We start from the raw sequence: 115,343 nt of genomic DNA on the forward strand, positions 1-115,343 counted from the left end.
GAATGTTCCGGTCAAGTTCACTGCGATTACTGCATCCCATTGCTCTTGCTTCATTCTCATGAGCAGAGTGTCTTTCGTGATTCCAGCGTTGTTCACTAGAACATCTACAGAGCCGAACGCTTCTACACAGGCTTGCACTGTTGCAGCAGCGGACTCAGAGCTGGAAACATTACAAGAAACTCCGATTGCTTTTACGCCGGTAGCTTTTGCGATTTCCGCCGCAGTGGCCTTGCTTGCTTCTTCATTTAAGTCTGCGATTACAACGTTTGCGCCTGCTTGGGCCAGCTTGAGTGCGGTTGCTTTCCCAATTCCGCGGGCCGACCCGGTAATAATGGCATTTTTGCCTTTCAAATCGATCATTAGTTCTTTCCTTACCAGATTCTGCGGTTAAAGTATTTTTGCGTAGGTACCGGTCAAGGGGATTTCCTTCGGTTCTCAAAACAGAAAGAACGTTCTGCTTTTACAGACAATAGCAAAGCATGGGACTGGGATGCTTGAAAGCTTCAATGAAATATGCCTTAAGAAATCGAAATCCTACAAAGTGCTTTGTATGGTCAGATTCGGAAGCACATAAACCGGAGAAAAGCCCCCACCCAAAGTCCTGAAATTTGTGGTTTGTCCTTGGTATAACCGGGAGGCCAAAAGTAGGATCTCCTCATCGTATACGTAAGCCCTGAAATCCATTTTCAGAGACACTTTTTCTCCGTTTCGGAGCACCACTCTCTCGGAAGGAGGCACGATTTCCTGATAAACCGAGTCCTTTTTTAATAATTCCGAAAATACTCCCTTCGTAATTTTTTCACCTTTATAAACTGACTTGCTTCCATAACCAACGGTTGGTTTAAAAAATAATTCCTTTCTGTTCGCCCACAGCTTCTCCGGATCGGCTTCGCAAACTAGATTTGTTTTTGGAACGGAGCGCTCTAAGATTTCGAGTTCGAACTGACCCACTCCTAATTCCCTGAGTTTCTCTACGTCGGAAAGCAGCACCAGATTCGATTTTTTTGCATAGAGTTCGTAGTCGAGAGGATTGGGAGTGAGCACAATTTTCTCCTCTTCCCACGCGGCAAGAATCGAAGAATTGATTGAGTCTCGAAGATAAAAATCAGTGAGACGGTTATATAACAAATCCACTTTCTCGCCATCTAATCTCAGTTCGCCGAATTCAAACTTAAGTTGATCCGGAGAACAAATCTTGCTCTTTATGCCCGATCTGCGGAAAAGATCCTGGAACAATAAAAACTCGGGATACAAAAATTGACTTTCTGGGTTTTCGTCTACGATCACGATGAACTCAGGTCTTCCGGTTTTTCCCTGTAGTTCCCATTCCTCCAAAAACATGGATAGAAACTTTTTCTCCAATTCCTCTAACTGAGATTTTTCGGGTAAGGCTTCTCTTACTTCGGGACAGCATTCGATTTGAGAAGAGATCAGCTTTAGTTGCAAAAATGCACCGCCTGCATTCGTGTTGATCTCGATCAGCTTGGGACCGAACTTAGTCAGATGAAAGTCCAAGCTCAAAAACACTCCGCCCTTGGAGTTTCTTTCTCTCCAACGCGAAGGTACATCTTTTAATAAAGTTTTTCTAATATTTGGATGATCAATGGCGGTACGTATCGCTCTCAGAACAGACTCCATCTCCTCTTTTTCTTTTTGGTCGATAAACGAAGCGCTTTCCGAAAAGTATCTGGATACCAATTCATTCCCTTCCGAAAAAGTGCCGACTTGAGCTCCGGAAATCTGAGAAAGAAATTCTTTTTCTAATTTGTTCTTCTCTAAAGTAACGCAATGACAACTGCGATTTAATAGTTGAGCGACTGTTTCCTGCATTCTATATTTCCCAAACCTGCTTAATAGACTGAGGTCCCGAGTTTCAGGGAAAGAAAAAAATCAGATATTGTACTTCTTGATATCTTCAGCGATGAGCCTGTTCACTTCTTTTTCTGCACATTCCGTAGCGACTCGGATCGCACTTCTGACGGCTTGCGCATTGGATGAGCCGTGCCCGATTAGACAGATTCCATCCACGCCCAATAGAAGCGCGCCTCCGTACTCTGCATAATCCAATCTTTTCTTGATCGCGGTCAAGGTAGGCTTGAGCAACAATGCTCCCGTTTGCGCGAGACTGGACTTTGCGATACTTTCTCTCAGTACATTGAAAATGGATTTTGAAAGACCTTCCGTAGCCTTGAGCACGATGTTTCCTACAAATCCATCGCAGACTACAACGTCTACTTCGCGCCCTGCTCCGTATAAATCTCTGCCTTCCACATTTCCGACGAACTCGATAGGCAAATTTCGAATTTGTTCAAAAGCTTTTAGGGTAACCGAGTTCCCTTTTTTGTCCTCTTCTCCATTGGAAAGGATTCCAACTTTCGGTTTAGAAATATTGAATATTTGCCTGGAGTAAATTTCTCCCATCACTGCGAACTGAGCCAGATACTCTGGCTTGCAATCTACATTCGCTCCCGCATCCACCAAAAGAACTGGAGGTCCGTGCTCTTGAGGAATCGGGGCTGCAATCGGAGGACGAAGCACTCCAGGAACCCTTCCTAAATAGAGTAAGGCCGAAGCCATCGTAGCTCCCGTATTTCCGGGAGAAAATAGCCCTACGCAGGACTTATCTGCTACAAGTTGGGTGGCCTGAACGATCGAGGAGTCCTGCATCGCTCGAACCGCGATGGAAGGAGAATCGTTCATTTCTATGATTTCTTCTGCATGTACGATACGAATATGATTCGTATCGTACTCATACTTCAGTAGGATTTCGCTGATTTCTTCTTCTTTTCCGACAAGCGCTACTTTTCTGCCATCATGATTGACGGCAGAGACAGCACCTTCTACGATCCGATCCGGACCGTAATCGCCGCTCATTGCATCGACGGCGACCCACATACGAGAATTACTTCTCTTCGGCTGTCTTCCTGACTTTTGGCTCCAGGACTACACGATCTTTGTAGAACCCGCATACCGGGCAAATGCGATGAGGAGGCCGGAATGAATTGCAGTTCGGACATGGCACAAGATTCGGTTTGCCGATCGCGTGATGTGCCCGTTTCATCCTTACTTTAGATTTGGATTTTCGTCTCTTAGGAACTGCCATTGGTTTTCCCTATGGATAAGGTCGTTTTTACGACTATGTTTTTTTTTCGCACGGAATTCACAACTGTTTTTCAATAGAAGTGAAGGAATCTAAAAATTCCTTCGCTTCTTTTCTCTTGGAATACAAAGAAGATCGGTTGAATACCAGTCTCGCGGTCGATTCCAGGATCACTTCTGTTTCTACCAAATTGTTGGCCTTTAAAGTTGCACCCGTAGAAACCAGGTCCACGATGCAGTCAGAAAGACCGACAATCGGCGCTAATTCTATGCTTCCATAAAGTTTAATAACCTCGCAGTCGATTCCCTTTTCGAGAAAATACTCCCTTGCGAGATTCGGATACTTGGTCGCAACTCTCACTTTTCTGTGGCGTTCTTCCGGATTCCAACCAGAAGGAGCCGCCAAAGACAGTCTGCATTTGCCGATACCTAGATCCAGAGGGAGTAGCAAATCATAGCCACCCTCTTTTAAAACATCCCATCCTACGATCCCGGCATCCGCCGCATTTTGCTCTACGTAGGTTGCCACATCTTGGGAGCGAACGAGTAAGATCTTTACTCTTCCCTTGGAGTCCTTATATACGAGTTCTTTGGATTCAGGATCCGGACGACCTTCCAACCAACCGGTGGAGGTCATTAAATCTATGCTCTCTTCCGCGAGCCGTCCTTTAGGGAGGGCCAAGGTAAGCATTAGGATTCCTGGTTTAACTTAATCAAAAGGTAAGTGGACAGTTCCCGAACGGATTTATATTCTTCGGAAGGTGAACTGATCTCTTGGTCTAAAACTTTCTTTAGAAGTTCTTTTGCTTCGGATTTTTTTCCATTCTTGGATTTCAAGCGAGCAGCCTGATACAAACTCCAAGCGTAAAAACCGGCCACATTTCTGCGTCCGGAAAGCAAAGAAGAAGCGGTTTCGTAGTCTAGTTCCGCTTGCGAGTTTTCTCCGCCATTTTCTCGATAATTTCCTGCGATATAAAAGTAATACGCTTTGATCTCAGGAAGATCGTCGATCTCCCTTCCTGCCCATTCCAGCTTATCCGCTGCTTTTGCGAATTCACCATTACGGGCGTACAAGTCTCCCAAAGTCTTGGCTAATCTTAGATCCAAGTGGGGAGAAGAATACTGGGAAGCGATTCCCTCAAACGCTTTGATTTTTTCGGAAAGATCCGTATTCGGGGCCAAAGAATACTTTTTCTCAAGTGCTTCGATTGCGATCGTTCCTTTTCTGAACTGATCTGCTTTGTATTCTTTCCAGCCTACGACTGTTAAAACGAGCAAAAGGAGTACACCGATTCCGATAAATACTTCCTTTCTGCGTTCTCCAATCTTGCTAAATAGAACTGCAGCGATCCTTTCCGCGCCTTTTAGGTCCGCGTGAGGATCTACACTTACATTCAGGCCCTTATTGGTTTTTGTCTCGAAACGCTTCATCCGAATTAGAATGCCTATTTCAGATTAATGAAGCTGCCTAAGCTTTCTCTAGACGGAGCATCCGAAGATTTGATGTATTTTGCCATTTCTTCTCGCTCTAAAGCCTTATCAAAGTCCTTGATAGAAAGGGAAATCTTTTTGTTCTTAGAGTCGATCTTGACGACCGCACACTTAACGATCTCTCCCGGCTTGTAGGTTTCTTGGAGGTTCGTGTCCTTTCCTCCAGGAATTTCGGAAATATGCACTAATCCTTCGAATCCAGGTTCGATTTCTACGAACATACCGAAATCAACGATGCTCTTGATCTTTCCTTCTACTACGCTTCCGACAGGATATTTGTTACGAAGAGCTTCGTACGGATGCTCTTGTAGCTGTTTTAGTCCGCAGGAAATTCTTTGCGCGTCAAAGTTGATGTCCAAAATTACGTAACGAACCTCTTCTCCTTTTTTCAATAGAGAAGTAGGGTTCTTTTGTTTCTCGTCCCAAGTGATATCACTTACGTGAATCAATCCTTCGATGCCGTTTTCCACTTCTACGAACGCGCCGTATTTAGTGATTCCGGTCACCTTTCCTTCCAGAACGCTTCCGACTCTTACTTCAGGTCCGAGCGTATCCCAAGGGTTCGGTTGCAACTGCTTGAGTCCAAGAGATAATCTTCGTGCATCAAAATCGATGTCTAAGATGAGTGCTTCAACTTCTTGGCCTTTTTTCAAGAGATCTTTTGGATGAGGAGGTTTTTTGGACCAGGTCAACTCGGAAGTATGAATTAAACCTTCCAAACCTTCTTTCAGTTCTACAAATGCGCCAAAGTTGGTAAGAGAAGTGACAGTCCCGCGGACCACCATATCTTTTTCCAAAGATCTTTGAGCCCAAACCCAAGGATCTTCGTAGAGTTGCTTCAATCCGAGAGCCAATTTGTTGTTCTCTTTGTCCATTTCCAGGATCTGGAGTTCTACAGTTTGGCCGACTTGAAAGTACTGCTTGAAGGGAGCAAATTTTTTATAAGAGATATCTTTTTGGCGAAGCAAACCTACGACGCCTTCTACATCGCAGAACACTCCGAAGCTAGCGATCTTGGAAACTACAGCGTTTACCTTATCACCAACTTTTACTTTTTGAACGAGTGTATCCCACTTTTCGTTGTTCACTTCATCCAAAAGTTTTTTGCGAGAAACTACTCCGGAACGAGTTCTTTCGTTTAACTCGATCACTTTGAAATCGAGTTCTACACCCTTGTAGTTTTCTCCGTCTGAAAATTTATAACTGAGTTGCGATGCGGGAAGGAAAAGTTCGGATCCTTCCACATTCACGATGTATCCTTTTCCTTTGATTTCGTTTATCAAACGACCGGATACTTGGTAATTATTTTTGTAAGCGTCTTTGACTACTTCCCAACCCTTGCGCTGGTCCGCTTCTTTTTTAGAAAGCATGCAGCCCGAATCCAAAGACTCTTTTCTTTTTACGAGTGCGGTGACGATGCTACCCATCTCAGGTTTTTCGTCGAATTCCACTCTCGGAATTCTACCTTCTTGCTTCAGCCCTTCGATTGCGACGTACACGAAGTCGTTATCTACTGATACAACTTTACCATCTACGACCTGGTCTTTACGGACCTCGTTTTCATCGTGTACTTTTTGTTCCCACTGTTTGAATACTTCTGCAAAAGTGGACTTGTCTTCTTGGCTACTCATTGGGCTGGGATACTCGGTTTATTAATTTGGGATCAGCGCTGATCGTCGAATCGGTCATCCTCGAGGGATTCAAGGATCTTACTAATAACACTATTTTTGGGCAACCGATCCGTGTCAATTAGGATTGCGTCTTTTGCCTGACGAAGAGGCGCAATTTCCCTTTCCATATCGGATCGATCTCTCAGAATGATTTCCTTTTCGATTTCTTCCAAGTCAGAACTATGACCTTGTTCCAAAAGTTGTGCATATCTTCTTTCCGCTCGCACTCTCGAAGATGCTGTCAGGTAAAACTTGTGTTTTGCAAACGGAAAGACTTCCGTACCTATGTCTCTACCGTCCATAATCAGTTTATAGCTCTCTGCGAGTTTTCGAAGCTGAAAATTCACAAAATTTCGAAACTCTAATTTGTTAGCGATATGTTTGATTTCCTTTGTGATTTCCGGAGCCCGTATCTGTAATGTAACATCTTCTCCGTTTAGAGAAATTCTATTTTCCTCGGATCTTACAAAAGAGCACTGTATTGCAACTCCGCTCGTAAGTTTGAAAAAATCCTGTTTTTGTAACCATTCCGAAAACGGTTCTTTTTCTGCGGAGGAAAAATAGATTCTATAGATATGCAGCGTAAGCGCTCGGTAAAAAGCCCCGGAGTCCAGATAATTGTAGCCTAGTTTTTCAGCGAGTTCCCTCGCGACCGTACTTTTTCCGGACCCGGCCGGACCATCTAAAGCAATTACATCGTCGGTCATTGCAGCACCGATTCGAGCAAAGATTGAAACCCAGGAAAAGACGTATCGATCCAAGAAGTATTATCGATTCTTAAAGCAAGTCCTGTCACAGCTTGCAAAACCAGAAAACTCATCGCAATGCGGTGATCCATTTTTGTAAGAATCCTGGGACTTCGACCTGAAAGCCAGGAATTCAGGGAAGACGATTTTGCTGTCATTTGTATTTCTCCAAACTCATAACCGTCGTGGTATTCCCAGACTTCCACTCCGAGGCTCCTGAGGTTTTCCACCATGGATGCGATTCTATCCGATTCTTTTGCCCTTAGTTCTTCGGCGTTCCGAATCCGAAACCCACCCTTTGCAAATAATCCTGCAATCGTCAAAATCGGAATCTCGTCGATCAAGGCCGGAATCCAATCTGGGGGAATTTCCGCATAACTGAGTTCAGACGATACAGCTTCTAGATCTCCTACGATTTCTCCGCATTCTATTCTTTGATTATGGATCCGAATCTCTCCTCCCATTGCAGCGAGAGCTTTTAAGATTCCCGTGCGAGATGGATTGAGCCCAACATTCTTGACCAAAATCGATCCTTGTTTTAGCAGTAACCCGAGAACTAAGAAGAATGCCGCAGAAGAAATATCGCCTGGAATTTTGAAGTCTGCTCCCTCGAATTTGTACGGTGGCTCCATTAAGAATCGAGTCGGTGTCTTGTATTGCAATTGGTTTCCCATAAATCGAAATACATTTTCTGTATGATCTCTGGACAGAATTTCTTCTTCGTAATCTAGCGAGACTTCGGAAGACATCGCCGCGAGCATCAGACAAGATTTAACTTGTGCGGAAGCGATTGGGCTTTTATAGGCAAAGGAGTGCAGTTGCTTTCCATGTATGAGCAAAGGAGCGGTCTTTTTTTCTCCGATTCCTTGGATCGAAGCTCCCATGCTGTTTAGAGGATCTAGGATCCGGGCCATGGGTCTTTTTTTCAGAGAATCGTCTCCGGTTAGAGTCGCATTTATTTGAGGAAGTCCACAGAGCAAACCCGCTGATAAACGAATTCCGGTCCCTGCATTTCCAAAATCCAAATCTTTGGTTGGAGATATAAGACCAGATTTTCCAGGACTTGTAAAAACGTACTCAGCTTGTCCTATTTTTTCGACCTTCAATCCGAGCTCGGAGAATGCGTGCATTGTATTCATTGGATCTTCGGCTTCCAAAAAACCGACCACTCTAGATTTTCCTTTTGCGAGAGCGGAAAACAATACAGCTCTATGTGAAAGTGATTTGTCCCCGGGAACTTCGATGCTATGACCGGAGGATTTAATTTTTCTTGGTATCATCCTTGCGCTTCAGTATCCGATCCCGATTCTTACGGGATTCTTCCATAAAGGTCTCCCATCTCTCCGGGTCGAGCGGCTTTTTGGGATCGAGTTCAGAAAGTAATTGGTCCAATCGATTTCTGTAATCCAAAAGAGATTTGTAGATCTCGTCTCGATTCGAAGAATAAATCGCAGCCCACATTTTAGGATTGGATCCTGCAATCCGGGTCATGTCTCTGAACCCGCCTCCTGTCAATGCCACTGGAGAACCTTGCGTAAACTTTTGCACACACTCGTTTTCCCAAGCCCAGTCCGCCATTAAGCTGGAGAGAATATGCGGAACATGAGATAAATAGGACAGTATCTTATCGTGCTCTACGGAAGGGATCTCCAAAGTTTCCATCCCGAGCCATTTCCAAAATTCTTCTAATCTATCAAAAGATTCTTCAGTGCTTCCGGCAGGTTTCGTCAAAATGCAAAGTCTTCCTTCGTACAAATCCGGATTTGCGTATTCTAATCCGGTCTCTTCCGAACCGCACATCGGATGCGAAGATATGTATTTGTGGGAGTTTGTTAAACTGTCCTCTACGGCTTGCACGATTTCCTTTTTGGTGGATCCCAGATCCGTAAGTATCGCAGGAAGATTCTTAGGAAGTGCTCTGACCATTTCCGCGGTTTTATCCACCGGAACTCCGAATACGATCAGATCATAGTCAGACCAATTCTCCACTTTGGAGAATTCTTCTGCGGTCATTATTTCGTCGGCCGAACCGAGTCTTTTGCCGTTTTCCTTACTTTTAGGACTTCCGACTACTCCGGTGACTTTTGCTTTGGATCCTTTTTTTTTGAGAGCGAGCGAAAGAGAGGCGCCCATCAATCCTAATCCGTAAATTAGAATATTCTGAAACGATTGATTAGAATTTCCGCTCACAGATTTGGGGGAGATACTGGGTAGGAACCAAGTATCCTCAGATAGATTGTATTTTCTCTTAGAACCTGCAGCACTTCCTCAATGATCGGATCTTTTTTGTGTCCGTGAAAATCGATAAAGAAATTGTATTCCCAGGAAGTCCTTCGAGTCGGACGAGACTCGATTTTAGTAAGGTTGATCTGCCTATCAAAAAAAGGTTTCAGTACGTTGTACAAGGACCCAGGTTTATCCGGGATGGAAAATACCACGGAAGTTTTATCGCTCCCGGTTGGCGGACATTGATTCTTTCCTATGATCAAAAAACGAGTGGTGTTATCCGGCATGTCTTCGATAGATTCTCTGACCAAATCCAGGCCGTAAATCTCAGCTGCGATAGAAGACGCGATTGCTGCACATTCTTCCTTTTTTTCCGCGACAATGCTCGCGGCTCTGGAAGTGGAAGGGGTTTCCGATATTTGCGCGTGAGGTAAATTGGCCGCGATCCAATTTCTGCACTGTGAATTCGCAATCTTGATCCCGTACAAGGTTTTAATTTTAGAAAGATCGTGCTCAAAACCTAACAGGTTCAAGGTGATCTTTTGATAAATCTCGGAATAGATATGCAGATCCGAGACCAAAAACTGATCTAAAGTAGAATTCACCAATCCTTCCGAAGAATTCTCAACCGGAACCACTCCGAAATCAACCTTGTCGGTTTCTACAGCACGGAATACTTCCGGAATCGAAGTGAATTCGCTCGAGTCTACGGAAGCTCCGAATCTAGCACGAACCGCTTGGTGAGAAAAAGATCCCGCGGGTCCCAAATATCCTACAGACAATCCTTTTTCCACAAAAAAGGATCCGGACATGATCTCTCTGTAGATCGCTAAAAGTGCTTTGTCAGGAAGAGGTCCCCGATTTAGATCTAGAATCTTTTCGTAGACATCCTTCTCTCGATCCGGTCGATAAATTGGTTCTTTTTGTTTGCGTTTGATCTCTCCAATCGCAGAAACGATCTCAGTACGAGATTGGATTGCTTTTACAATTTCTCGATCCAAAGAATCGATTTTGTCCCTGAATTCCTTGAGCTGTTCGTTACTCTTGTCCATTTTCTATCAGATCATCCAGGTTTTCAAATTTCAGTTCTTTCACTTCGACCGGTGTAGGAAGATCCGACAACTTATTTAACCCGAAGTGCAATAAAAAATCCTTTGTAGTTCCATAGAGAGCAGGCCGCCCAGGAACTTCCTTGTTCCCCACCGGTTTTACAAGCTTTTTGGAAATCAGCGAAGTGACCATAGCGCGAGACGATACTCCGCGGATCTCGTCTATCTCCGATAAGGTGATCGGCTGTTTGTAGGCGATGATTGCTAACGTGTCCAAACTAGACCTGGACAACTGTTCTCTCTTTTTTTCCTTAAATAACTTTGCGAGAATTTCGGAATATTTTTCGTTCGTTACGAATAGATAGGCGCCGGCGACTTCCTTTAGGACGAAGCCTCCGTTCTTTTCCTGGTAATCAAGTATGAGCTCATCTAAGAGTTCTCTAGCTTCGTGCTTTTCGCACTCTACTGATTTTGCTATGCTGGCGAGTTTGAGCGGTTCTCCGGAAAGGAATAATAACGCTTCAACCAGTCCCTTTAGATCGGATTTGTCGGATTCCACGGTTCACCCACCAAGAAAATTCGGATTTCACCGAATGTCTTATGCTGGCGAATCACAAGAATCTTTTGCTTGCAAAGCTCCAACATGGCAAGAAAGACAGCGACCACTTCCGGTTTTTCAGGATTCATATTGGAAAAGAGCTCTTCGAAGAGCATGTCTCTTTTCTCCGCCAAAATCCCGGAAATTTCGGTCATCTTTTCCTCGACAGAGTATCGATGAGGCTTTGTAAGTAAAGCGGGAATCTCGCCTTGGTCCTCTTGTTTTTCCAGGATCTCATTGAAGGCAGAAATCAGATCAATTAGGCTCAAATCCAACCAACCATCCTCTTCTTCGATGACTTGGTTGCTTTCTCTACGGAATACCCCGGCTTGTATTTTGTCCAACTCCGACATTTTTTGCGCAGAGAGTTGGTATTTTTTATGTTCTAGGAGCTTTTCTACCAATTCTATCGGTAGCGGAGGATCGTAGTCTTCCTCTTCGAATCCAGGGTCAGGTAAGAGTGCTTTTGATTTTAGGTAAACTAGATTGGCTGCCATCAGAGCGTATTCTGCACTGATTTCTATGTGAAGATTTTCGGTGTATTTGATGAAATGTAAAAAATCCTGAGTGATTCTAGAAAGAGATACTTCAAAAATATCTACTTTATAACTTTCTATTAAAGACCATAAAAGACTTAGCGGTCCTTCTGTGATTCCCCCCTCCGTGTTGTTCCATTGAACAACGAACGGTTTCCCGTCTTCCTCCCTTTCACTCATTGTTACGATTGAAGTGCCTTATCCGCAGCCTGTTGTAATCTTTCTGGCGAAAAGGGTTTTACCACGAAATCTTTGACTCCCATCTTGATCGCCTTTGCCAATAATTCCTCTTGGCCTAATGCAGTCACCATGATGATTCTGGCTTTCGGATCAATTTTGAAAATTTCCTGAGCCGCCTCGATTCCATCCTTTTCCCTCATGGTGATGTCCATGGTTACAAGGTCTGGTTTGACCGATTTAAATTGTTCGATCGCGATATTTCCGTTTTCCGCTTCGCCCACGATTTCGTGACCGCCCGCTACCAAAGCATCTTTAACCATTGTCCTCATGAATTTTGCGTCGTCCACTACGAGAATTCTGGCCATATTAATTTCCCCTATCTTCGAGAATCGAAAGTATCCTCGATGTAATTGTTCCAACCGGTTCTATATATTGAACCGCTCCCAGCTCTATTGCCTGACGGTTCATACCGAAGATTACGGAGCTCGCCTCGTCTTGAGCAATGGTATTTGCACCGACCTTCCTCATCCTGAGTGTTGCCGTTGCCCCATCCTTTCCCATACCTGTCATGATCACACCGATCAGCGCGTTTCCGTATTCCTTAATCGCACTGTCGAACAGAACTTCGACTGAGGGCCTGTGTCCATTTACAAGCTCTTCCTTACGTAAAGCAATCCATTTACGTCCTGCTCTACTTTCGATTGTTAAATGAAGATCTCCCGGAGCGATGTACCCGGTTCCAGCCTCCACCGGCTCTCCGTCCTCAGCCTCTTTCACATGAATTTTGGAATGCTCGTCCAATCTCGCGGCAAAAGCTTTCGTAAATCCCGCTGGCATGTGCTGTACGACGAATATCGGAAGAGGAAATCCTTCTGGGAAAGCAGAAAAAACCGTTTGAAGTGCTTTTGGTCCACCGGTGGAAGTACCGATGCAAACTGCCTCGGCCCTTTTCTGTGCCGGCATCTTGCCGTCCTCTTTTTCTGGAGGAGACAAGTTTGTTTTCGGCTCCCTTTCCAGAGTAGGAAGCTTGGATTTGATCCGAGTACTTTCGAAATACGCCAAAATTTTTCCGGTTAGTATCGATCCGATTTCCTCTGCATTGAATTTATTATTACTCGCTGGTTTGGGGACAAAGTCGATAGCTCCGTATTCCAAGGCTCTAAAGGTTGCATCCGCGCCGTGTTGAGTTTGTACGGAAAGCATCATTACAGGAATCTTTAAATTTCTTTTTCTCATTTCGCTTAACGCTGACAGTCCATCCATCACTGGCATTTCGATATCCAAAATCATAATATCCGGCTTTAGTTTTTCCGCTAACTCCAAACATTCCACGCCGGTTTTTCCTGTAGCGATCACGTCGATCTCGCGGTTTTTCTTTAATTGATCCGAAATAATATTCCTGACCAATATAGAATCATCTATGATCACCGCGCGAATAGGTGAACCGATTTTTGTATCCGTAGTCACCTGAAATTCACTCCTTTAAAATCTAGGCAAAAGAGCTATCAGCTCGTCAAAGTCCGGAAGGAATAGCAAAACTCCTAAAAGATTATTCCCCTCGTGATTAAATTCAGTTAGCATGCTCAAGAATTTGGTCCTTTCCGGGCGAACCACATCCAAAACTTCTAAAAAAGTACCCTCTACTAATTCCGGAACGCTAGGCATAATACTCGCTCTCGCCTTGTTCGAGATTGAATTGAGAACTGAGGCGCACACTATATTAGAAATTTCCGATAAAACACTTTTGGAATCGTCGTCCAGTCCCGGTGAATCCGGTCTGCTGTCCAATAGTTCTTTGGCTAGATTCTTAGCATTCTCCCTGGAAAACATCATGAGCATATTTCCGTTTAGATCCCCGTTCATCCTGACCTTCATTCCGTAAAACTTATCGTCGGAAAAACGAATCTCCGCGGCCAAGCCTTCCTTATCATTCATGATGATTTCCGGAATGAACAGGTCCACGTTTCGATTCAAAATTTGAGAGAGCACCATTCCGGCATTCATCATACCGGTATTGACTACATTTTCTATTTTCTTAATCTGTTCTTTACTTAAAGTTCCGGTAAAGTCTTTGGAATGTTGAACCGAGGAGGCCTTCTGTTTTTTTTGCTCCAAGAATCCTTCGATGATGGACTCCGCTCTTTTTTTCTCTTCTTCGGATCTAACCGTATCAGAAATCAATTCCGCAATTCTATCGTGGTATTCTTTATCAGTACTAACTTTTTGGGTGGGGAGAATCTCCCTTTCCATCAGGGCGATTCCAGGAGTCGCTACGGACTCGGAAGGAGAATCCGAGTCTTGGGTCGTTTTTTCGACTGAAGTTTCAGGTAGAAAAGTTTGTTTCGCAGGTTCAGGTTGCTGAGCCACTTGAATTTTGCTCAGAAAGTCGTTCGTTTCAACAGTCTCTGCTTTCTTGCGTTCTACTTTTTTTCTGCGGGACTTCTCTCTTGCGGCGATCTCAAAGAGTTTATGATTGTAAACGTTCGTAGGATTGGCTGTCTTTTGCAGATACATTTCCTCTTCAGTCTCTACTGTCCGAATCGAACTGATCCTCTTCATCGTTTCTAAATGATAGTTGATATAATTTCCTTTTTCGTCGAACTCCGCGGCGACTTCTACCAATCCCGGAATATCCAAGACCATGATGATCGTACCGTCTCCCATGATAGAAGCACCGGTTAAGCCCTGAATATTTTTGAAATTCTTTTCGAGAGATTTGATGACTGTTTCGTGTTTTCCTACTAACTCATCTACTAAGAACCCGATCTTTCTGCCTTTGAAGTGAACGATGACCACAGGAAACTCGTTTCGACCTATCTTGTCCTGCAATCCGATGATCCTATTGAGTCTATAAATCGGTAGGACCTCCCCTCTCAAATTCACGATCTCATTTCCTTCCAAAGTCGTGATTTGATCCGTGTTTACTTTGATCGTTTCGTTTACGTCAGAGAGCGGGAACGCATACACTTCCTCTTCCATTATCACAAGGATAGAAGGAATAATCGCCAAAGCTTGAGGGAATGATAATACAAAGGAAGTTCCTTTTCCTTTTTGAGATTGAATGAGTATCTTTCCTTTAAATTCCTGAATGAGATTATTGACCACATTCATTCCTACGCCGCGTCCAGAAATATCCGTGATCTTTTCAGTAGTAGAAAATCCTGGAGCAAAAATGAATTGGTAGACTTCGGATTCGGAAAGCAATTCTGCTTCGCTCGCGGTGACTAGTCCAAGTTCGATCGCCTTTTTTCGAATTCTCTCGACGTCTAAACCTTTTCCATCGTCCCGAATTTCTACCATGATATTGCTTCCACCTTGGTAGGCATTCAGCTCAACGGTACCTTGCTCTGACTTTCCGATTTTCTTCCTCTCCTCCGGAGGTTCGATTCCGTGGTCCACAGAATTTCGAATCAAGTGGAGCAATGGCTCTCCCAATGCATCTATTACTTTTTTATCAAGTTCCGTATTTTCGCCGTTCAGCACTAATTCCACACTCTTGCCGGTTTCCAAGGAAAGGTCTCTAACCAATCTAGAAAACCTCCGGAAAACCGTAGAAATCGGAACCATCCGAATATTCATAATACCGGATTGGAGCTCCTTCGATATCCGATTGATCAGGTCGATTCTACCTTTCAGTTCACCGAACAGATGATCTTCCCCGAAAGTTCGGACCAAATCGTCATAGATTTTCTGAAAACCGGAATTCGTAATAACCAACTCACCTACGTTGTTCATTAACTGGTCCAGCTTGTCGGAAGAAACTTTAATACTTTTTAATGTAACTCTTGCCTCGCTAGCACTTATTTCTTCTTCTGCGCTCAATGTCTCTTTGGCACTCAGCCTAGACCCATAGGATGTGATAGATGAATATTCGTGGATCGTAATTTGATCCACCATGTCTACGTTAGCTGCTCCCTTAATCTCCTCGAGTGATTTCTCGCTCAAGAACAGAATCGTAAGGTACAAAGCGTCTGTTCCTTTTTCTAAATCTTCGGAGGAAGGCATATTCAAGAAAACTGTTCCGATTGATCTCAGATTTTGCAGGATCAGAGTATATCTCAGTCCTTTCATCGGCGCACCTTCTACCAGCGCGACCTTTATCATCCAAGCTTTTATATTCGGATTGCTGAGAGCATCCTCGAGTTCCTTTTGGTCGTCCTGGTCCAACTCGAAAATTCCAGTAGGAGCTTCGGTCTGCGGTTTCTCTTCTTGTCTTTCTAAGCTCGGCTCCTGGGGAGACACAGTCTGAGCGGCTACGGATTTTCCTTTTGCCGCTTCGATATGCGACTTAGGGTCTTTTTCGTACGCCTCCAGTTTTTGGATCATCTCCGTATACGGAGTGTCTATTTTTTTCCCCTCGGCTACATTCTTGATTACATTCTTGATCAGATCGAAGCACTGAAACAGAAGATTAACTAAAGAAAGGTGTACGGAAAGTTTTTTGTCCCGGATGCTCTGGAGCAGATTCTCCATTTTATGAGCCAAGTCGGATAAGTTGTAAAGACCTACGAAAGCCGCGGAGCTTTTCAAAGAATGCGCGGCGCGAAATATATCATTGATAATGGCAGGATTAGATTGATCCCTTTCCAACTTCAATAAGTTGGAATTTAATTCCTCGATCTGATCTTCCGACTCTTCAAGGAATAGTTCAGTGTATTCTCCTAAGACGCCGGGCACTTATAGGGCCTCCCTAGCATAGTTTACAATCATCCCTAAGTTCAGGTTCAACACGAGACTGTCTTCGTGCTGGCTTACCGACTCTATCAAGTCGCTATATTGTATGCTGATACTCGCATCGGCCTTACTTACCTTATCCTCATGGACCTTGATTACTTGCTTTACGGAGTCCACGAGCAGTCCTCCTCTCTTTTCCGCCTGAACCACAACGATGATCCTGGTAGAAGGAAGCACCTCCGCGAAACCCAAACCGAATAGTTTTTTGAGGTCCATGATCGGAATAATCTCACCTCTAAGATTAATGACTCCCAGAATATAATCATCCACATTCGGTATTCTAGTAATCTGAACAGGCTTTAAGATTTCGTGAATATGAAGTATATCGATCCCGAAGAGTTCCTTATCCACTTCGAAGGAGAGGAACTCCAACAAGGATTCGACGTTCTTTTGCTCCTCGGCATCGGAGCCTGTTTCCCTATCTAACCTATTCAATTCTGCCCCCGCGGACCTTCTTTGTCAAAAATCAATCTGGCCGAATCCAAGAAGAAACTCCCAGAAATTAATCGACCAATAGGAACGTGAAATTCTACGATTTTGAATAAATCGGAAAGAATTTTCCCTTTATTTTTATGGAAAGCAATGGTTTTTTTTCTCGGTCATGACAGTGCCCACTCTTATGTCATGATCTTCGGCGGAGAAGGTCCACGGGAACATGGTTTCAAAGGTGAAACCGATCAATTTTCCCTGAGGAACTCCTACTAGAGAGCGATCGTAATATCCTTTTCCTCGGCCCAGTCTATGGCCGAACTCATCGAAGGCTAAAGCAGGCACCAGGATAAAATCAGCCTCCTTTGGCTCCAGGGATCTATTTCCGATCGGCTCCGAGATTCCGAATTCCCCTGTTTTACTATCTTCAGGAAATAGGAATGTTAAACCAGTCCCTTCTATCCTAGGGTAATAGAATTCTATTCTAACACCTTGTATTTCTAAAATAGATTCCGCTTCGGCAAAGGGAGAAACCTCCCAAATATCCGCGTAATAGGAAATAATTTTCAGAGCAGTTTTTTCATTTCCAGAGATTTGAACCTGGTCCAGTAGAAATCTCTTCAGTGAATTTCGAATCTTTTCCTCGGACTCGGTTCGTCCCGGAAGCACGCGCAGGAATTCTTTCGCCGATTTTCTTGCTTCTTGCTTAGAAGCCAATCTTACAAATCCCCGATCAGACCTTCTTCAAGGAGGGTGATTAATTTTTTGGTCTTCGCTTCTGCATCTGGAGAAGCGGCTTCGGAAGAATTTTTGGTGCTTCTAATTTGCTCTAATTCATCTGCAAAATTCAGAGCGACTAAAACTGCTAGCTTTAATTTTGGAGCGGAGGGCATCCCAAGACTTAGCTCGCGGGCCTTACGATCCACCACCTCCGCGAGTTGTTTGATATAATCTGGATCCGCATCTCCGACGATGGTGTAATCGTCTCCTAAGATGCGGCTCTTGATCTTTTCGCTCATGTATTAAGGTTTAGGATCGTCCTCGATGACTAAAAAATCATCGTCTTCATCCGCATCAAATACACTAATCGCATCGTCATCATCTTCGATAATGATATCATCATCGTCATCCGAAGATACTGGTGTGAAAGTTTCCTCACCAGGCTCGTCAGTGATCACGATTTCTTCGTCTCCACCCGAGTTCTCGGTAGGATCTCCGATCACTGCGATATCATCGTCCTCGTCATCTAAAAGAATGATTTCGTCGTCCTCATTGTAGTCATCGTCCGCAGACTCGTTTGCCACTGAAGGAGCTGGGGTTGGTGGAGGTGGAGTCGGCGTAGATGGTGCAGAAGCTGCAAATGAGGCGGCTGCTGCCGGAGCGGAGCTCGGAGCGTGACTTGCACTGGAGCTTGGAGTAGCAGTTCCGGAAGTAGGCAGAGAATCCAGCCTTCCCAGAAGTTGATTGATCTTAACTTCTAGAGCCCGTTCTCTTTCTTTCATTTCCTCCAGTTCTTTGGTAGTTGTCTGAAGTTTGTCTCGGAGAGAAGAAAGTTCTTTCTCCTTTTCCTCCATCGCCAGTTTCATCTGGTCGTTTTCGGCGCGGAGTGATTCGTTTTCGGCCTCTAGGCGGCTGTTTTCCGTCCTGAGATCGCCAATAAGTTCGAGGGCCTTGATGACCTTACTCTCGAGCTCCTCAATGGTCTCCATAGTCAGCATAGTGGGAACCTCTATCCTTACGAAAACTAGTTTTAGTTCGTTTACCCGGCTCTAACTTGCGGTTAGTTCCTGGCTCTTTTTGACTAAATAATCGTCCAAAACCATCCTACTTTTATCTTTTCCTGAAAAGAGAAAAAGCTTTTTTTGGAAAATAAAACGACTCTCGGTTAAGAACTACCAATTAATATCGGTCTCTCTCTCCAATTCCCAGGAAATTAATCAAATCCAGATCTGGTTTACCTAATTTCTTGGAGTTACTCTTCTAACCTAATTTTTAGAATTTATATTCCAAATTGGAATTTCTCTTTGACTTCCTATCTGTAAAACCGCGCGGGCGCAAAAAGTTCTGACGGAGAATAAATTATAAGAGGGAGGGAATCTTCCCCCGGACCTTAAGGTGGCACTTGGAATGTGCCTTATGGTCCGGGAGATCTTGATTTGTCCAAACGCTTCTATGCGTTCGGATATTAAGCGGCTACTTTGATTTTTTCAACTAATGCGTTGAAAGTTTCTTTATCGTTGAACGCAAGTTCTGCGAGTGCTTTGCGATCCAGTTCCACTCCAAGTTTCTTCAAGGAATGCATAAACTGAGAATAGGAAAGTCCAGCTTCGCGAGCTGCTGCGTTAATTCTAACAATCCAAAGTTTGCGGAATTCTCTTTTTTTCGCCCTGCGATCACGGTAAGCCCATTGGCCTGCTTTCATCACAGCAGATTTTGCTGTTCTATAAAGCTTAGAACGAGCTCCTCTGAATCCTTTGGCTTGCTTCAGGATTTTTTTACGACGGTTTTTATGGATGGTTCCATTTGTAGCTTTAGGCATTATCTAACTCCGTAGGGCATCAGTCGAACGATTGATTTCCAATCTGCGTCCACAACCAAACTCATTCCGCGAAGACGACGACGTCTTTTCGGACCTTTCTTCGTAAGGATGTGACGAGTATTCATGCTCTTACGTTTGATCTTATTGTTTTTGGAAAACTTGAACCGTTTTGCAGCGGCCCTGTTTGTTTTCAGCTTAGGCATAGCTAAATAACTCCTGATTCTGCTCTATTTACCAGAGGGTGTGATTACGACTACGATCTGGCGCCCATCCATAACAGGTTCCCTCTCAGGGGTTCCCACGGACTTTAGGTCCTCTACCAGTCGATTTACGACGTTCATACCCAATTCCGAGTGCATCATTTCCCGGCCTCGAAAACGGAGGCTCACTTTTACCTTGTCACCTTTTTGTAGGAACTCGGTAGCATGGCGCTTTTTAATCTCGTAATCATGTTGGTCGATTCTTGGACGAATCTTCACTTCCTTTACATTGATTACGTGTTGCTTCTTCTTCGCTTCCTTGTTTTTCTTGAGCAGTTCGAACTTGTATTTTCCGTAGTCGATCAGCTTGCAAACATGGATTTCCTGGTCTCCAGATACTTCTACCAAGTCCAGGTTTTCTTCTTTTGCGCGCCGAAGAGCTTCATCAAAACTGACGATCTGCACACCATCATCCATCACCAACCTTACTTGGGCAACCCCAGTAATTTTTTCATTAATCCTGTGGCTAAATATTTTATCCGTTGGTTTTGGTTGGGGCTTCCTCTGCATTCAGTCTCCGGCTATTTTTCCAAGTTTTTGGCTCTTAGGTCCAGTTTCAAGCGATTTTCTATCATAGTAGCTTGGCCAGGGTCCACGATTCAAGGACTTTTTAGAAAGAAAGCGCGTCTGACCCTTAGTTGCTCACCGAAATCTATTGTCTCTCGTTCCAATACGAAAGTCGGTCCAAAACGGACTCTGCCCGGTAGTGCTACCTAGCGAATTCCTAGGATAAATTTTCGTGCAAAAGGCAAGATGATCGGTGCTCCGATCGATAAGAAAGGCAAAATTCTCCGGATCCACTTGGAAAATGCGGAATCCCCGGCTGCGATTTGAGTGATCAAATTCACCCTTGCTACCACGCTCCGAATCAAAGGCCTCCTTAATGCTTCGTATTCTTTCATTCGGTTTTTATCATAGAGTTCCGCGAAAACATAAGCATCCTCAATTCCAAGATTCATTCCTCTCGCACCTAATGGAGAATGCACATGCGCGGTGTCTCCTCCTAGAAAAACGTTCCCTTTTTGGAGATGGTTAGCGATCCGGTGACTGATCAAAAATTTGGACTGCCATTTTATTTTTCCGGGGCTCGTTCCTTTTGGCAAATGTTCGATCAGATTCGGAATATTTCCGGCCAATCTCCAGACACTGTCCCTTATTCGAATGAGTAAAAGACCGCCTTCATCCTTTGCAATTATGTGCCCCTCGTCCTTAGCCAGTTGAGTATCTAACTCTATATCGTAAAGCTCCCACTCTTTTTCATATCGATGGCCTCGGAATTCAATTCCCAACTGCTTCCTTGCTTGGCTATGTGCACCTTCCGCGGCGAATAGAATCTCGGGAGCAGATTGCTCCCTGTGCCCTTCCTTATTGATTATCGTGACAAGTATCGATTGATCTTTTAAGGTTAAACTTTCCAATTCAGTTTGTCTTTCGACCAAGATGTTCCTTTTTTTCAATTCTTCTTCTAGAATTGTCTCCGTCTCACTCTGGGATTGAATTAACATAAACGGATACTTGTGTTTTACTTTTGTAAAATCGTTTCGAACTAGTATTTTCCCATTCTTCCAAAAGTTCACACAATACATTTTTCTTCCATTGGATAGGAACCTCTCGGTGATTCCAGAACTCTCAAACAATGTGAGAGTGTTCGAATTGACTCCGAACGCTTTAGAGTATGGAACTCTCTCTTTTAGTTTCTCGATAATTCGAGGCTTTACTTTTTTTTCATGCAAGAATATGGCCGCAGATAATCCGGTCGGACCGGCCCCAGAAATTAGTATTTCCCCTCGATTCCCGTTCATATTCTTTTCCTATACACAATAAAGCAATTCATAGAAAATCGCAACTGGAATTAGCAAAGAGAGGAATTAGGGACAGGCTGCTGCGAACACCTGACCGGATTGGTCCAAGGCAAAAAGTTCATTTCCTTGTACCCATATATTCAGTAAATCTTTTGGAGCAGATATTGCGGTGGAATTGAGTCCTCCGGATCCTCTCACTGTCTCTATTTTTCCCATCTTGGTGCCCGCGAGAAAAACCCAGCCTTTGTTACACGACACAATTTTCTTGTAAAGCGCAGGTTCGATCTGAAAAGGTCGGTCGATTCTATCCCATCCAGTTTCCGCTTTTCGAAAGCGATACGCACCCCAACCGCTTATTAGAAAAATTGAATCTTCCTTGTAAAATAACGGAGCGATCGGAGAAGCCAAGCAGCCAAAACGAAAAACATCGCATTTTACTATCAGCCCATCATTTAATCTGTAGGCTTCCTGCGAATGGCTCGAGTCGATCGTGTCTACGCCACCTTCGTGAACTACAAAAAGGTGACTTCCAAAGCATTGCAATTGGAATATTACACTTTCCATATGGTGGACTTGTTTCCAAACATTCTCCGCAGAAAGTTGAAAGACATTTGATACGATGAAAATTCCGGTGGATGTCGTGGAGATTCCTAGGAAGACTTGACCTCCACATTCCGAAACAACCGGATCCCAGGCTGCTCCGTCCGGATCTGGGAGCCCTGAACTCTCGAACCAAGTATTTCCGCCGTCTTTGCTCAGATAGATTTTTTCGGCGTTTCCTGAAACCAGCAGCCGCGCGGAACAATAGACAAACGTAATTGGCTTTTGCGTTAAACTTTCGACGCGCTTCCAGGTATTTCCTTTATCGTTGCTTTGCAGTAATGAATCGTTCGCGGCTAGAAAAACAGTCCTATTCGAAATACAATTGTTTCCGCTCCCTCTAGACAGATCCGCGTGTACCTTGCCTTTCGGTTTCCAGTCCACAGCGTAATTCGATAACCAGGGGACAAAAAAGAGTAAATAGTATAGAAGTATTTTATGATACCCGAAAGTTCTCATCCTGATTCTATCCAGCCCGAAAGAATTCAAGACAATGGTAGAGAACTTAGAGTGCAGAAAAGGGAAAAGATCCGAATCGAGCAGCTAAAATCTTTTGGTTCAAGCTCCGGTTTTCAGTTCTTCATTCAGGATCGCAAAGAATTCGTCCAAAGTCATTGACTTAGTTTCTTCGGAGCCGCGCTTACGGACTGCAACGGTTCCGCCGTCTCTTTCTTTTTCGCCCAGCACGAGCAAGTAATTCGCCTTTTTCAGTATCGAATCTCGGATCTTTGCTCCGATTTTATCGTTCTTGAAATCTGCTTCTGCTCTAAAACCTGCGTCGACCAATTTCCGCATTACTTCCTGTCCGTACTCGGTGACTGCATCGGTTACAGTAAGTACTCGAACTTGGTTCGGAGAAATCCAAAGAGGAAATTTTCCTTCGTAGTGCTCGATCAAGATTCCTATGAATCTCTCTAGTGAACCGTATACCGCTCTGTGAATCATGGCGGGCCTTTTTTTCCCACCGCTCGAATCAGTATAATCCAGTTGAAATCTTTCCGGCATCGAAAAGTCGATTTGTATCGTTCCACACTGCCACATTCTTCCGATAGAATCCTTAATATTGAATTCTATTTTAGGTCCGTAGAATGCACCTTCTCCTTCTTTGATTCCGTATTGGATTCCTTTCTTCTCGAGTGACTTCTTCAATACTTCGGTACCGAATTCCCAGTCTTCGTCTTTCCCCACTGATTTTTCAGGACGGGTCGCGATGAATGTTTTGAATTCCGAGTAACCGAATTTGCGATACACTTCTAAAGTGAAGTCGATCGTATCCATCACTTCGGACTCTACATATTCTATAGGAGTATAGATATGAGCGTCGTCTTGAGTAAATGCCCTTACACGGAAAAGTCCGTGTAAAACTCCGTGCAATTCGTGACGATGTACACTTCCTAGTTCAGAAAACCGAAGAGGCAATTCTCTGTACGAATGCAGATGATGTTTGTAGATCAAGCTGCAGCCTGGGCAATTCATTGGCTTGATCGCGTATTCAGCTTCGTCTATCGAAGTGAAATACATGTTTTCTTTATAGTTATCCCAATGTCCGCTCACCTTCCACAAATCGGAAGATAAAACTGTTGGAGTTTTAATCTCTTGATAACCTCTCTTTGCGGATTCCTTTCTCAAATAATCCGCGAGAGTGTTCCAGAGCACTGCACCTTTAGGATGCCAAAATGGAAATCCCGGAGCCTCCGGTTGAAAAGAGAACAGATCCATTTCTTTTCCGATCTTTCTATGGTCCCTCTTCTTTGCTTCTTCGAGTTGAAATAGATACTCGTCTAGTTCTTTTTTGGAAGGGAAGGCCACTCCGTAAATACGAGTGAGCATTCGATTGTCCTTGTTCGCTTTCCAATACGCTCCGGAGAGAGCAGTGAGTTTGAAAGCCTTTAGCAATCCGGATCTAGGAATATGCGGCCCCCTACAAAGGTCGAACCATTCTCCCATTCCATAAATAGAAACCTGTGGATCTGGAATATTACCGATGATCTCGATTTTATAATTCTCGCCCATCTTATCAAAAGTGGAGATCGCTTCTTTCTTATCCCAAACTTTTCGATATACTTCCAAATCAGAATCTACGATTCGTTTCATCTCACTTTCTATTTTTGGAAAGTCTTCCGGAGTAATGATTGTTTCTCCGAAATCGATATCGTAGTAAAAAAAACCAGGTCCGTTTTCGATCACCGGTCCTACAGTGAGTTTGGCTTCTTTGTATAAATTCTGCACCGCCATTCCGAGCAGGTGGGCAGCAGAGTGTTGGAAGGTTTCCCATCCGTCCTTTTCTTGGAAGGTTAATACTTCCAGTTTGCCCGCAGTTTCAAGCGTCCTGCTTAAGTCCAAAACAGCAGGAGTATTACCAGCAGCTGTAAAACGAACAGCAAGGGCCTTGTTCTTTAAAAAAGGCAAATTTGATTCAATGAATTCGCGATAGGTAGACCCGAGCGCAGCCTGCTTTGTGCTACCGTCGGGCAATGTTATATGTACGTTTTTACTACTCACTTCCAATCCGCGCAACCTGTGATTCCATATCGCCGAAACTGTGGTTTTTTCGCAATCAGAAGATGGTACTTGGAAAGTCCCCACCCTTCCTGGGCGGGGGCCGGTGCGGTGGTACACGCGGCGGACCAATTTGCCCCGTATCATAGATTGGGTCGGCTTGCAAGGAGGATTTTGGAAGTCATGTCTTGTAGGAGCTCCTACGAGCAGCGCCCCGATAATGCGGTTCTTTTTGTTCTTGCATTACCTGAGTTTTCTGAATTGACCCTAGCCTTTCCTGTTCAACCCTGTCCTTATATGAAAGCGTATTTGGTTTTGGAAAACGGTGATGTTTACGAAGGTGAATCGTTCGGGTATGAAACCCAATCGGTAGGTGAAATCGTTTTTAACACTTCTCTTGCAGGATACCAAGAAATTCTGACAGATCCGTCTTATGCGAACCAAATCGTTACACTGACCTACCCCATGATAGGAAACTACGGGATTCATCCAGATAATATGGAATCCGCCAAGATCCAAGCCAGTGGATTGATCGTGAAGGAATACGTAGACAGGCCCTCCAACTTCAAGGCGGAAAAAACACTCTCTCAATTTCTAAAGGAATACAAAATACCGGCCATCCAGGGATTAGACACTCGAAAATTAACCCGGTTTATCAGAACAAACGGAGCCCCGAACGGAGGGATCTTTGTAGCAAACGAATACTCTCCAAAGTTCTTGGAAGAAGTAAAAAAGTTCCCTGGAATCGCGAATGCAGACCTGGCAAAAGTGGTTACTACCGGGAAAAAATATCAGTTCGGATCTCACTCAGGAAAAAAATACAAACTCGCTGTTTATGATTACGGCGTTAAGACGAACATTCTCCGACTCTTAGATTCTGCAGGATTTGCCGTGACTGTTTATCCAGCCCAAACTCCTGCACCAGAAATCATGAAAGAAGGAGTAGATGCTTTCTTTTTATCGAATGGTCCAGGAGATCCTGCTGCCTGCACCTACGCGATTGATTCTACGAAATCTATATTAGAAAAAGGTTATCCTCTTTTCGGGATCTGCCTCGGTCACCAAATCATCGGTCTAACATTAGGTAAGAAAACCGAAAAAATGAAATTCGGGCACAGAGGCGGAAACCAACCGGTCATGAATATGGAAACCAGACACGTCGAGATCACTTCACAAAACCACGGTTTTGCGGTGATCGCAGATGATACCGATTCAGAGCCGATTTCCTTTCTGAATTTGAACGATCACACAGTGGAAGGTATTTTGAAATCAGGTTATCCTATGCTTTCGGTTCAGTACCATCCCGAAAGTTCTCCTGGTCCGAACGATAGTAGATATCTCTTTGAGAAATTTTATCGCATGGTGGATTCTCACAAGAACGGGAGAGCATTCGGCTCCGAGCTATAGTTTTAGCTTCGCATTGTTCAGCCAGGTCCGAACTTTCTGTTCGGCAGATTTTGTCGGTTCTTTATGGAACTTTATAGAAGAACTACTTTTTATAATCCTCGGAATAACGTTTTAAGAACCAATCAGTAAGTTTACGAATTCCGCAAGCGTTCAAATGCGTATGATCCCCGTAATCCTGATCCAGAAACTTGACTTCCGGTTTTGAGAAAGGAATTCCGAGTTGCCTGATACTAGTTTCAAAAAATTGCATGGAGTTGGGTTCCCTGATTGCGTTTTCGAAGGAAGGGCGGGAAGGAACCAATACTAGCTCAAACTGGATTTTTTCTTTTTGTAAAATTTCAAAAATCTTTTTCCAAGTTCTTAAATCCGGATCCCTCGCGACCTTGTATCCGAGTTCCCATCCTCCCGGTGGTAAAGCTACATGTCGAAAATTTGGAATGCATTCTCCGGTATATGGACCCTGTTTTCCCCACTCTATCATCCCGTGATTTTTGGTCAGTTCCGACTCCAAATTTTGATTGAACCTAAAATTACTTTTCCAACGCAGAATCGGATCAAAAGAAAAGACCAGATCTAAGTTGCGCTCGAATAGCGAAAACTGATCTCCGCTCGGACTAAATCGAATTTCGGAAGAGATTGCTGCATTCAATTTTAATAATGGAAAGATTCTAGCCAAAGCGTAAAAGATTGGTTCTCCTCCGCCTTTTAGATAAAACGAACGCAGCTCCGAAATGAAATACATTGCAAAATGAAATGATCCGAAATGTACTTCCATGCTTTTGTGAGCTGGGGCCATTCCTCCTTGCGCCGTGTTAAATAGCGATGCATTGAAAAAGATTTTATCCGGAACAATTCCGTTTTGTCTTAAATCTTCTAAGCGTAACAAAATTCCTTCGGGCTGTTCCGAAGGCCTTGGTAAAAAGTAGATTCTATTCCCGGTGTGGTCCGCAATTTTCTGAGGGTACAACCCGCTCAGAATCTGACTATCTCCTAAAAAAACCCAGGTTTTTCGATGAGAACCTTCTATTCGCTTCGGAAGAGAAACCGAAAATTGGGGAATTCCGCTCAGCTTATCATACAAAAAATAATTCTTATCTTGGTAATTCAGAAAAGCAGGAAACAACAGATGAGAAATTCCGATTACCAACAAGGTAAATAAAAGAAGAGCTATACTGTAATTGAGAGCCTTATTTTGCATATATTTGAAGGAACAGTCTAAATAATCTTATAGTAGCATTTCGATATAGATTAGAATTGAAAGTACACAAATACTTTTTTCTCGAATATCCCGGCCAAGAAAAACAAAAAGACCAAACCTAGTACAAGAGGCGAATAGCTGGCAAACTTTGGCAGGCTCCTCCATTTTATAAAAAAGGAATCCTGTCCTCCGGCGGCTAATTGCAGAATATCCATTAAAAATAGAGGAGAAACGAAAAAGAAAAATTTTAAGAGAAAAGGAATAGAAAAATAGAAACCTTTGGACGCATTCTCGATAAGGTGCCCGAGTTCAAAGGGAGAATTAAAACGAAACAGAATCAAACCAAAAGAAAATAATTCCCAGGTAAGAAAAGCGCCTAAGTACTGTAATATGATATATATGAACCTTGGAATCGAAACATCAAGTTTTGAAAATGCTTTTTGTAATAGAACAAAACAAACGACCTGAATTCCACAATACAGACCCCAGGTAAGATATCCGTAGGTCGCTCCGTGCCAGAGGCCACCCAAAATCCATACGATCATCAAATTCGAAATCTGTCGAAGTAATCCGATTCGATTTCCTCCCAACGGAATATAAATGTAATCCCGAAGCCAGGTGGAAAGAGAAATATGCCAGCGTTTCCAAAACTCCGAAGGATTCGGAGCGATATAAGGAAAATCGAAATTTAACGTTAAGCGAAATCCCATCATCCTCGCAAGACCACGAGCGGCATCGCTATAACCGGAAAAATCCGCGTAGAGTTGGATTCCGAGGGAGATCCCGATCCACCATGCGATGCCATCCGGTAAAATCATCCCGGGTTGCAAAGACTTTTCAATAAAGAACTGTAAATTATCACCCACAAAGACTTTCTTAAAGATTCCCCAGCAAAAAAGGCAACCACCTTCCCAAACGGTAGCAGCGTCTATTCTTCTAGGCTTGGCGATCTGAGGCAAGAGTGCATTCGGTCTTTCGATTGGTCCTAGCAAAAGTAGAGGAAAGAAGAGATCATACACTGCGAATTCTATAAAATTCTCTGTAGCCAATACTTTCTCGTACCGCACTTCTATAATATAGCTAATATTATGAAACGTATAAAAAGAAATCCCTAGAGGTAATAAGATTTTCGGAATAGATACTTTTTGCTCCGGATCAAATACACCAACTATGTCATTCCAGATCTCGGCACCAAATCCAGTGTATTTAAAGGCGCCTAACAGAACGATGTTGGCAACGATGAGAAATCCAGTGAATAAATTGCGACGGCTCTCGGATACTCTATGGATCCAAAGTCCACCAAAATAATTTGCGACCACTGATGCACAAAGAATCGCAGTCGCAACCCATCCCCAAGAGGCGTAAAAAGCAAGTCCTGCGAAAAGCAGTAAAAAATTCTGAGCCTTAACTCCTAGCCTTACATAGACAAGAAATACAAAAAGGAAAAAGAGTACAAATGTAAGCGAATGAAACAGCATCGGTTTCGATGAGTAGGCTTATTAGTTGGAGTCAGGATTCTTCAATCAAATCCAAAAGTCTTTCTTTTTCCTTGGTGTCCGAAGGATAGCAAAGAGTCTGGCTGGTAGTTCCGGTTTGAAAGTCTTTGCTATGGCGATCTATCTCTGTGATTCGATTCCGAATCTTCCTTACTACGATCTGAGTTTCTTCCCTATCTTTTCCGTCTAGGACTACAACATACTTTCCTTGGCCGACTCTATAACAATAATCTGATTCACCCAGATTGTCTTGAATGGAAAGTCTTAGTTCTTCGCAATAAAAGGAGAAAAATCCTGCACCTTTAAGTCTGACCATTCTGCTAGCATTTTGAACTTTGAATACTGTTAAGCTAAAAGCAGTGCCAAGCTCTCCTACTTTTTGGATCGCCTCATTGATTCGCAATTCAACCGGACTAAAAGGATCGCGAAACACTGCGTCCCTTTGCTCTAACATTAGCAAATTAGAAATTACCGGGGCAGAAACCTCCGATATCCCGACTGCTGTTTCTCTATCCGTATCCGTCCAAGGAGCTTCGGTTTCATGAATCACCATCATCCCGACCAACCAATTCAAATTCAATAATGGCAAAATGTCGAACTCTCTCATTAAACCTAGTTCGTCGTTTGTGATCTGCTCCAATAGTTCCGGGTTTTTTCTGAAATTCGCGATCCTAAAAACTCCCGAGACGTTGGCTACAATTCCAACCAATTTGGAATCTAATCCCAAGCGGAATTTGCCAACTGTTTCGGGGGTCAGCAAATTGGTTCCGAATACTTTGTATTCCTTCCTGGAAGTTCCCTCCAAGAGCAATAGCGACCACCGTCTTACACCTAACTCTCTTTTGAAAATATCGGTGAATCGGTCATAGGCTTCGTCTAAGTCACGGACTTGTGCTAATTCTCGAGCTGCCGTGAGTATGAGTTCGTTGTTCTTTAGAACTTCCTTAAGGTTTTCGTTCTCTTGATTGACCAGCTCAATATCTCTAATTCTTCTGAAGACGGATCCAGCCACTTCTCCTACTATCTTCAAGAACTCCAGATCTTCGATAGTATAATCGTCTCCTTCTACGGTCTTACTTAGAACGAATAATCCGAAGAATTCCTGGACGTTACGAATCGGAACGATCAATTCTGCATTCGTTTTTTCTAATATAATCTTTTCCTTTTTTGGAAGAGAAAACTTAAACATTTCCTTTGCGTAAATTACGGAAGGTGCCCTGAGTGCGGCCTGATATGTTTCATCTCCGGATTCCAATACCCACTCGGGATCTGCAGAGATCCCCTGTGCTTCAACAACTCTCAATGCTTCAAAAGATTCACTCGTCGAAGAAAAAACTACGATCGACTCGCAGCCGATTTGCCCTTGGATAGAAAAACAAAGATTCTCGAAGAAATTGGCAAAGTCCGTAGACGAAGCGATTTCTTTTGCGATTTCGAATGCGGATAGATAGTTTTCTAATTTTTTTCTAGACGCGATTTGCAGATCGATCGGCAGAGTGGAGTAGTCAGACTCGTCATCAAACAGATAATCGGATCCGCTTCCTTCTTTTTGCTCAGGTCTAAGTCCCTTGGCAGCCGATTTATTCGCGTTTGCCTCTGCCTCTTTGACCCAATCCGAAAAAGGATCCTGTATGCTCGAAGGTTTGGCCAGGTTCGATGGCTCCTCTCCAAAATCTCCGAGATCGGACTCGGTATCTTCACCAAAATCTTCCAACTCAGGAAGGTCAGATCCGAAGTCTGATATAGCACTCTCCGGTTCTTCTGGACCGCTTAAGTCCAAGCTACTCAAATCAATTGGTTCTTGCTGTTCAGTTCCGAAATCTTCGCCGAAATCTTCGGAAGCAGGAAACTCCGCGCTTTCCTCCGCGGGTAATTCAAAATCCGAATCCTCCATGGAAAAAGGAGGAGGTCCTTCCATTTCCGAAGATATTGATTCTTCGGTAGCAGTCATTGGGGAAGGTTCAAATTCCGCAGGATCACCGAAGGCCGATCGAAACTCAGGTTCTTCTCTTCCAAAATCCATGCTCGGACTTTCTTGTGCGCTGATCGGAGCTTGAGTAGAAGACTTAGAAGAAGATTTTTCTCCGTTTCCGCCCCTGAATTCCTGAGCTTTCCGGAGTAGACTCTTTCCGGAGAACGATAAAGATTTTTTTAATAGAGAAGGTTTTTCCGCGGTACTTGTCTGAGAACTCCCAGCGGAACTGGCAGGGGCGATTTCCCCCGAACGTATCATACGAGTGACTTTGTCCAGGAGGCCCATATTCAAACGCCGATTTGTTTCATTAATTTCTTATAAAGTTCAAAATAGTCGGATCTGGAAAATTCACGAATCAAATCATCCGGCAGATTTCCGAGCAACTCATCCAGATAAAGAAGGATTCTCTTCATCTCATCTTGGGAAGGTTGTGGTTCAGCGCCTGGAGCGGATACCGCACCTTCTCCGGCGGCTTTTCTCAACTCTTCAATCGGAGATAATCCTTCTTCATCCGCATATTCGTCGAGGACAATGAGTAGTTCCGGTTCCGGAGGAATCGTTTCTACTGTAGGAACAGGAACCGCACCGCTTGCACCTTTTTGCTCTTCAAAATGCAAATCAGCAATCGGCATATCCTCTTCCACGGAACCCAGTGCATCTAAATCTGTCGGAGTCGGAGGTTCGAGCAAGGTGTCTAAATCCTCGCTTTCGATCATCGCGGCCTTGTCATCGGAAAGTAAGTTGCCGAGCTCTTCGTCGGAAAGTGTGATTGGTTCGTCTGCACCTTCCGTCAAGTCCCAATCCCCGGGAGCAGCTACTTCTTCTTGCATCGAAGATTCCATCTCGTCCAGACTTGCGACAGGACCTCCCCAATCCATCTCCTCCGAAGCTTCTTCTGTGGCGATTTGGTCTAACTCATGGATTGGAAGTGAAATTGGCCCTTCTTCTTCTCCCAAAAACTCCGGCTCTCCAGCTTCTTCTTCGGTTCCGCTGGACAAAAGGTCTCCGAGTTCATCATCAGAAAGCGCGATCGGCTCCTCGGCTTCCATTTCAAAGTCCATGGGCTGGGCTTCCGCTTCTTCTTCACCGGAGGAGAGCAGATTTCCCAGTTCGTCATCTGAAAGTGCGATCGGCTCTTCTTCTCCTGATTCTGCAAGAAAATCAGGCTCAGGTGCAGAGACCCCTACTTCCTCTTCTCCCGAGGAGAGTAAATTTCCGAGTTCATCGTCCGAAAGAGCGATTGGCTCCTCTTCTTCCTCTTCTTCTGTAAAACTCGAAGCAAAAGGAGTATTTTCTGCTTCCTCCGTAGTTCCAGAAGAAAGTAGATCGCCAAGTTCATCATCCGAAAGCGCGATCGGTTCTTCCTCTTCCTCACCCATAAAATCGGAAGCAAACGTTGTACTAGTTTCCGCTTCTTCTTCTGTTCCGGAGGAAAGTAGGTTTCCTAGTTCATCATCTGAAAGTGCGATCGGTTCCTCTTCTTCTGTACTAGATAGAAAATCCGATTCAGGTTTGGAATCGGAGAAATCGCCGATCCCGGAAATTAAATCTTCGTCGTGTGCAGATTCAGAGATTTCAGCTTCTGGTTCATAAGAAAAATCTCCCAAATCTAATCCTGAATCTAAAGGTGACTCGGAAGGTTCACCCAATCCGCCTAATTCGTGGATCGGAAGCGAGATGGATTCTTCTTCGCCACCTTCTCCAAAATGAAAGCCCGAATCTGCCGCAGCGGATTCCTCGAATCCTTCGTGTTCCTCTTCGATTCCGGAAGATAACAGGTTGCCGAGCTCATCATCAGAAAGTGCGATTGGTTCGTCCGCTTCCTCTCCGACTTCTTTTTCAAATTCGGTCCAATCTCCCATGTCCTCAGGAGTAGTGAGACCTTCCGCGATTGCGTGTACATCATGCTCTTGGATGCCGCCTTCCAGAGAAGTCTCTGGTAATTCCAAATCGCCCTCAAAAGACTCCCCTAACGAACCTAAATCCATCGGTTGAGGAGTCGTAGAATCTGCGCCAAGTAAATCATCGAGTTCGTTTTCGGACAAGGCTATAGGACCTTCATCATCGGATACAAACTCTTCATCCTCCGCGGAAACATTAGAATGATCTAATGGATGTTCGGCCTCTTCCATTTCGAAGTCCGAAAGTCCAGCGCTAATATCAATGTTCTCTAATTCTGTTTCGGATAAACTGATCGGAGCTTCTTCTTCGTCTCCAAAGTCCAGATCACTAAATCCTGCGATTGATTCGGGCTCCCCTTCGGAATGGAAGGCAGAAGGAGGAACTTCACCCGGAGAACTTAGATCACCAAGATCCAGGGAGCCAAAATCGATATCGGAAGCCTCGCCCAGTGCATCCTCGACACCGGATGTTTCGTCAGTACTTGCTTTCGGAGTATTATCTTTCCAAGAAGGAGTTCCTGCACCAGGTACCGGACCTAAGTCCTCGTCTTCTTCAATCTGGAGTAATCGGTTAATCTCCGCGTCGATTAAAGGATTGCTCAGTTCAAAATCAAAATCTTCGTCCAAATGGACTTCGTCATCTAAGTCTGTTAAATCTAAATTGAGGCCTGATTCAGGAAGATCTGAATCGCTAAACGACATGGAGGAAAGTTCGTCAGGATATTCATCTCCGGCAGATACGATGAGCTCTTCCATTCCCCCGGAAGAATCGTCGTTTTCGGAAGGTGGATCAAAATCGAACGCGCTCTCTTCGTCTCCTCCGGCAAGCAGGGAATCTATTTCATCTAGACTCATTTCACTCGGATCGAAATCATCTTGAGTTTCGTCTGGTAGTCCGTTCTCGTAGTTTATGCCAAACTCTTCCGCCATGCTTCCTTCAATCTTTTAGTTCAATCACCGATCCATCTTCTAAAACGCGTTGATTGGATCGATTTCTTCCGGTCTACCTTTCGGAGAATGTCTCGCTTTATGCGGAAATACAATCCGAAAAATAGGAAAAGTACGACGCAACAGCACCGTAGTACCTTCGGTACGTCCAAAATACACTCCTTTCCCAAATCGGTTCTGGGAAAAGAGTTCTTCCTTATGATTTTCGGATTTTCAACCCCCCAAAAGTTAGCGGGAGGCTGCTAAAATTCGGGTTTTTGCTTTTTGTAGGAGGGTGTTTTTTGTAGAGGAAAGGGGAAGTGCTTCCGCTTCGGCCAGTGCTTTTTTTGCGGCTTCCAGGTCGATGTCTTCTTTCAGGGCACCGTGGTCGACTAGGATGCTGACCCGATTCTCCCTTACTTCAAAAAAACCACCCTCGATTGCAGCGATTTTTACTTTGTTCCCCTTCTTGATCTCCAGAACTCCGATTCCGAGGGCGGACACCATTGCGGCATGGCCGGGAAGGACTCCAAAGAATCCTTCGCTGCCTGGAACTACCAGAGAATCTGCTTCTCCGTTATACAGAATCTTTTCCGGAGAGATGACGGAAACGGAAAGTTTAGCGCCTGACATCTTATGCTCTCAGATTTTTAGATTTCTCTACCGCATCTTCTATGGTTCCCACCATGTAGAATGCTTGCTCAGGTAAATGGTCGTAATTTCCGGTGATCACTTCTTTGAAAGAGCGAACAGTGTCGGCTAACTTGACGTATTTTCCTGGGAATCCGGTAAATACTTCAGCTACGTGGAAAGGCTGAGATAGGAATTTCTCAATCTTACGAGCACGAGCTACGAGAACCTTGTCGTCCTCGGAAAGTTCGTCCATACCAAGAATCGCGATGATATCTTGTAGGTCTTTGTAACGTTGCAGAATCCTTTGGACTTCGCGAGCTACAGAATAATGCTCCTGTCCCAGAACTTCTGCGTTCATTACCCTAGAAGTAGAATCCAAAGGATCCACCGCAGGATAAATTCCTTTATCGGAAATCGCACGAGAAAGAACTGTAGTCGCATCCAAGTGAGCAAACGCAGTCGCAGGAGCAGGGTCAGTCAAGTCGTCCGCAGGAACGTAGATCGCTTGGACCGAAGTGATGGAACCTTTTCGAGTGGAAGTAATCCTTTCTTGGAGTGCACCCATTTCAGTAGATAGAGTCGGCTGATAACCTACTGCAGAAGGCATCCTTCCGAGTAGTGCCGATACTTCCGATCCTGCTTGGGAGAATCTGAAGATATTATCTACGAAGAGTAGTACGTCGGTTCCGATGGAATCACGGAAATGTTCCGCCATCGTTAGGGCAGAAAGCGCCACGCGCAAACGAGCACCAGGAGGCTCGTTCATTTGACCATAGCAAAGTACGGTCTTGTCGATTACTCCGGATTCTTTCATCTCTCTCCAGAGGTCGTTTCCTTCCCTTGTCCTTTCGCCCACACCAGCAAATACGGAAAATCCTCCGTGCTGCTTTGCGATGTTGTTGATCAATTCTTGGATCAAAACCGTTTTACCGACTCCGGCTCCACCAAAGAGTCCGGTTTTTCCTCCTTTGATATAAGGAGCGAGCAGGTCGATGACCTTGATTCCGGTTTCGAATACTTCTGTTTTAGGAGAAAGTTCCTCGTAGTTAGGTGCAGAACGGTGGATCGGCTTACGATCTTTTACTTGGATTGCAGGTCCTTCATCCACAGTTTCGCCTAACACGTTAAAGATGCGTCCGAGAGTTACATCACCCACCGGAACAGAGATAGAAGCTCCGGTATCAGTAACTTCATGACCTCGGGTCAATCCGTCAGTAGAAGAAAGTGCGATTGCACGAACCGTACGATCTCCGATGTGCTGCTGCACTTCCGCCACGATCTTTTCTTTTTTTCCTCCGGCAGAGGATTCGATTTCAAGTGCGTTAAAAATTTCGGGCAGATTCCCGATATCAAATTCAATGTCCAAAACGGACCCGATGATTTGTTTGATCTTACCTTTATTCATCCAAGTAGCTCCAATACGAATACTAGTTCAGCGAGTCGGCTCCCGCGACGATTTCCGAAATCTCCTGGGTGATCTTTGCCTGACGAATCCGGTTGTAACCACGTGTCAGCAATTTGATCATATCAGAAGATGCATCTGTAGCCGATTTCATTGCGACCCTTCTGGCTAACTCTTCCGAACAGGTCGCTTCCAAGATTGCCTTTAAGAATGCAGTTTTTACTACAAGAGGAAGCAGAGATTCTAAAATCTGAGCAGGACTTGGCTCGTATAGAACGCTATCTCCCGCATTTCCTTTTGCGTCAGACTCGAAAGGAAGTATCTTAGTCACTGCGGGCTTTTGAGAAGCGGAAGACAAATATACGGTAGATACGATTTCTACTGCATCAACTTCCTCTTTCGCAAAAAGTTCTAAAAAGAACTCCGCAAATTCTTCGGCCTCTTTATAGCCTGATTTGTCATTGATATGAGTATAAGATTTCTCTATCTTTTCGCCGGTAAATCGGAAGTAGGAACTCCCCTTTTTACCCACAACAAATAGCCTAACCCCGATTCCTTTTTCTCTCAGTTCCTGAATTCTAGCTTTCGCGAGTCTGTTCGTATTCGAGTTATACCCGCCGCACAGACCTCTGTTCGCAGTAATCACGAGCAATGCTACGTTTCGAGTAGTTCTCGGTCTACGCAGATAAGGACTGTTTACCACTTCAGAAAGAGAAGCCAGAGATCCGACCAACTCTTTGATTTTGTTGGAAAAAGGATGCGAAGCATTCACCCGATCACTCAGTTTTTTGGATTTGGCAGTTGATACCATTTCCATTGTCCGAGTGATCTTTCGGGTGTTTTTGAAGGAGTTAATCCTTTTTTTAATTTCCCTTGGTGTAGCCAATGGCGTCTCTTCCTTACTTCAGCTTCCTGAGGAAGTCCTCGGCAATCGTTCCTATGACTTCACCTAACTTACTCTCGTCGGAAATCTTCTTTTCCTTACGAATCGCATCCAGAACTTCCGAATATTGATTCTTTAGGGTAGAAATTAGGAAGGTTCCGAATTCTCTTACTTTTCCTACAGGAATCTTATCCATGAATCCTCTAGTAACAGCGAAGATCTCAACTACTTGCTCTTCTACCGGAAACGGTGCAGAGACAGGCTGCTTCAATACTTCAACGATGCGATTTCCTCTGTCTAATTGTGACTGAGTGACCGGATCCAATTCAGTTCCTAACTGAGCAAATGCTTCGAGTTCGCGGAACTGAGCGAGTTCGAGTTTCATCTTTCCAGCGACTTGTTTCATCGCCTTGATTTGCGCAGCAGAACCTACCCGCGAAACCGAAATACCCACATCCACTGCAGGGCGAACCCCGGATGCGAACAAGTTGGATTGCAGATAAATCTGACCATCGGTAATCGAAATTACGTTTGTAGGGATATAAGCAGAAACCTCACCTTCCTGAGTTTCAATAATAGGAAGTGCGGTCAAAGATCCACCGCCGTATTTGTCGTCTAGCTTTGCGGCACGCTCTAAAAGACGAGAGTGGAGATAGAAAACGTCCCCTGGATACGCTTCACGACCTGGAGGACGACGAAGAAGAAGAGACATTTGGCGATATGCAACTGCTTGTTTTGACAAGTCGTCGTAAACTACCAAAGTCGCCTTTTGCTCGTTATACATAAAGTATTCCGCAATAGAACAACCCGAATAAGGTGCAATGTACTGCATTGGAGCAGGATCCGCTGCGGAAGCAGAAACTACGATAGTGTATTCCATTGCTCCGAGCGCGGTAAGTTTTTCCACAGTTGCCGCAACGGTAGAGGCTTTCTGACCGATCGCGACATACACGCAGATCACTCCGGATCCTTTCTGGTTGATGATGGTATCGAGAGCGATAGAGGTTTTCCCGGTTCCACGGTCCCCGATGATCAACTCCCTTTGTCCACGACCAATCGGAATCATCGCGTCGATCGCCTTAATTCCCGTTTGCATTGGCTCACTAACCGGCTGTCTTTTTGCGATCCCTGGCGCAGGGCTTTCCACAGGACGAGTCAGTTTTGCTTGAATCGGTCCTTTGCCATCCACAGGTTCGCCTAACGGATTCACAACGCGACCCAGCATTTCTGGACCGACTGGAATTTCTAGAATCCTTGTGGTTCTTTTTACGGAGAATCCTTCTTGGATATGCTTGTAATCACCGTAAATAATCACACCTACGGAGTTATCTTCTAAGTTGAATGCTTGGCCGCGAACTCCGTTCTGAAACTCGACGAGTTCTCCAGCCATTACGTTTTTGAGTCCGAAGACTCTCGCGATCCCGTCCCCTACTTCGAGTACGGTTCCGACTTCTTCTACGCCCAGGTCCTTTTTGTAATTTAGGATTTCCTGTTTTAGAACCGACGTAATTTCGTCCGTCTTAATTTTCATACACAACTCCGACCGGTAGTTTACTTTGAAGTAAGGTTTCTTTTACCTTCTTCAATTGGCTCGCCATAGATGCGTCAATCGCCAAGTCTTGAAAACGAACCAGGAAGCCCCCAATAAGACTTGAATCTTCTACGGATTCCAGGATGAACTCCGATTTATATTTTTCCTTTAATATCTCGCGCAGCTTGGATAGTTGGGCTTCATCCAAAAGAGGATAACTCCGAACCTGTGCGCGGACTCTCCCGAGCTTGCGATCTAGTTCCGCTTTAAAAGCTTCGTAGATTTCCGAAAGGAAGGAAAACCTTCCCCTTCTCAAAAGAACTAATAGAAAATTCAAGGTGATTTCGGATATCTTACCTTGAAAGATTTTAGATAAAAGTGCTTCTTTCTCTTCCCTCTTAATCGAAGGAGTTTCAAAGAAGTCGCGAATCGACCTTTCAGTTTGCAAAATCTGGACAATTCCGTCCAGCTCTTGCTCAGCCTCTTGCGGCGAACTAGTAGCTTCCGCGAATGCAGAAGCGTAGGTCTTTGGGATAGCCGAATGACTCATCTTAAGCGCTCAGTTTCTTGATTTTGCCTAACTCGCTTTCCACAAAGGATTTGTAATCTTCTGTTTTAAGCTGCTTTTCCAGTACCAAACCGGCAACCTGGACCGTCATCGAAACAATCTGCCCTTGTAATTCTGCCAAAGCTTTAGATTTTGCTAAATCGATATCTCGAATCGCTCCATCTTTAAGCTGTTTCACTTCTTTTGCGGCATCATCCATCATCTTATTTCTAAGAGATGTTGCATCCGACTTTGCTTGGTTCACGATACCGTTTGCTTGCTCACGAGCTGCAGCAATCTTTGCTTCGTAATCCTTTAATAAAGCGTCGGCTTCCGCGCGCAAATCAGCAGCTTTGCGAATATCGTTTTGGATTGTTTCCGCCCTTTCGTCTAGGGCTTTCAGGATCACATCCCACGCGAATTTCTTCAGGATGATTACGACAAATAAGAAAGTCAAAAGGGTCCAAAAAACAAGACCCGGATTGACGTCTAATAAGCCGTTCAGCCCTTTTGCTGCCAAGAGGAACAAGATTACTTACCTTCTGCTGGAGCTGAAACGGAAGTAGGAGCTTTTTCTGAAGCTTTTTTTACTGCCTCGTTTAGAGTTCCACCTGCGAGGAACGCGATTACCAGCGCGAAAAGAGCTGCACCTTCGATAAGAGCTGCAGAAATGATCATTGCAGTTTGAATCTTTCCACTCGCCTCAGGCTGACGTCCGATTCCTTCTGCTGCAGATCCTCCGATTCTTCCGATTCCGATACCTGCGCCGAGGATTGCAACTCCTGCTGCGATTCCCACTCCGATGTATCCTAGTCCGAATTCCATGTTGCTAATGTCTCCTATTTTAAATCACGATAACTTAATATTTTAATATTAGTGCCTATGCATGCTCAATCCGATAAAGAGCGAGGTCAAAAGTGCGAAAACGTATGCCTGTAAAAAAGCTACGAACAATTCCAGAACATAAATTAGCCCTGCGCCAACCATCGAAACCGGAATAATTCCCCAAGACTTAAACTGGAAAATGAATCCCATCAATGCCAATATGATCACGTGACCGGCAGTCATATTGGCTAAAAGACGCACAGTGAGTGCAAAAGTTTTTGCCGCAGGTGAAATGAAGAATTCAAGGGGCCACATGATTACGTACAAGGGCCAAGGGACTCCGTTTGGAACCGAATGGAGCACAAACTTAGGTCCTTGGTAGATAAATCCAGTAGCGTAGATCAGTAGCATTGTCATCAAAGCAAGAGTAACCGTGACGGAAACGTCTCCAGTAACGGTAATCCCGTTCCAAACTTTTGCGATCCAGATTGGTTCGTGGTGAGTACTTCCTGCTTTCGCAGAGGTTTCCGCTCCGACTTCCCCAGAAGCTTCTCCTGTTGGAACTCCAACAGAGTGTATCGCTTCATGATTCGCTTCCGGAGTTGCATTCACATAAGCAGAAACAGCGTCTGAGCCTACTTGAATAATTTCTCCTAGCGGTGGAACCAATCCCATTAAATTACAGAATAGAATGAAAAAGAAAAGTGAGAAAATATAGTGATAATAGCCATGTCCGTGCCCGTCCATGTTCGTATCCACGATATCTTTCCGTAAGAAGTTCACGAAAACTTCTACGGTATTTGAGATTCTGTTCTGAATTTTGAGGGGGTTTCTTGCAATGAGCCTTGCGCTAGGAATAAAAATTGCGAATAACAGGAGTGCTACGATCCACATCATGGTCACCCTACGTGTGATGTGCAGATCGATACCACCCACAAAATGGTATCTCTTTCCTGTATGATGGTCGGCGAAAATCGAATCAGTTTGCGGGTTGAAGTTTGCTTGCCCCTCATACACTTTTTTTCCACCGATATTCAGAGGAAATTCAGCATGATCCATCAAGTGATGTACTAAAACTTCATTTAAATCGAAACCAGCTCCTGAATTCTCTGAGGAGAAAATTGGTAGAGCGGTGAAGAGGAGAATCGCGGCAAAAAAGCGTTTCAACATAAATATTACTAAATGAATGATTTAACCTTTATAAAGCGAGGGAGGAAACAATCGCGAATCGCTGTCGAACAAACTGAAGAAGATTTGTTCTAAATCGCTATTTACATTGCTTAAACAGCGTTCCTTTTAGCTTCACCTTGCGAATACCAATATTAAAAGGTTCGCGAAATGGGCAATAAAAAAACCAATAACAAAACCTTGACCTTCTCCCCCCCACAAAAACGTAGCCAAACAGACCGCCTGTGCAAAAAAGAATAGAACAGTCGTTCCAAATTGGGCGGACAATCCGTCTTTAGAATGCTTTTGCAGAATATAAAGCCGAATCCCGGAGTAGCAAAAAGAGATCAAAAGTGATACCAAAACGCCTTTCCAGAATCCTAATATTGGATTCGGGGCTATAAAGTACCAACCCGTGCAAAACAGAGTAAGCACGGAAGCTCCAATAAAATATTTCCTGGGCTTTAGAACTCCTGAATCATCCATGTCAGTCGAAGAAAAAGGCGAAACTACTATTGGAGTCGATCACTTATCCTTGTTCTCAAACTGGCTTACTCTGTACAAAATGTAATATATGCCGTAGGAGAAACCCAGTGCAAGCCCGCCTAATATCCCAAAAGGCGAAATCGAAAATCTAGAATCCAAGTAATTACCGAGAAAGATCGAACCGCCCACAATGAAGCAAAACTCCATTCCTAAACTGGCCAGCTCCCAAGCTGATTTTTCTTTCTTAGGCTTGGGCTCCTTGTCCTTTTCTGAAGAATTCTCCTTAGAGGGATCCGAGCTCATTTCAATATAGTTCCGATTCGATTCCAGCGCACTTCCATACGGAACAATCTGTATCTGAGGGTTTTCATCAGCCAGCTGTCTCCAGGAGAACCGCAATGCTTTTCTAATTCCTCTCCCTCGTATCTTTCTGCACGCAGATCGCCTTTTTCGGAGAGTTCTTTTCCGCTCTTAAACTGACATACGTAGTCTTTCCAATTTACGGAAAAATAAATCACTGCCGCCTTTCCTAGAATATCTTCTCTAGGAACAAATCCCCAGGCTCTAGAATCGTGAGAATCATCCCGATTGTCGCCGACCACCATATACTGCCCCTCCGGGATTTCGCAGCCTTGGTGAAGCCCGCAAAAGTCGGAGCTGTAAAAGGACAGATATTCATCAGAACCTTCGAGCACGTAGTGTTCAAAATCTTGTTTTTTCTCTTTAAATAAGGACCGAGAAGGAGCTTTGACATTGTCCAAATCGTAGAGCAAATTCCCTGGTTCTGTTTCTACGGGTCCATATCCTTTAAATTCCTCGGAACCTTTTTCTTTGTATTCGATGAGAGCGTAGGTTACAGGTCCTCTTTTTGTTTCCACATGCTTGGGTGTAATACGAATCGTATCTCCCGGGAGACCAATCACCCTTTTTACAAACCTCTTCGGAAACCAACCTTCTCTACTATCCCCTTCCCCTCTGATTAATGCTTCTTGAGGCGGAATAAATGTAACGATATCCCCTCTTTGGGGGTCGTCATAACGAATGAGCTCCTTTTCCGTAAATGGCATTCTCAGCGAATAACGCATTTTATTTACGAATAGAAAATCACCGATTTTCAAAGTCGGAATCATGGATCCGGAAGGAATATTATTCGCATCCAAAACCGAGGACTTGAAGGCCAAAACTAAAACTACGATCAATCCAAAAGATAAGGTAGAAGAAACCGATTCATCCGCTAGAATTCCAGAAAAAATGCCTTTTTGGGGAACTACGCCCTTGGGCTCACTCATAGGTCTATCGAATAATGATTGGGATTTCCCGTCAATCACGCACCAAAAATCCTTACTCTTTTCCAGAAAGCGACGATACTAGAAATGTGAGAGAGCAGATAGACCGCAAAATCATCGAACTTCGTCGCTATTTAATTTCCCTTTCCGAAATCTACCCCCTGGTAGGACTGAAAGGCGGAACCGAAACCGAAGATATGGACGCCGAAGAAATCCGGGTTCTCCATAAAGTGGCAAAGGATATCCTCCCAGTCACTGTAAAGATAGGTGGACCGGAAGCCAGAACGGATATCCGTATGCTGGTAAAAGAGGAAATCGAAGGGATTTCCGCTCCGATGATAGAATCCGCTTACGGTCTAAAGAATTTCATCAGCACTTTAAAAAGTATGCTCACTCCGGTGGCGTATGGCAAAGTATTCAAGGCTATCAATCTAGAGACGATCACTGGTTACCGCAATCTTTTAGAGATAGTTGATTCAAAAGCTTTCGAAGAACTGGATCAGGTCACTGCGGCCAGATCCGATCTCTCTGCCTCCATGGGCATGATTCCGGATGACGAAGAAGTCATGAAGGTAACCAGAACCATCATTTCTCTTTGCAAAGAGCGCGGTAAGAAAACCTCAGTAGGCGGGACGATTACCAAGCAAAACTTTAGAAAAATCGCAGAAGAGATCCGTCCTCATAAAATCAACTCTCGGCACGTATGCGTAGACGCCGCGCGTTCTTTGGAAAAAGGTGCCGAAGAAGTTTCTGAAGCCATGTTATTATTCGAAATGGAACTTTACGATCTGCTGGCCTTGATTAAGCCAGAAAAGGCCTTCGGCTATAAGAATCGTATGGAGACAAACCGAGAAAGAATCGGTTCTAGAAAGGTACTCTACTCCATTCGTTAACCAATGGCAAAAGACACAAGGGAACTGATACTAAAGACTTCTCTAAAATTATTCTCGGAGCAGGGGTATCATGGCACTACCATGAGGCAAATCGCACAAAGAGCCGGATTGTCCCTGGGATTAGCCTACCGATATTTTGACTCCAAGGAATTGATTTTGGAAGGTATCATTCAGGCACATGATAAAATCCTAAAACGATATCTGCCTGAAAATTTATCCTCGCCCGGAAACAGAAAAGAATTAATTGAATACGTAGGAGAGCAAATCGTAAGGTTAGTCAAAGAAAACGAAGAGTATCTGCGGCTTTACTGGAACCTAATGTTGCAACCTAAAATTCATAGACTCAAAAGAAGAAATATTCACTTAGTAAACAAGATCTTCTTTGAAAATTCAAAAAAAGTAATACTAGCCCTAAAACCGAACTACACGGACTTCGAAGTGAAAAACTTAGCTTCGACATCCATCGGTTATATGATCAACTATCTCACGAACAAAAAAGAATTCACCTTAGAGGACTTCAGAAAGTACCTGGTGCATGCACTAGAAAGCACCTAGGCCAAATCTTTCGGACAAGAACGATCATCATGATTCGAATCCTTCTCATTCCTTCCAAGGTAAATAGCACCTCAAAGACAGGGAACGGAAAGCCCAAGACCCTGGCGTATGATATCAATTTAAAGAATTCTTTCTTTCTTCGAAAAGCCAGCAAGAGCTCCAAAGTTTGGATCGATCTGGAAAATCCAAGCGAGGAAGATCTGTATTTCCTCGCCCAGAACTGCCAATTCCATCCTCTTGCGATAGAAGACTGCGTGAACAAAAACCAAAGACCCAAATTCGAGGATTACGACGATCATGCGTTTATTGTAATGCACAACTTCAAGCAAATCCCTGAAACCAATTACTTAATCAACAGGGAGACTCACGCTTTTTTTAACGATAGGTTTTTGGTCACTGTTCACGAGCATAAAGAAAAACTAATCGATGATCTTTGGGAAAGATGCAAAACAGAAAGCATTTTACATTCTAAAGGAACAGATCACCTTCTCTATCTTCTTCTCGATATCTTGGTAGATTCTAATTTTCCAGTGCTCGACCAATTTTCAGAAGCAATTACAGATTTAGAAAACCAGATACTTACGAACTCAGTGGAACGCGATTTCGTAAGTAACATCCTGATGCTCAAAAGAAAATTGGCTAAGATGCGAAGAGTTCTTTCGCCTCAAAGAGAAGTGCTCAATTTGATCACACGAAGAGAAAGCGGATTGTTAACCGAAAAGATACGATTTTATTTCAGGGACGTGTACGATCACTTGAGTAGATTGGTCGAAACAATTGATATGGACCGAGACTTGATCGGAAACACGATGGATGCTTACTTCTCACTTCTATCTCAAAAAAACAACGAAACAATCAAGAGACTGACTCTAGTCTCTCTTGTTTTTTTGCCAATCACGTTCTTGACCGGCTTCTTTGGTATGAACTTTACAGGTCTTCCTTTTTCCAGTAAACCGATACTCTTCGTGACATTGATCTCATTGATTTCCATACCGGGGCTTATGGTACTTTGGTTTATGAAGTCCAAGTTGTTCAAAACCTAATAGAAACGAATCCAATAATATTTCAGATTTTCTGAATTCGTTTATCATTAATTTTGATTGCGGATAGTATTTTTCCAGTCAAAATAACCCCGGAGAATTTGCCATGTCGAATAAAGTCGGACTTGTGACTGGTGCGAGTAGAGGAATCGGAAAACAGGTCGCTAAAGAATTAGGAGCCGCAGATATTCTAGTTCTTTGTGCGTCTCGAAAGAAAGAAGACTCCGAAAAAACCGCAAACGAGATCCGAAATTCAGGCGGCAAGGCAGTTGGCTTGGCATTGGACGTCTCGGATCACGGATCGATCCATTCCTTTGTTTCCGGAATCCTAAACGAGTATGGAAAGGTTGATATCCTTATAAACAATGCGGGGATCAGCATGGACAAAGGCCCGCTCGTGAACACTAGTTTAAATATTCTGCAAACTACCTTGGGAACAAATCTAATAGGTCCATTTCTTCTCGCACAAGCGATCCTACCTGCGATGCAAAAAAACGGATACGGTAGAATCGTAAATGTGAGCTCCGGGATGGGCCAACTCTCGGACATGGGATCTGGTTACGCTGCCTATCGAATTTCAAAGACCGCGCTAAACGCGCTGACTCGCATTTTGCATTCCGAAACCCGGGAAATGGATATTAAAGTAAATTCGGTCTGTCCGGGATGGGTCAGAACCGATATGGGAGGCCCTTCGGCAAACCGGCCCGTAGAGAAAGGAGCCGAAACAATCGTCTGGGCAGCGCTACTAGATTCAAAGGGGCCGTCTGGATGTTTCTTCAGAGATAGAAATGTGATTCCTTGGTAAAGAATATCTTATATTCATAAATTATGAAAAGATAAATCTCCTATTTTTTACTCTTGAAAAGAGTCCTTACTCCCTCGGCATATTCTCTGCCTACAGGCAGATTGGTTTCATCCTCGTCCTTCAGAAAGATCACGTATCCTCCTCCGGGCTGCGATCTAGTCGCGGCGACATATTCTATGTTCACCACATGTTTTCTATGAATTCTCAAAAAGGAACTTTGCGGTAGTTCCTTTTCAAGATCGCCCATCAATCTCGAAGTTTCGAAATCACCCGACTTGGTATGGAGTACGCATTTTTTTCCGTTAGCAGTCAGATAATAAAGGTCTGAGAGTAAAACGCGATGCAAAAGCCCTCCTTCACGAAAAGTCAGAATTTGGTGGCTTTGTTCGGGACCTAAATGGTTTGCTAAAGTTCGCAATTTTAACTGCGCCAAGGTTCTGTCCATGCAACTCTGAAATCTTTCTTTCGTGTAAGGCTTTAGTAGATAATCACACGCACCTACTTCGAAGGCTCTGGACATATGATCTGCGTACGCAGTTGTAAAAACGAGTAAGGGCGCTTCATCTCCGAGCTCTTTTAGAACTTCTAATCCACTTTTTTCCGGAAGGTGAATGTCTAAAAAAATTAGATCAAACTCTGCCTTCCCTATTAAATCTAGGGCCTGTTGGCCAGTCCTAGCGATCCCTGAAACTTCAAATTGCTTCCAGTCATCCAGGTATCGTCGGAGCAGATCCCTAGCCGGAACCTCGTCTTCGACTATCAACACCTTGTATCGATCTGAATCGGTCATGCAAACTCACCTAACTTGCCTTATATTCCAGGCACACATCTGTCCTTCCGCCTTTGCTCGACTCAATGAACAGCTCGGCCTTTCCGAAATTATATTCTATTCTAGACCGAATATTCTCCAAAGTATGAGAGAATTCGTTTTTTTGTCTAGAATCATATTTGCTAGACTGAAAACCATTCGTCTTGCCATTGTCCGAAATTACGATTCTTACTTTTCCATTCTGTTCTCGAGCGCTGATTTCTAAAATTCTAGGACCCGGCAAATTTTCCAATCCATGTTTGAAACTATTTTCTACCAAAGGTTGCAAGGAGAGCGGAGGAATTCTTAGGTTAGAAAAATTTCCTTCCTTTTCGGTCTTCAAAGTCAACGAATCGGAAAAACGAATTCGTTGCAATTCCACATAGCTTAGAGTGAACTTCCATTCCTCGTCAAACGGGATCAGCCTTTCGGAGATTCGATCTGACAAAAAGCGATACGTATCCGAAAGCAAAATGAGAGCTTGGTCGGCTTTGTCCGGGTCTGTTGCAAGCAAAGCGTGGATCGTATTCAAAGTATTGAATAAATAATGAGGATCCATTCTGCTTTGCAAAGTTCTGTATTGAATGTCCTTCAATTCCTCCTCGGTTTTCTTCTTTTTTTCGACCAGCAATTGCATCGACTTTTCTAGAAATGCGATAAATAAAGCCAGGATCAAACTTCCGAGAAGGATATTGTAGGATCCGCTGTGTTCCTTTTCGATTCCATCTGAGGACAAAAGCAGTGCGTGCAAAATTCCGCCCGCTGCGACTCCAAAAACTGCGGCGAATGCGGATGCGACGACCAGTATCAATCCTGTCTGGAATGCGGAGAGCTTTGGTGTCCTTCCGTTCAAATATTCCACTGCAAATTCAACCACGGAACAAACAGAATGAGTAGTGACTTGAGTCGCTAGAAAAACTTTCCAAAAGGGGGAAGAAGAATTGTGAGCAACTAACAGCGAATTCATGGTTCCGAGCACAGTATTGATCGTGAGCCAAAATAAGATTCGAAAAAGTTTCATTCGCTTCACCGTTTTCATTGAGACTCCCTCTTCTCATTCTGAATTCAAATCGTAATGAAAGTCGATCTCCTTTTTTCTCGTTTACTCTGCAAAAAGTAAGACTCATTCCGAATTACCGAAGGTTAATGCAAATGAATAGAGAATGCGAAAGCTTAGAAAAGTCTGTGGACAAAGGGAAGGAACTCCCTTCTCTTTGTAGGATCAACTGGGTGGGTCAAACTCGAAAGACCCTAGGCCGGGAGTAGAATATGCCTTTGAAAATTCGAATCAAGGTCCTAAGCATTCTTATTCTTATGATTCTCATTGCTCCGGAAATGTATGCGGAAGAAGTAATTACCACGAAGCCAGAAGAACCAGATGGATTTTACGGTTTTAGAATTGGAGGTGTAATCTCTCCCTCTTATGGACAAAGAATCAGAGACGGAGCTTCCGGAGTTTCCAATGCAGGACTGGATGACAAGACTGGATTTTCCAGCCCTTGGACCTTGGTCACGATTACGAAAGAATGGCAAGAATCTGGACTTACCCTGGAAGTATGGGGAGAATTACTCCGGTCGAGCCAACTTTCTGCAGACACTAAAGTAGATTCTGGAACTAAATCCAATCCCTATCTACTCGGGATTCGGCGCGCTGCTTTAAAGAAAACCTGGGAAACAAATCTTGGAACTTATTCTGTTTCTTTCGGAATGCAGGAACTACCACACACATATACACAATGGCAAAACTATTGGAGATGGAGATACTTGGACAAAGGTCCGTTAGAGAGTTTGGGATTTGCGTCCCAACCTGCAGATTTAGGGCTAGGCCTAACCGGAAAATGGGGAATTGTTTCCGCGCAAGCAATGATTTCCAATGGAGAAGGTTATAGAGAAACTCAGAATACAGAGTCTTCTGGACTGGACGCGTCTTCTAGACTTTCCATCGAACCAAAGATAGGTGATCAAAACCGCCTCGGTCTGCATTTTTTCACAAGAATGGCTAATTTCAATGGAGCTGCAGGAAACGAATGCAGAGAAGGAAAGTCCTCCTGCCTACCTTCCGATAGTAACCCTGCCACTACTCTTCAAAAAGACGTTCGTTCCCTAGAAAGTGAATCCTATGCCGTTGAAGCCAATTACGACAGAAAAACGATAGTAAACTTTGGATTGGGAGCGATATGGAGAAAGCAGAAGGGAGGAGATATCCGAGATAGGGCGCAACCTTATTCACCAGTGATCATACCTGGTTTGGATACGTTCGGAAGTGCGGCCTATGCGTGGTTATCTCTCGGTAACGAAAAAATCCGTATGATTGGAAGATGGGAAGCCGGCTCGGGGAGAAGCGGTGTCATGGCCGCAGACAGATCGGACATTCATGAATTTGCTCCGGGAATTCCGGAAACAGCTTATTGGAAGTCGAATGTTGCCTCGGTATTTCAAGGAAATCTAAACTCTTCCGGATACAGCTCTCGCTCTAGCTTTAAGAAATACTCCGTATATTTGGAGTGGACCGTCATAGAAAGATTTCGAATCGCTCTCGGTTATGTAGAAGTAAGAAACCAAGATTCGAATGGGCAAAGGGAAAAGAACTATGTGGATCAGAATGGAGATCTTAGGACAAGAACAGACTACCTAGGTCAGTTTAAAGGATCAGTTCCTTATGGAATTTCCGAATACTCAGCTTTGGATAGGCAACTGTTCCTACGATCTACACTGGAATTTTAATGGAGAAGTAAAGGTATGAAACAGAAACTATTGATCGCAATTTCGTTAGCCTTGTCTTTGGGATCCTTGGTGATCCTGAGTCAAAATGTGGAAGAAAAAGATGCTCGAGTCGCCTTCTTACTCGGAAAGGTACAAGTGCAAAAGCAGGATTCCGGAAAATGGACAAGTCTGAAATTGGGAGATCCAGTTTCCGAGGGAGATGTAGTATGGACCGGAAACGGATCCAAGACTACTTTGATGTACAGAGGCTCTGAGTTTCGCGTTCTTCCAAACACGAAACTCAAGGTGAATGGTTTGCATGGAGAAAACAAGGACGGAAAATTAGAAGTACAGAGCGGATTCGCTTGGTTTCATATTGTGAACCTAAAAGGTAAAAAATTTGAAGCGGGTACTCCGACCACTACTGCAGGCGTTCGCGGAACTTCCTTCTCGGCTTTCTTTGATGCAAAATCAAAAGATTCTAGCTTTTGTACTTGCGAAGGGAAGGTAGCAGTTTCCAACAAAGAACAAAATGGAGAAGGAACTCTATTAGAAAAAGGAAATGGAGGGTACTATTCCGGAGGCATGGGTGATCCGAAAAAAGTGCAGTATGAAGGGATCATTACAAAATTCAAGGCACTTCCGCCTTTCAAAGAAATGATGAAAAAGAATATTTCTTTAAAAAATTGCTTATCATGTCATAAGCCGGAAGGATGGACTCCGGAACAATCTTCCCCGGCAGATGAAACCTACGGGAAATAAATCCAAGTGCCCCAAAAACTTTGCCTCGCTGAATTAAAATTCGGCGGGGCAAAATGTTTAAAGTGAACTTTAAATTATCCTTTCACCAGCTCATCCGAAGTCAGCTCTAAAGGAATTCCTAAGAAATTAAAATAGTGTTCGCTTGCATTCATCCAGGTAATTTCTACAATTTCCCGTTCGCTGAAGTATTTCTGTAACTCTGCAAATGTCCCATCCGAGGATTTCTTGGAAAAAGAAACTTCTTCCACATAAGCAAGCATCGCTTTTTCTTTTGGAGAGTAATTGTCGCTTTTTCGAAAATTTAGCAAGTCCTGGACTTTTTGAAATTCCAGACTGTTTTTCATAGCTTCATACAACTGCAAATTAGAACAGAATTCACATCCATTTAAGTTCGCGACGTAATTCCTGATGAGAATCCGCAACTCCTTAGGCAGAACTAATTTCTTTTCTACACTCAGAATTTTATTCGAAGCAAATAAAATAGGAAAGCTTCTCGCATATAAAATCTTGATCGGAGCAAGTACCTTTCCGTACAGCTTTTTTGAAACGAAATAAATGAATTTTAAGAGAATTGATTTCGGGCTTTCGATTGGCTCTAGTCTCAAAGGATTTTTCCCTCCGATTGCTAAATGAATTAGTTTTTTATGAACACCGTATTTTACCACTCAGTCCTTTGGTGGCATATAAAAAACGGTTATCTGCTAATCTTATTCAAAAACGGAAAGACGAACTTTGACTTTTGAGCGATTGGCTGGATTGCGGCGAGGTCGAGGTTTGTAGGAGCTCCTCGCTTTGGGGTCCCCCGCCCTGTTTTGGGTGGGGGGCGGGTTCGTGGGAAACCTCCCGAAACCTACTCGCCCTCTACCACGATTCTTCTATTTTTGCAATCAAGTTATTTGTGCCCCAGTTCTGTAGGAACTCCTACAGAACTATCGAGACCCGGAAAGGGCTGGCTAACCGCAAGAACTGCAAGCTACGGGCACTGAACCACGATTCCAGGATTGGTATCCGCCGCACCCTGAAATTGCAATCCTCCAAATAAGTAAGGATACGGTTCTGTGTTCGGAATTGGAACTGTGATCAGTCTTAATTTATCCGTAGTCGCCTGCAGATTACAAGGCGTTCCGTTTGTCGGATGAGTGATGGACGCAATGTTCAAAGACTTAGGCAAAGGCACTTGTCTCAGCACGTTATTCACCAAAGGAACGATCAAAGATCGAATCAAAGGATTCACTACTTGGAAGATTCCTTTAGGATCCAATCCGAATGGATTGAACTGAGTTCCTTCCAGGATATCCAAAGTATAAGAAAGCTTTCCTTCATCCTTTTCGATCGTTAGACTCAAAGCGTTCAAGTTGTTGTATTGAGGTTTATCCTGTGGAGCATCGAACGGAACAAAGTTGAAGTGTCCGTCCCCTTTTAAACTAACTCGAACGGTATTCAATAGGTATCGTGTAGAATTCGGTCTCCTTCCGTAAATGCGCAACTCTAGATCGGTAAAGTTTACTTCAAGAATTGGAAGCGCATTTGATCCTCCGAATTTAAAAGCACCGTTCGGAGCGTGAATCGGATAGACGTCTATATCAACATCGTCTGTGGAGTTTACATTTGTGATCAGGACCTGATCGTTTGCTGGATCTAATCCGATCAACGTATTTCTGCCCGGAGCAAGAATATTCATCAGAGTCCCTACTTTCACTAACTCATTGGTCAGCTCGAAGAGTGGATCTGATCCTGCATATGCACGAATCGTATCAATAAACTGTTTATTGATTCTTAGATTTAATGCACCGTTCTGCCAAAGGCTATAAGCAGCTTGAGTCACTGTATCCGCGGTCAAAGTCAATAGCAGACCGGGACGCATATTACTTTGAGAGAAAGCATAACTGCTAGTCAAAGGCGTACTTACTGAAACAGGCCGAGTACTAACAAAGCCAGAGGTAAGTTCATGGCCGTGGTAATTCGGATCCGAAACGCTGAGCGGATTCTTAGCTACTAAACTTACATCTGCGGATCCGACGCTCGCCTTATTAGATCCTGAAATCGTAACCGTTTGGTTTTCACGAAGCTTCAGTTTCAAGCTGAGAGGAAAATTCTTCAAAGGAGTAGGCAGATAATCAGGCAACACAATGTCCAGTCCAGGGTTGTTCAAAGAACTGATCACCGCGTTCATTGCCGAAGGAGCAATCCTTTGTACGATATCCTTGAGCATTGCTTGAGTAATCGCTGGAGTAACTTGAGGGACCGCATTATTTGCAATTCCTTCTGTGATCGCTCCCAAAAATTCTCCCAGTCCACTGGTAGAATGCTCCAAGTTCATATTACCTACTGTTAGGTTGGCCCACCAAGGTTGCACATAAAAGTTTCCAGTAATCGCATCATTTGGAGTAAACGGAGTGTTGATCGTAATTCCAATATTTCCGGAAGTGTTAAACACTGCGGTAGATTTTGCACGAGTTAGACGAGGATCATACGGAGCATTCAAGTTCACAGTTGCTGTAGTAGTGAAATAGAATTTCTGGTCGTTTCCGATCAAACAACCCGCCCAGGAACAATCGTGCGTATAACCAATGACCGAGAGATTGATAATAGCTCTGCGACCGTTGATATCTAGTCCCATCACGTTGGAACCTTGGGCATAAATCGAGTCTGTAATATTCGCAACTCCGTTCGGATCCGTAGGCGGAACGCTGATACCAGTAATATAGACATCCAGCCACATAGGCAAGGTTCCGAGACCGAGCACGCTTGCGTTTACGTTAAACGCCCCCGTATTTCCGTTCGCACCGCAATAGCCGATTCCATAGGTTCCGCTCGCATCACCAAAAGGAAGTATCATATTAATATCGCCCGCACCGGAACGGTAATAATCGATACAACGAGTATTCAGACTATTTTGCACCGTAGTAAGATTGATTCCAGAATCCTCACCGCAAGCACTTCCTCCACAATCAGTCTTTTTCGGTTTCGTGGAATAATCATTAAATGTTTTTAAATCGATTTTGTAGTCCGCCTTTGCAAAGCGTTCTAGAATTTTCGAGAATAAACGAAGAGTCTGTCCTCTCTTTTTCCCGGCATCTACTCCGCTCGGAACAGCCGGATCAGAGTCCGGATTTCCATCCAGGATTGCGCTCGCGCCGTAACCTAACAATGCATAGGGGGTAGCATTTACTTTTCCGTAATTAAATCCTATACTTCTACGGAAAGACTTTCCGGTAGTATTCGTGATTACGAATTCGTAAGCGTTTCCTCCTTGGAAAGGCTTCAGACCGGATTCAGCTCCGGTAAATCCGTTCAAATTCAAGGAAGAAGCGAGAGGAAGAGTCATATCGCAGGTTCCTGAACAGATAACCCTAGAAGCGTTGGATCCCATGTGTACTAATGTGATCGATTGGATCGCATTTGGACCTGTGATCGGATTCGTAAAAGAAGCGGTCAAGTTTAACGATACGGTACCAGGTGTGGCATCCAAATACGTTAAGTCTTTTTGATAATTTGCCGGACCTACTGCTTTTCCGTTCAAAGAAGCACTAATCAGATAATCTGGTTCAGTAGTGAATTCTACTTGGTAGTCTTTCAGCTGTCCGCCCTCTAAAGCAGCTGAAGCAGAGGTCAATGTAAGCTTATAAGCAGTATTCGGTTTCAGTTCACGGTATGGATCAAAGACTAAACGGCCCCCGGATTTCCAATAGAAAGTTCCACCCTTTCCACTCACTGGTCCGGGTAAAGCAGTTCCAACAGATTCAGTAAGAACAAAGTCAGATTCTACCGAGGTTGGAGTCATTGGCTCAGAAAAAACAATTTCCAAACTCTTGTATCGATCTACCTGGATCAAAGATGCAAGATTCAGCATTGCCTGAGGTCCCCCGTTTCCAAAATCTACAGGGAGCTGTGCAGGGGTGTCGGTATCCGTATACGGAACCACGACATTTGTAGAAGGCATTGTACCACCGGAGTCAGTGGCCAAGCCTAAGGAGGCTAAAAGAGATGCAGCCAAGCCTCCTTTTTTATCCGGGGAACAAGAAAACAACATGCTAAGCACGCATAAGCCAGTTCCGGAAAGTTTCAGAATTTGTTTTGTCCAGATTCGAGCCAAAGTGTATTTTTGATTCATCTCTATTTCTCTCCTCGGTTAGTGCACAGATAATAACAAGTTTAGATTGTCCCAATAAGTGGAGGTTGGCTGCCCGTCGTTCCAATTATCGTAAAAGTAATAAGGGCCTGAGAATTTCCGGCCTCTTTCCAAGATATCTCCGAAATATCCAATCAAAGTTCCTGCAGAATATAAGAAGGCCCTTTGGTCCATTAAAGAAGTTTGAATCATATCAGAGCGTAACAGCAGTTTTGTCTCTTCCAACAGATCTTTGATTTCGTACTGAGGAGCCATGAAGGAATTCTCCTCTAAGTAAGAAAAGAAATGTCCCGGAATCGCCAACTGATAACCGGTTGCATACAAGGAACGGCCATAAGGTGCAATTGCATCCAAAACCGGAGGCAAACTAGTACTTAAGATTTGCGTAATTGTATAAGTTCTAGTGGTAAGATCAGGCTCAACGAATAGAGAAGACACTAAGTTTAGTGTGCTCGATATTTCCGCAGTAGTCGGGCGAATATCAAGGAGCATGTCCAAGATGAAATTAAGCGAAGTGACTAAGGACCAACCCGAGGATCGTGCGATATAATCACGTATAGTCGTAACCAAATCGTCGATATTCGACCAGACCGGATCATACAGGTTTGCAGGTCTCGCATCTGGATACTCAGCGATTTTTACGACCAACCAATCGATCACATCGTCAAACGCAAATTTGGTGGGACAATTCGTATCGAACTGAGCTTCAGTGCTAGCGCCACAATCTGCCCAAAGATCGGTTTCGGTTAATATTTTTGTGAGACCGCTCATCACCAGAGTTCTTGCATCCGCTTTGGATGGATTTCCCAGGTTGGTTGCGAATTTCACTAGACCGGATAAAATTTCAGTTTTGCTTAGTAGATCCAAGATCCCGTCGTTCAATCTGGTCCTGTCGGTAGGAGTCGGGGATGTTGCATTCACGCCTTCTACCAACAAACTAATCAAAGTTCTGTAATTTTTGGACGGTTTGTATTCGAGAGGAGTAGCCTCTGAGTTGCGCATCCCAGAATTAATTCCTATCGTCCTGAGTTGGACAATATTTGCACCTGTTGTTGGAGGATTCAGCGCTGTCTTGTCCTCTCCAAAAAACAGATATGGCCGAGAAAGACTTTCCGCTAAATCAGAAAGTACTCGATACGGATTTCTGCCCGCAGTTCTGTTCGCAGGAATCTTTGCATCGTCTCCGATCGCCTTTGCTAATGTAACGATAAACGGTGTGAGTCTGTTTCTTTTTTCCCATTGAGCATTCACCTGAGAAGGAGCTACGTCTCCTGTTCCGGTAAACCCTAACTGCCTAACTACTCCTGCGTTCTGAGAGATCACAGGTGGAATCATCCCATAAATCGTGTCGGGAGAAGGAACCAAGAGTGACCAAAGTGCTGAATATACGAAAGAAACTTGGAAAGGATCGGTTCCAGCGGCGCCGTAGCCCCATCCTTCCAAAAGAAAGACAGAATCTCCAGGAACATTGGACCAAGTAGACAAGTCAGTTTGCGGAGTGCTGTAATTTTTGATCGCTGCTCCAGACTTGGTCCATTTACCGTTATCATCCGCGCAGGTGGTAGCGCAGTTCGGCTTGAGGCCGAGCATTCCCATAATTCCGTTACCGATCGCGGTAATGAAGAGAGCTTCTTCGAAAGACACGGTTGCGGCAAGCTTTGCTCTAACAGGAAGAGCTGCTACAAATCGTTTCTCATAGAGCAACCATTGCAAATTTTTATAGAAGGCTTCTTCATCGGAATTCACTGCTCTTTCTACATCTGTTTTCGTAATTTCTGTAATCGTATATCTTCCTGCGTCTGGAGTAGTACCAAGAACAGGATCCGCATAGCCTCCAAGGTACACTAGGTGAGAAACTGAATTCGGATTGATTTCGATCCAATACCGATCCGTTTTCCAAGAAGCAACATACTTGTTTTCTGCTAGATTCGAAAAGCGCGCAATCGCACCGCTTGGTGAAAGAAAGTCTCCAGAAATATTTCTTCTGTTTACGTTATAATAAGGTCCGTATCCTTCTAAAGTAACTTTTACGATCCAGTCCAGAATCCAAGGAATCGTCTTCGCATATACAGGATCAAAAGACGCTTCTCCCGAAAAAGCACCAGGGCTACCTGGATCGGTAACCGAAGCTGTCTCTCCCCTTGATTGATCCTCAAGAATGGAAAGGACCCGTGTATTAAATCCGATCTTGTACCTGTGAGGTGCCGCAGAGGTAGCGGTTTCTCTAAAAACTTTATTACTGGTTCTACTTAATTCCGTAATATTCTTAAAATTGAAACTGTCTGAGGATCCGATGATCGATCCCATAGAGAAAATTGCATCGCCAAGGGTTAATTCTCCCCCAGTCATGTAGCTTCCGTTTCCGCCGCTATTGGAAAGGTAGTTATTTCCTGTATCTCCCGGATTCCAACGGTATCCGTAATTATCCGCGAGGGTCAGTACTAAAAATAAAGATTCTAACGCAGAAATAGGCCTACTCGCTATATCGTTTTGTCTGTGTAAGCCATCTCCATCCAAATGAAGGAGGTCCCTCAAAGATTGATTTACGTTTGTAGGATCGCGTAAAAAATCCAAATTGTAGGCGTTCAGGGAAGTCTGTTCGAGCAGATTTGTTGTAACATTTCCTGCTGGAACAACCAGACTTTTGATCACTGAAAATAGATCTCGAAGTGTAACTCTAAAATCAGAAGAATGTAATGTTCCACCAGGGGCAGAATAGGCGGCATTCGTATCGAACTGATTGGTGTCGCCCCCACCACTAGATGTAGTAAAGAAATTCTCCACATTGATGATCAGTTCTTTCATCGAAGTTTGCGGAGACTTTTGGTCCAAGAAGCCAGCCTTCTTAAACATCATCTCACCGATCTCGTAGATTAAATCAATCAAACCATCCTTCAAGGATCTGTCCGTTAGTAAGGATGGCGCAAAGAAGCCGTTCATCAAATCCTCTACGCCTGACCGGAAGTTCGCATTCGTAGAAAGGCTCTTGAAGAGGAAGTCTTCGATTTTATGAAGAGTATCCTGAGTATCAGGATCTCTCAGAGTTTGAGCTAAATCCGCGATCGAACTAGCCACTTGATTTTTATTCTTAGTGTTATATTCGTTTAGCAGAGCGCCAGTGGTGATCGGAACGATATTCCGGACAACAGCACGAGGATAAGTACGAATTTTTTCCAAAACCGGAAGAACTTGTTGGTACGCTGTAGGATTTGTATTCTGAATCTTGTCGATTAGATCAGCGCCGCCTCGAGCAAGAGACTGGAGGCTAGTCCTGCTTTGCAGCATCATTGCCTGGGTTGCCCGGAGAGTACCGACACTGTCTTCCCGCGGAACATCCGACAATGAATCTCCGAGGGAGGTGTTAAACTCCAAAGGTTTTAGGCTGGTAAAAAAACTTTTAATAACCGGATATCCATTCAAAAAATTGAATAGAGAAATTCCGTCATATGTATCGGTTCCATCCGAAAAATGTGATATTCCATTTTTATCCGTGCCCGCGTGCGAACAAGAGACAAATAAGCAAAATATAAGCCAGGAAATAAATTTTTTCCGCGAAGTACGGCTTCGCCATTCTAAAAGGGCATGTATCACTTTAGGGAGGCGTTTACTTCGCTTTTCCATCCCCGGACCTCTCTACGTTCGCTTATATTCGCATTTTTGAACAATCGTTATGAAACTTCTGAACGAGTAACTCAGATTTATGGCAGCTTCAGAAGGTTTTCAATCTCTTTTTATATCGAATGTTCAAATCATGTATCGACCGCTATACCTGTCGCATAAATAAACAATGGGGACAAACCTTTTTTCAGTACACCCAGGTTTTTTACCATAACGATCGTTTTTAAATAAACTGCTTATATCCGGCTTTTAAAGCATTTCAGACAGTTTCTGGCTTAAATTCAAAAATTTTTGCGAAAAAAAGGTTGGCGAGATCGGGCCAAAATACGGAAAAAATGCAAATTTTAGAGGATGAAACCCTAAAAACCAAGGAATCAGTAAAAAAATTTTTGAATGAGGTAGGTCCAACGGATTTCGGAAAGATTACATCGCCTCTTTCCGAAACCCACTGTTTCTAATTAGGAAATTTTTTATTGAGTTCTAAGCCGCCGCAGCCTGCTTTTTACGGTAGTACGCGTACCCAATCGCAGCTACACCCAATATCAGCCAAATATACCAGAATTTGACCAGTAAGATCGTAATTCCTGTGATCACGAAAGCGACCACGCCCAAAACGATCTGAATCGCTGCTTTTCCAAGGTCCCCCAAGAAAGGAATAAAGCTGAGCAATGTAGTCACTGGACCGATGAGCAGGTTAAAGCTCGAGAACATCATAATGAAAGCGATAAAGCGACCGATCCATCGTTTGGTACTGTCATCGCTTGCTATGTCTTTCATTGTGCTATTGAAATCCCCTACAGACGCGTTTAAGAATTTATTTCCTTCCGCACTAGTAAACTTGCCTATGGATGAGCCTGAAATGGATCCAATAAAGGTCATGGCTTCTGTAGGAACAGGCATCACAGAAACGCTTACTCTCTCGCAGCCTTCTAACTCATCCTTCATACACTTTTCGCTAAAGAATACGTAACCATCCCCTTGGTACAGCCCGGATTCCAATTCTTCAGCAGAAGGCGACCTGCTCGGAACCTCCGACGTAAATTCCACATCATCTAAACCGACCGAGTAGGTTTTTCCGTCCTCTCCTTTTATCCTTCCGCCGTCTGCGTAAACGCTAGAAGACGCAATTGAATTTTGGTAGAAAGGCTTGGATTTACATCCTGACAATTCAAAGTTTCGTGGATTCTTTGGAGAAGAAGTCCATTCCAGTTTACAAGTACGAACTTTCTTTTTGTTCGTCCCACTTCCTTCTTCCTTTACTTCCTCAACCCAGGCCAACACTTCTCCGGAATGAGTGTAATGAATATATTGACCGGTTTTCACAAATTCGCCTTTTACAGGATCCGCCGAAAGAGTTCCGGTAATATATGCGGCAGAGCCAGGTTGCGACTGAGAAGCCGGGACAGCGCCTTTCAGTGCTTCACTTGCTTGTTCGCAAGTCTCTACTTGATAGATCACAAAAATTGAAAGTGGAAACAGTACAAATCCGGTGAGAATTCCTTTAATAGAATCACCAATCTGTCCGAATAACCCAACGCTTTCCGACGACGACATCCCGTCTGGACTTTCGAGTGCCATGTAAAACTCCTAAGAGATTATTTTTGAGGTCTCGAATAGTACATTGAAATCGTGACCAGGCAATAAATTTTTATTTCTGGAAATTTAGTTCCAACTGGATTTTTTCCCTCGCAGGGATAAGAAGTTTTTTAAAACAGATATTATTTTTCTTTAAATTTACTCATTCAAACGTCGCGAAAGAATAAAGCCTCAATTCAGAGTTAAAATATCAGAAAAATCTTAAATAGATTTGGAGTTTCGGTCTTTAATGGAATTTAGAATAATTCCAGCCAAGCTTTACGGATATTCTTTTTCTCCATGAAATATGTCCCAATTAAAGCTGCGTCCACGTATCTACGAAACTCGTCTAAATCTGCCTTTGAGTGAACTCCCGATTCGCCTATCTTAACGATATTAGGAGAAAGCTTTTGCGATACTTTGGAGACTAGATCCTTGTGTATCGAGAAATCGTCCAAATCTCTCGTGTTAATTCCTACGATATTTGCCCCGGCATGCGTCGCAATTTCGGCTTCCTCTTCCGTATGGATTTCAGTCAAAACGTCCATTCCATATTTCCTCGCTTTGTGCAAAAGTGAAGAGAGTTGATCCGGAGTGAGAATTCGAACGATAAGCAAAATTGCCGCAGCTCCGAATTGCCTGGCCTCTTGGACCTGCCTTTCGTCTATGATAAAATCTTTACGTATTACCGGTAAGTTGACCTTGGCTGCAACGTTTTGCAAATCTAAGATAGAACCCCCAAAGTAGTCCTTGTCGGTTAATACAGAAATTGCGGAAGCCCCACATTCTTCGTAGGTGGTAGCAACGGAAACCGGTTCGTATTCTTCTCGAATGGTTCCCGATGACGGGCTTTTTCTCTTACACTCCGCGACAATCGAAAACTTGCGACTTCTCAAGGATTGCCATAAGCTAGGTCCCTTGTAAATCTCCGGATCATATTCCGGAGCGGAATCTAATTCCCTTTTTTTCGTTTCGAGGATTTCCCGGAGTACCCGGTGCAGAGCCATATTAAGAGCGGAAGCTACTTAGCGCTTCTTCTTCGGTTTCTCGAATATCGAAAAGAGATGTCAACTCTATCACATCGAAAATCCGTTTGACGGCCGGCTTTATATTACAAATCTTCAACGCGCCTTCTTTTGCGTTCAGCTTTCGAAGCGTAGAAATGCAGGCGCGAAAACCTGATGAAGACATATAATCGACATCTTGCATATTCAAGACAACCTTTGTGTGACCTTGGTTGTCGATCAGATCGTTTAAATTTTCCTCTACCTCATTCGCAATTGAGACATCGAGACGTCCCTTGAGATAAACGATGAGCACTCCGTCCTGTATCTTGTGATCCAGCAAGGGAACCTACCCTAGGCGATAAATTAGAGACAAGTTTGGGTCCGGAAAATAGGATGTCAACCAAGTTCCCCAGTATGATGAATTTTCCTACTTCTTTACTTGGACAAAGAGTCTTGGTCCTAGGAGGTGGAGTCTCCGGTCTTGCCGCGCTTCGCCTGTTGCGAGAGAAACAAGCTGTTCCACTTCTAAGCGACGCACAAAAAATTTCCGAAGTTTCTGACTTGCAAATTCCGGAAAATACTCCTTTAGCCGATTTGCTCCCTCTCTCCTTAATTATCAAGAGCCCGGGAATTTCGTGGGAGAATCCGATCGTCGCGCAAGCGAGACAACTTGCAATTCCGATCGTTTCGGAAGTGGAATTTGCTCGTGCGTATTTTTCAGGAAGAATTGTAGGAGTTACTGGCACCGATGGAAAATCTACCACAACCTCTTTGATCCGACATTTGATTTCGAAAGATTTTCCTGGAACGGAAGCTGGAGGAAATTTAGGACTCGCGTTTAGCGATTTTTGCTTGAAGCCGATTCCAGTTGCGGTGCTCGAATTGTCGAGTTATCAGTTAGAGGATTCTTCTCCGCTGCATTTAAACGTTTCTGTTCTCTTGAACTTGGCTCCGGATCACTTGGAAAGGCATAAAACCTTGGACAATTATTTCGGAGCGAAAGCAAAGATAGCCGACGCGGCGAACCCAAGGCATACTTTCATTACTAACTCTCGCTTGTACAAAGAGAGAATCCAATCTTTAGCCTGGAAATGTAGAATTCTAACTTTCGGAAGAGAAGAAGATAGTTCCGCGAGAATCCTTGAGGATGAACAAAAGATCCGAACTCTAACAGTGGAATACGATGTTTCTAAATTCCATCTTCCAGGAAGTCATAATTTAGAAAACCTTGCTGCTTCGATTCTCGCTGCGGAAGCAATGGAAGCCGATCCTAAGTCGATTCAGGCGATGCTCGAAACTTTCCAAGGACTGCCGCATCGATTTCAAATGGCAGGGAAAGCCGCAGATGTCCAATTCATTAATGATTCCAAATCCACGAACTTGCACAGTATGCTGGCCGGAATGAAAGGCTGGAAATTTCGAAAATCCACTTGCTTGATTTTGGGAGGCAGAACCAAGAAAGAGGACATTACTCCTTTGAAGGAGTTCCTCAAAGACAAGATAGGATGGGTGATCCTCTTCGGCGAAGCAAAAGAAGAATGGGGAAGCGAACTCTCTCAGATCTTAGGAACTCATCTCATACTGAAGGACGATTTGGAAGAATCCTTCTCCTGGTTGAAAAACGCTGTCCGCTCCGGCTTGGCGAGATTAACACACGTAGTGTTCTCGCCAGCTTGCGCGAGCTTTGATCAGTACAAGAACTTCGAAGAAAGAGGAAATCACTTTCTGAACTTAGTTTCTACCTGGGCAAAAGAAGAGCCTTAATGAGACCCGCTATTCTGCGCTCCTTCTATATCTCCTAATCCATTTTTCCAAGACGAAGCAAGTGTTCCGTCAGAATTTGGGTTTGCTCTCTCCATACTGATATGAGTAGGTGAATTGGTTCCTGCCGGCCAGTTCCCAATAGGAGTTTCATCGATCGCGGTTGTTTGGCGCTTCAAAATCAACCGAGTACTACTATTATTCATACCGCCGGTGTAGATCAAGTCGGCGCTCAGACCAGGAACAGAAGTATCATCCGTTCTCTCCAATAAAAAATATCCACCGGCAGGAATCGTCCCGGATAGCAGAATGTCCGAAGGAGTTCCGTCATCGACCGTAATAGTCCAGCCGGTAAGATCGATCGGAGAGGATGTTAGATTGCGCAATTCAATCCATTCATCCGATGCACTTATATCCGTTCCAGCCCAAGCAATTTCCGAAAATATAATATCTCTGGTTGAGGTTGCATTGGAATTCGGAGCTCCCGGCGTAGCGAAATTGTACGCAAGGAAGGACGATGCAATATTCGTCTGAATGGTTGCGGAGAACCAGCTCGCACTTTGACTTCCGTCACCAGGCTGACTATTTCTAGACATGCTTTTTTTAGGAGTCCCGTTTGAACCGGCAAACGATTCCGGGTTGGTACCTTTTTTTCCGGCAACATCGATCGATGTACGGTTAATATCTTCCAGCACTAAGTACAGCTCGTCGTTAGAAACACTTAAGTTGTTTGCCACTTTGTATTTTGTCGGTTGCCATGCTGATTCGGAAGGAGCGTACGACATTAACACCAAATAGCTGTTTCCGTCAATATACGTTCCGGAAGGTAAGACCATAGGTTTTCCCGAAGTTGAGGCTCCCTTTATTGCCCAACCAGACAGATCGATTCTTTGATTCGTAATATTCTTTAGTTCAATGAATTCATCCGTATAATCCGCGTAAGCGCTGGTCCCGGTCGCTCCCCTCCTTCCGGCCCACATGACTTCGTTTAGTATTACCGAGCCTTGGGTAGAAGGATCTCCGGGGGAAACGGTCGGGACTGGAGTTCCTTCTACGAAGCGTCTAGAGAATTCATCTTCATAAAATTGAGCTATCTCCTTCGAATAGATAAACATTAGGTTTTCATTATTTTCGTTATTTGCGTTGTCGCTCCAGTTAAAAGAGCCTGTTACAACTACAGCGTCGTTCTCCTGGGAATCCAGGATCATAACTTTATGATGGAGTTTTCCGCCGTGACCATCTTGCTCGTAATAATTACCGTCGATCTTAACCGGAATTCCGTGCTGCGCATAATACTCTTCGGCACTATTGTTTAATTGGGTAAAATCGAATACTCCCTTTACGTCTAATCCTGAGTCGAAAAATTTACTTAGAACCAAATCGTTTAGATAACGATGGGGAAAGGAAAAAATCAGGAAGTGAATCGTTGCGCTTGCATTCGTAACTCGGTCCATCAAATGATCCATCGCAGTTTTTCCATCAATCATGCCAGGCGAGAAGAGAACATCAAAACGGATTCCATCTATGTAATGTTGCCTCACGGTGCTGACTCGGCTCGATCCAGGAAGTCCCAATAGATATTCGAATTGATTCCTGTAAGTGCCTGCAATTCCGGAATCCTGGAATAGAATCAAATTATTGTTATTTCTCTCGAAATCCGAATCAGTAAGATTCGTACTTCCCGTAAAAACATAGTCTTTTTCATCGGAAGTATGAATGACTCCAAATTTATTGTGTTGGATGGCACCAGAGTTAATTAAGATAAAATCATTAAAGCCGGAATCTACCGGAAAATTAGATCTCAGTTTTCCCGAAACAGGAAACTTCTGGTCCAGCTTATTCGCGATCCTAAGGTAACCTTCGTAGTATTCTCCTCCCTTCGCAGCGACCGTACCTGTACCGTCCTTATCTCCCACCATGCGCACGTGAACTCCGCGATCGATCGCGTTCTCAACGGCTACAATAATCACTTCCCGATTCAATCCATACAGCGCCAAATCCAAAAACGTACCGGATTTTGCCTGGTTGATGACCCCTATAATTGCGTCATCAGCCTCGGGATCACTCAATGGATTCGTAAAGTAGATCTGAATATGAGCCGTGCTATACTTTAAATTCGGAGTTGCCGATGCACTAGTAACCAAAGAGGACAACAAATTCGAAGGATTGCTGGCCGATCTGAAACAATTTACAAAAATTGAAAATTGTAAAATTAAGAGTATTTGAGCGATTCGTTTAGTTTTCATCCTATACACCCTAGTTCCACTGTGATTTATTTTATTAAAAGATCGTTCGCTCAGCGTCCGTTTAACCGGAAGGTCAAGTCGCCTACACTGTGTTTGGCTATAGAAACTGCAGGGATTATCGTCAACAGAAAATGAAGGAGATACACATTACAATTCTGTGTTTATCTAACCCGAAAGATCACAAAATCTTTCGAAGTAAAATTCAAAACTATTTAAGGATGAGCGTCTTACTTTAGTAGTCCGCTGAAGTGCGGTAATCTTTCCCAAATCTTTGCTTCGATAAAGATTTTGAGTAACTCAGAGTCGATATGATGCTCTCTGGCTTCCATTTCTAAAATATCTAGGGCTCTGTCCAGAGGAACTGCCTTTTTATAAGGACGATCTTTGTCGGTAAGTGCATCGAATATATCCGCAATCGTCATGATTTTAGACTGCACCGGGATATCTTCCCCGGAAAGTCCTCTAGGGTAACCAGTGCCGTTGAGTTTTTCGTGGTGTGCGTGCGCAATCGTAGGAACTAATTTTAAGTCGTTTGTCCATGGGATTTTACTCAAAAATTGGAAAGTGTGCTCCACATGAGATTCAATTTCCTTTCTTTCCTCAAAATCCAAAGATCCCTTTTTGATGGTTAAGAACCCGAACTCATAAGGAGTAATTAAATCCAGTAGTTGTCCGTCGGTCGTAGTATATCGCATTTTTGCGATATCTTCTAAAAACTGAGAATTAGTTTCCTCTAATACTGTCGGTTCGTTGGACTGACGGATCACCTGGAACATCGCCTGGATTTTTTTCAGTTCTTCGTCGATTTCGAATTGGATCGACTTTTCGAATTCATCGAATCCAAGTGTTCCGTGCTTTTTTAAATACTCGATTTTTTTGGAGCTCAATTTCGACTCCAAGTCCTTTTTGAGGAATTTGAATCTCCAATCGATCACGTCTACTTCTAGGTCGTGGAGTTTTTTTGCCTTAACTAAGACTTTCTCCCTGACTCCGACCTTTCCAAAATCGTGGAGCAGCGAAGCATATCGAATCTCCTTGATCTGTTCCTTTGAAAACTTAATATTCCCATACTTTCCGTCTCTCAATCCGTCCACTGTTTCTGCAAGTCCTACAGTCAATGAAGCCACACGGAAGGAATGTCCACTTGTGGTCGGATCCCTCGCCTCGATCGCGTTCACCGAAGCTGTCACGAACCCTTCGAATAGTGTTTCGATTTCTCGGAGAAGATAGTTATTCTGGATCGCGACGGCGGCCTGTCCGGCGACTCCCAATACAAGTTGAGAGGAATAATCGTCGAACTGCTGCACGTCATCGCCTTTCATCTGTTCGACGGAGAGCCTTTGGTTGAAGTTTCTCTTGCGATTGATTAGTTGAATGACACCCAAAACTTCGTCGCGATGATCCTTCATTGGAACAACTAACATGGATTTGGTGTGATAATTTGAAAGTATATCGAAATTCCGATTGAAGGTGTATTCAGAGCCTTCTGGTAAATTGTAAACATCCGGAATATTGAGCACTCGACCTGTGGCCGCAACATATCCTGCAATACTGCTCTTATTGATCGGAAGTAGGAATTCCTCAGTGTCGATACTCAGTGCCGAAATCTTAAACCTAAGACTTCTGATAAAATGTGCCTCATCCTTTTCGACCAGATATAGAGATCCGGAATCGGCGTTACAAATCTCTCTTGCACTAAACAAAATATCTCTTAAAAGCTTATCGAAATCCTTTTCGTTTGCTAGACTAATACCGATCTTTGTAAGTTTCGAGATTTCGTATTTTGTAGTATTGATTTTATGAAGCAGGTCAAACTGATCCGTGATCATCTGAAGATTCATAAAGGCGTTTGCAAATGTTTTGCACAAATGAATATCCGATGCCGAATCGGGTAGTACGCCGAAGATCAAATCCTCTTCTATTTCTGTTTTCTTATAACCTTCATATTCGAGATCTGCATTCAAAACGAACCGACCCAAAATCAAAGGATTTAACCTGAGTTGTTCTCGGATCTTTTTATGCTCTTTTTCCAAAAGAGGAGCGGATATATAGAAGATGATATTTACGAACTGCGGCGTGTTAGCGATTTCTGAATTTTGAAAGAAATCATCTAACAAGAGCATTGTGGGAGCGGTCTTGTTTCTTAGCAAGGCCAGCCTACGCTCTATAGACTGGGAATCTGAAACGATGAACTGCTTGAATTTGGACTCCATTCGATCTGCGGCAATCCTAACTGTCGTGCTTACCAAGGGAAAGGAGAATTTTCCATCAAAGTCAGACGCAAGACTTCAGTCTGGCGAGAAGGGTTTGGTTTGTATACTATAGCCCGAAAAGTCCGAGCCAGTACAAAACTAATCCTTTTGGGTGAGGTGAAAAAATCTACAGATCTCCTGAGAAAACTAAACTCTCTAGGAATTTGACGTTTTCCCAAGATGAAAAACTGCTAGTAGTGCTTTCAAAGTTTCACTTGTGTGGGAAAGTTTTCTAGACCCGCGAAAGCGGGCCTAGATCACCTATCTAAGGTTATTCAAAAACCGGAAAGTTCTTAACGTTTGAGGCCCAAGACTTCCTGAAGCATCTGATCCGTCGTTGTGATTGTTCTGGAGTTCGCTTGGAACCCGCGTTGAGTTACGATCATATCCGTAAATTGGTCGGATAAATCCACATTGGACATTTCAAGCAGGCCGGCGTTGATTTTTCCTCTTCCTGCAATTCCTGCTTCGCCTATGAGCGCTTCTCCAGAGTTATTCGAAAAAGCGAACATGGTGTCCCCTACTTTATCCAAACCGGCAGGGTTGTTGAACACCGCTGTTGCAATTCTAGCTAACGGCTGTTTTACGCCATTGGAATATACTCCGGTAACCGTTCCCGAATTATCGATCGAGAAGGACTCGAGGTATCCCATCGTATAACCGTCTTGCTTTACCGCCTTGGTTGTAAAATCAGAGGAGAACTGGGTAATTCCGTCCACCATTCCAGCTTCGCCCAGGGAAAGGTCAAAACTTTGCACCGCAGGGTTTCCCGGAAGTTTGAAAGAAACCTTCGCACTTAGCTTTCCGGTATTCATCACATCAGTACCATCAGAGACGTACACGATCTTTCCGTCTGGAGTAAACCCGAACTCTAGTTCGGTATTTCCGGGAAGCTGTGTATTTTGACCTCCTGTAGCAGCCACGTCTACGGAAACTTGGCTAGCATCAGTCATTGCGATACGAGCTTTCCAAGTATTTTCTCTCACTTTGTAGAATTCCATTTTGAATTCTCTTTGTTCACCCTGGTCGTCAAAGACTTTGATCGTAGTGACATGACCTCTTCTTTGCTTAGGATCCGGATCATTGATCATCGCAGTGATTTCTTCTGCAGTCGCATCGGGAGGTACTGCCGGTACGGAAGAATTCAAGTTGGATCTGAAATCGATCTTAGTAGTCGCATGTGCAGGTTCTTTAGAATATACTGGAATAATAATATCTTCGATGGAAGCAGAAGAATTGATGTACTTGTTACCTTTGTCATCTAACTTTGCATTCCAACCTTGCACCTTGAGTCCGTTAGCTGGATTTACGTAGTATCCGTTTTTATCCAGGTTAAAGGCACCTGCTCGAGTATAAAACTGCTTATCTCCGTCTTTGACTATAAAGAATCCTTCTCCAGAAATCGCTACGTCGGTGTTCTTTCCTGTAGTTTGAAGGGCTCCTTGGGTCATGATCTTATCGATCGCAGCGATCAAAGCTCCAAGACCGACTTGTTGCGGGTTCACCCCCCCGATATTATCCTTGGGTTCAGAGGCTCCACGAAGTTCCTGGGATATCATATCCTGAAACGTGACTCGCTCCGTTTTGAATCCGTGGGTGTTCACGTTGGAAATATTATTTCCAATCACGTCCATCCGAATCTGGTGGTTTTTAAGACCGGAGACTCCAGAATAAAGAGACCTCATCATAGTGTTTGTACCTCAATGTTTATATATGTAAACTTATTCATAACTTTTATTGTTTGGCTTTCCCGGAAAATTCCAAGACTCCTGATTGTTCATTAAGGAATCCTTATTTTCTTCGGCAGGAATTGCTTTCGGATCTTTCGCTGAGTTTTCAGAATTTGATGCAGGTTTGGCTTCTGTCTGCGTAGGAGCTGCCGGTTCTGGATTCGCTGCTTTGGTACCGAGAACAGGTTCTGCAGGAGCACCAGAGTTCTGCAAAGGATTTGCATTACGATTTGGACCAGGCTCGGCTTGGTTCAGAATGCTCGGGTCGGTGATCAATGAAATCTGATCTATTTCTACAGTGCGTCCATTTACTCTTACAAAGGATTTTCCCTGCCCGTCAAAGAAGAGTGCTCCGGCCATTCCAACAACATTCTCTCCGGTGACGAAGTCCGGCCCTGATACTATTTTTCCTACGAGAGAAAAGGACTGACGATTGGTCATTTTTCCGATTCCCTGGGAGATATTATTCATTTGTTCGAGGGAGGAAAACTGAGCCATTTGCGCGATAAAATCCTGGTCCTTGACCGGATTCGTGGGATCTTGAGAAGAAAGCTGAGTAATCAATAACTTTAGAAAATCATCTTTTCCTAATGCTTTAGCAGTGGAGCGGATTTCAATTCCTTGTAATCCACCTTTTTCCTCTTTTTCAAGTTTATCAAAGTGATTCCTGATATTAAAGCTTCTGTCTCCTTCGAGATAGTTGCTTCTTGCTGCTTCTTGACTTGCTGAGCTTACTTCCGGCATCGTTCTTCCCTTAGACTAGAATATTAATACGCCTATCTTTATTCTTTTCGGCGTTTTCCGGAATTTCTGTAGATCCTTCTTGTGCTTCGGCAATTTCGGACGCGGAATTCGGCTCTTTAGAATTCTCGAAGAGGTCCGATTGGATCGGATTTCTATCTTCTGCCCCGTTGGATCCTCTATCATCAAATCCAAAAGCGAATTGTCCGACCTCGTCTACTTCCACTAATAAAGATTCAAGTATAAGACCTTGGTCTTTGAATTCTTTTCTAAGTTGCTCCAAGTCTTTCGAAAAGAGTTTCTTCACTTCTTCGGACTCAACAACAATTCTTCCTTGGACTCTATCCTCTTCCACGCTGATTCGTAAAGAGACCCTACCCAGCTCTTGAGGATTCAATCTGAGCGTAGCTTCTGACTTTCCGTTTTCTACGATATGCAGCCTGGCGCTTTGAACAAGACGCTGCATGTTCTCGCGCATCGCATTTCGATCGACAGTATTTGTAGAGCTCGGCTTAGAGGATTCAGAACGAGCAGATTGAATCGAGGCCTCTTTTTCGACAGTGTGAATTCCATTTTTCAATAAAGAGAACGTGGTCTCTGTCCCTTGTCTAGAAAAGGAATCTTGTTGAAAGGTTTGGCCTTTTCCGGAGGAAGAGTTGTCTCCTTTACTCGAAGATTCTTCGGCAGCGGAGATTTTATTTGCGTTCGATTTCTGGATCTGTGTAAAAGATTCCTGTTTCTTTTCTCTAGTAATCTTCCAGTTTTCGCTTTCTATTAGATTGTGCTCTTTGGGAACTTCTTTCAAAGCAGCCTTTTCTTCGTTTCCGGGCTTTGTCCAGCGAACTAGATCTTCTAGTTTCTTACTAGTTTCTTCGGAGATTTCTTTTTCAGTGTTCTGCTTGCTCTGTTTGAAAGGAATAGGCTCCTTCGAAGCCTTTTTTTCTAACTCAGGCTGGGCTGAAATTTCCTGTGACTTTTGAGTTTCTTCTTCTTTGGAGACTTGTTTTAAATTCGTATTATTTTTTTTGGAATGAGTTGCTTGAACTTCTTCTTCTTTATTCGCGGGCTTTTCCTTTTTCATCTCGATCGACTGCAAAAACGCAGTCATCTGTAGGAACAAAGGAGCTTCATTTTCTGTAAGATCGTCCTCTAACTCGTCCAAAGGAGATTCTTCAAATTCGGTATCCTCATCCGGAAATAGGGAAAGTATCTTAGAGATTTCTTTTGCTTCAGAAGACTTTACGTTTTTCTTCTTTTCCTCTTCCTCTGCTTCAAAGAGATCCTGTTCCTCGGGTTCGTCCTTTTGCACTGTATGTTTCGGTTCGGAGGAATTTTTGTTTTCTTCCAAAACCTGTTGGGAGCGAAGTTGGATGGATTTCATCAAGTCCATAAAAGTAGGACCTGAGACTACAGACTTCTCTGCAGCTTGTTGCGGTTTTTCCGAAGTGGAAAACTTTACCTCATCCCTGGGAGTCTTATCCGTTTGAATTTGCATACTCGCCCCTTGCAATATTAGGATCGAAACCTGGGCGAATTCCTTGATAGTTTTATAGAATTATCTTCTTCCCTTTTTTGATTATGTCCACAAACGGACGCTCCTACTTTTACGGATCTCGAGAAAATCGCTAAAGTTTCTCAGAAGTTTTATTTTTCTCTTTTCGAACCGGTGCACTAAAATGAGATGGGGAGCTTATGAAATCTTATGCAGCCATTCTATTCACTTTTCTTTACGCTGTAGTTTTCTCAAACTGCACAGGCACCAGACCGACGAATATCGGAATTCGAGAAGGTCGTCTCGCGGACTGTCCCTCAACCCCGAACTGCGTCGCGAGTCACCTATCACCTAACGACACTGAACACTTTATACAAGCTCTAACATATCCAGGATCCGCTCAGGACGCGCGTACTAAGTTAGTGGGAGTCATTCAATCTCTTCCGAGGACGAATATAGTTACGAACAAAGAAGATTATATCTACGCGGAATTTACTTCTTTTACGTTTCGATTTGTGGACGATGTGGAATTCTATTTTCCCGCCGGAACAAAGAATATACAAGTACGCTCTGCTTCGCGTTTAGGAAGATCTGACTTTGGAGTAAATCGCAACCGGATTGAAAAAATCCGAGGGTTATTCTCCAACTAAATTTCGGAACTTACGAGAACACGCCGAAAGTGCTTAGTTCTTACCGTGAATTTCCTGGAGAGACCGGATCGTAAAACCTTTGTCTCTCATTTCCAGCATTCCTTTGATCAGAGCCTTGGTCGCGCTTGCAGTTGTTAGACAAGGAATCTTATACCGAATCGCTGCCTGACGAATCGCAAAACTATCATCCCTGGTTACTCTGCTCAAAGGTGTGTTCAGGATCAGGTGGATCTTGTTTTCCTTAATATAGTCTAGAGCCGTTGGGAAAACGTTGTCATATACCTTGTTGATCTTCGAGGACAAAATTCCGTTCTCGGATAGAAACTTATGAGTACCTTCGGTCGCGATCAAATTGAAACCTAGACCGGAAAGTTCCCGGATGTATTTCAATAACTCTCTCTTGTCTTTATCATTTACTGAGACAAAAACAGTTCCTTGGGAAGGAAGTTCTTCTCCCGCCATGTACTGAGATTTTAGGAAAGCTTCTCCCGGAGAATCCGCGATCCCCATCACCTCTCCCGTAGATCTCATTTCTGGTCCGAGGATCGTATCCACACCCGGGAATTTGTTAAACGGCAACACTGCTTCTTTGACGTTTACTGTCTTAAAGTCCATTTCTTTAGGCAAAGGTAGTTTGCTCAAAGGTTCGCCTAACATGATTCTAGTCGCATATTTGACGATAGGATGTCCTAACGCCTTAGAAACGAACGGCACCGTGCGAGAAGCCCTAGGATTTACTTCGATCACATATACTATATCGTTCTTGACCGCGTATTGAATGTTGATCAAGCCTTTGACCTGGAGTTCTATTGCGAGAGCCTTTGTCGCGACGCCGATCTCCTCTAATACTTTTGCGGAAAGCGATTGAGGAGGAAGTACGCAGGCCGAATCCCCAGAATGGATCCCCGCCTCTTCGATATGCTCCATAATTCCTGCGATGAAAACATCCTTTCCATCGCAAAGGGCATCTACGTCTACTTCTACCGCGTCTTCTAGGAAACTATCGATCAACAGAGGTCTGTCTTGGGAGATCTCCTCCGCCTTATCCATGTATCGATCTAGTTCCTTTTCTTCGCTGATTATCAGCATCGCCCTTCCGCCTAACACATAACTAGGACGAACCAGAACCGGATATGTAATCTCTTGAGCGATCTTTCTGGCTTCCGGAGCCGAGGTAGCAATTCCGTTCCGCGGAGAAATCAAATTCAGTTTATTTAATACTTCTGCAAATCGCTTTCTATCTTCTGCTCTGTCCACAGAGTCAGGGCTAGTTCCTAGAATTGGAACTCCACTTTTTTCCAAATCCTTTGCTAACCTAAGAGGGGTTTGACCGCCAAACTGAATGATAACACCTTCCGGTTTTTCTTTTCGGTAGATTTGGATTACATCTTCTAGAGTCAGAGGTTCGAAGTAAAGACGATCCGAAGTGTCGTAATCCGTAGAAACTGTCTCCGGATTCGAATTCACCATGATGGATTCCACTCCGAGTTCCTGTAGAGCAAAGGAAGCGTGACAGCAACAATAATCGAATTCGATTCCCTGTCCGATCCGATTTGGACCACCTCCCAAAATCATCACTGATTTTTTATTCGTTACGTCGGTCTCATCTTCCGAATCGTAGGAGGAATAAAAGTAAGGAGTGTAAGCTTCGAATTCTCCGGCACAAGTATCGATTCTTTTGTAAACAGGTCGAACCGATAATTCCAAAAGAGTCTTTTCGATCTTTGCTTCTTCACCTTTTAGTAATTGATTGATTTCTGCTTTGATCTGATCCGAGGTATTGCCAGAGGATAGTAGAGACTGGATCTCTGCTTTTTTGCGAATATAAGCGAGCTGACGATTGGAAAATCCGTAAGCTTTCATTTTAGCTAAAACGGAATCTCCCTTCTTCTCGAATTCCTTTTCTGCGTTGATCAAATCTTCAAACTGATACAAAAACCAAGGATCGATTTTGCAAAGGTCGTGGATTTTCTCGGTAGAATAGCCTTCGTCAAAAGCTTTCTTCACATAAAAAATTCGCTTATCATTAGGACGCTTTAAGAGAGAATCTATTCTCTCGTGCCGCTGAGCAGATGTTAAACGCTGGAATTCCATCAGCTCCGCAAAATTTCCGTCGCTTCCGAAACCGAATCTATCGATTTCCAAGGAACGCAATGCTTTTTGGAAACTTTCCTTGAATGTTCTTCCGATCGCCATCGCTTCGCCGACAGCCTTCATCTGGACACCCAAAGTGTCGTCAGTCCCTGGAAATTTCTCGAAGGCGAATCTAGGAATCTTAGTTACTACATAATCGATCGAAGGTTCAAAAGATGCAGGTGTCACCCGAGTGATATCATTCTTGATTTCGTCTAGAGTGTATCCGATAGAGAGCAGCGCAGCGATTTTCGCGATAGGAAATCCGGTAGCCTTAGAAGCTAACGCAGAAGACCTGGAAACCCTAGGGTTCATTTCTATTACGATTACGTCACCGTTTGCAGGATTTACTGCAAACTGGATATTGGAACCTCCGGTCTCTACTCCGATCTCTCGTATGATCTTGATAGACATATCCCGAAGATTTTGGTATTCCTTATCGGAAAGAGTTTGTTGAGGAGCGACGGTGATAGAATCTCCTGTATGAACTCCCATCGGATCTATGTTTTCGATAGAGCATATGATCACGACATTGTCCGCGAGATCTCTCATCACCTCTAACTCGAATTCCTTCCAACCTAGAACTGATTGCTCCAGGAGAACTTGGCTGATTGGAGAAGCTTTTAATCCTCTTCCGACCACTTCTTCGAAAGTTTCTTCGGTGAAAGCAATTCCGCCTCCGCTCCCACCGAGAGTGAACGCAGGACGAACGATGAGAGGTAACCCTATTCGTTCCTTTACTTCGTATGCTTCTTTGATATTGTGTGCGAGCCCAGACTCGGGTACATTGATCCCGATCTTTATCATCGCTTTCTTGAACAGTTCCCTGTCCTCTGCTTTCTTAATGGCGTCTACTTTTGCACCGATGAGCTCTACATTGTATTTTTCTAGCAAACCTGCATTGTAACAGGCCATCGCCAGGTTCAGACCTGTTTGACCTCCTACAGTCGGAAGAATTGCATCAGGTTTTTCTTTTTCTAGAATCTTCTGAACCACTTGAACGGTTAAGGGTTCAATATATGTGGCATCGGCCAATTCAGGATCTGTCATGATCGTGGCCGGGTTGGAATTCAATAGAGTGACTCGAATTCCTTTTTCTTTTAACGCTTTTGCTGCTTGAGTTCCGGAGTAATCGAATTCACATGCTTGGCCGATTACGATCGGTCCAGAACCCAAAATGAGTACGGATCGGATTTCTTCCCTTCTGGGCATACGATTTTACAGGTTTTTCGTAGCTTCTTGTACTTCAAGCATCAATTCTGAATTGGTAAGAAATAGTCCCCACCCTTTTTCCATTTTCCGGTGGAGAGAAGGGTCCTTTGTAAATCCAGTTTTAAGTCCGCACAGTTAGAACTTGGCAGAGGATTCCGATTCCAAGGGTCTTTGATCCGATCAAAGCACTCGAATTCGACCCCGTTTGGAGTAGGCACATAGATCAGTTTCCTCTTGTGATCCTGTATCATCCTATGTTTGGAAAATGCGATGGTTTCCTTTGCATAGGGTTCCGAAATCGTAACGCTATTCTGGTCTCCCGAATCTATGTTTTGGAGCTCGAGTATATTCGGGTATTTGATACGATTCTGCTGAAAAAAATGGGTTCCTCGATCCGAAAACCAAATTCCAGTTTCAGAATATACTCTTCTAGAGGAGTTCCACTGTCCTCGATTTAAATAAGGCAGAACACTGAGACCTCTAAGTTCAGGAGGCTTTTCGGATTCGGAAAAATGCAGTACATCCAGAATCGTCGGGACCAGATCCACGGAGCTCGTAGTTCCCAAAAATTCCCCAGTTTTTCTGGCATTCATTGTATAAGATTTGGGAAATTTTAGAATCCAAGGTACTTTTGTTACTCCCTCGCCTCTCAAATGCTCTCCGTGTCCATGGCTGTGAACGTCTTCAAAAAGAGATTCACCATGATCCGAAGTCAAAATAATCAGAGTTTCGTCGTACAATCCCTCCGATTTTAGCCTTTTCACGATTCTGCCTACTGCATCGTCAAACGCACGTAAGCTGGCTCGATAAATGGCTCGAATCTGCTGCTTTTCCTCGAAGTTCGGTGGAATAGAATTGCTCGGATCCACAAATCTGAAATATTTAGAAGGGCCGTAGTACTGAGAATCTCCCTCTTCTTTATAAAATGGATAAGGTGGACTGTACGGAAAATGAGTGACCGAAGAAAAATACACGGAGAAGAACGGCTGCCTTTGTCTTTTGAAAATCCGAAATAGATCTTCTAGAATCCGAGTATCATCCCCCAGCGTAGGAAGGGAACGAACCGAAGGCAGATATTCCCCACCTCCAAAAAAAGCTCCCGACAAAATCGGGAGCAAGTACACTTGAGATTCCAGCATCCTTTGTTGGGTCAAAGTCTCTGCGTTGAAAGTAGGAGCATAAACTTCGGAAAATCCCCAATCGGCCCTGGGGAAAATATCGCCCGCAAAAGAAGAAACGACAGAAGTACTGTAACCCTTTTCCTGTAATAAAAAAGGCAAAGTAGCAATCCTGCTCCCGAGGGCAGATCTGTCCTTTCGATCTGGAAACATGTCCAGAATCCCGTGGTCAAAAGAAAATCTTCCGGAAAGTAAATCTGCCCAGGCCGGGAAGGTCCTTGGAATTGTAGTGTGGTGATCTTGAAATGCCCAAGAATCGAGCGCGAGAAGATCGATATTCGGAGTGAAGGATTCCCTTCCGGAGACAAAACCCAGCTGATCCTGACGAACACTATCTGCGGATATAATTAGAATATTAGGATACTCTAATATTCCTTCCTTGCTATTCTTAGAAGAATCCTCTTTGTTCTCTTGGATTCTCTGATTTGCATGAATTCCATATGCCAAAGGATATTTTTGAAAAGAAACAAGACCGATCAAAACGGACAAACCCAGAAGTGCAAAGATCTTTAATTCTCTCTTTGGTCGAACGGTCAAAATTGAGTAAGCGATTCCGGCAAGCAAAACGCCAGTTGCCGAACCTAAATAATGGAACCCCGAAAAAAACAAAAGAAAGACCGCAAAATATAAGATGCGCTCCCGTTCTTTTTGAAAATAGAACTGCAAAACTCTCCGAACAGACTGAATGAACAGTACAAAAGAAAGCAGGAAGAGTGGGAATTGGGGAGGAATCCAATCCGTAAGGAAGTAAAGAAAAGGTGACGCCCATTTGTGTCTGTAAAAGAAAAATTCTCCGTAAAGCTGTGGATATCGAATCGCAGAAGTACAAAAAATTAGAAAAAGAAGAAATACCAGATTAGAATACAGGTACCATTTCGGAATCTTTTTGCCACTCATCGATTCTTCCCAATCAGGCCCAAGCAATAAAACACAAGACACAGCGAAAAAGGAATAGGAAACAAAAACCACATAGATCCAGTCCTTGACCAGCAAAGGAATCATGGAATAAAAAGAGGAAATAAATTCGCTAACATCCACTCCCATAATATGCAAGGAGGTATTTCCGACCAAACAAAGGACGGACAGAATCAAAACGAATACGAAAGAATGAATCCAGGGATTTCCATTTTTAAATCCAATTTTCAGAATAGTAAAAAAATGTAATATTCTAAAGAGTCCCTTATCCTTCACAAACTCTTTAACTTTTGAGAGTCCGTCTTGAATAGTCGAGATCTGTTGTCTTAAAAAGCTAAACGAAAATCCGAACATTGAGCACATTCCGTCCGAACGGTCTGGGCTCGAACCCTTCCCAATTCAATGGATGAGGAGATTGGATAAAGATTACGCTAACACCGGTTTCGGTAGCAATGATATCTTCTACCATCGCCTTGATTTTCTCTTCTTTCTTTTCCCAGAAACTGTAGGGAGGGTCCAGAAAGTATACTTTGAACGCCTCAGGGATTTCAAAATTGGAATGAAACAGAAACGCATCCTTTCTCAAAACCAAATGAGGTTTGTCCAATTTTTCTAAAACATTCTTTAAGCTCTCGAATCTGTCCCATGCCAGGTCCAGGAAAACGCCACGAGCAAATCCCTTGCTCAAAGCTTCGATTCCCATCTGTCCTGATCCTGCAAAAAGATCCAAAAAGGCGGATTCTCCAATCGGTAATCTTCCTTGTAATTCCAAAGAATCTAATATAGAAAATAATGATTTTTTTAAGATCGCGGGAGTAAAATTGCTTTTTCCCTGCTGGGTTACCGGTGATGGAATGGATTTCCCTTTTAGATCTCCGGTTTGGATTCTGAGTCCTTTTCCTTTTTTTCCGGGCTTCATTTTTCGCCTTTGATTTTATCTAGCTGCAAAGACAGTATTTTGATCCGTTTTTCCAACTTTTCGCTTTTGCTGATAGAATTCATCTTTTCTAATAAAGTCCCAACTTCCTCATATTTCCGCGAGGAGTATAAAATGCAAGCGTAGGTATAAAGCCCTTCGGCATATTTTACGGAACTTTTGCCGTTCTCTACAAAAATCTTTCCCCATCTCAAACCAGGTTCGCTCGCTTCTAAAACCAGAGCTCTTTCCAAAAATAAATAAACTGCATTGTAAAAAATACTTGGGTGGTTTTTTTGATTCGAATCTATGCTGGTTAGAGTCTTATCGATTTCTTCTAAACTGTGTTCGGAAGCAACATAGAGCAAAAGGATTTTATAGTCGACTTCCCCTTTTCTTAATTCCGGTCTGGAAATTTTTACCAAACGAGAATAGTTCCCTTTTTTGTAATACTCGTAGACCTCGTCGAAGTCGACTGCCTCCATGTGAGAAACTGGCAGGAAAAAAGTGTAAATTAAGAGAATGAGTAGCCGGATTGAATAATAAAGCGTTGGTTTACGCGAATCGCGCAATATTAGGCAGGAGATGCGATTGAGACAAATGTTCACACCACTCAAAGTTCAATGACATTAGAGGAACCACACATAGGGCAAATTGCTCCTTCTGGAGAATCGAATCCGTCTTCCGAATCGCTTTCCCAGCGGTGGTCGCAATCTTCACAAACATAAGTGACAACTTCTTCGTCAGCGAAGTCGTCGCCTTCCTCTGTGTCTATATCGTAATCCTCATCAAACTCGTAATCGTAGGGCATATTCCTACGGAATCCAAGGTGGGTCTGGGTGTCAAGCCATAGTAATTCGGACTACCCCAAAAAATACGTGAAACCAGTTGGCACTTTAAGAATCCTGTCGGAAGAATGCTCTATCAATCGAGTCACAGAAGTTATAAGAAAAAAACCAACTACAAACCTTTGGTATTTTTTTTGCTTACTTTAGCTCTCGCCGGAACTGGATTTTTTTTCCGGCAAGAAATCAAAAATTTATTCGCAGGCGATAGGAGAATCCTCTTAGAAAAGCAAAGAAAGATTTTGCAGGACGGAATTCTAAAAGGAGAGCTCAGAGAAGACGACGTAAAAGAGTTTCGTTCGGTCGCGAAAGATTTTGCGAATACAAACAAAGTGGATGGAATTTCTTATCACTATCTCGCTTTAGCAAGTTATTATGAATTTCTATTGATGGGTTTCAGATTCGATACGAACACCTTGTCCCAGATCGCCTATTCCGGTTTTGATAAGTTTCTTTCCGAAGATGCTTCCTACGTTCCACTCGTAGAGGATTCTTATCGAAACGCATTGAGGGCACAAGCGATCGATCCGGAATACTTAGAATCGACTGACAATCGTTATCTGATCATTTTCGGAGAAGCTCTTCGGCAAAAATTGAGCAGATCCGCACTGAGTAAATTACTCGTTTCGGTTGATTCCGGTAAACTCAGCCCAGAACTGAAAATCGGTTATGCTTGGACCTGCTTGCTCGGAAGCTCTCTTTCCGGAAATACTGATTTTCTAAAAAAGACATTAAGCAATTCTGAAATTTCAGGTCCTCTTCTCATTAATCCTCGTGAATCTGACTTTCTAGTGGCGCTATCCGAATTTAGGGCTAGTCAATTTGTTTCTTCGCTTTCTTATCTGAGAAAAGTAATGAACGTGAACGAGGATTTTCTCACAGCAAGTTCTAGGATTTTAGAAGCTCGCATTTTCTTTTTACAGAACATTCCCCTCAAGGGGATGGCAATACTGGAAGAATTGTATCCTAAATCTGGTGACAGAAAAGAAGAAGTGCTCTCCCTAGCGAAAGAGATTTTGGCCAAACACTCAAATCTGAAAACAAAGCTGCCGATCGATGAATAGTTCCTATTTATTGCAATACGCAGTTAGAATTCCGAGCGGCACTTTTTGGATTCTTCTCTTCTCCTTTTTGAATTGCGGCATGCAGCCTGTTCCGCCAGAAGCAGGTACTTTTTGTGATCCTGTTTCTAAGACCAATGTTTGCGTTCAATTCGATTTTCGTAATGGAACCGTATTGTACGAAGGAAAACAGTTTGCGCTAAAGTCTTCGAGCATATTAAATTACTCTTTTTCGATCGGAGAAAAAACGATCGAAGTGGAAATGAGAAACGAAAACCGGGCGATCTTGATCGGAACAGACGGATCTCAGAAATTACTCCTTCGACTAAAAGACAAACAGGTCAGAAAGAAACAATGGGCGAGACTTTGGTGGAAAATCAAGGAAACACTCGGACTTGCTCCTGGGGAACAGGATCCGCATACAAGCAATCCGGAATCTAACTAACGACGAAACCCCGGAAAAATAAACCGAATTCCAAAAATCATTCCCTGGGCTTTTACCTCTTCAGGGACTCTTCCAAAATTTTGCCCTTCTAAAGTGTCCAGACAAGCTCGATCGACCATTTTTTGTCCTTGGGAAGAAACCAACTTGGTATCAATCACTTGCCCAGCGTCGTTTAACAGAAATTGTACGCGGACTTCTCCGGGGACGATATTTTCTCGGATTACTGTCCCTGCCCCGTCCCTGTATCCGTAATTTCCGCCTCCGGGTGGCGCGAAAGTATTCTCGATCTGCTTTAGCATTCTCTTGAAATATTCGTAACCTGCGAGCTTCTTCCTCGGAATGGAAAGAGATTGTCCTGCATCCCATCGAAACAGAAAATCTTGCTCGAATCTATAATTGAACGGAATCTTGGTCAGCCTTCCGGTTGGAGCGGACTGAGAGGACTCTTGCTGGTCCTGATTTGTAGTCTGTACAGGATCATTTTTCAGAATCGCAACTTCGTATACTTTTTCGTCCTGCGACTTTGTTTCGGAAGTTTTAGTGACAGCTTCGGAAGGTTTCCTGAACAAATTTCCCCAGATGAATTCCCTATACGGCGTATCTGTATGAAACCCTTCTTTCTTAGTGAGTCCTCCGGATCCAGCCGCGTCCACATTGGAAAGCGCCTTATATTCGTCCTTTACATTCGGATCTACGAAATCTTGTTCCAGCAATACCTCATAGATTTTTTCGCGCTCTGCCTTCTCCTTGAGCTGACTCAACGGGTCTTCTCCCAAAATTCTCCACAATAAATTTCTGGTGAACAAATGGGCGACCAAAAAGGACATGAATGCAAAGACCAAAAAGGCAGCAAAGAGGAGTCGATGATCATCCTCTTGTAAGGTTCCGACTGAGCCGGATTCGATTTTAAAAAAGCCCGGGAGATGCATCACTATCCAATTTTTTTCCAGCTAACGAATAAGGCTTTTCTAATATTTTATACGCCTTTTCAGTGGCTATTCTTCCTGATGGGGTCCTATTGATTAGACCGATTCTGACCATATACGATTCATAATGGTCTTCCAGAGTTCTTTCTTCTTCTCCGATCACTGCGGCGATCGGTTTGAGTCCAACGGGTCCACCGTTGTATCTGTCTATCATACATTCTAGAATCTGGCGATCCATCTTATCCAATCCATGCTCGTCGATTCCTAGTCTCTGGAAAGCTTTATCGCAGGCGGATGTTCCGATCGATTTTTCCCCCTGAACTTGGGAAAAATCCCTGACTCTTTTTAACAAATGATTTGCGATACGAGGAGTTTTTCTGGATCTCTTTCCTATCTCGAAGGCTGCATCGGAGTCGATCTCGTATCCTAGAATTTTAGAAGATCTCAATACGATTTGTCTCATCTCTTCGTCGTTATAATAATCCAAGCGAAAATGGATTCCGAATCTACTTTTCAAAGGATCAGAAATCAGACCGCTCCTAGTAGTAGCTCCTACTAAAGTAAATGGCTTTAGTTTGATTTGAATCGTCTGCGCGGTGATCCCTTCTCCAACAAGTAGATCTATCATGTAGTTTTCCATCGCGGGATACAATATTTCTTCGAGTTTCCGATTCAAAGAGTGAATTTCATCGATAAACAGAATGTCTCTTTCGTTCAATTCTGTAAGTAGTTTTGCGAGATCCGCGCCCCTGGAAAGTACGGGCGCAGAAGTAACGATGATTCTAGAGCCTAATTCTTGGGAGATAATGCCCGCGAGAGTGGTTTTGCCCAAGCCGGGAGGCCCGGAGAGAAGCACATGATCCATTGCTTCTCCCCTTTTTTTTGCGGCTTCGATGAATACGCCTAAATTAGAAAGTATCTCTCTTTGACCGACAAATTCCGAAAGCAAAGAAGGTCGCAGAGTCGCTTCTTCTTCAAATTTTTCTTCCGGATTCAATGTGTGAGAGGCCAAAGAGAAAACGCTCTATTCTTTTAATTTAACTGAGACTTTGAGAGTCTGGCCTTTTCGATAGACAGACACAGTAATTCTTTGGCTCGGCTTCATACCGCGGATCTTTGCGACAACTTCTGCTGCATTCCGAATTTTCTGGCCTTCTATTTCCAAAATTACATCTTCCGGCTCGAGACCTGCTTCTTCTGCCGCAGATCCTGCGATCACTTGTCTTACAAATGCGCCTTCTGTGGAAGGAAGTTTTAATTCTTTTGCAAGTTCGTCGCTGATATCGTCAAGGCCTACGCCTAACTTAGCCCTGCGTACTTTTCCACCTGTTTTCAGTTCTTCCACAACAGACTTTGCTTCGCTGATCGGAATTGCAAAACCTAGTCCGATGGATCCTCCGGAAGGAGATACGATCATTCGATTGATTCCGATCACCCTTCCACCGATATCGAGCAACGGACCGCCTGAGTTCCCTTGGTTGATCGCTGCGTCAGTTTGGATATAATGAACTCCAGAGTTGTCGATTCCACCCCTTCCTACTGCAGAAACAATTCCTACAGTCATGGATTGCTCTAATCCAAAAGGAGCTCCGATTGCGATTGCCCAGTCTCCGACTTTTACTTGAGAAGAATCTCCGATTTCGATCGGAACTAGCTCGGAACTCGCTTCTATTTTCAAAAGTGCCACATCCACAGTTTGATCGGCACCGATTAGTTTTGCTTGGATCTTCTTTCCGGACTTTGTAACAACTGTGAATTTATCAAACTGTCTAACCACATGCTCGTTGGTAAGTATGTATCCTTCTTTATTCAGAATGAAACCTGAACCGAGTCCATTTACCTTTCTTTTTTGGGTCCGCATCTTTCCTTGAGGTCCGTAAAAGAATTCTTGAAACGGATCGCTGTAGACCGGAACGTTTACTGTTCCTTCGGTTGCGATAGAAACAACACTAGGGGAAACATTCTGGTACACTTCTTCAAAGGCTTGTTGGATTGTTACGGCTGACTTGGCGGCAGGTGATAATTCTTTTTCCGACTTAGCATTTAGAAACAGTGAGCCGTTTTCTTGCGAGCCACAAAAAATAACTGGTGACAAGAAGGTTCCTACCAGCACTGAAATGCTGATCACCAGGAAATTTTTGAATCTAAAGTTTTTTTTCATGGATTCCTTTCCTCAGAAATGAGATTCCGGTCGGGTACATTTCAAAATCCGCTGGAAAGCGACTCTGTCAAGTGGGTTTCCAGGAGTTTTAGTGACACGATTACCGGCATTTTTTGTTTTTGAAGGTTTAGACGGCAGCGGGAAAAGCACCCTTTGTCGTCTTGTATTGGACCGACTGATCCAGAAAGGTGTTCCCGCGGTTTGCTTTTCCGAGCCTACTCAATATGAAACCGGGCTCTATTTGCGAAAATTTTTGAGAGGGGAAGTTGAGTTAGATCCGCAGAGCCAGATAGAGGCTTTCTTAAAGGATCGTGAGGCTTCGCTCCAAAAAAATATACTACCTGCAATTTCAAACGGTAGCAAGGTGCTCTTGGATCGATATATCTACTCCACTTGTGCATACCAATCTGGTTCTGATTTTTCGGCCAAAGAAATTCTAAAAAAGAATCTCTCCAGAGGATTTCCGGAGCCGGAGATTGTATTCTACTTAGATTTGGAACCTAGTCAGGCATTACAAAGGTTAGAATCCAGACAACTAAGCAAGGAGAGATTTGAGAGTATAGAACACCTTGATAAAATCAGGACTGCCTATGAGGAGATCCTGCCATTTCAAACCATTCGACTAGACGCAAATCAAACACCAGAATCTCTCGCGGAACAAGTCGTACAGGAAATCTTGTAAAACGAAGCGGCTCGCCCTTGCGACCGCCCGAGGACTCTCGCTATTTACGGTTGACGCTGCCCCTCCTCCTTAAAAACTTTCCCTACTAGACGCACCTATAGCTCAACGGATAGAGTACAGGTTTCCGGAGCCTGTGGTCCAGGTTCGAGTCCTGGTAGGTGCAAATTCCCCTTTAACGAACATACAGGACTCGAAGCGAGATCTTGGAAGCGATCATAGCGACCCATAGGGAGCGTTTATGAGCGCGTGCGAGACACACGATGTGTCGAGCCAAGATCGAGACGCCGTGGAGCAAAGTCGGCCACGACGGACGACTGCGTAACGGCGAGTCCTGGTAGGTGCAAATTCCCCTTTAACGAACATACAGGACTCGAAGCGAGATCTTGGAAGCGATCATAGCGACCCATAGGGAGCGTTTATGAGCGCGTGCGAGACACACGATGTGTCGAGCCAAGATCGAGACGCCGTGGAGCAAAGTCGGCCACGACGGACGACTGCGTAACGGCGAGTCCTGGTAGGTGCAATTTTGCTTGAGAACGAGTCGGAAACTCGAACAGCATCCCTCGTCCTTCGCCAGCACATCCTGTGCTGAGCTCCGGAACGCTCCACCATCCTGGTTCCGCTCTTCGGGAATGCTTAGTTCTCGTTCCCTATCTATCCCTCTGCGCGTCTCGATATACTACTCGTGAATAACTTTTTGCCTTTAGCGGAACGCCATTGTGCGCCATATGGATTCCTTGAAAGAACCCCTTAGTGTAAAAGCAATCTTCTGCAAAAAAATCGGAGGAGGAAATTCGCAAGGCCCGAGAATGGACCAGGACGGTCCATGTCCCGGCACTTGATACAGGATGTATCAGTGCAGGGCGAGGGTTGCGATTTCCGAATCCGACTTAAAGAGGAAGGACTCGAAAAGAGATCTTGAAGGAACTATTCTAGCGCTTCTGCTTCTTTCAGATTTCCTTTTGCTAACGCAATGTCCTTCGCGGTCTGGCCGTCTTCTGTCTTGATCAAAGGATCCGCGCCTTTCTCCAAAAGCATTTGTACTAATTTGCCTCCGCCAGTTCTAGAAGCTGCGATGTGAAGAGGCGTGTATCCGCCTTCTTCTTGAGAAAAATTCGGGTCTGCGCCTTTTTCGAGAAGAAGTTTTACTGTTTCTTCCTTCCCGGAAGCGACCGCGGCGTGTAGAGGACTATTTCCGTAGGAAAATTTACTGCGAGACTTTGCTTGTATATTGGCTCCTTTTTCCAAAAGATATCGCACTAGTTCTGTTCTTCCAAAGTGAGAAGCCAAGTGCAAAGGTGTCCAACCGTCAGGGCTATAGCTTTCTAAGTCGGACGAGTTCGCAGATAGACATTTTTTAACACTTTCTAGATCTCCGAGCGCAGCCGCCTCGAAAATGTTTAAGGGGATTTCTAAGGAAAGGTAAGCTTGTACGATGTCTTCCTTACCGTAATAAAGTGCAAATAGTAGAGGTGTAATTCCTTCGGGATTCGTTTGCCTTGCCAAGGTCGGTTTTTCGCGCAAATTATAAATGACCTGAGCCTTTTGGCCGGTTGCAATTAGTTGAAACAAATCCGACATGTAAATTGTGACCTTCAAAACTTCGAAGGATACTCTCCTACTCTCCCATCTTTGTCAATTCAGTTTAGAAAAATGAAAGATGTTTCGTATTCGATTTTCTTAAATGAAGAAAAAAGAAACGAAAATTTAGTTTCGTCGAATTTAGGGCTATTCTCGAAGTTGTATCAAGTCGAAAGGTTGCAAATCCACCGAGATCGGAACCGGAGTCATCAATCGATTTCCATTCTTCGTATCGAACATGGATACTCCCGGCATTTGAAATTGAGTATTGGAAACATACAGAATTCCATCGTCCGCCAATAAAATGCTAGAAAGGCTCGCATCAACTGAGGAAGGAATCATCAGTAAAGTGTCGAGACGCGCTCCTGTCGTAGGATCGAATACTTGTAATGTTTTATTAAAACCTGCATCTAATACACTCGCGTATCCGAGATGGTCATTCGCGATCTGAACAGCGAGTATATCGCCCCCGGCAACAGACTCGTCAAAAAGAATTTTGCTCAAGAAGGTTCTCGTTGCTAAGCGAAATGCAACGACTCCTCCGTCGATCGCACTGATAAAGCCGATGCGATTCGGAGCGGGCATTACTAAATGAGGCTCTCCGAAAAGTTGCACGAGTATAGGTTTTCCTACAGGATTCGGAAACGGAAAAGAATAGGTCGCTACGATGGAGTCCGTTCTTGTATCAATTTCCATTAATAAAGAAAGGCCGCTCGGCGGAAAATACCCACTCGCGTCGTTTCGATCTAGTCTCTGGATGCAAACAAAAAGACTGTCTCCCACCTGAATCATTCCTGACATTTCGGGCAAATGATCCGGAGTCCCGGATGTGGATGTAGGTTCCGCATAAGGTTCGAGATCGATGTATTTTAGGATCGCTCCGTTTTGCAAATCTAGTAGAATCAGATACCTCGATCCGAATAACGAGACGTAGGCGCGATTTGTTCCTATCAATTCCAAATCTACCGGATTTGATTTTGCTCCCACCGACCATTCTGCGATTGTCTGAAATGCAAAATTGGGATCCAAAATCTGAATGCTATCTCGATTTAGGCGATTGATGATAAAGACCTTCTCATTCTTAAACCTCGCCACAGAGTCTCCGTGTATCGGGGTGAGCCCAGGATAACTCATCTGTAAATCCGGATTGATAACTTTAAACCTTCCTGCACTTCCAAAATCTGTGGCGACCACTCCGATATTCGTAGGAAGGTTCGGCGTCAAAAACAGGCTCGAAATCGGTGGCCTTTCTATATCTCCGCAAGAAGATATAAGAAAGATAGCGAAAAGAAAGGATATGTGCGGATGCAAAATAGAAAGTCTTCTCATCTAAAATCTACCGCTCAACGTAATGAACCAATTTCTACCTGGCAGAGGATATCCTACAATATCTTCCACCCTCTTATCTCCGACATTACGAAGATCCAAACTAAGAATCAGCTCCTTTGGTGCTCTATCTTTTAGATCGTTTTTGCCAATTTCTGTAAAAGTACTATTTTCAGAATCCGAATCAGAATAAAGAATCCAAGTAAAATACAGATTCCAAATCTGACGCGCTGGCTGATAATTCACGTACTCGTTTGTTCTATCTTTAAAGACCGCTCCCACATAGACCACTTCTACGCCTGTTTCCCAACGCGAAGATTTATAAGCAAAGGTCGAAGAAATTTCATGTCTGGGTCGAAGAGGAAGAATTTTGCCGTGCAAATAGGGAGCCGAAGAAGTATTGATCGCATTTTGATAGGTATATTCGAGTAAAAATTTCCATCCTTTATACTCCGTCTTGTGAGATAGCTCGGCTCCTTGAATTCTAGCGGAATCTACGTTGTCCGGTCTTAGGGTAAACTGAGAATTCGGAATAAACAGAATCATATCAACAATGCGTCTGGAAAAATAAGAGATAGAAGTTTGGCTTCGGAAGGAGTTATTTCTGTATTTAGCGAGAAAGCCTGCGTCTGCGTTATTGCTCTTTTCCGGTTTTAGATTGTTATTCGGTATAATTGTACCAATCTCACCGAACAGCTCCAAGAAACTAGGGATTCTATTTTGAACCGCCGCATTTGCCTTGAAATCTAAATTGCCACTTTCAGTTTCTATCAATTTCCAAAGGAATCCTACTCTTGGATTTGTGAAAGAAGTCTTCTTATCAGCAGACGCAAAAGGATCTTGCTTTCTGTACCATGGCTCGTCGGTCTGAAATCGATCGTTATATACGTCCCATGTGATTCCAGGAGTCAGCACTACCTTTTCGCCTAACAAACGTATTTCGTCTTCTATCTGAAGGCTCGTGTATCTTCTTGATTTTCCAGGTTCATATTTTAGATCTTGGTTCGTCGGAGTGCTTCTGGTTCTTTCGAATGTTTCTAACTCGTATCCAAGATGAAATCTTAGAATTTGATAATATTCTAATAAGTAGATTGTTGGCATAAAGTGAGCGCCGGCCTGTCCGATATCCGCTCTCGCATTAGGAGTTCCCCTAGAAAATTCGGATTCGGGGTCGAAAAGCTGATCTACTGCAAAAGTTCTGAATACTCTAGATTCGATTCTAAGAAACCCGTCGAAAAGACCTTTGGTGTCGGTAGAAATGGAAGAAGTATTTCTAAGTAGTTTTCTCCTCACCTTTTCGGTTTGATTCGTCGCAGGTCCTGGAATTCCGTGAAATCTATAGTTCAAGTCGTTCCAAAAACGGATCTTTGTCCTTCCGATATCCCCATCCAGTCCTACCATTCCGGAACTTCTTTCGTACTGAGCATTTCTCCTACGATCTATAGTATCGTCCAACGGGTTTACGATCAAAGTACCGTGAGTATTTAGATACGGAAAGTTCTGGTCCGATTTTTCTCCCAGGAAAAACAAACTGGCTCCGATGCCTCCGTAGGTTCCGGTATGAGTGATTGATCCCTTCCCCGTATTATAACTTCCTCCTCCGAGGTTTACTCTAGTTCGAGGAGGTCCTCCGGATTTCCGAGTTACCAAGTTCACACTCCCCCCGATTGCAGAACCGGATAGTCCGATCGGAGAGCCACTCCTGAAAATCTCTATGCTCTTTAGATTATCAAAAGGAAGGTCTGCTAGGTTTACTTCCCCACCCTGCGTATTGTTAAAAGGAACTCCATCGATATAAATTCTGGACTGATTCGGGTTCGTTCCACGTAGAGAAAGTGTGGAATACGAACCCAGGCCACCGTAGCGTCTAACGCGAATTCCGGCCTCTCTTTCTAAAACATCTGGAAGACTCGTATAACGAGAGTTATACTGGTCCAAATCGATCGAAGATTGGAATCCGGTGGGATTCTTTCGCAGAAGATCCGACTCAGTACCCTTAGATACCTTTCCGACTACTTCTACCTTTTCGGCTTCCTTGGTAGTCGGTTCTTGTCCGTAAACATATACAGGAAAGAAGACAAACCATAGTATTGTGAGCAGCGAACCTTTGGAAGGAACTCCTAATTTGCAGTCCTGACCAGTTCGCTTGAGTTTAGTAATCAAAAAAATTCTCTCCGTTCGAAGGAGAAAAAGGAAGGAAGGAAACGCCGCAACTTCCGCGAAGCGGTTATGTTTTGTCTCCCGCCTCGCTTTAATTCCCGAAAGCACAGCTAACATAAATAATAGGTAGGTCTTCTGGCTCACACCTGAGTCGGATTCCCTTCCCATCCAAACGGACAGTGGGTTTTTTATCCTTTTTACGTACGGTGTTTACAGCTGCGGGTTCAGCTTCGGTCTTTCACCGAATTCCCTTGGACCTATTACTTTCTTTGAACAGGTTTTTCAGGGGATCCGTTTGGAGCAATCTGGAATTTTTTGAGGGCCCCACCCTCGTGGGTGGGGGGCTGGTGGTGGGTACCCCGCTGGCCCTTCGCCACGCGTGCCATGGAAATGCGTTTTCCGCAACTCATTTTTATCCAGGGCATTCTTGTAGGAGGTCCTACAAGATTCGAAGAAATTCTTTCCTATTGCGGAAAGATTGCTCCATCCGTTTCGATTCGAGGAGAACGATTTGGGAAATCTGTCTTGGATAAGCTTCGGACCAACTGTATCGTTTTTCCTTCCGGATCCGGATAAGGTACTCCGGCATCAGTAAGCAGAAGCGGATGAATCCTGCCTTTTACAAAGTTCCCTTGGGTATCTATATCAACTTCCAAGATCAGAGAGTAGCCAGCGTACCCCTTGGTAGAAAACACTCGATAACCCATAAAATTCCCGAGAGAATATGCAATCAATCTTCCCTTATAAATTTCCATTGCTCTCGGAATATGAGGACCATGCCCGATAATTAAGTCAGCCCCTGCGTCCACTAACGCGTGCGAAAGCGCGACCAGATTTCCCCTATATTCTCCGTAAAATCTTTCCATTTCGTTTTTCACATGGAGTGCAGGACCTCCTTCAGCTCCACCGTGAAAGGAAATAAATACAAGCTGGGCTTTGCGTTTCGCCTCTTTGACAAGCGCCACACCCTCGGGAATTTCGTTCACATTATTATGATGTTTTAAATGACTGAATCCGATCCATGCAATCGTGATATCCTTTGCAGTCATGTAGGTCACAGTTCCTTTTTTGCCTGTATATCTCATGCCAGCTTCTGAAATATTTTTCATGGTATCATCGAAGCCTTGGTGATGAAAATCCAGACTGTGGTTATTCGCAATCGAAAGTATATCGAAACCCATGTCCTTTAATATTTGTGCATAAGACGGAGGAGTGCGGAATGCAAAGATTAAAGGTCGATTGATATTCTTGCTCGAAGTCGGATAGTTCGTAAGAGTGCTTTCAAAATTTGCAAAAAGAAGATCTGCGCCTTTTAGGCTAGACTGGACCCCCGAAAATAACGTTCCCTTCGGGTTGGAAGGAAGCTTGTTTTCCGGATAATTCGTTCCCATCACGAGATCACCCACTGCCTTAACCTTTAAGATTTCCTGAGGAGTAGAAAGGAGAGCCTGAAAGCTTAGAACACTGGCAAAAACTAGGGCAAATAGTCCCGAGAAAAATAGGATACGCTTCATAGTTGGAATGTATTTTACCCCCTTTAGATTCGAAAAGTCGTTTTCATTTTTCGATCAATAGCTTGGGAAATGTACCGATCTATAAAGTAATGCAAACCATAGCCTGTAATACTTGTGGGTCCGAGGAATTCCGGCCTTTATTTTCAAAATTAAGTTCTAAGGAGGAAGAATATAGAATTGTCAGTTGCAAAGAATGCTCTTTGGTCCAGGTAAATCCGCAGCCTAGTTTTGAAGAAGTTTCCAAGTATTACGAGGACTCGTACTTTACAAAGCGAACCGACAGAGGCTATAACGACTACTATTCTGCCGAAACAAAAAAGGAAATTGCGAGAGTTTTTGCCTTAAATTTGCAAGACCTGGATTTCTTTGCCTGGGAACAATCTCTACCGAAAACAAAGTCCGCACTGGATGTAGGCTGTGCTGCAGGTTACTTTCTCGATTTTTTAAGGGACAGAAACTGGAAAACAAAGGGCTTGGATATCGCCAAAGGCCCGGTCCAGTTTGCAAAATCAGAACTCAAACTCGACGTGGAACGCAAGGATTTCCTAAAATGGGATACGAAAGGATCCGAAAAATTCGATCTAGTAACCCTTTGGGCAAGTATCGAGCACCTTCATCAACCCAAAGAAACGTTACAGAAAATCCGCCAGCATTTGAAACCGGGTGGTAGGATGATTTTATCGACTTGTAGACATGGATTCCTAGCAAAAGTCTTAGGAAAGCAATGGAGATATCTGAATGTTCCGGAGCACCTTTATTATTACAGTTTGCCAGGAATCATCGAACTATGCAATTCATTAGGTTTTCATAAACTATCGCATATTACCTATGGTTCCGGTCTGACTTCCCGAAAGTCAGGAGGAATAGTATTCAAATCTGCAAAAAAGATCTGCGATGGTTTGGTAAAGACTTTTGACCAGGGCGATATGATGGCTTTATCGTTCGGCCTCGCTCAGAATTAGGATTGAATACACTTCGTAACCGCACAGGCACTAACCTAAAGTATCTATTTTTTCAAAAGCTTTTCGCGAATTCTACTAACGTGCGATCGCTGCTCCGGCTCACGAACGTTAGACGAAATGTCCACATTACACATCCGTTTTCTGTCTCATCAGGAACAACTTCCTCACCTTGCAGAATGTTACTCTAGCAACTATTATTTGACACACTTTTCGCATAATGTGTAGGAATGGTGGATGTTCGGCACCACCATTCTGACACTCCTCTATCCTTCTAGTGATTGGATCAAAACAAACATGCATCTTTTGTAAATTATCTCTAAAGATTCGCGTCTCTTTTGGTAGATAAGAGAAAATGAAACCAGGAATTAAATGGCCAACGCGAAAAAAAGATTTATTCGAAAAGCATACTCAATTGTCGTTTTTACATTCTTACTAATATTCAACGTAAACTGCGCTTGGCCGCTTATTGGGGCCGCGGTTGCTTTTCTTACTGGCGATAAAGGAGGAGGTAGCTCTATACTTCTGCCTCCGTCTGATCCTGGAACTACTCCACTAACAACCACGCCAGGCTCTTTGCTAGTTTCCTCGAGTAATTCGAATGGAGCTTACAAAGCAGGAACAAACCTGACTATCACTGTCGGGTTTCCGGAAAAAGCGGTTGTCTCCGGCACTCCCCAAATTTCGCTTAATAACGGAGGAACTGCGAACTTTTCCGCAGGATCGGGCACGAAGACTCTGTCCTTTTCTTACACTGTTTCCGGAGGAGAGGATGTCGCAGATCTAGATTATAGTTCCGTTTCTGCCTTTTCTTTGAACGGAGGAAGTATCAAAAACTCCTCCGGTTCTGATCTTTCCATCACCCTTCCTACTCCAGGAGCAGCAGGTTCACTCGGCGCAAGCAAGGACTTAACAATAGATACGATTGCTCCCAGCGTTTTCCTAGTAGGTACTAGTTTAGCAAATGGAACCTACGGTGTAGGGCAAGCTGGATCTGTCTTGGTGGTTTTTACGGAATCAGTCACAGTGACCGGAACTCCTACAATCAATCTAAACGTCGGAAGAAGCGTTTCTTACGCAAGCGGAAGTGCTAGCACTATATTAAGTTTTGATTTTACTGTAACTTCGCCAGACGCAACGTCTGCCCTAGACTATGTCGGAACTACTTCTCTTTCGGATGGAGGAGGAACCTTGAGGGATTCTGCAGGAAATGACGCCTCTCTTACTCTTGCTTTTCCGGGTACTCCTGGATCGATCAGCCAGGCTAAGACAATTACAATCGATACCGCTGGACCAACGATTACGAACGTCACATCTTCGACATCCAACGGAGTGTACGGGATTGCAGCAAGCATATCCATCCAAGTAGAATTTTCTGAAGCGGTTTCGGTCACTGGGACTCCTACCCTTACACTGGAAACCGGTGGAACCGATGAGACGATTTCTTATTCCTCTGGAAGCGGAAGCAATACTCTTACATTTACTTATACAGTAATAAACGGTGATATTTCTTCGGATTTGGAAGTCGCATCCGCATCCTCATTATCACTTGCCGGTGGGACCATCAATGACTTGGTTTCTAATCCAGCCGCTCTTACTTTACCTACGAGCGGATCTGGAATTTCCCTTTCGGATAACAAAGCATTAGTAATCAGCACTGCAAGTCCTACTGTCAGTTTCAATTCGGCTAGTTTAAGCGTGGGAGAAGCTACTTCCACTCTGAATATTCCGGTGGATCTATCTTCCGTTTCCGCTTCTACAGTTACTGTAGATTATACGGTTACTGGAGTTACTGCGACAGGAGCTGGAACCGACTACACTTTGGCCTCCGGAACCCTTACATTCAACTCTCCATCGGTTTCTGAAAACATCGTATTAAGCGTAGCAAATGACACACTTGATGAATCGGATGAGACTCTTACGATCACCCTCTCTAGTCCGTCTAACGCAGTATTAGGCGCCACTACCGTTCATACTGTTACTATCAACGACGATGACAATCCACCGGATGTGTATTTTAGTTCTTCTTCCTCATCTTCGCCTGACGAATCTAGCAATAATCGTACTATCACGATCTCGTTGTCCCAGGCTTCTGGAACAACAGTGTCGGTGTTGGTGACCGATTCAGGAGGAACTGCGACATCCAGTACAGACTATTCCGATATAGGATCTCCTCTTACCGTCGCATTTTCTCCTGGCCAAACCTCTCAAACAGTAACGATCGCTGTATTACAGGATACGATTTATGAAGGCAACGAAACTGTTGTGCTCGGTTTAAGCAGTCCGACAAATGCAACTGTTGTGAGCCCTTCAACTCATACATTCACAATTACTGATGATGAAGTGGGAATTTTATCCGCGGAAACGATCGACTCGGACAACGACGGGAAAATTGACCATTACAAGTTAGTCTTTTCAGAATCAGTAGATGATAGCACCTTCCCAGGATACGCCCTCAATTCATTAGGAACATCCCAGTCGGATTGGTTTGTAGCAGGATATAGCAATGTAGTACTTGCTCACGGTACAGCTGCACCTGTATCGGATACCGCAAATGATTCCATAATCTATATTAAATTTTCCGAAAGTTCTTCTTACGACTCGGGAGCCAAGCCGGATTTGACTACAAGCTCTACTCCTGGACTATTATCCTCCGCAGGAGCAAAAACGGTCGGTAGAATATTTACGGCTTCCGTAACCGAAGCAGATAGAGCCAAACCTGCAGTAGTCGCTGCGAGTGCAAACGCGGGCTCAACCTCTCTTACTGTTATTTTCTCCGAAGCTGTATATGGCGCGGGAGGAGCTCCTGCATGCTCCGGATCCGGTGATTTGTCAACCTCCGTTTTGACTTTTAACGATGGAAATGCAGCCGGTGCAACTTCGCTAAGTGGAATGGGTTCGGATGTTTGCGCCTCCGATTCTGGCTTCAACGCAGTCTTTCTTTCTAACTTTGCTTTTGCTTCCGGCGATAACAATGTGGATACAGTCGCAGGCAATGCGAATCTCTACGACGCCGCGAATAATACAGGAAACACTTCCGCAAAATCGATTACCGTGGTCAGTGGACCTTCGATCCAAAGCGTGACTCAGTATGATACCAATAAAAATGGTAAGATAGATCAGATAAAAATCGTTTTTTCTGAATCAATCGACGACTCCACAGTGGATAATGCAGACGCGGCTCAATTCGCAATCTCGGGAGTTACCGCAAATAGAGTAGATTCTACAACTAGCGGGACTGGGACAATTGCTTCTCCGAATAATGATCCTGGAACTGCGAACGACTCTATCGTTACCATATTTACCGATGATAGCACAGTTTCAGGCACTGACATCAAACTCGCATCTTTTACAATGTCGTCCGGAAGGTGGAAAGGTGGAGTTTCAGGAGTAGAAACTGCTACTGTATCAGATTTGACTTCGGTCACATTGGATAAAGCTCCTCCTGTATTGCTAACCGCGGTTGCCAGTGATAATTCCGTTTCCAATATCAGCGTGGATTCGGACGACACTGTGATTTTGACTTTCTCTGAATCTACAGATAAGCCGGTGATCAATTCGTCTAACATCGATTCGATTTTACAACTGTCCTCTTCGCATACCTGGGGAACGATTTCCTCTGCGGTTTGGAACGCGGCAGGAGATTCTTTGACAGTCACCTTTGCAGGATCGGGCAGTACGATTTCTGTAGGAGATACAATTACAATTCTAGGAACCATTACTGATAATGCTTCCGTGCCAAACACTTCCACAAATATTGCCGCCGTGAATCCGGTAGCGGGCTCTTTCTACACCGATACGATCGCCCCTTATATAGTGAGTGTAGTAAATATCACTCCTAATTCGGTAACCATCTCCTATTCAGAATCGATGAAAATGGATGGGACCGCAAACGCTGCAAACAATCCGGGGAACTATTCGTTAACCGAAGCGAGTTCTGACGCTTGCACGGATCCGGTCATTTCCTCCGTAACCTCGATCAACTCTACTACGGTGCAAATCAATCTGTCCACGAATCTATGCGATATCTATTATAGAATCGCTGTGACATCTAACGTTGTAGATTTGGGATCACCTACACCTAACCCTATGGGAACTCCTTACTTTTTGACATTCCTAGGAAACGACCGATTGAAAGTGGTATCTGCCCTGTCCTTAGGAACGAACACAGTCAAAGTGATACTGAGCCGAGCACCGGTAGCCGGAAACGATTCCACCGGGACCGCAGGTTGCACGACCTCCACAGAATGCGGTTATCGCTACAAATTCAGTCCAAGCTTAGGATCAATCACCTCAGCTACGTTAGGTGGCTCCCTTTCAAACGAAATTACGATTACGCACAGTTCCCCACAGACAGGTTCGGCATATTCGGTTATCGTCGCGAATAATGTAGACGGTGACGGATTCGATAATACTTCTTGGGGAAGTCTACTAGATGCGAACACTCTACTGAGCGCTACTGAGCGACAAGTAAAGGTAGCTCCACAAGATAGAGCCTCCTTTACAGGCAGCGGCACTGCAGTCACGAATTTCTCGGGAGGCTCCTACTTTTCGGATCCTTTCACCGATGGTACGGTATTCTCTTTCGCGTTCAATTTCGGTGGAAAAGTATACCTTGGTACGAATGATGTTAACAATGCTGCATTCCGGTTTGATCCAAACGGACAAAACAGTATCTTAACTACATTCTCCTTCTCTGCTGGAGTTTGCACCTCTGCAACCGGATTTGGCTATGGATCTGGAACTACTTGCGGAACAAATATGGGACCAAACGGAGAAAGAGGAGTGGTCGGATTCAATTCTGCGATCGTAACCATTGGCGGAACAAATTATGAAATTCTAATGGTTGGTCCATTGAAAGATGGGGTCACCAGAGGATATTTCACGCAGAGCTCGGATTTAATCCTACCTTGGAGCGAGTTCGGATTCAGCGCTACCGGCGGCTCTAATACTAAGAGTGTCCAAACTCTTTATGCGGTAGATAATCACTTATACATGGGACTTTCTTCTGCTCATGGAACTCAAGCTCCGATCCTGACTCATCATTCCTTGTCCGCTTCTTCTGGAGTGATTTCGGTGGCCAGCGGTACGGACATGAATTTCCGCTCTCTTGACAACCTAGGCAAGGGCGCTTCGGTTAACAATTTAAAGAACACTTCGAAGGTTGTAGGTATCGATGCGATCGTTAAGTTCAACTCCGCACTGTACGTAGCAAACAACGGAGGAGTTCGGTACTCTACCGATTTTACTTCCTTCTCTAGCTCTGTTCTATCTACTCCTTCGGGATTTTCCGGCACCACACTCGTACTTCCTCCTCAACCATCCGGATTGGAAAAAGTGAATCCGGGCAAAAAAGGAATTCCGAAACTGCTCGTGTATAACGGAAGGCTGTACATGGCACGAAATGTAGCTTCGGGCTCTACTTGCACCAACACGGACACTCTCCAAGCTTGTCAGACAAATTCGAAGGGTGAGCTTTGGAAATGCGAACCTGGAACTGTCGGAGGAGCTACTACTTGTGAACCAGGAGATTGGTCTTTGATTATCTCCGGAACAGAAAGCGATTTGGGAACTTCGAACGCGATCAGCATTCTCCAGAATAACGGCTCAGGAATCCTTTACGTAGGTTTTGACGACCCTACAAACGGAGTCAGAATCTTCCGAATCAATAGTACGAATCCTTCCGCAACATCTGGAACCATGTCGGGCGCAGGTTGGTCTCAACAAGGAACGAATGGACTCGGTACCGTTTCTCCACTTTATCTAAAGTTCATTTCATCCACCTCGATTTCAGATGGAGCATTCAATTATATTTATGTTACTGCCGGAACTGGAACGGATGCGATCAAAGTCTTCCGCCAGTTGGATTAATAAATGAACAAAATTGCGGAAGCACTACATCTATTCTTATTCTTTCTGTCGATATTCATTTTTGAGAAATGTAATTTCAACGAATCTGATACAAAACCAAAGACTCCTAAAGCTGAGTATACTGCACAAGATCCAGGAGAATGGGAAGGAATGGAATCTTCCCACGCACCGCTTTTCACTGTCGAAAAGTTGGAAGGCGGCAAAACCAAGATAACAGTAACTGTAAAGGAAAATTCACTCTACAATGCTTCTCACTATATTGAAAGAATCGGAATATTCAATAAAGATAAAATAGATATAGTTGGGAAGTCGTTCCAGAAGCCCGCCCACGGCCTTCCTTCGACTCGTGCAGAACTCGTAGTGAAGGATCTTTCGAACGATCCGCACTTAAAAGTTTACCTAAAATGTAACTTGCACGATCTATGGACCGCGCCACTTTTTCCAAAATCGGATTGAGACTATTTCCTGGAATGCAATTTCTTAGCTTTCTTTACCGGAACTTTCTTCGGAGATCGCTTCCATAAATTAATGAAAAAATAAGCCGGATAGAGTACAATCAGTCCCATAAATATAAACTTCGGAAGCAGGGACTCCAAAAAGGATTCTCTGTACAAACCTACGGATCTTCTCTCGGTCTCCGAGATCTTGTTCCTAAAATCGATTCCATGCTGCTTTACGAAAACTTTAAGCTGCAAACCCCTCCATACTTTATGAAGTGGATTTAATTTTTCTTCGAAAGAAGATTCTGAATACATCCTGTCCACTTTCATCAATCCACCGCCAATTGCAGTGACCAAGAACAGAGTTAGCGGAACTAAGAACAAAATTGCGAAAGGTAAAGAGGATTTGCCTTTCTTTTGCTCAGTACGATTCTGCTTCAAATTTTTCTTGGAAGATACGTTCACAGAATTCATATCGGATAACTTATGCATTCCCCGCAGGAGCTCGGATTACTTTACGTAAAATATTAGACCTTTCGATGGGCTTCCTTGATGAGTAAATCATAGATATAAATACTCAGCCTGTATCCGGGATAAAGAACGATGGTTAAAAATAGAAAAAATCTAGGAATTGTCTCTTCCCAAATCGAAACCCTTTCCAAACCGGTACTTCTCAGTTCGTCGTCTCCCATTTTCTCGCGAAAACCGTAGCCGTATTTTCGAAACATATCCTCTACTGAAAGTAGATTGAACAATCGGTCGATTTCCGGTAATTCGGAAGCATACGAGTTTTCCGAATGCACCCTATAAAGTCGAACAGTCTCTCCGATCAAAAAAGAGAACAAGAGCAAACTTAAGGGAATCAGGAACAATAGTTGAAACGGAGTCAGTGGCTTCTTTAGTTTTAGAAATTTCATTTCTATTCAGAAGGATATCCTCCATACGTCATTTTACCAGTCAAAAATATCGGACTTTTCCTTTCTGAGAGAATTCTCTGGTTTAGCTCTAGTTGTAAACCGGAGAGATAGGATTCGGATAAATTTAAACCGGTTCCGTCTATCACCAAGGCATAATGAACAGATTCTGCTCCATCTTCAGTTGGATCCAAATCGTCCCACAATACGAGCAAATCGCCTGAGCCACTTTGTCTGCCAAAATCCGAAACGATCACTGCTTCGTCAGATTGGTCGCCGATCGCGTCGTTCAGATTTTTATTATAAACTCTTTTTTCCGTCACCAAGATGAGTTCGCTCCTCGAAAAATGAGGAGGAAGATAAATTTCCGAAGGAGAATCGGAATTTCTACCTTTCCAAATTAAGATCGAGAATCGATTGTTCGAAAAACGAGTCGGTCCAGTAGAAGAAGTGCGGATACCTCCCCATTTGTAAATGTTGTTCCAAGAATCGAATCCTACGGCATTATAATAAAAACTTAAAATTCTACCTTGGGAGCGGCGCGGATAAGATCGTTGGATCGCATGGAAATCCATATTAAAATTCGACCCTGAGTTTCCGATTACGGAGAATTCTTCGTCGTTCCATGCGTCTTTTGAAGTGATCAGCTTCGAAAGGTTTCCATTCATAAATTCGTGGTGTTGGTTGTGATAGTAGTCCCATTGCCATTGGGTTCCGGATACGATCGGATTATAAAAATCCGCAAATCTCGTTTTAGAAGTCTGCTGCCCATCCGAAATTTCCATCGCCTGATAGACTGCACTGATCATTCTAGGAGTGTCTTTTGCCCCTGCTCCGTTCAGCCACATTCCGAATTCACTTAAAAAGATAGGAGTATTTAGAAATCTTCCCTCCTTCCGGATCTCATCCAAATACTTAAAATAAGTCGCATTATCTATTCCTGTTACATCCCAGCCCATCCTAGCAGCATCATAAAAATGCGAGTTAAATACAAAGCCTGGACCTGGTGGTGAAGATAGGTGGCCTCCTCCGGTTGCGGGCACGATCGCACTACCTACATTCGTATTCCAAAAAACTAATGGTTCTGCAAAAACCCATTTGTCCTGCCAACCCTTAGAATTTAATTCCTGTCGGACTCTTTGATAAAAAGGCCAAAGTTTTTGATTGTCCCACTGAGCAGGAGTCAATCCTTGCATTCCTCCATCCACGGGCTCGTTAAAAGGATCCAGTCCTAAAACGTAGGAAAATTCTTCCGGACTTAAATGATCCTTTAGGAATTGCGCCGCCTGACCGAGCTGCCAGATGAATTCATCCTGCATCAATCTCGGACCTAAGCTGGTTGTCAGACCGGCGTTGTTCCAAAAATTCCGAAAAGCTTTTCGAATTGCCTCATTTGTTAAATTGTTCTGGCTCCAGTTCGCGCATATAATCCCGCAATATTCGTTCGGATAAGAACCTTCCGGCGTAATCCATCTAGGCGCTCCGTTTGCGGTGAACCAAGAGTTTTGATTGAACAAATGCCTCGAAAACAAATCTTGATGATAGTCGACAAGTATGTACATTTTTCTTGAGATCGCTTTTTTCATCTGCGCGACCACCGAGCTTACGTACGCGGTATCAATACTTCCAACAGAAGGATGCACTCCTTCCCAAGCGATCGCAAATCGAACGATGTTCGAACCTGTACTCTTGGCCAAACGATCCATCGCAATCTCTGCGTCCTGCTCGTTCTGAAAAGGTTTGAATTGGTGCTGTACTAATTTTGTATTTCCGGAAATATTGAAGCCTCGAAAAGCGACCTCCCTTCCGAGACCATCCACATAGATCTGATCTGTATTGTTGCCATAGGATTTTTGAGAAATAAAAATAGAAGCAGAGCCGGGGGAATTCACATAATCAAAATTATGCGAACCAGCTTCGAATTGAGCTGTGTGGCCAAAAGTATTAAGATCCTGAAAGGAATTCAAATGCGCTTTGTTAGAGGATCCTGGATTTAAGAAGCTGTTAAGGTCAAGTGCAGGGAAACCCTTTCCATCCTGGATTTGGCATTGAATGCCAAAAATGCACAAAAGTAGGCAAGGTAAGCGTAGCCCTAGGACCGAATTCACAGCCGGCTGAAGCTATTTATATTTTGCAAATTTCCAAGGAAAATTTATTATTTCTCGAAAATATTCCCTCTATTCAAAAATACATTATCTTTTATTAATGTATCGTTATGCATCCCTAAAAGTAAGAAATAATTCTTTTATAAATGATAAGTAACTGAAATAAGTCTTCTGTAAAAGCCGGTCGTCAAAAGGGTAATTATATTTCGCGCCCGCCTTAGTTCATTTTTGGTCCACTTTATATAAGGTGGTAAACTCTTCCATTTTAGGAACCTGCAACAGATTGAACGCAGAAAGTATCATTACAGCGACCATTGAAATCATCGAGCCGGAAATAAAAAATGCGACTGCATTGAGAAAGCAACCTCCTTCCACCAATGCCCAAGTAATGATTTTCATTGTTTGATACGCGGCGAGCTTTTTTGTAGGTTGCATACTTTTCCCTCGATCCGAAAGCAGTTTTCTCAGAAAAAAACTGGCAGGAACGGAGAACAGAGAAATCGCCAGAAGTATCTCAGGTAGTTGAGATGGAATTTTAGGATTTTCTAATGCAAAAGCTGCTCCCACAAATGCCAAGGGAGCAGCGACGATCGCAATATGCATTATTTTCAGAGTAAAAAATATTCTTTCCATACCAAGGAAAGCTGCAATAATTTTGCGAGACTGGCAATCCGATTTTTCGAATCTAGAGGTTTTCTTCTCCCCTGTCTTCCATGCTGTCTTCGATATTATGGAGTATATTTCTTAATTTACCGGAATTCAGCATCAGTTTTCTATTATAAAGAGTTACACCCCGAGGATTCTTGATCACTACATGGTGAATCCCGGGTGCAAGGTTGTCGATCTGCACGACGGTTCCTCCACCCATATAGTGCTTTTTGCCGTCCACATAAACATCCAGCATCGAAGTCTCCCAAGACCTAACTCGTAAGGATGATTTGGAAGAATCCGGAGCTGCGACCCCAGAACCAGAGAACCAGGTTAGACAACAGACTATAAAAGTTAGAGTGAAGAAATATTTTTTCATAAAATCCCCTTGAGTTTGAGGGCTAATCAAAAGATCATTTTATATACTTCAATATATTTTCCCGCTTATCCCTTTGTAAGAAAGCAAACGCTTCCATTGGAGAATGTATTCCTACAAAATCGAAAAACGTCCGGTAGAGACTCGCAAAATGAGTTGTTCCTTAAGGACCGATGCAAATAATAAACGAAGTCTTTTCCATGAAGCATTGCAAATTTCTTTTCTCATTATTCTTGGCTTTGTTCTTACACGGGTGCACAACCGTAGGTTTTCACAGAAATTCGATTCGCGAGACTCACGATTTCGGAAAACTATCCCAAATCCGTGTTTGTGTTTGGAAGGATGAAAATGTTTCAGAAGAAAGAATGAGAAATCTGTTCGAGATTTGGAACGAGGAGCTTTCCTTATACAAACTTCATGCAAATATTTCTAATGTACGAAAATGGAACCGCAAGGGTTGGACCGGTGGAGCCATTATGGAAGAGCTTTACGAATCTCGCATGCCCCCAGAATGCGATCGCATTTTTGCTCTCGCTGGTTTTAAGTTCAGTGACCTAGTATTTGAAATTGGACAAATCATTCTAGCTCTATTTTTCATACCTACGTACCAAATTCTAGGAGCCGTGGATTCTCCCACCGGGACCAGGGGATATATCCTTGCTCACACTTCTACGTTAGGTCATCTCTTGGTCGGCGGGGCCTCCTCTACCATGGTACACGAAGGATATCATTTGCTCGGATGCGGTCACGGGTTCTTTCTCTCGGATTGCTACGAGGAAATAGAAAAACTGAAAAAAGCATCCGACTCCGAAAAAGCAAAGCAGTATAACTTTTTGCCCGCCTTAAATCCCGAAGGAGGATTTATCTACGATAGAAGAGAAATCAACCTCCTATTTTTGGGGAACTGATTCGTTTCTTGCTTTGTCCTAACGTGTCCTCCGCAATCCTGTCCACATGGGTCCGGGGAGTTCTAGTAAATCAATTCATGGTATGACTGGATTATCGAAAGAAGAAGCCAGAGGTTTTCTTTTCGCTCTGCTTGGTACGATCCTTTTCTCCTCAAAAGGTGTCATGATAAAATTGGTCTATCAATACAATGTGGACTCGATCACGGTGTTGGCGCTTCGAATGATCTTTGCGATCCCGTTCTTTGCAATAGTCTTGTATCAGGAATCCCGAAACCAATCCGCAAAACCGATTCAAAAAAGACATTATGGAATCGTTGTTCTTTTATCATTTTTAGGATATTACCTCGCTAGCTTTTTAGATTTTTGGGGGCTAGAATACATTTCCGCTTCGATGGAAAGATTGGTTCTTTTTACCTTTCCTGCATTAGTTCTAATTCTATCCTTTGTGTTTCTCGGGAAAAAAATCCACTCAATCGAAGCATATGCAGTCGCATTGACCTACGGTGGAATCCTTTTGGCATTTTTACCGGACGCTACTTCGAAAGGAGGCAATCTCTGGATAGGAGGAGGACTAGTATTTTTATCTTCCTTGGCGTATTCCATTTATTTGATCGGAAGCGGCGAAATGATTCCGAAATTAGGATCTCAAAGATTTACTGCGTTGCTTATGCTTTGGTCAGGCGCATTCGTACTCGTTCATTTTTTTCTAATGAAGGAGTTCCGACTTCTATTCCAGCAACCTTGGCCCGTCTATGTCTACGGATTCGTACTCGGTTTTTTTACCACGGTAGTTCCTGCGTTTCTGACCACTGCAGGAATCCAAAGAATCGGTAGCAAGAAAGCGGCGATCGCCGGGAGCGCCGGTCCCATCTTCACTTTATTTTTAGCTTCTATCGTTTTGGGAGAAGAGATCACTTGGGAAAATCTTGCAGGAACCGCATTCGTACTTTCCGGAGTTTTACTTTTAGGCAAAAAGAAAAGTACAGCGAAACTACCTTAGTCATTTTTTGATATCAATCACGAGCATAGCCATATCATCACTGAAAGTACCTTCCGAAAATTGAAAAACATCGGCTATGACCTGCTCTATATACTCTTGTAAAGAATTTAGTTCTCTGTACGAATTCAAGATCTCCTGAAACGCGGATAGATCCAAAATTCTGCCCTGCTTGTTGAAAACTTCGTACATCCCATCCGAATAAAACACGAGCCGATCTCCCGCTTGCAGATCCAATGACTCGTCAAAATAGTCGATCGAATCGAATATCAAAAGCGGAAGATTCATCCCTTTCAGCTCTATCATCTGGTCTCCACGGAAAAGAATAATGGGAGGATGTCCTGCATAACAGTAGAGCAATTTCTTTTCGAGTGGAAAAAAGCGTACCCAAACGGTAGCGATATGATGCTCGACTACCATAGGCTTTAAGTCCTTTATAAATTCTTGGATCCCTTTTGCGGGAGAAAGACCGGATCTCGCGTGATATTTAAAAGATAGCACCGCCATTCCAGAAACCATGGCAGAAGAAATTCCGTGTCCAGAAACATCTCCGAACAGAATATCGATAACTCCGCTTTCGTGCTGTACGTAGGTGATGATATCTCCACCTACTTTCTCAAACGGCCTGAAATAGCTTACTACTTGAAAAAAGGGAGAATCGGGAAATTCTCTGGCAACTAACGACCGTTGGGTGATCCTTGCGAGTTCCAAATCATGGTTCATTCTTTCGTAGAAGTCGTTTAAGTCCGACTCTCTTTTTTTCCGATCCAAAGCAAGAACGACCAAATCTGCGACAAGCCTTAGAACATATCCGTCCTCTTCGGTCCAGGTTCTGACCTTAGAAATTGAATCCAGTCCCAGAAAACCGATTTCGGAGTCTACAGAAACCAATCCGACTACGATAGAAGATTTAAGTCCCATCGACTGAAAGAATTCCCGAAGTACCGTATGATTCTCCGGAATTTCATCGGCTGAATTATAAACAAAGACTCCGGTCTTTCTGAGTGCTTCCAGATTCTCCATCGGAAAGACCGTGATCGGAAGATTTTGTAATCGATGCATTTGTCTAGGAATTCCATCGGCACACCATTCGTTAGAATTGGAAATCGCAAGTCCGGCATTGGTAAAAAGAAAAATGTATGCCCTGTCTGCGCCGGTAAACTCACCTAACCGTTCTAAGGCGAAATTGATCGCTTCGTGAGTTTGGCCCGGGTCGACCCTCAAAAAGTTCCTAGAGATTTCGCTTAACAACCCTTCTAATCCGATCGTTCTTTTCAAACGAAGCTCGGAATTCTTCATCGCCGTGATGTCTTTTTGTACGCCCCAGGCTCGAAGTAGAACACCGTTTTCGACTACACCCAGAGAAGTGTTCACGAAGTACTTCTGATTCCCGTTTCGGTCTACTTCGGTTGATTCTGCGTCGTGGGTCTTATAACCGTTCCCCACAAACTCTGCGAGTATGTCCAAGTTGGTTTGGATATTCGGAAAAAATAAATCCTTCAAATGTATGCCGATAATATCCTCCACTTTGGAGTATCCGTACATTCTGGCCAAGGCCTCGTTGCAGTGGGTCAGGATCGCTTTTTCAAAAATCCATTGGCATTGTGCCTGGACGGGAAGCTTGGTATCCAGAGGTTCCTCTAGCTCGTAGCACCAAATTCCTTCGGGCGCTTTTCGAAGATTCCCTTGGAGTTTTTCCAGCTCTTCTCGACTTTTTCTGTAATCCAATTCCATTTGTGCAAAAAAATTTTTCGGTTATGTATTTTTCGTCATTTTTCGGTCCAGAACTGATCCTGTGCACGGATTTTTGTCCGGTGGATTCTATAGAATCATTCCATGAAGCCAAGGAGGCATTCTATGGAAGCAAGAAAAACAGTATCTATCAACCAAGAAAAAATTTCTGCACTGGCAGAGCTGCTAGCTGACAAGTTGATTGAGGAGATCCACAAAAGAGCCCGGGAAAAAACTGAGAATTTCCCGAAAGAAGCAGCTTAAGAGTGATCACTTTGGAAAAGGGCCTCCAGAAACCAACCTTTCAAAACCGGTCTTTGGAATCTGTTGGCCCGCTCTACAATCTCGGAAAGAAGATTCTATTCTTAGATTCAAAATTGTAGCGTAGCGTTCGCTATAACAAAGGGAGGCTCGGAGTTTAAAAACATCCGAATTTCTAGATGAATCTATCGAAAGAAAAGGGCCATCTATATAAATATCTGAAGGGATAATATTATAAACTCTTAATTCGATTTACCATCGAATAAAGTCCATTTCTCCTACTCATGGACAAGTGCTTGTCCAATCCAATATCCTTCAAAAAATCCAAGGAAGCGGAAGCGATTTCCTGCCTTGTTCTGCCTGAAAAGACCCTAAGCAAAAGTGCGATCATACCTTTGGTGATCGCTGAATCACTATCCGCGTGAAGCACCAGTATGCCTTCTTTTTCCTCCGGAACCAGCCATACTTTTGACTGACATCCAGGAACAAGCCGGTCCTCAGATTTCCAAGAGTCTGGAATCGGATCGAGACTGTCTCCGATTTCGATTAATAACTGGTATCTCTCTTCCCAATCCGAGCACTCTGCAAACTCTTGCACGATCTCTTTTTGGGTCTCTTCTAAAGTCCGCATCAGACTTCCTCTCTACATTCTTCTTCTATCAAAAAAAGGTGAGGTTTGATTGCAAAACAAAATTGGATTTATTCAAAGCGAGTATATACAAATTCGAATTGATGTGGACGGTTTTTATACAATCGGATTGAATCATCGAGGCAGAACCATAATGAAAGTATTCGAAATTCAAAATCAGTTCGGTTTGGAAAATCTGAAAACAGCAGAGCGTCCGGATCCTAAACCAGGTGCGGGCGAAGTGCTAGTCAAAGTGAAAGCATGTTCTCTTAATTACAGAGACTATCTGACAGTAATGGGAGAATACAACCCTAAACAAAAGCTTCCCTTAGTGCCGCTTTCGGACGGAGCCGGGGAAGTGGTCGAAGTTGGTGCTGGAGTTACGAAGATAAAAAAAGGCGACAAAGTTTGTGGAGTATTTTCCCAAGCTTGGCAGGATGGAGAACCTGAAATCGACGCAATCCGTACTTCTTTGGGCGGGCCACTGGACGGCATGATGAGTCAGTATAGAGTATTTCCAGAAAACGGAGTGATTGCATTTCCTGAACATCTTAGTTTTGCGGAAGCATCCACTCTTCCTTGCGCTGCATTAACCGCTTATAATGCAGTGGTTACTTTTGGGAATTTGCGACCGGGAAATACCGTGGTAGTCTTAGGCACAGGAGGAGTTTCATTGTTTGCATTACAATTTTCTAAAATGCTGGGATGTAGGGTAATCGTCACTTCGTCCAGCGACGAAAAACTCGCACGTGCCCAAGCACTCGGAGCCGACGAGCTGATCAATTACAGTGCAAAACAAAATTGGGAGAGAGAAATTCGAAAGAAGACCGGAATGAAGGGAGCTGACTTAGTGATTGAGGTCGGTGGTGCTGGGACATTACAAAAATCTATTAATTCTACCAGACCAGGTGGAATCGTTTCACTCATCGGAGTACTCGCAGGGGGCGGAGAAGCGCAAAATCTTTCTTTATTTCCAATACTGATGCAAGGGATTCGAATCCAAGGAGTCATTGTAGGAAGCAAAAAAGATTTCGAAAAGATGAACCAAGCGATCTCGTTCCATCAAACAAAGCCAGTTGTGGACAAAATCTTTCCTTTCAAAAGTTTACCCCAAGCATTCGAATATTTGAAAGCTGGCAAACACTTCGGTAAAGTAGTGATAGAAATGGAAGAAAGTTAGGATACGACTCCGGTCATTCCGGATTCCCAAATTCTGTACCATTCCGCCCTTTCCAATTTCACCTGAAATGCCCGAGCAGCGGAATGGAGTCTCTCTAAATTATTGGTTCCTATGACTGGAACAAGACCCGCAGGATGAGCAAGATGCCAGGCAAATAAAATCTGATCCGGCGTGCTCGATTTATAATCAGCGATTTCTTTGAGAGCCTGATATACTTTCGTCTCGGCTTCTGTCTTCGGAGAGAAAATCTTTCCTCCAGCTGCGGGAGACCAAATCATCGGCCTGTGACCTAATAAAAGCGCTTGGTCAAAGGTTCCATCCGTCAATGGAAGAGAATGGAGTGGATGAAATTGTATTTGATTCGTTACTAAAGGAAAATCTAAAGCAGATTGCAGTAAATTGAATTGAGAAGTGGAAAAATTGGAGACTCCGAAATGATGCACTTTGCCGGACTTGCGCAATTTCCAAAGTGCAGACGCGACTTCTTCCGGTTTTAGTAGAACGTCTGGGCGATGAATTAATAAAAGATCGATTGAATCTACATTCAATCGTTTGAGTGAATTTTCTGCGGAGCTGAGAATATGATCTTCGCTCGCATCAAAATACTTTGTGAGTTCTTTTTTTCCTTTTTGCGTATAAGATCTAATTCCGCATTTTGTAACTATGGTAATCGAATCTTTGATCCCGGGTTTTAATTTAATCGCCTTTCCGAATTTTTCCTCGTTCCCAAAGTCTCCGTAACGATCCGCGTGATCAAAAGTATGGATTCCAAGCTCCAGGCAGGTTTCTATCTTTTCCAAAATTCTTTCCGGGTTGTCCCCTTTTGGATCGGCTTCTTGTCTCCAACATCCGTAGACGAATCTGGAAACAGAAGGACCTCCTTCTTTTAGTTGGATCGTCGGAACTGCCTTATCGCTGTGCATGGATCCTCCTTATTCGACTGCTTTTGCTTTCGCTCGATACAATTCGAATACTTTTGGTCGAATTCTAGATTTACTAAAATGCTTATTCGAGTGGTCCTTTCCCTTTCTCAATCTTCTTTGCTCATCTTGTGGAAGCAAATGGATCTCCTGACACTCTTCGGAACAACAATCATCAAACTTCGTCGCACACTTTTCGCATTGGATGAATAGAATGTGACATCCTGGGTTGGCGCAATTCACGTGTCTAGCAGAAAGATCATCACACTGGTGGCAGGTGCTAATGATTTCTTGGTCGATCGTTTCTTGCAATCGATCATCAAAGACGAAATTCTTTCCCCTAAATTTTGAAGGAATTCCTTTCTCTTTCATCTCCGAAGCATAAGATATGATTCCGCCGTACAGTTGGTACACTTGGTCAAATCCGTGATGCCTTAGATAGGCGGAGGCTTTTTCGCAGCGTATTCCACCTGTGCAATACATTAAGATTTTTTTATCTTTCTCGTCCTTCAACAGATCGACGAGCATCGGGAGCTCTTCGCGAAAAGTGTCAGACTGAGGGAGGATCGCTTTTTCAAAATGTCCGATTTCCGATTCGTAGTGGTTTCTTACGTCCACGACTATGGAATCCGGAAGTTCCGACAGCTGGTTGAACTGTTCTCCGGTCACGTGAGTTCCGACATTGGTGACGTCAAACTGATCGTCGTCCAAACCATCCGCCACGATTTTCTTTTTTACCTTGATATGCAGTTTGAAGAAGGACTTACCATCGTCCTCCACGGCGATCTTAAAAGGCACGTCCTGAAATTCTGGCGTAGAATCAAGATACGTTCTTAGGCGAGAAAAATTCTCCTCGGGCACGGAAAGCTGAGCGTTGATGCCTTCTTCGGCGAGGTAGATCCTACCTAGAATCCCTAAGTCTTCCCAATCCTCATACATCTTGGAGCGCATTGATTCCGGGTCGGAAATTCTCACATATCTGTAAAAGGACAACGTGATCCTGCGGAAAGATTCTTTGTTTAGTTTTTCCTGAAGGATCTCTTTACTATAAATATTATGCAGCGGTCTTTTTCTCATCTCTAAGTTCTCGGAGAAAGCCCGAAACCGGCGGCTAACCGCGACCAGGACCTTCTTATCAAATAAGTTCGTAACCTAGCGAAAGCTTGCAAGTCGAAAAAGGCTTGGCTAAGCGTTGAGAAATTTTCTCATAATGATTCCAACCTTATGTCTTACGATAAAAAGCAAAAATCTTCTCCTGGGAAACCCTCCCTAAAAACAGAAAATCGAAAAACAAAAACCTTACCTGGACTAGAATCCAAAGCCACACAAGTAATCTCGGAATTGCAAAGCTTTGCGAAACCGGAAAAGGTTAAAATCTTATCCGGTTTTTTCAAAACGGGCAAGGGAGAATATGGAGAAGGAGATATGTTTCTCGGGATCTCTATCCCGGAGCAAAGGAAGGTTGCTAAACAGCACGCTTGGTTGCGCTTAGAAGAAATCCCGACCCTGATCACCTCTAAGTACCACGAAATTCGAATGACAGGTCTTTTGATCTTGTGCGAGAGATTTCCAAAAGAGGATGGAAAAGGTAAAAAGAAGATCCATCAATTTTATTTAAAGTATCTAAAATATGTGAACAACTGGGACTTCGTAGATTTAAGTGCAAGGATTTTGATCGGAGAATATTTGTTAGATAAGGACAGAGCGCTGGTTTACAAACTCGCAAAGTCCAAAAATCTTTGGGAAAAAAGGATCTCGATCCTTACTACATACGCGTTCATCAGAAAAAACCAGTTCAAAGACACGATCCAAATTTGCGAGATCTTGGTATATGATTCGCACGATTTGATTCAAAAAGCAGTAGGCTGGATGTTAAGGGAAGTGGGAAATCGGGATCTGAAAACAGAAACCATTTTTCTGGATAAATACGCCTCTTCTATGCCGAGAACCACACTTCGATACGCCATTGAAAAATTTCCCAAAAAACTGAAAGAACATTATATGAGACTTAAGCAGAAGGAAAATTTGTCCGAGGGGCATGTATAATAATTCCTAGCAAGAACGCAGGTTCTTGTGAACTGCAACAGTTGGAAAAGGAGGAGGAATGGAATACGCAATTACAATTATGATCGGAGCGGCCATCGGATTTTTGGCTGCATTCTTTGTGGCTAAAAAACTTTACACAAGGGATTCGGATATCTCTCCGAGCGATCACGAAAAACTGAAATTAGATCACGCTTCGACTCTCGCGAGAGAAAAGGAAGCGAAACAAAGAGTGGGGCAATTAGAGTCGGAGTTAAAAATTTCCTCCGAAAAGAATCTTCAAGCAATCGGACAATACCAATCCATGAAAAAGGAATCCGATCTTTTAAAGGAGAGACTAGAGTCACAAAAAAAAGAATTCGAAGAATTGACAGGCAAACTTAAGGATGAATTCAAGAATTTGGCAAACCAAGTATTGTTGGACAATTCTCAAAAGTTCAACCAACAGACCCAAGAAAAACTGAATGATTTATTGAAGCCTTTTAAGGATGAAATCGAGAAGTTCGGAACCACAGTCGAAAAATCTCACAAAGAGCAAAAAGACGATACTGCAAATCTAAAAGCTCAGATTAACAATCTTTTGGATATGAACAAAACTCTTTCGGAAGACGCAAAGAGTTTAGCCGCAGCTCTCAAAGGAAATTCGAAAACCCAGGGAGACTGGGGAGAAGGCATTCTAGAGAACATATTACAAAATAGTGGTTTAGTAAAAGGCAGGGAATACGTCGCTCAGGATTCCGTTCAGACAGAAGACGGCAGACTGAGACCGGATATAGTCGTAAAGCTTCCTTCCGGAAAATCCATCGTCATCGATTCCAAGGTATCTTTAACCGCATATGTGGAATTTGCCTCCAGCGACTCCGAAGAGATAAAAAAGGCAGCACTCCAAAGGCACCTAAAAAGTCTCTACGAACATGTTGCATCGCTGTTCAAAAAAAATTACCAAAGTTTATACGGAATCGAATCCCTAGACTTTGTGTTGATGTTCTTACCGGTAGAACCTTCTTATTACGAAGCGGTTCGGTTCGATCCTAAGTTTTTGGAAGAGGCTTACTCCAAAAACATTTTAGTAGTCACTCCTTCTACTCTCATGGTTTCCCTCAAGATGGTTGCAAACCTCTGGAGAAAAGAGAAACAAAACAAGAACGCAGAGACGATAGCCGAAGAATCCGGAAAAATGTACGATAAGATCGTCGAAATCCTGGCCGCACTGGAAAATCTAGGGAAGTCCATCGACAACTCCAGGAAACACTATGACTCCGTACTCGGAAAATTGAAAAGTGGAAGAGGAAACTTACTCACCAGAGCTGAAAATATGCGAAAACTGGGAGCAAAAGTACGCAAATCTTTGGAAGGAATCGGCGGCGAAACCGAGGAGAACGAATCGGAAGAAGAAGAACCCTATTTATTAAACGGAGAATAGAACTGAATTAGCTGATCTTATCTTAGGAGATAGATCTATGCAAAATCAAAAATCAGTAGAACTCTGGAGGCAAAGCCTTACTCGCTTGAGATTGAGTGCTAATGGAGCATCTCTTGATATAAGAATGAGAGGATAAATCGCCCGGGTATAATCTTAAAGCTTCGCGGAATGATTCTCCAGCATCTTTGTATCTGCCGGACCAAAAGGCTAAAACTCCCTTCTCAAAGGGAGTTTTAGATTTTCTGAATGCTTCTCTCTCTTGAAGGCCCAAGAAATCCGCTATTTCATAAATCACTAATTCTTCGTCTCTTCCCTTGATCTTTACCTGATCCAACTTTCTAGAGAGAAACGCGTCCGGATTCTTGAGCCTAAGAAAGAATTCTTCGCTTACTAGAATATTGGAATTTGTATGTCGGGTCATACTTTCCAGATGGGAAACCACTCGAACCGCGTCCGAAATCACCGTGCTCTCCAGCTTGCCCTCTCCTCCGATCAAACCCATCATCATCGAGCCTGTGTGCACGCCGATCCCAACTTGTATTTCAGGAATTCCCTTTTCGGCTCTGATTAAATTTTCCTCTTGGATCGAAATCTGCATTTGCACCGCGGCATGAAGCGCGTCGTCGGGATTTTCTGGAAAGAGCGCCATAATCGCGTCGCCGAAATATTTATCCACGAATCCATGATTCGATCGAATGATTGGCTCCATCCTACTCAGATAGGAATTCAGAAATTCAAAACTTTCTTTCGGATCCAACTTCTCCGATAACTCGGTAAAGGAGCGAATATCCGAAAAAAGAACGCTCATGTCCCGCAAAGCCTGGTCACCAGGACCTAGTTCCGTTATTTTCTTTTTTCCTAAAAAGCCTAAAAATCGAATCGGGACAAACCTTCTATAAGATTCATTTAATATTCTAAGCTCTTCAGTAAGTTCATCTTTTTCTTTCGCGAGTTGCGAAAATCTAAAAGAAAGCACAAAAGTCTGTATGATAACAAGAATAAGCAAACCGACCGGAAGCATCTCATTCATTCTCACCATCTGATGAGTCGAAAACACATCAACAGTTCCAGTAATTCCTAAGGCGAAATATCCGATGCAAAGAGGCACGGAATAAGCTTGCTTATCTCCGATCGCTCGAACCAAAACATACATTCCTAAAACGAATGCTACAAAAAATACCGCTTGATAATAAGGAATCACTTCTGTCGCTTCCGGAAGCGGCAGAAGCAAACTTATGATAAATCCGGCTGCTAGGGAGTAAAATCCTCTCAACCAAATATTCGGAAAATAATTCGGAAAAAGATATTTCAGGTAATGAAGACTTAGAGGCAATCCCAAATAAAAAGTAAAGTAATCCAGTCTGATACAAGCATCGTAAGAGAGAGAGGGAAAATAAAAAGGTAAGAGGTAATCTTCCGTGATAAAAAGTCGCAGAAACAATATCGCGCAGAATGCACCGAATATAAAAGAAGATCTGTCTTTTCTGCGAGCCAAAAACTCGCCGATATGAAACAAGGCAGTTAGAAAAAAGATTCCGCCCAAAAACCAATCCCAGTCTCTCTTTTGAGATAACTGGAACTGAAGCTCTCTTGCAGAACCCAGATTTATTTCGAACCAAATTCCACCTAGTCTGTGATGAAAGTTAGAAACCTGCACAAAGATATCTAATTCATTTCCGACATCACCTAAGGACCGAAAGGCGGGATGATTGCTCGGTATACTTTCGTCTTTTACAGTTCCCGGGGTTCCTGCGGAAATAAGTTCTTTTCCATTGAGAAACAAACGGTACGCAGTAGCTTGACTCTTGGAAGCAAGAGCAAGCTCCGAACTGCCTTTAGAAAGCAAAACCTTGAGGTGATATGTACCGAAGCCGTCGCCTTTCCATGTCCTCGGAACCTTGGAAAAACTAGGCTCCGTCCCCGACGGAATGGATTCTTTAGAAGAGATTAATATACCAGGATAGTATTCCCAATCTCCATTCAAAGATACAATCGGTTCCGAATTAATATCCCAGGAGCTGAGATCCAGAATCCCGTTAGATGCCACCGGAGATTGGAGTCGATTCGGCCCGCAATAGGAAGCGAGGAAGAACATAGGGACAAGGAGTAGAAATCTGAATCGTTGTGCGAAATACGATCGTTTCATCCGCAAGCTCCTGTCCGAAATTGTGGCATCCACCCTTCCGTAATTTTGAATGTTGTCAAGAGAATTAAATAAACATGATTATTGCTTACCTTTTCGCCAAAGTAACTGCAACAAAAGACAAGTCCCTGAATTCAGGATAATTTTTCCTTTACCTAGTTAGTTTTCTATTTAGGCTTTGCTTATGCCCTTTTGCAGGAACTCCCCTTTTTTTCGATCCGCATCCTATGCACTTCTTCTCCTAATTTTTCTAAGTCTGCTTTCCTGCAGCAATCAATTGAAGGGAAAGCAAACCCCCGCTATCCCTGAGATTGCAGGATTTTACATCAGCGAAAAAACCAAGGATTGGCAAAAGGAAAACAAACTCAAACTCCAGACATTGTTCATCCAGAGGAATGGAAAAGGGGAACTGGATTTTACGTTTCAAACATTGACTCGCCTACAGTTTGCAGTGAGCGATAATCGAGAAGAATTAAAGTTGAGATTAGGAAAAATTTATACTAGCGATCGAGAATTGTTGTTTGTCGAAGCGTTTTATAAAGAATTTCATCGCTTGTTCCACGGAAAGACCACTGAGAAAATTACAGACTGGAGCTTAAGAGATTTTAGCCCTTTTGTAAAAGTCAGGGAAGTGGGAAGTCTTTTCGAAACGAATTCAGGCAGATCTGCGGAAATTTCTCAGGACCTGAATACCATAAAATTCTCGGACGGAGAAGTATATGTAAGAATCGGCCAGCCTCTTTTAGGGAGAATTACAGTACAAGTATCTAAGTTCAAAAAAACAATAGATAATCAAAGTGCAGGAATTCTTTTCTATCCGTTATCACCTGGAGTCTATTCGGCCAATTTGGAAAAAAATTTCTGGGTCGGTTTCTTTTCTAAAACAGATGATCTGACTGTGGATATGCTTGCGGTCACCCCAAACAACCAGTGGAAGATCGCGGAGATATTCGAAAATCTCGTAATATTAGAACAATTGCCGAATCCACAAAATCGTCAAAAGCCACAGGCAGAGTCAAGTCCACCGGTTCCGCTCAGCCCGATCTTGTTAGCAGGATCTATCGATTTGAAAGCAGTAACGCACAAATCTGGAACCGAAGAGCTGATCGAAAGATTGAAGAATGATCCAAATCTCTCCAAAGAACAACTGATTCGAGAATTAGAAAAACTTAAAGGCAAATAGAAAAATTTCGGAAACTAGCTTTTAGATTCGAACATGCCCAATACTCGAATCATAATATAATATAAACCGAATAAAGATACGACTGAGATTGCTAATGCCAGTGGAAACGGCGTCTTTTTTTCCAATAAAAAAGGAAAGATAAGGAGGAAACCAAGAGTCGGCAAAACCATCCAGAAAACGCTTCGAATAAATCGAATGATGGTATCCACTTCTTTAGTTTCAGAATAGATCCACAACACCGAAAGAATAGTTACCAGCGGTAGAGAAGCGAGTAACCCGGCCCACACTGAATTTTTCTTCGAGACCTCTGTCACAACAAAGATAATTAAAGCGGATATAAAGATCTTTATCGCGTAAAACATAATTGATACAAACTGATCTATTCTGATTTGCCGAGCAGATTTTTTAAAGCGAAGGTAAAATCTTTTTTGTTTCCCTTTACTTGTGCGAAAAATCTAGAATCAAAACCCTCCACTCCAGGTACCACTTCGTGTAATAATGCTTCCCCTTTTTCGGTTACCTCTACAAGTTTCGCACGAGTATCCGTGCTATGATCGAATCTTCGAATCAGCTTCTTCTTTTCCAAAGTTCTAAGAACTGTGGAAGTAGTCATTGGATCCGTCTTTGCCCTTTCTGCAATTCGAACTTGCGTAGCTTCCATTCCGA

97 protein-coding genes, 1 tRNA gene, 2 pseudogenes and 1 riboswitch (2 of these 101 cut by a window edge) are annotated in these 115,343 nt (G+C 43.6%); of the genes and pseudogenes, 23 read left to right on the plus strand and 77 right to left on the minus strand.

Features of this window, described 5'->3' with window-relative positions; all coding sequences use genetic code 11:
- The 27 genes and pseudogenes from fabG to thrS all read right to left on the minus strand — a co-directional run.
- Positions 1-360 carry the 5' portion of a 3-oxoacyl-[acyl-carrier-protein] reductase gene (gene fabG / locus CH373_RS08305; protein ID WP_100714835.1) on the minus strand. Its footprint begins 405 nt before the window's first position, so 360 of the gene's 765 nt are visible here — the first part of the coding sequence; the start codon lies at positions 358-360; the stop codon falls past the left edge of the window.
- A 174-nt stretch (positions 361-534) separates the two neighbouring features.
- Positions 535-1,830 carry an ATP-grasp domain-containing protein gene (locus CH373_RS08310; protein ID WP_100714836.1) on the minus strand — a complete coding sequence of 432 codons (1,296 nt, stop codon included), beginning with the start codon at positions 1,828-1,830 and terminating at the stop codon, positions 535-537.
- 60 nt (positions 1,831-1,890) lie between these two features.
- On the minus strand, positions 1,891-2,895 hold the full coding sequence (gene plsX / locus CH373_RS08315; RefSeq protein WP_100714837.1) for a phosphate acyltransferase PlsX: 1,005 nt from the start codon (positions 2,893-2,895) through the stop codon (positions 1,891-1,893).
- Positions 2,896-2,902: 7 nt separating this feature from the next.
- Positions 2,903-3,103 carry a 50S ribosomal protein L32 gene (gene rpmF, locus CH373_RS08320; protein WP_100714838.1) on the minus strand — a complete coding sequence of 67 codons (201 nt, stop codon included), beginning with the start codon at positions 3,101-3,103 and terminating at the stop codon, positions 2,903-2,905.
- Positions 3,104-3,160: 57 nt separating this feature from the next.
- Complete coding sequence (gene hisG / locus CH373_RS08325; RefSeq protein WP_100714839.1) at positions 3,161-3,790, minus strand: ATP phosphoribosyltransferase; 630 nt, start codon at positions 3,788-3,790, stop codon at positions 3,161-3,163.
- On the minus strand, positions 3,790-4,530 hold the full coding sequence (locus CH373_RS08330; RefSeq protein ID WP_100714840.1) for a tetratricopeptide repeat protein: 741 nt from the start codon (positions 4,528-4,530) through the stop codon (positions 3,790-3,792). The genes hisG and CH373_RS08330 overlap by 1 nt, the downstream gene beginning before the upstream one ends.
- A 14-nt stretch (positions 4,531-4,544) precedes the next feature.
- On the minus strand, positions 4,545-6,221 hold the full coding sequence (locus tag CH373_RS08335; RefSeq protein ID WP_100714841.1) for a 30S ribosomal protein S1: 1,677 nt from the start codon (positions 6,219-6,221) through the stop codon (positions 4,545-4,547).
- Between the two features lie 32 nt (positions 6,222-6,253).
- Positions 6,254-6,967: a (d)CMP kinase gene (cmk, locus tag CH373_RS08340; RefSeq protein ID WP_100714842.1), complete on the minus strand. Its 714-nt coding sequence runs from the start codon at positions 6,965-6,967 to the stop codon at positions 6,254-6,256.
- The gene (gene aroA / locus CH373_RS08345) at positions 6,964-8,286 is read right to left on the minus strand and encodes a 3-phosphoshikimate 1-carboxyvinyltransferase (RefSeq protein WP_100714843.1); all 1,323 of its coding nucleotides are present in this window, start codon (positions 8,284-8,286) and stop codon (positions 6,964-6,966) included. The genes cmk and aroA overlap by 4 nt, the downstream gene beginning before the upstream one ends.
- Positions 8,267-9,139 carry a prephenate dehydrogenase gene (locus CH373_RS08350; protein ID WP_100714884.1) on the minus strand — a complete coding sequence of 291 codons (873 nt, stop codon included), beginning with the start codon at positions 9,137-9,139 and terminating at the stop codon, positions 8,267-8,269. The genes aroA and CH373_RS08350 overlap by 20 nt, the downstream gene beginning before the upstream one ends.
- A gap of 53 nt (positions 9,140-9,192) precedes the next feature.
- Positions 9,193-10,284, minus strand: coding sequence for a prephenate dehydratase (pheA, locus tag CH373_RS08355; RefSeq protein WP_100714844.1), 1,092 nt, complete (start codon positions 10,282-10,284; stop codon positions 9,193-9,195).
- Positions 10,271-10,810 carry an SMC-Scp complex subunit ScpB gene (gene scpB / locus CH373_RS08360; RefSeq protein WP_423789800.1) on the minus strand — a complete coding sequence of 180 codons (540 nt, stop codon included), beginning with the start codon at positions 10,808-10,810 and terminating at the stop codon, positions 10,271-10,273. Before scpB ends, pheA begins: the two co-directional genes overlap by 14 nt.
- A gap of 5 nt (positions 10,811-10,815) precedes the next feature.
- Positions 10,816-11,595: a segregation and condensation protein A gene (locus tag CH373_RS08365; protein WP_100714846.1), complete on the minus strand. Its 780-nt coding sequence runs from the start codon at positions 11,593-11,595 to the stop codon at positions 10,816-10,818.
- Between the two features lie 2 nt (positions 11,596-11,597).
- Complete coding sequence (locus CH373_RS08370; protein ID WP_100714847.1) at positions 11,598-11,960, minus strand: response regulator; 363 nt, start codon at positions 11,958-11,960, stop codon at positions 11,598-11,600.
- Position 11,961: 1 nt separating this feature from the next.
- A complete protein-coding gene (locus tag CH373_RS08375) occupies positions 11,962-13,062 on the minus strand; it encodes a protein-glutamate methylesterase/protein-glutamine glutaminase (protein WP_423789799.1) in 1,101 nt (366 codons plus the stop codon).
- A gap of 15 nt (positions 13,063-13,077) precedes the next feature.
- Positions 13,078-15,765, minus strand: a pseudogene (locus tag CH373_RS08380) (chemotaxis protein CheW); the annotation flags it as partial.
- Positions 15,766-15,878: 113 nt separating this feature from the next.
- Positions 15,879-16,272 (minus strand): annotated as a pseudogene (locus CH373_RS18970) (Hpt domain-containing protein); the annotation flags it as partial.
- Positions 16,273-16,764, minus strand: a complete 492-nt coding sequence (locus tag CH373_RS08385; protein ID WP_100714849.1) for a chemotaxis protein CheW — start codon at positions 16,762-16,764, stop codon at positions 16,273-16,275.
- A 135-nt stretch (positions 16,765-16,899) separates the two neighbouring features.
- Positions 16,900-17,475, minus strand: coding sequence for a 5-formyltetrahydrofolate cyclo-ligase (locus tag CH373_RS08390; protein ID WP_100714850.1), 576 nt, complete (start codon positions 17,473-17,475; stop codon positions 16,900-16,902).
- Positions 17,476-17,477: 2 nt separating this feature from the next.
- Positions 17,478-17,777, minus strand: a complete 300-nt coding sequence (locus CH373_RS08395; protein WP_100714851.1) for a cell division protein ZapA — start codon at positions 17,775-17,777, stop codon at positions 17,478-17,480.
- A 3-nt stretch (positions 17,778-17,780) separates the two neighbouring features.
- Complete coding sequence (locus CH373_RS08400) at positions 17,781-18,476, minus strand: hypothetical protein (protein WP_100714852.1); 696 nt, start codon at positions 18,474-18,476, stop codon at positions 17,781-17,783.
- 467 nt (positions 18,477-18,943) lie between these two features.
- Positions 18,944-19,297 (minus strand): 50S ribosomal protein L20, encoded by a 354-nt coding sequence (gene rplT / locus CH373_RS08405; RefSeq protein WP_100714853.1) that lies wholly within the window; start codon positions 19,295-19,297, stop codon positions 18,944-18,946.
- Positions 19,297-19,500, minus strand: coding sequence for a 50S ribosomal protein L35 (gene rpmI, locus CH373_RS08410; RefSeq protein ID WP_100714854.1), 204 nt, complete (start codon positions 19,498-19,500; stop codon positions 19,297-19,299). Before rpmI ends, rplT begins: the two co-directional genes overlap by 1 nt.
- 24 nt (positions 19,501-19,524) lie before the next feature.
- Positions 19,525-20,067: a translation initiation factor IF-3 gene (gene infC, locus CH373_RS08415; RefSeq protein WP_100714855.1), complete on the minus strand. Its 543-nt coding sequence runs from the start codon at positions 20,065-20,067 to the stop codon at positions 19,525-19,527.
- 203 nt (positions 20,068-20,270) lie between these two features.
- The gene (locus tag CH373_RS08420; protein WP_100714856.1) at positions 20,271-21,359 is read right to left on the minus strand and encodes an FAD-dependent oxidoreductase; all 1,089 of its coding nucleotides are present in this window, start codon (positions 21,357-21,359) and stop codon (positions 20,271-20,273) included.
- A 66-nt stretch (positions 21,360-21,425) separates the two neighbouring features.
- Complete coding sequence (locus tag CH373_RS08425) at positions 21,426-22,418, minus strand: beta propeller repeat protein (protein ID WP_100714857.1); 993 nt, start codon at positions 22,416-22,418, stop codon at positions 21,426-21,428.
- Positions 22,419-22,517: 99 nt separating this feature from the next.
- Positions 22,518-24,467 (minus strand): threonine--tRNA ligase, encoded by a 1,950-nt coding sequence (thrS, locus tag CH373_RS08430; RefSeq protein WP_243393336.1) that lies wholly within the window; start codon positions 24,465-24,467, stop codon positions 22,518-22,520.
- Positions 24,468-24,755: 288 nt separating this feature from the next.
- Between thrS and carA the strand changes: the two genes are divergently transcribed.
- A complete protein-coding gene (gene carA, locus CH373_RS08435; RefSeq protein ID WP_100714886.1) occupies positions 24,756-25,865 on the plus strand; it encodes a glutamine-hydrolyzing carbamoyl-phosphate synthase small subunit in 1,110 nt (369 codons plus the stop codon).
- Between the two features lie 82 nt (positions 25,866-25,947).
- Here carA and CH373_RS08440 read toward each other — a convergent pair whose 3' ends face one another.
- The 14 genes from CH373_RS08440 to lepB form a co-directional block, all read right to left on the minus strand.
- Positions 25,948-27,063: a hypothetical protein gene (locus CH373_RS08440; protein ID WP_100714859.1), complete on the minus strand. Its 1,116-nt coding sequence runs from the start codon at positions 27,061-27,063 to the stop codon at positions 25,948-25,950.
- A gap of 50 nt (positions 27,064-27,113) precedes the next feature.
- Positions 27,114-28,541: an MBOAT family O-acyltransferase gene (locus tag CH373_RS08445; protein ID WP_100714860.1), complete on the minus strand. Its 1,428-nt coding sequence runs from the start codon at positions 28,539-28,541 to the stop codon at positions 27,114-27,116.
- A 31-nt stretch (positions 28,542-28,572) separates the two neighbouring features.
- A complete protein-coding gene (locus CH373_RS08450; RefSeq protein WP_100714861.1) occupies positions 28,573-30,819 on the minus strand; it encodes a GAF domain-containing protein in 2,247 nt (748 codons plus the stop codon).
- 2 nt (positions 30,820-30,821) lie between these two features.
- Positions 30,822-33,365 (minus strand): hypothetical protein, encoded by a 2,544-nt coding sequence (locus CH373_RS08455; RefSeq protein ID WP_100714862.1) that lies wholly within the window; start codon positions 33,363-33,365, stop codon positions 30,822-30,824.
- A gap of 246 nt (positions 33,366-33,611) precedes the next feature.
- Entirely contained in the window at positions 33,612-33,995 is a 384-nt protein-coding gene (gene atpC, locus CH373_RS08460) for an ATP synthase F1 subunit epsilon (RefSeq protein WP_100714863.1), read from the minus strand.
- 1 nt (position 33,996) lies between these two features.
- Positions 33,997-35,400 (minus strand): F0F1 ATP synthase subunit beta, encoded by a 1,404-nt coding sequence (gene atpD / locus CH373_RS08465; protein ID WP_100714864.1) that lies wholly within the window; start codon positions 35,398-35,400, stop codon positions 33,997-33,999.
- A 22-nt stretch (positions 35,401-35,422) separates the two neighbouring features.
- Positions 35,423-36,283 (minus strand): ATP synthase F1 subunit gamma, encoded by an 861-nt coding sequence (gene atpG / locus CH373_RS08470; protein ID WP_100714865.1) that lies wholly within the window; start codon positions 36,281-36,283, stop codon positions 35,423-35,425.
- 13 nt (positions 36,284-36,296) lie between these two features.
- Entirely contained in the window at positions 36,297-37,811 is a 1,515-nt protein-coding gene (gene atpA, locus CH373_RS08475; protein ID WP_100714866.1) for a F0F1 ATP synthase subunit alpha, read from the minus strand.
- Positions 37,801-38,361 carry an ATP synthase F1 subunit delta gene (gene atpH, locus CH373_RS08480; protein WP_100714867.1) on the minus strand — a complete coding sequence of 187 codons (561 nt, stop codon included), beginning with the start codon at positions 38,359-38,361 and terminating at the stop codon, positions 37,801-37,803. The genes atpA and atpH overlap by 11 nt, the downstream gene beginning before the upstream one ends.
- A gap of 1 nt (position 38,362) precedes the next feature.
- A complete protein-coding gene (locus CH373_RS08485; protein ID WP_100714868.1) occupies positions 38,363-38,887 on the minus strand; it encodes a F0F1 ATP synthase subunit B in 525 nt (174 codons plus the stop codon).
- A 2-nt stretch (positions 38,888-38,889) separates the two neighbouring features.
- Positions 38,890-39,183 carry an ATP synthase F0 subunit C gene (atpE, locus tag CH373_RS08490; RefSeq protein WP_100714869.1) on the minus strand — a complete coding sequence of 98 codons (294 nt, stop codon included), beginning with the start codon at positions 39,181-39,183 and terminating at the stop codon, positions 38,890-38,892.
- A gap of 48 nt (positions 39,184-39,231) precedes the next feature.
- Positions 39,232-40,353 (minus strand): F0F1 ATP synthase subunit A, encoded by a 1,122-nt coding sequence (atpB, locus tag CH373_RS08495; protein WP_100714870.1) that lies wholly within the window; start codon positions 40,351-40,353, stop codon positions 39,232-39,234.
- Between the two features lie 522 nt (positions 40,354-40,875).
- A complete protein-coding gene (locus CH373_RS08505) occupies positions 40,876-41,139 on the minus strand; it encodes an AtpZ/AtpI family protein (protein WP_100714872.1) in 264 nt (87 codons plus the stop codon).
- Complete coding sequence (gene lepB / locus CH373_RS08510; protein WP_100714873.1) at positions 41,136-42,125, minus strand: signal peptidase I; 990 nt, start codon at positions 42,123-42,125, stop codon at positions 41,136-41,138. The genes CH373_RS08505 and lepB overlap by 4 nt, the downstream gene beginning before the upstream one ends.
- Before the next feature lie 86 nt (positions 42,126-42,211).
- Here lepB and CH373_RS08515 point away from each other — a divergent pair, with 86 nt between their 5' ends.
- The 4 genes from CH373_RS08515 (at position 42,212) to CH373_RS08530 (ending at position 45,415) form a co-directional block, all read left to right on the plus strand.
- Positions 42,212-43,015: an aldolase/citrate lyase family protein gene (locus CH373_RS08515; RefSeq protein ID WP_100714887.1), complete on the plus strand. Its 804-nt coding sequence runs from the start codon at positions 42,212-42,214 to the stop codon at positions 43,013-43,015.
- A gap of 3 nt (positions 43,016-43,018) precedes the next feature.
- Positions 43,019-43,570 (plus strand): TetR/AcrR family transcriptional regulator, encoded by a 552-nt coding sequence (locus tag CH373_RS08520; protein ID WP_100714874.1) that lies wholly within the window; start codon positions 43,019-43,021, stop codon positions 43,568-43,570.
- Positions 43,571-43,599: 29 nt separating this feature from the next.
- Positions 43,600-44,613, plus strand: a complete 1,014-nt coding sequence (gene corA / locus CH373_RS08525) for a magnesium/cobalt transporter CorA (RefSeq protein ID WP_100714875.1) — start codon at positions 43,600-43,602, stop codon at positions 44,611-44,613.
- Positions 44,614-44,716: 103 nt separating this feature from the next.
- Complete coding sequence (locus CH373_RS08530) at positions 44,717-45,415, plus strand: SDR family NAD(P)-dependent oxidoreductase (RefSeq protein WP_100714876.1); 699 nt, start codon at positions 44,717-44,719, stop codon at positions 45,413-45,415.
- Positions 45,416-45,455: 40 nt separating this feature from the next.
- On the opposite strand, the gene CH373_RS08535 is transcribed toward CH373_RS08530, so the two are convergent.
- Together CH373_RS08535 and CH373_RS08540 are read right to left on the minus strand one after the other, a co-directional pair.
- Entirely contained in the window at positions 45,456-46,205 is a 750-nt protein-coding gene (locus CH373_RS08535) for a LytR/AlgR family response regulator transcription factor (RefSeq protein ID WP_100714877.1), read from the minus strand.
- A 10-nt stretch (positions 46,206-46,215) separates the two neighbouring features.
- Positions 46,216-47,244 (minus strand): sensor histidine kinase, encoded by a 1,029-nt coding sequence (locus CH373_RS08540; RefSeq protein WP_243393319.1) that lies wholly within the window; start codon positions 47,242-47,244, stop codon positions 46,216-46,218.
- 260 nt (positions 47,245-47,504) lie between these two features.
- On the opposite strand from CH373_RS08540, the gene CH373_RS08550 reads away from it, so the two are divergent.
- The gene (locus CH373_RS08550; protein WP_165778806.1) at positions 47,505-48,947 is read left to right on the plus strand and encodes a hypothetical protein; all 1,443 of its coding nucleotides are present in this window, start codon (positions 47,505-47,507) and stop codon (positions 48,945-48,947) included.
- A 15-nt stretch (positions 48,948-48,962) separates the two neighbouring features.
- Positions 48,963-49,688, plus strand: coding sequence for a FecR family protein (locus tag CH373_RS08555; protein ID WP_100714879.1), 726 nt, complete (start codon positions 48,963-48,965; stop codon positions 49,686-49,688).
- A gap of 74 nt (positions 49,689-49,762) precedes the next feature.
- Here the strand turns inward: CH373_RS08555 and CH373_RS08560 are convergent, their stop codons facing one another.
- The 6 genes from CH373_RS08560 to CH373_RS08585 form a co-directional block, all read right to left on the minus strand.
- A complete protein-coding gene (locus tag CH373_RS08560; RefSeq protein WP_165778802.1) occupies positions 49,763-50,293 on the minus strand; it encodes a carboxymuconolactone decarboxylase family protein in 531 nt (176 codons plus the stop codon).
- A 368-nt stretch (positions 50,294-50,661) separates the two neighbouring features.
- The gene (locus CH373_RS08565) at positions 50,662-53,802 is read right to left on the minus strand and encodes an Ig-like domain-containing domain (protein WP_100714881.1); all 3,141 of its coding nucleotides are present in this window, start codon (positions 53,800-53,802) and stop codon (positions 50,662-50,664) included.
- A gap of 18 nt (positions 53,803-53,820) precedes the next feature.
- Entirely contained in the window at positions 53,821-57,162 is a 3,342-nt protein-coding gene (locus tag CH373_RS08570) for a hypothetical protein (RefSeq protein WP_243393320.1), read from the minus strand.
- A 756-nt stretch (positions 57,163-57,918) separates the two neighbouring features.
- The gene (locus CH373_RS08575) at positions 57,919-59,016 is read right to left on the minus strand and encodes a TMEM43 family protein (RefSeq protein WP_100713847.1); all 1,098 of its coding nucleotides are present in this window, start codon (positions 59,014-59,016) and stop codon (positions 57,919-57,921) included.
- Positions 59,017-59,270: 254 nt separating this feature from the next.
- A complete protein-coding gene (locus CH373_RS08580) occupies positions 59,271-60,020 on the minus strand; it encodes a beta/alpha barrel domain-containing protein (protein ID WP_100713848.1) in 750 nt (249 codons plus the stop codon).
- Position 60,021: 1 nt separating this feature from the next.
- The gene (locus CH373_RS08585; protein ID WP_100713849.1) at positions 60,022-60,360 is read right to left on the minus strand and encodes an STAS domain-containing protein; all 339 of its coding nucleotides are present in this window, start codon (positions 60,358-60,360) and stop codon (positions 60,022-60,024) included.
- 77 nt (positions 60,361-60,437) lie between these two features.
- On the opposite strand from CH373_RS08585, the gene murD reads away from it, so the two are divergent.
- Positions 60,438-61,784 carry a UDP-N-acetylmuramoyl-L-alanine--D-glutamate ligase gene (gene murD, locus CH373_RS08590; protein WP_165778807.1) on the plus strand — a complete coding sequence of 449 codons (1,347 nt, stop codon included), beginning with the start codon at positions 60,438-60,440 and terminating at the stop codon, positions 61,782-61,784.
- Here murD and CH373_RS08595 read toward each other — a convergent pair.
- From CH373_RS08595 to CH373_RS08615, 5 genes are all read right to left on the minus strand, one after another.
- Complete coding sequence (locus tag CH373_RS08595; RefSeq protein WP_100713851.1) at positions 61,781-64,027, minus strand: phospholipase D-like domain-containing protein; 2,247 nt, start codon at positions 64,025-64,027, stop codon at positions 61,781-61,783. The two genes, murD and CH373_RS08595, sit on opposite strands and share 4 nt — an antisense overlap.
- Before the next feature lie 227 nt (positions 64,028-64,254).
- Positions 64,255-66,240 (minus strand): HD-GYP domain-containing protein, encoded by a 1,986-nt coding sequence (locus CH373_RS08600; RefSeq protein WP_100713968.1) that lies wholly within the window; start codon positions 66,238-66,240, stop codon positions 64,255-64,257.
- A gap of 332 nt (positions 66,241-66,572) precedes the next feature.
- Positions 66,573-67,967 carry a flagellar hook protein FlgE gene (gene flgE, locus CH373_RS08605; protein WP_100713852.1) on the minus strand — a complete coding sequence of 465 codons (1,395 nt, stop codon included), beginning with the start codon at positions 67,965-67,967 and terminating at the stop codon, positions 66,573-66,575.
- Between the two features lie 33 nt (positions 67,968-68,000).
- On the minus strand, positions 68,001-68,753 hold the full coding sequence (locus CH373_RS08610; RefSeq protein WP_100713853.1) for a flagellar hook capping FlgD N-terminal domain-containing protein: 753 nt from the start codon (positions 68,751-68,753) through the stop codon (positions 68,001-68,003).
- Positions 68,754-68,763: 10 nt separating this feature from the next.
- Entirely contained in the window at positions 68,764-70,245 is a 1,482-nt protein-coding gene (locus tag CH373_RS08615) for a flagellar hook-length control protein FliK (protein WP_100713969.1), read from the minus strand.
- 197 nt (positions 70,246-70,442) lie between these two features.
- Here CH373_RS08615 and CH373_RS08620 point away from each other — a divergent pair, with 197 nt between their 5' ends.
- Complete coding sequence (locus CH373_RS08620; protein WP_100713854.1) at positions 70,443-70,892, plus strand: DUF1499 domain-containing protein; 450 nt, start codon at positions 70,443-70,445, stop codon at positions 70,890-70,892.
- 33 nt (positions 70,893-70,925) lie between these two features.
- On the opposite strand, the gene carB is transcribed toward CH373_RS08620, so the two are convergent.
- From carB to CH373_RS08645, 5 genes are all read right to left on the minus strand, one after another.
- Positions 70,926-74,237 (minus strand): carbamoyl-phosphate synthase large subunit, encoded by a 3,312-nt coding sequence (carB, locus tag CH373_RS08625; RefSeq protein WP_100713855.1) that lies wholly within the window; start codon positions 74,235-74,237, stop codon positions 70,926-70,928.
- Between the two features lie 41 nt (positions 74,238-74,278).
- Complete coding sequence (locus CH373_RS08630) at positions 74,279-76,684, minus strand: sulfatase-like hydrolase/transferase (RefSeq protein ID WP_100713856.1); 2,406 nt, start codon at positions 76,682-76,684, stop codon at positions 74,279-74,281.
- A complete protein-coding gene (locus tag CH373_RS08635; protein ID WP_100713857.1) occupies positions 76,665-77,249 on the minus strand; it encodes an RsmD family RNA methyltransferase in 585 nt (194 codons plus the stop codon). Before CH373_RS08635 ends, CH373_RS08630 begins: the two co-directional genes overlap by 20 nt.
- Complete coding sequence (locus CH373_RS08640) at positions 77,246-77,731, minus strand: hypothetical protein (RefSeq protein WP_243393321.1); 486 nt, start codon at positions 77,729-77,731, stop codon at positions 77,246-77,248. Before CH373_RS08640 ends, CH373_RS08635 begins: the two co-directional genes overlap by 4 nt.
- A 128-nt stretch (positions 77,732-77,859) precedes the next feature.
- On the minus strand, positions 77,860-78,057 hold the full coding sequence (locus CH373_RS08645; protein WP_100713859.1) for a hypothetical protein: 198 nt from the start codon (positions 78,055-78,057) through the stop codon (positions 77,860-77,862).
- A gap of 105 nt (positions 78,058-78,162) precedes the next feature.
- Between CH373_RS08645 and CH373_RS08650 the strand changes: the two genes are divergently transcribed.
- Both CH373_RS08650 and CH373_RS08655 read left to right on the plus strand, forming a co-directional pair.
- Positions 78,163-79,155: a hypothetical protein gene (locus tag CH373_RS08650; protein WP_100713860.1), complete on the plus strand. Its 993-nt coding sequence runs from the start codon at positions 78,163-78,165 to the stop codon at positions 79,153-79,155.
- Positions 79,148-79,597 (plus strand): LIC12806 family lipoprotein, encoded by a 450-nt coding sequence (locus CH373_RS08655; RefSeq protein WP_243393322.1) that lies wholly within the window; start codon positions 79,148-79,150, stop codon positions 79,595-79,597. The genes CH373_RS08650 and CH373_RS08655 overlap by 8 nt, the downstream gene beginning before the upstream one ends.
- Here the strand turns inward: CH373_RS08655 and CH373_RS08660 are convergent.
- Genes CH373_RS08660 through CH373_RS08670 form a run of 3 tightly spaced genes read right to left on the minus strand, consistent with a single transcriptional unit; the run spans position 79,594 to position 82,684 of the window.
- On the minus strand, positions 79,594-80,526 hold the full coding sequence (locus CH373_RS08660; protein ID WP_100713861.1) for an energy transducer TonB family protein: 933 nt from the start codon (positions 80,524-80,526) through the stop codon (positions 79,594-79,596). The genes CH373_RS08655 and CH373_RS08660 overlap by 4 nt on opposite strands.
- Positions 80,504-81,535, minus strand: coding sequence for a Holliday junction branch migration DNA helicase RuvB (gene ruvB / locus CH373_RS08665; protein ID WP_100713862.1), 1,032 nt, complete (start codon positions 81,533-81,535; stop codon positions 80,504-80,506). Before ruvB ends, CH373_RS08660 begins: the two co-directional genes overlap by 23 nt.
- Positions 81,536-81,547: 12 nt before the next feature.
- Positions 81,548-82,684, minus strand: coding sequence for a trypsin-like peptidase domain-containing protein (locus tag CH373_RS08670; RefSeq protein WP_100713863.1), 1,137 nt, complete (start codon positions 82,682-82,684; stop codon positions 81,548-81,550).
- A 91-nt stretch (positions 82,685-82,775) separates the two neighbouring features.
- Here CH373_RS08670 and tmk point away from each other — a divergent pair, with 91 nt between their 5' ends.
- Complete coding sequence (gene tmk / locus CH373_RS08675; RefSeq protein ID WP_100713864.1) at positions 82,776-83,366, plus strand: dTMP kinase; 591 nt, start codon at positions 82,776-82,778, stop codon at positions 83,364-83,366.
- Positions 83,367-83,457: 91 nt separating this feature from the next.
- Positions 83,458-83,529, plus strand: a tRNA-Arg gene (locus tag CH373_RS08680).
- Between the two features lie 764 nt (positions 83,530-84,293).
- On the opposite strand, the gene CH373_RS08685 is transcribed toward CH373_RS08680, so the two are convergent.
- The 4 genes from CH373_RS08685 to CH373_RS08700 form a co-directional block, all read right to left on the minus strand.
- Entirely contained in the window at positions 84,294-84,947 is a 654-nt protein-coding gene (locus tag CH373_RS08685; RefSeq protein WP_100713865.1) for an ankyrin repeat domain-containing protein, read from the minus strand.
- A gap of 147 nt (positions 84,948-85,094) precedes the next feature.
- Positions 85,095-86,276 (minus strand): NHL repeat-containing protein, encoded by a 1,182-nt coding sequence (locus CH373_RS08690; RefSeq protein WP_100713866.1) that lies wholly within the window; start codon positions 86,274-86,276, stop codon positions 85,095-85,097.
- A complete protein-coding gene (locus CH373_RS08695) occupies positions 86,277-88,373 on the minus strand; it encodes a TonB-dependent receptor (RefSeq protein WP_423789782.1) in 2,097 nt (698 codons plus the stop codon).
- A gap of 168 nt (positions 88,374-88,541) precedes the next feature.
- Positions 88,542-88,709: riboswitch (cobalamin riboswitch) on the minus strand.
- A gap of 188 nt (positions 88,710-88,897) precedes the next feature.
- A complete protein-coding gene (locus tag CH373_RS08700; RefSeq protein ID WP_100713868.1) occupies positions 88,898-89,947 on the minus strand; it encodes a CapA family protein in 1,050 nt (349 codons plus the stop codon).
- An 89-nt stretch (positions 89,948-90,036) separates the two neighbouring features.
- Here CH373_RS08700 and CH373_RS08705 point away from each other — a divergent pair, with 89 nt between their 5' ends.
- The 3 genes from CH373_RS08705 to CH373_RS08715 all read left to right on the plus strand — a co-directional run bounded on the left by CH373_RS08705 (position 90,037) and on the right by CH373_RS08715 (position 97,233).
- Positions 90,037-90,909, plus strand: coding sequence for a class I SAM-dependent methyltransferase (locus CH373_RS08705; RefSeq protein WP_100713971.1), 873 nt, complete (start codon positions 90,037-90,039; stop codon positions 90,907-90,909).
- Between the two features lie 369 nt (positions 90,910-91,278).
- Entirely contained in the window at positions 91,279-96,777 is a 5,499-nt protein-coding gene (locus CH373_RS08710) for a beta strand repeat-containing protein (RefSeq protein ID WP_100713869.1), read from the plus strand.
- A gap of 3 nt (positions 96,778-96,780) precedes the next feature.
- The gene (locus tag CH373_RS08715; protein WP_100713870.1) at positions 96,781-97,233 is read left to right on the plus strand and encodes a desulfoferrodoxin family protein; all 453 of its coding nucleotides are present in this window, start codon (positions 96,781-96,783) and stop codon (positions 97,231-97,233) included.
- Positions 97,234-97,235: 2 nt separating this feature from the next.
- Here the strand turns inward: CH373_RS08715 and CH373_RS08720 are convergent, their stop codons facing one another.
- The 5 genes from CH373_RS08720 to CH373_RS08740 all read right to left on the minus strand — a co-directional run bounded on the left by CH373_RS08720 (position 97,236) and on the right by CH373_RS08740 (position 101,263).
- Positions 97,236-97,709 carry a hypothetical protein gene (locus tag CH373_RS08720; RefSeq protein ID WP_243393323.1) on the minus strand — a complete coding sequence of 158 codons (474 nt, stop codon included), beginning with the start codon at positions 97,707-97,709 and terminating at the stop codon, positions 97,236-97,238.
- Positions 97,710-97,744: 35 nt separating this feature from the next.
- Complete coding sequence (locus CH373_RS08725; protein WP_100713871.1) at positions 97,745-98,134, minus strand: hypothetical protein; 390 nt, start codon at positions 98,132-98,134, stop codon at positions 97,745-97,747.
- Positions 98,135-98,136: 2 nt separating this feature from the next.
- Positions 98,137-100,098 (minus strand): cellulase family glycosylhydrolase, encoded by a 1,962-nt coding sequence (locus CH373_RS08730; protein ID WP_243393324.1) that lies wholly within the window; start codon positions 100,096-100,098, stop codon positions 98,137-98,139.
- A 360-nt stretch (positions 100,099-100,458) separates the two neighbouring features.
- Entirely contained in the window at positions 100,459-100,869 is a 411-nt protein-coding gene (locus tag CH373_RS08735) for a hypothetical protein (RefSeq protein WP_125169976.1), read from the minus strand.
- Between the two features lie 52 nt (positions 100,870-100,921).
- Positions 100,922-101,263, minus strand: a complete 342-nt coding sequence (locus CH373_RS08740; RefSeq protein ID WP_125169978.1) for a hypothetical protein — start codon at positions 101,261-101,263, stop codon at positions 100,922-100,924.
- 197 nt (positions 101,264-101,460) lie between these two features.
- Here CH373_RS08740 and CH373_RS08745 point away from each other — a divergent pair, with 197 nt between their 5' ends.
- Positions 101,461-102,168 (plus strand): hypothetical protein, encoded by a 708-nt coding sequence (locus tag CH373_RS08745; RefSeq protein WP_100713874.1) that lies wholly within the window; start codon positions 101,461-101,463, stop codon positions 102,166-102,168.
- A gap of 82 nt (positions 102,169-102,250) precedes the next feature.
- Positions 102,251-103,168, plus strand: coding sequence for a DMT family transporter (locus tag CH373_RS08750; RefSeq protein WP_243393325.1), 918 nt, complete (start codon positions 102,251-102,253; stop codon positions 103,166-103,168).
- On the opposite strand, the gene CH373_RS08755 is transcribed toward CH373_RS08750, so the two are convergent.
- The gene (locus CH373_RS08755) at positions 103,169-104,899 is read right to left on the minus strand and encodes a SpoIIE family protein phosphatase (RefSeq protein WP_100713876.1); all 1,731 of its coding nucleotides are present in this window, start codon (positions 104,897-104,899) and stop codon (positions 103,169-103,171) included.
- Between the two features lie 123 nt (positions 104,900-105,022).
- On the opposite strand from CH373_RS08755, the gene CH373_RS18635 reads away from it, so the two are divergent.
- On the plus strand, positions 105,023-105,160 hold the full coding sequence (locus CH373_RS18635) for a hypothetical protein (protein WP_165778803.1): 138 nt from the start codon (positions 105,023-105,025) through the stop codon (positions 105,158-105,160).
- A 229-nt stretch (positions 105,161-105,389) separates the two neighbouring features.
- Here the strand turns inward: CH373_RS18635 and CH373_RS08760 are convergent, their stop codons facing one another.
- The gene (locus CH373_RS08760) at positions 105,390-105,788 is read right to left on the minus strand and encodes a SufE family protein (protein ID WP_100713877.1); all 399 of its coding nucleotides are present in this window, start codon (positions 105,786-105,788) and stop codon (positions 105,390-105,392) included.
- Positions 105,789-105,939: 151 nt separating this feature from the next.
- Here CH373_RS08760 and CH373_RS08765 point away from each other — a divergent pair, with 151 nt between their 5' ends.
- A complete protein-coding gene (locus tag CH373_RS08765) occupies positions 105,940-106,965 on the plus strand; it encodes a zinc-dependent alcohol dehydrogenase family protein (protein ID WP_100713974.1) in 1,026 nt (341 codons plus the stop codon).
- On the opposite strand, the gene CH373_RS08770 is transcribed toward CH373_RS08765, so the two are convergent.
- Together CH373_RS08770 and trhO are read right to left on the minus strand one after the other, a co-directional pair.
- Positions 106,962-107,888 (minus strand): aldo/keto reductase, encoded by a 927-nt coding sequence (locus tag CH373_RS08770; RefSeq protein WP_100713878.1) that lies wholly within the window; start codon positions 107,886-107,888, stop codon positions 106,962-106,964. The two genes, CH373_RS08765 and CH373_RS08770, sit on opposite strands and share 4 nt — an antisense overlap.
- Before the next feature lie 9 nt (positions 107,889-107,897).
- A complete protein-coding gene (gene trhO, locus CH373_RS08775; RefSeq protein WP_100713879.1) occupies positions 107,898-108,962 on the minus strand; it encodes an oxygen-dependent tRNA uridine(34) hydroxylase TrhO in 1,065 nt (354 codons plus the stop codon).
- Positions 108,963-109,109: 147 nt separating this feature from the next.
- On the opposite strand from trhO, the gene CH373_RS08780 reads away from it, so the two are divergent.
- Both CH373_RS08780 and CH373_RS08785 read left to right on the plus strand, forming a co-directional pair.
- Positions 109,110-109,931, plus strand: a complete 822-nt coding sequence (locus CH373_RS08780) for a DNA alkylation repair protein (protein WP_100713880.1) — start codon at positions 109,110-109,112, stop codon at positions 109,929-109,931.
- Positions 109,932-109,989: 58 nt separating this feature from the next.
- Positions 109,990-111,351: a DNA recombination protein RmuC gene (locus CH373_RS08785; RefSeq protein WP_100713881.1), complete on the plus strand. Its 1,362-nt coding sequence runs from the start codon at positions 109,990-109,992 to the stop codon at positions 111,349-111,351.
- Between the two features lie 52 nt (positions 111,352-111,403).
- Here the strand turns inward: CH373_RS08785 and CH373_RS08790 are convergent, their stop codons facing one another.
- The gene (locus tag CH373_RS08790) at positions 111,404-113,497 is read right to left on the minus strand and encodes an adenylate/guanylate cyclase domain-containing protein (RefSeq protein ID WP_100713882.1); all 2,094 of its coding nucleotides are present in this window, start codon (positions 113,495-113,497) and stop codon (positions 111,404-111,406) included.
- Positions 113,498-113,771: 274 nt separating this feature from the next.
- Here CH373_RS08790 and CH373_RS08795 point away from each other — a divergent pair, with 274 nt between their 5' ends.
- Positions 113,772-114,677, plus strand: a complete 906-nt coding sequence (locus CH373_RS08795; RefSeq protein WP_243393326.1) for an LIC12353 family lipoprotein — start codon at positions 113,772-113,774, stop codon at positions 114,675-114,677.
- 379 nt (positions 114,678-115,056) lie between these two features.
- On the opposite strand, the gene CH373_RS08805 is transcribed toward CH373_RS08795, so the two are convergent.
- Positions 115,057-115,343, minus strand: partial view of a MarR family winged helix-turn-helix transcriptional regulator gene (locus CH373_RS08805; protein ID WP_100713885.1) — the 3' portion only. Its footprint extends 169 nt past the window's final position; only the last 287 of its 456 coding nucleotides appear in the window; its start codon lies off the right edge, out of view; the stop codon is at positions 115,057-115,059.

Origin of the sequence: Leptospira perolatii (assembly GCF_002811875.1) — a bacterium.
In the GTDB taxonomy this organism is placed as follows: Bacteria; Spirochaetota; Leptospiria; order Leptospirales; family Leptospiraceae; genus Leptospira_B; species Leptospira_B perolatii.

Coding starts and splice junctions, on each gene's coding strand:
- CH373_RS08335 (WP_100714841.1), bottom strand. CDS start 6,221: ATGAGTAGCCAAGAAGACAAGTCCACTTTTGCAGAAGTATTCAAACAG.
- corA (WP_100714875.1), top strand. CDS start 43,600: ATGATTCGAATCCTTCTCATTCCTTCCAAGGTAAATAGCACCTCAAAG.
- CH373_RS08615 (WP_100713969.1), bottom strand. CDS start 70,245: ATGCAAATTCAAACGGATAAGACTCCCAGGGATGAGGTAAAGTTTTCC.
- atpC (WP_100714863.1), bottom strand. CDS start 33,995: ATGTCAGGCGCTAAACTTTCCGTTTCCGTCATCTCTCCGGAAAAGATT.
- CH373_RS08735 (WP_125169976.1), bottom strand. CDS start 100,869: ATGGAAAGAATATTTTTTACTCTGAAAATAATGCATATTGCGATCGTC.
- CH373_RS08650 (WP_100713860.1), top strand. CDS start 78,163: ATGCTCTATCAATCGAGTCACAGAAGTTATAAGAAAAAAACCAACTAC.
- CH373_RS08635 (WP_100713857.1), bottom strand. CDS start 77,249: ATGAAGCCCGGAAAAAAAGGAAAAGGACTCAGAATCCAAACCGGAGAT.
- CH373_RS08455 (WP_100714862.1), bottom strand. CDS start 33,365: ATGGCGGAAGAGTTTGGCATAAACTACGAGAACGGACTACCAGACGAA.
- infC (WP_100714855.1), bottom strand. CDS start 20,067: ATGCAGAGGAAGCCCCAACCAAAACCAACGGATAAAATATTTAGCCAC.
- CH373_RS18635 (WP_165778803.1), top strand. CDS start 105,023: ATGGAAGCAAGAAAAACAGTATCTATCAACCAAGAAAAAATTTCTGCA.
- CH373_RS08630 (WP_100713856.1), bottom strand. CDS start 76,684: ATGTTCGGATTTTCGTTTAGCTTTTTAAGACAACAGATCTCGACTATT.
- CH373_RS08740 (WP_125169978.1), bottom strand. CDS start 101,263: ATGAAAAAATATTTCTTCACTCTAACTTTTATAGTCTGTTGTCTAACC.
- CH373_RS08690 (WP_100713866.1), bottom strand. CDS start 86,276: ATGAGAAGACTTTCTATTTTGCATCCGCACATATCCTTTCTTTTCGCT.
- atpH (WP_100714867.1), bottom strand. CDS start 38,361: ATGAGTCATTCGGCTATCCCAAAGACCTACGCTTCTGCATTCGCGGAA.
- CH373_RS08790 (WP_100713882.1), bottom strand. CDS start 113,497: ATGAAACGATCGTATTTCGCACAACGATTCAGATTTCTACTCCTTGTC.
- carB (WP_100713855.1), bottom strand. CDS start 74,237: ATGCCCAGAAGGGAAGAAATCCGATCCGTACTCATTTTGGGTTCTGGA.
- rpmI (WP_100714854.1), bottom strand. CDS start 19,500: ATGCCTAAGCTGAAAACAAACAGGGCCGCTGCAAAACGGTTCAAGTTT.
- pheA (WP_100714844.1), bottom strand. CDS start 10,284: ATGGACAAGAGTAACGAACAGCTCAAGGAATTCAGGGACAAAATCGAT.
- CH373_RS08450 (WP_100714861.1), bottom strand. CDS start 30,819: ATGGGCCTCCTGGACAAAGTCACTCGTATGATACGTTCGGGGGAAATC.
- CH373_RS08535 (WP_100714877.1), bottom strand. CDS start 46,205: ATGACCGATTCAGATCGATACAAGGTGTTGATAGTCGAAGACGAGGTT.
- atpA (WP_100714866.1), bottom strand. CDS start 37,811: ATGAAAATTAAGACGGACGAAATTACGTCGGTTCTAAAACAGGAAATC.
- CH373_RS08540 (WP_243393319.1), bottom strand. CDS start 47,244: ATGAAACTTTTTCGAATCTTATTTTGGCTCACGATCAATACTGTGCTC.
- CH373_RS08365 (WP_100714846.1), bottom strand. CDS start 11,595: ATGAGTGAAAGGGAGGAAGACGGGAAACCGTTCGTTGTTCAATGGAAC.
- CH373_RS08505 (WP_100714872.1), bottom strand. CDS start 41,139: ATGAGCTCGGATCCCTCTAAGGAGAATTCTTCAGAAAAGGACAAGGAG.
- flgE (WP_100713852.1), bottom strand. CDS start 67,967: ATGATGAGGTCTCTTTATTCTGGAGTCTCCGGTCTTAAAAACCACCAG.
- aroA (WP_100714843.1), bottom strand. CDS start 8,286: ATGATACCAAGAAAAATTAAATCCTCCGGTCATAGCATCGAAGTTCCC.
- CH373_RS08610 (WP_100713853.1), bottom strand. CDS start 68,753: ATGCCGGAAGTAAGCTCAGCAAGTCAAGAAGCAGCAAGAAGCAACTAT.
- CH373_RS08580 (WP_100713848.1), bottom strand. CDS start 60,020: ATGGCTCTGCACCGGGTACTCCGGGAAATCCTCGAAACGAAAAAAAGG.
- CH373_RS08765 (WP_100713974.1), top strand. CDS start 105,940: ATGAAAGTATTCGAAATTCAAAATCAGTTCGGTTTGGAAAATCTGAAA.
- CH373_RS08700 (WP_100713868.1), bottom strand. CDS start 89,947: ATGAAGCGTATCCTATTTTTCTCGGGACTATTTGCCCTAGTTTTTGCC.
- murD (WP_165778807.1), top strand. CDS start 60,438: ATGAATTTTCCTACTTCTTTACTTGGACAAAGAGTCTTGGTCCTAGGA.
- hisG (WP_100714839.1), bottom strand. CDS start 3,790: ATGCTTACCTTGGCCCTCCCTAAAGGACGGCTCGCGGAAGAGAGCATA.
- atpB (WP_100714870.1), bottom strand. CDS start 40,353: ATGTTGAAACGCTTTTTTGCCGCGATTCTCCTCTTCACCGCTCTACCA.
- CH373_RS08565 (WP_100714881.1), bottom strand. CDS start 53,802: ATGAATCAAAAATACACTTTGGCTCGAATCTGGACAAAACAAATTCTG.
- CH373_RS08670 (WP_100713863.1), bottom strand. CDS start 82,684: ATGAAAAAAAACTTTAGATTCAAAAATTTCCTGGTGATCAGCATTTCA.
- CH373_RS08705 (WP_100713971.1), top strand. CDS start 90,037: ATGCAAACCATAGCCTGTAATACTTGTGGGTCCGAGGAATTCCGGCCT.
- CH373_RS08370 (WP_100714847.1), bottom strand. CDS start 11,960: ATGGCCAGAATTCTCGTAGTGGACGACGCAAAATTCATGAGGACAATG.
- CH373_RS08330 (WP_100714840.1), bottom strand. CDS start 4,530: ATGAAGCGTTTCGAGACAAAAACCAATAAGGGCCTGAATGTAAGTGTA.
- CH373_RS08685 (WP_100713865.1), bottom strand. CDS start 84,947: ATGTCGGATTTGTTTCAACTAATTGCAACCGGCCAAAAGGCTCAGGTC.
- CH373_RS08350 (WP_100714884.1), bottom strand. CDS start 9,139: ATGGGCGCCTCTCTTTCGCTCGCTCTCAAAAAAAAAGGATCCAAAGCA.
- CH373_RS08645 (WP_100713859.1), bottom strand. CDS start 78,057: ATGCCCTACGATTACGAGTTTGATGAGGATTACGATATAGACACAGAG.
- CH373_RS08555 (WP_100714879.1), top strand. CDS start 48,963: ATGAAACAGAAACTATTGATCGCAATTTCGTTAGCCTTGTCTTTGGGA.
- CH373_RS08440 (WP_100714859.1), bottom strand. CDS start 27,063: ATGCAAAATAAGGCTCTCAATTACAGTATAGCTCTTCTTTTATTTACC.
- CH373_RS08445 (WP_100714860.1), bottom strand. CDS start 28,541: ATGCTGTTTCATTCGCTTACATTTGTACTCTTTTTCCTTTTTGTATTT.
- CH373_RS08745 (WP_100713874.1), top strand. CDS start 101,461: ATGAAGCATTGCAAATTTCTTTTCTCATTATTCTTGGCTTTGTTCTTA.
- CH373_RS08310 (WP_100714836.1), bottom strand. CDS start 1,830: ATGCAGGAAACAGTCGCTCAACTATTAAATCGCAGTTGTCATTGCGTT.
- CH373_RS08595 (WP_100713851.1), bottom strand. CDS start 64,027: ATGAAAACTAAACGAATCGCTCAAATACTCTTAATTTTACAATTTTCA.
- CH373_RS08530 (WP_100714876.1), top strand. CDS start 44,717: ATGTCGAATAAAGTCGGACTTGTGACTGGTGCGAGTAGAGGAATCGGA.
- CH373_RS08760 (WP_100713877.1), bottom strand. CDS start 105,788: ATGCGGACTTTAGAAGAGACCCAAAAAGAGATCGTGCAAGAGTTTGCA.
- plsX (WP_100714837.1), bottom strand. CDS start 2,895: ATGTGGGTCGCCGTCGATGCAATGAGCGGCGATTACGGTCCGGATCGG.
- trhO (WP_100713879.1), bottom strand. CDS start 108,962: ATGAGAAAAAGACCGCTGCATAATATTTATAGTAAAGAGATCCTTCAG.
- CH373_RS08710 (WP_100713869.1), top strand. CDS start 91,279: ATGGCCAACGCGAAAAAAAGATTTATTCGAAAAGCATACTCAATTGTC.
- rpmF (WP_100714838.1), bottom strand. CDS start 3,103: ATGGCAGTTCCTAAGAGACGAAAATCCAAATCTAAAGTAAGGATGAAA.
- CH373_RS08425 (WP_100714857.1), bottom strand. CDS start 22,418: ATGAGAACTTTCGGGTATCATAAAATACTTCTATACTATTTACTCTTT.
- CH373_RS08420 (WP_100714856.1), bottom strand. CDS start 21,359: ATGAACGGGAATCGAGGGGAAATACTAATTTCTGGGGCCGGTCCGACC.
- CH373_RS08575 (WP_100713847.1), bottom strand. CDS start 59,016: ATGGCACTCGAAAGTCCAGACGGGATGTCGTCGTCGGAAAGCGTTGGG.
- CH373_RS08780 (WP_100713880.1), top strand. CDS start 109,110: ATGTCTTACGATAAAAAGCAAAAATCTTCTCCTGGGAAACCCTCCCTA.
- atpD (WP_100714864.1), bottom strand. CDS start 35,400: ATGAATAAAGGTAAGATCAAACAAATCATCGGGTCCGTTTTGGACATT.
- rplT (WP_100714853.1), bottom strand. CDS start 19,297: ATGCCTAAAGCTACAAATGGAACCATCCATAAAAACCGTCGTAAAAAA.
- CH373_RS08750 (WP_243393325.1), top strand. CDS start 102,251: ATGACTGGATTATCGAAAGAAGAAGCCAGAGGTTTTCTTTTCGCTCTG.
- atpE (WP_100714869.1), bottom strand. CDS start 39,183: ATGGAATTCGGACTAGGATACATCGGAGTGGGAATCGCAGCAGGAGTT.
- CH373_RS08770 (WP_100713878.1), bottom strand. CDS start 107,888: ATGCACAGCGATAAGGCAGTTCCGACGATCCAACTAAAAGAAGGAGGT.
- CH373_RS08720 (WP_243393323.1), bottom strand. CDS start 97,709: ATGCATAAGTTATCCGATATGAATTCTGTGAACGTATCTTCCAAGAAA.
- cmk (WP_100714842.1), bottom strand. CDS start 6,967: ATGACCGACGATGTAATTGCTTTAGATGGTCCGGCCGGGTCCGGAAAA.
- CH373_RS08400 (WP_100714852.1), bottom strand. CDS start 18,476: ATGCTGACTATGGAGACCATTGAGGAGCTCGAGAGTAAGGTCATCAAG.
- CH373_RS08715 (WP_100713870.1), top strand. CDS start 96,781: ATGAACAAAATTGCGGAAGCACTACATCTATTCTTATTCTTTCTGTCG.
- lepB (WP_100714873.1), bottom strand. CDS start 42,125: ATGAGTGAGCCCAAGGGCGTAGTTCCCCAAAAAGGCATTTTTTCTGGA.
- CH373_RS08520 (WP_100714874.1), top strand. CDS start 43,019: ATGGCAAAAGACACAAGGGAACTGATACTAAAGACTTCTCTAAAATTA.
- carA (WP_100714886.1), top strand. CDS start 24,756: ATGAAAGCGTATTTGGTTTTGGAAAACGGTGATGTTTACGAAGGTGAA.
- CH373_RS08660 (WP_100713861.1), bottom strand. CDS start 80,526: ATGCATCTCCCGGGCTTTTTTAAAATCGAATCCGGCTCAGTCGGAACC.
- CH373_RS08640 (WP_243393321.1), bottom strand. CDS start 77,731: ATGGAGGCAGTCGACTTCGACGAGGTCTACGAGTATTACAAAAAAGGG.
- CH373_RS08600 (WP_100713968.1), bottom strand. CDS start 66,240: ATGGAGTCCAAATTCAAGCAGTTCATCGTTTCAGATTCCCAGTCTATA.
- CH373_RS08785 (WP_100713881.1), top strand. CDS start 109,990: ATGGAATACGCAATTACAATTATGATCGGAGCGGCCATCGGATTTTTG.
- CH373_RS08395 (WP_100714851.1), bottom strand. CDS start 17,777: ATGAGCGAAAAGATCAAGAGCCGCATCTTAGGAGACGATTACACCATC.
- CH373_RS08755 (WP_100713876.1), bottom strand. CDS start 104,899: ATGGAATTGGATTACAGAAAAAGTCGAGAAGAGCTGGAAAAACTCCAA.
- CH373_RS08655 (WP_243393322.1), top strand. CDS start 79,148: ATGAATAGTTCCTATTTATTGCAATACGCAGTTAGAATTCCGAGCGGC.
- CH373_RS08620 (WP_100713854.1), top strand. CDS start 70,443: ATGAAATCTTATGCAGCCATTCTATTCACTTTTCTTTACGCTGTAGTT.
- CH373_RS08725 (WP_100713871.1), bottom strand. CDS start 98,134: ATGAAATTTCTAAAACTAAAGAAGCCACTGACTCCGTTTCAACTATTG.